At 43.1% G+C, this 115,343-nt stretch carries 110 protein-coding genes (1 of these 110 running past the window's edge); 47 read left to right on the top strand and 63 right to left on the bottom strand.

Annotation, left to right across the window (positions count from 1 at the left end):
* Positions 1–82 precede the first annotated feature (82 nt).
* The 7 genes from A587_RS0120370 to A587_RS0120400 form a co-directional block, all read right to left on the bottom strand.
* The gene (locus A587_RS0120370) at positions 83–775 is read right to left on the bottom strand and encodes a D-alanyl-D-alanine carboxypeptidase family protein (protein WP_017219082.1); all 693 of its coding nucleotides are present in this window, start codon (positions 773–775) and stop codon (positions 83–85) included.
* Complete coding sequence (dapE, locus tag A587_RS0120375) at positions 768–1,895, bottom strand: succinyl-diaminopimelate desuccinylase (protein WP_010373904.1); 1,128 nt, start codon at positions 1,893–1,895, stop codon at positions 768–770. Before dapE ends, A587_RS0120370 begins: the two co-directional genes overlap by 8 nt.
* Positions 1,895–2,242, bottom strand: a complete 348-nt coding sequence (locus tag A587_RS0120380) for an ArsC family reductase (protein WP_010373906.1) — start codon at positions 2,240–2,242, stop codon at positions 1,895–1,897. Before A587_RS0120380 ends, dapE begins: the two co-directional genes overlap by 1 nt.
* Positions 2,239–2,751, bottom strand: a complete 513-nt coding sequence (locus A587_RS0120385) for a PTS glucose transporter subunit IIA (protein ID WP_010373908.1) — start codon at positions 2,749–2,751, stop codon at positions 2,239–2,241. Before A587_RS0120385 ends, A587_RS0120380 begins: the two co-directional genes overlap by 4 nt.
* Positions 2,748–3,128: an ACT domain-containing protein gene (locus A587_RS0120390; RefSeq protein ID WP_010605048.1), complete on the bottom strand. Its 381-nt coding sequence runs from the start codon at positions 3,126–3,128 to the stop codon at positions 2,748–2,750. Before A587_RS0120390 ends, A587_RS0120385 begins: the two co-directional genes overlap by 4 nt.
* Positions 3,129–3,285: 157 nt before the next feature.
* Positions 3,286–5,433, bottom strand: coding sequence for a phosphate acetyltransferase (gene pta, locus A587_RS0120395; RefSeq protein ID WP_026001076.1), 2,148 nt, complete (start codon positions 5,431–5,433; stop codon positions 3,286–3,288).
* Positions 5,434–5,435: 2 nt separating this feature from the next.
* Positions 5,436–6,635: an acetate kinase gene (locus A587_RS0120400; RefSeq protein ID WP_017219084.1), complete on the bottom strand. Its 1,200-nt coding sequence runs from the start codon at positions 6,633–6,635 to the stop codon at positions 5,436–5,438.
* Positions 6,636–6,787: 152 nt separating this feature from the next.
* Here A587_RS0120400 and yfbV point away from each other — a divergent pair, with 152 nt between their 5' ends.
* Positions 6,788–7,234 carry a terminus macrodomain insulation protein YfbV gene (gene yfbV, locus A587_RS0120405; RefSeq protein WP_017219085.1) on the top strand — a complete coding sequence of 149 codons (447 nt, stop codon included), beginning with the start codon at positions 6,788–6,790 and terminating at the stop codon, positions 7,232–7,234.
* A gap of 67 nt (positions 7,235–7,301) precedes the next feature.
* Here the strand turns inward: yfbV and rlmA are convergent, their stop codons facing one another.
* The 3 genes from rlmA to xthA form a co-directional block, all read right to left on the bottom strand.
* Complete coding sequence (gene rlmA / locus A587_RS0120410; protein ID WP_017219086.1) at positions 7,302–8,102, bottom strand: 23S rRNA (guanine(745)-N(1))-methyltransferase; 801 nt, start codon at positions 8,100–8,102, stop codon at positions 7,302–7,304.
* Positions 8,099–8,722 carry an energy-coupling factor ABC transporter permease gene (locus A587_RS0120415; protein ID WP_017219087.1) on the bottom strand — a complete coding sequence of 208 codons (624 nt, stop codon included), beginning with the start codon at positions 8,720–8,722 and terminating at the stop codon, positions 8,099–8,101. The genes rlmA and A587_RS0120415 overlap by 4 nt, the downstream gene beginning before the upstream one ends.
* 81 nt (positions 8,723–8,803) lie before the next feature.
* A complete protein-coding gene (gene xthA / locus A587_RS0120420; protein ID WP_010373922.1) occupies positions 8,804–9,613 on the bottom strand; it encodes an exodeoxyribonuclease III in 810 nt (269 codons plus the stop codon).
* Between the two features lie 265 nt (positions 9,614–9,878).
* On the opposite strand from xthA, the gene A587_RS0120425 reads away from it, so the two are divergent.
* A complete protein-coding gene (locus tag A587_RS0120425; RefSeq protein ID WP_010373924.1) occupies positions 9,879–10,313 on the top strand; it encodes a hypothetical protein in 435 nt (144 codons plus the stop codon).
* 41 nt (positions 10,314–10,354) lie between these two features.
* On the opposite strand, the gene A587_RS0120430 is transcribed toward A587_RS0120425, so the two are convergent.
* Complete coding sequence (locus A587_RS0120430; RefSeq protein WP_017219088.1) at positions 10,355–10,639, bottom strand: hypothetical protein; 285 nt, start codon at positions 10,637–10,639, stop codon at positions 10,355–10,357.
* Between the two features lie 162 nt (positions 10,640–10,801).
* Here A587_RS0120430 and A587_RS0120435 point away from each other — a divergent pair, with 162 nt between their 5' ends.
* Positions 10,802–12,037 (top strand): DEAD/DEAH box helicase, encoded by a 1,236-nt coding sequence (locus A587_RS0120435; protein ID WP_017219089.1) that lies wholly within the window; start codon positions 10,802–10,804, stop codon positions 12,035–12,037.
* Positions 12,038–12,104: 67 nt separating this feature from the next.
* Here A587_RS0120435 and A587_RS0120440 read toward each other — a convergent pair whose 3' ends face one another.
* The 3 genes from A587_RS0120440 to A587_RS0120450 all read right to left on the bottom strand — a co-directional run bounded on the left by A587_RS0120440 (position 12,105) and on the right by A587_RS0120450 (position 16,095).
* Positions 12,105–12,485: a diacylglycerol kinase gene (locus A587_RS0120440; RefSeq protein ID WP_010605037.1), complete on the bottom strand. Its 381-nt coding sequence runs from the start codon at positions 12,483–12,485 to the stop codon at positions 12,105–12,107.
* Positions 12,475–14,118 carry a phosphoethanolamine transferase gene (locus A587_RS0120445; protein WP_017219090.1) on the bottom strand — a complete coding sequence of 548 codons (1,644 nt, stop codon included), beginning with the start codon at positions 14,116–14,118 and terminating at the stop codon, positions 12,475–12,477. Before A587_RS0120445 ends, A587_RS0120440 begins: the two co-directional genes overlap by 11 nt.
* Positions 14,119–14,193: 75 nt before the next feature.
* Positions 14,194–16,095: an LTA synthase family protein gene (locus A587_RS0120450; protein ID WP_017219091.1), complete on the bottom strand. Its 1,902-nt coding sequence runs from the start codon at positions 16,093–16,095 to the stop codon at positions 14,194–14,196.
* A 204-nt stretch (positions 16,096–16,299) separates the two neighbouring features.
* On the opposite strand from A587_RS0120450, the gene A587_RS0120455 reads away from it, so the two are divergent.
* Both A587_RS0120455 and A587_RS0120460 read left to right on the top strand, forming a co-directional pair.
* On the top strand, positions 16,300–16,977 hold the full coding sequence (locus A587_RS0120455; protein ID WP_017219092.1) for a response regulator transcription factor: 678 nt from the start codon (positions 16,300–16,302) through the stop codon (positions 16,975–16,977).
* A complete protein-coding gene (locus A587_RS0120460; protein WP_017219093.1) occupies positions 16,974–18,362 on the top strand; it encodes a histidine kinase dimerization/phospho-acceptor domain-containing protein in 1,389 nt (462 codons plus the stop codon). Before A587_RS0120455 ends, A587_RS0120460 begins: the two co-directional genes overlap by 4 nt.
* Before the next feature lie 8 nt (positions 18,363–18,370).
* Here the strand turns inward: A587_RS0120460 and A587_RS0120465 are convergent, their stop codons facing one another.
* Positions 18,371–20,029, bottom strand: coding sequence for a hypothetical protein (locus tag A587_RS0120465; RefSeq protein WP_017219094.1), 1,659 nt, complete (start codon positions 20,027–20,029; stop codon positions 18,371–18,373).
* Positions 20,030–20,172: 143 nt separating this feature from the next.
* A complete protein-coding gene (locus A587_RS0120470; RefSeq protein ID WP_017219095.1) occupies positions 20,173–21,468 on the bottom strand; it encodes an anti-phage deoxyguanosine triphosphatase in 1,296 nt (431 codons plus the stop codon).
* Positions 21,469–21,723: 255 nt separating this feature from the next.
* On the opposite strand from A587_RS0120470, the gene A587_RS0120475 reads away from it, so the two are divergent.
* The 3 genes from A587_RS0120475 to A587_RS0120485 all read left to right on the top strand — a co-directional run bounded on the left by A587_RS0120475 (position 21,724) and on the right by A587_RS0120485 (position 26,166).
* Positions 21,724–22,545 carry a glucosaminidase domain-containing protein gene (locus A587_RS0120475; protein WP_010373940.1) on the top strand — a complete coding sequence of 274 codons (822 nt, stop codon included), beginning with the start codon at positions 21,724–21,726 and terminating at the stop codon, positions 22,543–22,545.
* A 19-nt stretch (positions 22,546–22,564) separates the two neighbouring features.
* On the top strand, positions 22,565–23,185 hold the full coding sequence (locus tag A587_RS0120480; RefSeq protein ID WP_232288098.1) for a DUF2987 domain-containing protein: 621 nt from the start codon (positions 22,565–22,567) through the stop codon (positions 23,183–23,185).
* A gap of 314 nt (positions 23,186–23,499) precedes the next feature.
* Complete coding sequence (locus tag A587_RS0120485; protein WP_017219097.1) at positions 23,500–26,166, top strand: TonB-dependent receptor plug domain-containing protein; 2,667 nt, start codon at positions 23,500–23,502, stop codon at positions 26,164–26,166.
* Between the two features lie 308 nt (positions 26,167–26,474).
* Here the strand turns inward: A587_RS0120485 and A587_RS0120490 are convergent, their stop codons facing one another.
* Positions 26,475–27,809: a dicarboxylate/amino acid:cation symporter gene (locus A587_RS0120490; RefSeq protein ID WP_010605027.1), complete on the bottom strand. Its 1,335-nt coding sequence runs from the start codon at positions 27,807–27,809 to the stop codon at positions 26,475–26,477.
* 180 nt (positions 27,810–27,989) lie between these two features.
* Here A587_RS0120490 and A587_RS0120495 point away from each other — a divergent pair, with 180 nt between their 5' ends.
* Both A587_RS0120495 and topA read left to right on the top strand, forming a co-directional pair.
* On the top strand, positions 27,990–30,974 hold the full coding sequence (locus A587_RS0120495; RefSeq protein ID WP_017219098.1) for a hypothetical protein: 2,985 nt from the start codon (positions 27,990–27,992) through the stop codon (positions 30,972–30,974).
* Positions 30,975–31,225: 251 nt separating this feature from the next.
* Positions 31,226–33,871 (top strand): type I DNA topoisomerase, encoded by a 2,646-nt coding sequence (gene topA / locus A587_RS0120500; RefSeq protein WP_010373951.1) that lies wholly within the window; start codon positions 31,226–31,228, stop codon positions 33,869–33,871.
* A gap of 315 nt (positions 33,872–34,186) precedes the next feature.
* Here the strand turns inward: topA and A587_RS0120505 are convergent, their stop codons facing one another.
* Positions 34,187–34,429 carry a hypothetical protein gene (locus A587_RS0120505; RefSeq protein WP_010373953.1) on the bottom strand — a complete coding sequence of 81 codons (243 nt, stop codon included), beginning with the start codon at positions 34,427–34,429 and terminating at the stop codon, positions 34,187–34,189.
* A gap of 191 nt (positions 34,430–34,620) precedes the next feature.
* On the opposite strand from A587_RS0120505, the gene A587_RS0120510 reads away from it, so the two are divergent.
* Complete coding sequence (locus A587_RS0120510) at positions 34,621–35,163, top strand: TIGR00645 family protein (RefSeq protein ID WP_010373955.1); 543 nt, start codon at positions 34,621–34,623, stop codon at positions 35,161–35,163.
* Between the two features lie 119 nt (positions 35,164–35,282).
* Here the strand turns inward: A587_RS0120510 and A587_RS0120515 are convergent, their stop codons facing one another.
* The 3 genes from A587_RS0120515 to A587_RS0120525 are packed head-to-tail and all read right to left on the bottom strand — an operon-like array spanning position 35,283 to position 37,737.
* On the bottom strand, positions 35,283–36,536 hold the full coding sequence (locus tag A587_RS0120515) for a hypothetical protein (RefSeq protein ID WP_017219100.1): 1,254 nt from the start codon (positions 36,534–36,536) through the stop codon (positions 35,283–35,285).
* The gene (locus A587_RS0120520) at positions 36,533–37,366 is read right to left on the bottom strand and encodes an ABC transporter ATP-binding protein (RefSeq protein WP_017219101.1); all 834 of its coding nucleotides are present in this window, start codon (positions 37,364–37,366) and stop codon (positions 36,533–36,535) included. The genes A587_RS0120515 and A587_RS0120520 overlap by 4 nt, the downstream gene beginning before the upstream one ends.
* Entirely contained in the window at positions 37,366–37,737 is a 372-nt protein-coding gene (locus A587_RS0120525; RefSeq protein ID WP_010373963.1) for a GntR family transcriptional regulator, read from the bottom strand. Before A587_RS0120525 ends, A587_RS0120520 begins: the two co-directional genes overlap by 1 nt.
* An 89-nt stretch (positions 37,738–37,826) precedes the next feature.
* On the opposite strand from A587_RS0120525, the gene A587_RS0120530 reads away from it, so the two are divergent.
* From A587_RS0120530 to A587_RS0120555, 6 genes are all read left to right on the top strand, one after another.
* Positions 37,827–39,311 (top strand): alpha/beta hydrolase, encoded by a 1,485-nt coding sequence (locus A587_RS0120530; protein WP_017219102.1) that lies wholly within the window; start codon positions 37,827–37,829, stop codon positions 39,309–39,311.
* Between the two features lie 3 nt (positions 39,312–39,314).
* Positions 39,315–40,049, top strand: a complete 735-nt coding sequence (locus tag A587_RS0120535; RefSeq protein ID WP_010373966.1) for an ABC transporter ATP-binding protein — start codon at positions 39,315–39,317, stop codon at positions 40,047–40,049.
* Positions 40,046–41,182 (top strand): ABC transporter permease, encoded by a 1,137-nt coding sequence (locus tag A587_RS0120540; RefSeq protein WP_010373969.1) that lies wholly within the window; start codon positions 40,046–40,048, stop codon positions 41,180–41,182. The genes A587_RS0120535 and A587_RS0120540 overlap by 4 nt, the downstream gene beginning before the upstream one ends.
* A gap of 163 nt (positions 41,183–41,345) precedes the next feature.
* Positions 41,346–42,239 (top strand): tRNA 2-thiocytidine(32) synthetase TtcA, encoded by an 894-nt coding sequence (gene ttcA / locus A587_RS0120545; RefSeq protein WP_017219103.1) that lies wholly within the window; start codon positions 41,346–41,348, stop codon positions 42,237–42,239.
* A 297-nt stretch (positions 42,240–42,536) separates the two neighbouring features.
* A complete protein-coding gene (locus A587_RS0120550; protein WP_017219104.1) occupies positions 42,537–44,690 on the top strand; it encodes a TonB-dependent siderophore receptor in 2,154 nt (717 codons plus the stop codon).
* Positions 44,691–44,764: 74 nt separating this feature from the next.
* Positions 44,765–45,961 (top strand): PepSY-associated TM helix domain-containing protein, encoded by a 1,197-nt coding sequence (locus A587_RS0120555; protein WP_017219105.1) that lies wholly within the window; start codon positions 44,765–44,767, stop codon positions 45,959–45,961.
* A 53-nt stretch (positions 45,962–46,014) separates the two neighbouring features.
* Here the strand turns inward: A587_RS0120555 and uspE are convergent, their stop codons facing one another.
* The 10 genes from uspE to ccoN all read right to left on the bottom strand — a co-directional run bounded on the left by uspE (position 46,015) and on the right by ccoN (position 55,111).
* Complete coding sequence (gene uspE, locus A587_RS0120560; protein WP_017219106.1) at positions 46,015–46,938, bottom strand: universal stress protein UspE; 924 nt, start codon at positions 46,936–46,938, stop codon at positions 46,015–46,017.
* Positions 46,939–47,055: 117 nt separating this feature from the next.
* Complete coding sequence (locus A587_RS0120565; RefSeq protein WP_010373979.1) at positions 47,056–47,790, bottom strand: FNR family transcription factor; 735 nt, start codon at positions 47,788–47,790, stop codon at positions 47,056–47,058.
* A gap of 185 nt (positions 47,791–47,975) precedes the next feature.
* Positions 47,976–48,647 (bottom strand): sulfite exporter TauE/SafE family protein, encoded by a 672-nt coding sequence (locus A587_RS0120570; protein ID WP_017219107.1) that lies wholly within the window; start codon positions 48,645–48,647, stop codon positions 47,976–47,978.
* Between the two features lies 1 nt (position 48,648).
* Complete coding sequence (gene ccoS, locus A587_RS0120575) at positions 48,649–48,849, bottom strand: cbb3-type cytochrome oxidase assembly protein CcoS (RefSeq protein WP_010373983.1); 201 nt, start codon at positions 48,847–48,849, stop codon at positions 48,649–48,651.
* Positions 48,846–51,221 carry a heavy metal translocating P-type ATPase gene (locus A587_RS0120580; RefSeq protein ID WP_017219108.1) on the bottom strand — a complete coding sequence of 792 codons (2,376 nt, stop codon included), beginning with the start codon at positions 51,219–51,221 and terminating at the stop codon, positions 48,846–48,848. Before A587_RS0120580 ends, ccoS begins: the two co-directional genes overlap by 4 nt.
* Positions 51,222–51,227: 6 nt before the next feature.
* On the bottom strand, positions 51,228–51,719 hold the full coding sequence (locus tag A587_RS0120585) for a FixH family protein (protein ID WP_010605013.1): 492 nt from the start codon (positions 51,717–51,719) through the stop codon (positions 51,228–51,230).
* 118 nt (positions 51,720–51,837) lie between these two features.
* Positions 51,838–52,803, bottom strand: a complete 966-nt coding sequence (ccoP, locus tag A587_RS0120590; protein WP_017219109.1) for a cytochrome-c oxidase, cbb3-type subunit III — start codon at positions 52,801–52,803, stop codon at positions 51,838–51,840.
* Positions 52,800–52,985, bottom strand: a complete 186-nt coding sequence (locus tag A587_RS0120595) for a cbb3-type cytochrome oxidase subunit 3 (protein WP_010373992.1) — start codon at positions 52,983–52,985, stop codon at positions 52,800–52,802. The genes ccoP and A587_RS0120595 overlap by 4 nt, the downstream gene beginning before the upstream one ends.
* Before the next feature lie 5 nt (positions 52,986–52,990).
* Positions 52,991–53,665: a cytochrome-c oxidase, cbb3-type subunit II gene (ccoO, locus tag A587_RS0120600; protein WP_010373994.1), complete on the bottom strand. Its 675-nt coding sequence runs from the start codon at positions 53,663–53,665 to the stop codon at positions 52,991–52,993.
* Positions 53,666–53,677: 12 nt separating this feature from the next.
* The gene (ccoN, locus tag A587_RS0120605) at positions 53,678–55,111 is read right to left on the bottom strand and encodes a cytochrome-c oxidase, cbb3-type subunit I (RefSeq protein ID WP_010373997.1); all 1,434 of its coding nucleotides are present in this window, start codon (positions 55,109–55,111) and stop codon (positions 53,678–53,680) included.
* A gap of 306 nt (positions 55,112–55,417) precedes the next feature.
* On the opposite strand from ccoN, the gene A587_RS0120615 reads away from it, so the two are divergent.
* Both A587_RS0120615 and A587_RS0120620 read left to right on the top strand, forming a co-directional pair.
* A complete protein-coding gene (locus A587_RS0120615) occupies positions 55,418–55,852 on the top strand; it encodes a hypothetical protein (protein ID WP_017219111.1) in 435 nt (144 codons plus the stop codon).
* Positions 55,849–56,325 carry a hypothetical protein gene (locus tag A587_RS0120620; protein WP_017219112.1) on the top strand — a complete coding sequence of 159 codons (477 nt, stop codon included), beginning with the start codon at positions 55,849–55,851 and terminating at the stop codon, positions 56,323–56,325. The genes A587_RS0120615 and A587_RS0120620 overlap by 4 nt, the downstream gene beginning before the upstream one ends.
* A gap of 30 nt (positions 56,326–56,355) precedes the next feature.
* Here the strand turns inward: A587_RS0120620 and A587_RS0120625 are convergent, their stop codons facing one another.
* On the bottom strand, positions 56,356–57,348 hold the full coding sequence (locus tag A587_RS0120625; protein ID WP_017219113.1) for a GlxA family transcriptional regulator: 993 nt from the start codon (positions 57,346–57,348) through the stop codon (positions 56,356–56,358).
* Positions 57,349–57,465: 117 nt separating this feature from the next.
* On the opposite strand from A587_RS0120625, the gene A587_RS0120630 reads away from it, so the two are divergent.
* Positions 57,466–59,364, top strand: a complete 1,899-nt coding sequence (locus A587_RS0120630) for a beta-ketoacyl synthase (RefSeq protein WP_017219114.1) — start codon at positions 57,466–57,468, stop codon at positions 59,362–59,364.
* 99 nt (positions 59,365–59,463) lie between these two features.
* On the opposite strand, the gene fghA is transcribed toward A587_RS0120630, so the two are convergent.
* Complete coding sequence (fghA, locus tag A587_RS0120635) at positions 59,464–60,306, bottom strand: S-formylglutathione hydrolase (RefSeq protein ID WP_017219115.1); 843 nt, start codon at positions 60,304–60,306, stop codon at positions 59,464–59,466.
* Between the two features lie 56 nt (positions 60,307–60,362).
* Positions 60,363–61,484, bottom strand: a complete 1,122-nt coding sequence (locus A587_RS0120640; protein WP_017219116.1) for an S-(hydroxymethyl)glutathione dehydrogenase/class III alcohol dehydrogenase — start codon at positions 61,482–61,484, stop codon at positions 60,363–60,365.
* A gap of 95 nt (positions 61,485–61,579) precedes the next feature.
* Here A587_RS0120640 and A587_RS0120645 point away from each other — a divergent pair, with 95 nt between their 5' ends.
* Entirely contained in the window at positions 61,580–62,455 is an 876-nt protein-coding gene (locus A587_RS0120645; protein ID WP_017219117.1) for a LysR substrate-binding domain-containing protein, read from the top strand.
* Here A587_RS0120645 and A587_RS0120650 read toward each other — a convergent pair.
* The 3 genes from A587_RS0120650 to A587_RS25100 form a co-directional block, all read right to left on the bottom strand.
* Positions 62,442–64,100 (bottom strand): SulP family inorganic anion transporter, encoded by a 1,659-nt coding sequence (locus tag A587_RS0120650; RefSeq protein WP_017219118.1) that lies wholly within the window; start codon positions 64,098–64,100, stop codon positions 62,442–62,444. The two genes, A587_RS0120645 and A587_RS0120650, sit on opposite strands and share 14 nt — an antisense overlap.
* 148 nt (positions 64,101–64,248) lie before the next feature.
* Positions 64,249–67,656 carry a ribonuclease E gene (gene rne, locus A587_RS0120655; RefSeq protein ID WP_017219119.1) on the bottom strand — a complete coding sequence of 1,136 codons (3,408 nt, stop codon included), beginning with the start codon at positions 67,654–67,656 and terminating at the stop codon, positions 64,249–64,251.
* Positions 67,657–67,790: 134 nt separating this feature from the next.
* Positions 67,791–67,994, bottom strand: coding sequence for a hypothetical protein (locus A587_RS25100; protein ID WP_157234689.1), 204 nt, complete (start codon positions 67,992–67,994; stop codon positions 67,791–67,793).
* A gap of 272 nt (positions 67,995–68,266) precedes the next feature.
* Here A587_RS25100 and rluC point away from each other — a divergent pair, with 272 nt between their 5' ends.
* Positions 68,267–69,217, top strand: coding sequence for a 23S rRNA pseudouridine(955/2504/2580) synthase RluC (gene rluC / locus A587_RS0120665; RefSeq protein ID WP_017219121.1), 951 nt, complete (start codon positions 68,267–68,269; stop codon positions 69,215–69,217).
* Position 69,218: 1 nt separating this feature from the next.
* Positions 69,219–69,863, top strand: a complete 645-nt coding sequence (locus tag A587_RS0120670; RefSeq protein ID WP_017219122.1) for an HAD family hydrolase — start codon at positions 69,219–69,221, stop codon at positions 69,861–69,863.
* Here A587_RS0120670 and A587_RS0120675 read toward each other — a convergent pair.
* Positions 69,849–70,451, bottom strand: coding sequence for a Maf family protein (locus tag A587_RS0120675; protein ID WP_026001079.1), 603 nt, complete (start codon positions 70,449–70,451; stop codon positions 69,849–69,851). The genes A587_RS0120670 and A587_RS0120675 overlap by 15 nt on opposite strands.
* A gap of 119 nt (positions 70,452–70,570) precedes the next feature.
* On the opposite strand from A587_RS0120675, the gene yceD reads away from it, so the two are divergent.
* The 9 genes from yceD to mltG all read left to right on the top strand — a co-directional run bounded on the left by yceD (position 70,571) and on the right by mltG (position 77,702).
* Positions 70,571–71,095, top strand: coding sequence for a 23S rRNA accumulation protein YceD (yceD, locus tag A587_RS0120680; protein ID WP_010374009.1), 525 nt, complete (start codon positions 70,571–70,573; stop codon positions 71,093–71,095).
* Positions 71,096–71,105: 10 nt separating this feature from the next.
* The gene (gene rpmF, locus A587_RS0120685; RefSeq protein ID WP_010374010.1) at positions 71,106–71,276 is read left to right on the top strand and encodes a 50S ribosomal protein L32; all 171 of its coding nucleotides are present in this window, start codon (positions 71,106–71,108) and stop codon (positions 71,274–71,276) included.
* An 11-nt stretch (positions 71,277–71,287) separates the two neighbouring features.
* Entirely contained in the window at positions 71,288–72,334 is a 1,047-nt protein-coding gene (gene plsX / locus A587_RS0120690; protein ID WP_010374011.1) for a phosphate acyltransferase PlsX, read from the top strand.
* A 53-nt stretch (positions 72,335–72,387) separates the two neighbouring features.
* The gene (gene fabD, locus A587_RS0120695; protein WP_010374013.1) at positions 72,388–73,314 is read left to right on the top strand and encodes an ACP S-malonyltransferase; all 927 of its coding nucleotides are present in this window, start codon (positions 72,388–72,390) and stop codon (positions 73,312–73,314) included.
* Positions 73,315–73,327: 13 nt separating this feature from the next.
* A complete protein-coding gene (gene fabG, locus A587_RS0120700; RefSeq protein ID WP_017219124.1) occupies positions 73,328–74,074 on the top strand; it encodes a 3-oxoacyl-ACP reductase FabG in 747 nt (248 codons plus the stop codon).
* A gap of 216 nt (positions 74,075–74,290) precedes the next feature.
* Entirely contained in the window at positions 74,291–74,527 is a 237-nt protein-coding gene (gene acpP / locus A587_RS0120705) for an acyl carrier protein (protein ID WP_010374019.1), read from the top strand.
* 86 nt (positions 74,528–74,613) lie between these two features.
* Complete coding sequence (gene fabF, locus A587_RS0120710) at positions 74,614–75,852, top strand: beta-ketoacyl-ACP synthase II (protein WP_010374022.1); 1,239 nt, start codon at positions 74,614–74,616, stop codon at positions 75,850–75,852.
* 33 nt (positions 75,853–75,885) lie between these two features.
* On the top strand, positions 75,886–76,725 hold the full coding sequence (gene pabC, locus A587_RS0120715) for an aminodeoxychorismate lyase (protein ID WP_017219125.1): 840 nt from the start codon (positions 75,886–75,888) through the stop codon (positions 76,723–76,725).
* 5 nt (positions 76,726–76,730) lie between these two features.
* Positions 76,731–77,702, top strand: coding sequence for an endolytic transglycosylase MltG (gene mltG, locus A587_RS0120720; protein ID WP_017219126.1), 972 nt, complete (start codon positions 76,731–76,733; stop codon positions 77,700–77,702).
* Between the two features lie 37 nt (positions 77,703–77,739).
* Here mltG and A587_RS0120725 read toward each other — a convergent pair whose 3' ends face one another.
* The 7 genes from A587_RS0120725 to A587_RS0120755 form a co-directional block, all read right to left on the bottom strand.
* Positions 77,740–78,348, bottom strand: coding sequence for a MarC family protein (locus A587_RS0120725; protein ID WP_017219127.1), 609 nt, complete (start codon positions 78,346–78,348; stop codon positions 77,740–77,742).
* Between the two features lie 273 nt (positions 78,349–78,621).
* Positions 78,622–79,005, bottom strand: a complete 384-nt coding sequence (locus tag A587_RS0120730; RefSeq protein ID WP_017219128.1) for a hypothetical protein — start codon at positions 79,003–79,005, stop codon at positions 78,622–78,624.
* A gap of 99 nt (positions 79,006–79,104) precedes the next feature.
* Positions 79,105–80,043 carry a LysR family transcriptional regulator gene (locus A587_RS0120735; protein WP_010374031.1) on the bottom strand — a complete coding sequence of 313 codons (939 nt, stop codon included), beginning with the start codon at positions 80,041–80,043 and terminating at the stop codon, positions 79,105–79,107.
* Positions 80,044–80,059: 16 nt separating this feature from the next.
* Positions 80,060–81,784, bottom strand: a complete 1,725-nt coding sequence (aceK, locus tag A587_RS0120740; RefSeq protein WP_017219129.1) for a bifunctional isocitrate dehydrogenase kinase/phosphatase — start codon at positions 81,782–81,784, stop codon at positions 80,060–80,062.
* A gap of 164 nt (positions 81,785–81,948) precedes the next feature.
* Positions 81,949–82,425, bottom strand: a complete 477-nt coding sequence (locus A587_RS0120745) for a hypothetical protein (protein ID WP_010374033.1) — start codon at positions 82,423–82,425, stop codon at positions 81,949–81,951.
* 65 nt (positions 82,426–82,490) lie between these two features.
* A complete protein-coding gene (locus A587_RS0120750; protein ID WP_017219130.1) occupies positions 82,491–84,011 on the bottom strand; it encodes a DUF3413 domain-containing protein in 1,521 nt (506 codons plus the stop codon).
* 4 nt (positions 84,012–84,015) lie between these two features.
* Positions 84,016–84,228 carry a DUF1414 domain-containing protein gene (locus A587_RS0120755; RefSeq protein ID WP_010374035.1) on the bottom strand — a complete coding sequence of 71 codons (213 nt, stop codon included), beginning with the start codon at positions 84,226–84,228 and terminating at the stop codon, positions 84,016–84,018.
* A gap of 65 nt (positions 84,229–84,293) precedes the next feature.
* Between A587_RS0120755 and yejK the strand changes: the two genes are divergently transcribed.
* The 3 genes from yejK (at position 84,294) to A587_RS0120770 (ending at position 86,952) form a co-directional block, all read left to right on the top strand.
* Positions 84,294–85,307 (top strand): nucleoid-associated protein YejK, encoded by a 1,014-nt coding sequence (gene yejK, locus A587_RS0120760; RefSeq protein WP_017219131.1) that lies wholly within the window; start codon positions 84,294–84,296, stop codon positions 85,305–85,307.
* Between the two features lie 153 nt (positions 85,308–85,460).
* Entirely contained in the window at positions 85,461–86,537 is a 1,077-nt protein-coding gene (locus A587_RS0120765; protein WP_010374037.1) for a porin, read from the top strand.
* A 10-nt stretch (positions 86,538–86,547) separates the two neighbouring features.
* Positions 86,548–86,952 (top strand): phosphate ABC transporter substrate-binding protein, encoded by a 405-nt coding sequence (locus tag A587_RS0120770; RefSeq protein WP_010374038.1) that lies wholly within the window; start codon positions 86,548–86,550, stop codon positions 86,950–86,952.
* Between the two features lie 38 nt (positions 86,953–86,990).
* On the opposite strand, the gene A587_RS0120775 is transcribed toward A587_RS0120770, so the two are convergent.
* Genes A587_RS0120775 through A587_RS0120785 form a run of 3 tightly spaced genes read right to left on the bottom strand, consistent with a single transcriptional unit; the run spans position 86,991 to position 90,262 of the window.
* Positions 86,991–88,031 (bottom strand): hypothetical protein, encoded by a 1,041-nt coding sequence (locus A587_RS0120775; RefSeq protein WP_232288099.1) that lies wholly within the window; start codon positions 88,029–88,031, stop codon positions 86,991–86,993.
* Complete coding sequence (locus tag A587_RS0120780; protein ID WP_017219134.1) at positions 87,979–88,596, bottom strand: penicillin-binding protein activator LpoB; 618 nt, start codon at positions 88,594–88,596, stop codon at positions 87,979–87,981. The genes A587_RS0120775 and A587_RS0120780 overlap by 53 nt, the downstream gene beginning before the upstream one ends.
* A 4-nt stretch (positions 88,597–88,600) precedes the next feature.
* A complete protein-coding gene (locus tag A587_RS0120785) occupies positions 88,601–90,262 on the bottom strand; it encodes a hypothetical protein (RefSeq protein ID WP_017219135.1) in 1,662 nt (553 codons plus the stop codon).
* Positions 90,263–90,438: 176 nt separating this feature from the next.
* On the opposite strand from A587_RS0120785, the gene A587_RS0120790 reads away from it, so the two are divergent.
* Together A587_RS0120790 and A587_RS0120795 are read left to right on the top strand one after the other, a co-directional pair.
* A complete protein-coding gene (locus A587_RS0120790; protein WP_017219136.1) occupies positions 90,439–91,017 on the top strand; it encodes an LPP20 family lipoprotein in 579 nt (192 codons plus the stop codon).
* Between the two features lie 41 nt (positions 91,018–91,058).
* A complete protein-coding gene (locus A587_RS0120795; protein ID WP_017219137.1) occupies positions 91,059–92,405 on the top strand; it encodes a transglycosylase SLT domain-containing protein in 1,347 nt (448 codons plus the stop codon).
* Here the strand turns inward: A587_RS0120795 and A587_RS0120800 are convergent.
* Entirely contained in the window at positions 92,400–93,296 is an 897-nt protein-coding gene (locus A587_RS0120800) for a TIGR01777 family oxidoreductase (RefSeq protein WP_017219138.1), read from the bottom strand. The genes A587_RS0120795 and A587_RS0120800 overlap by 6 nt on opposite strands.
* A gap of 115 nt (positions 93,297–93,411) precedes the next feature.
* Between A587_RS0120800 and A587_RS0120805 the strand changes: the two genes are divergently transcribed.
* The gene (locus A587_RS0120805; RefSeq protein ID WP_017219139.1) at positions 93,412–94,449 is read left to right on the top strand and encodes an AI-2E family transporter; all 1,038 of its coding nucleotides are present in this window, start codon (positions 93,412–93,414) and stop codon (positions 94,447–94,449) included.
* Between the two features lie 91 nt (positions 94,450–94,540).
* Here the strand turns inward: A587_RS0120805 and A587_RS0120810 are convergent, their stop codons facing one another.
* The 5 genes from A587_RS0120810 to A587_RS0120830 all read right to left on the bottom strand — a co-directional run bounded on the left by A587_RS0120810 (position 94,541) and on the right by A587_RS0120830 (position 97,638).
* Entirely contained in the window at positions 94,541–94,975 is a 435-nt protein-coding gene (locus A587_RS0120810; protein WP_010374053.1) for a hypothetical protein, read from the bottom strand.
* Positions 94,959–96,302, bottom strand: a complete 1,344-nt coding sequence (locus A587_RS0120815) for an ATP-binding protein (protein ID WP_017219140.1) — start codon at positions 96,300–96,302, stop codon at positions 94,959–94,961. The genes A587_RS0120810 and A587_RS0120815 overlap by 17 nt, the downstream gene beginning before the upstream one ends.
* Positions 96,296–96,970 (bottom strand): response regulator transcription factor, encoded by a 675-nt coding sequence (locus A587_RS0120820; protein ID WP_010374057.1) that lies wholly within the window; start codon positions 96,968–96,970, stop codon positions 96,296–96,298. The genes A587_RS0120815 and A587_RS0120820 overlap by 7 nt, the downstream gene beginning before the upstream one ends.
* A 2-nt stretch (positions 96,971–96,972) precedes the next feature.
* On the bottom strand, positions 96,973–97,230 hold the full coding sequence (locus tag A587_RS0120825; RefSeq protein ID WP_017219141.1) for a PepSY domain-containing protein: 258 nt from the start codon (positions 97,228–97,230) through the stop codon (positions 96,973–96,975).
* A gap of 108 nt (positions 97,231–97,338) precedes the next feature.
* The gene (locus A587_RS0120830) at positions 97,339–97,638 is read right to left on the bottom strand and encodes a YciI family protein (protein WP_017219142.1); all 300 of its coding nucleotides are present in this window, start codon (positions 97,636–97,638) and stop codon (positions 97,339–97,341) included.
* 221 nt (positions 97,639–97,859) lie between these two features.
* Between A587_RS0120830 and A587_RS0120835 the strand changes: the two genes are divergently transcribed.
* Positions 97,860–99,284 carry a sodium-dependent transporter gene (locus tag A587_RS0120835; RefSeq protein WP_010604974.1) on the top strand — a complete coding sequence of 475 codons (1,425 nt, stop codon included), beginning with the start codon at positions 97,860–97,862 and terminating at the stop codon, positions 99,282–99,284.
* Positions 99,285–99,356: 72 nt separating this feature from the next.
* Here the strand turns inward: A587_RS0120835 and A587_RS0120840 are convergent, their stop codons facing one another.
* Positions 99,357–99,998 (bottom strand): CPBP family intramembrane glutamic endopeptidase, encoded by a 642-nt coding sequence (locus tag A587_RS0120840; protein WP_021032635.1) that lies wholly within the window; start codon positions 99,996–99,998, stop codon positions 99,357–99,359.
* 90 nt (positions 99,999–100,088) lie between these two features.
* Positions 100,089–100,658: an inner membrane-spanning protein YciB gene (locus tag A587_RS0120845; RefSeq protein ID WP_010374069.1), complete on the bottom strand. Its 570-nt coding sequence runs from the start codon at positions 100,656–100,658 to the stop codon at positions 100,089–100,091.
* Positions 100,659–100,780: 122 nt separating this feature from the next.
* On the opposite strand from A587_RS0120845, the gene A587_RS0120850 reads away from it, so the two are divergent.
* Positions 100,781–101,053 (top strand): HU family DNA-binding protein, encoded by a 273-nt coding sequence (locus A587_RS0120850; protein ID WP_010374071.1) that lies wholly within the window; start codon positions 100,781–100,783, stop codon positions 101,051–101,053.
* A 42-nt stretch (positions 101,054–101,095) separates the two neighbouring features.
* On the opposite strand, the gene trpA is transcribed toward A587_RS0120850, so the two are convergent.
* The 6 genes from trpA to A587_RS0120880 are packed head-to-tail and all read right to left on the bottom strand — an operon-like array spanning position 101,096 to position 107,613.
* Positions 101,096–101,902 (bottom strand): tryptophan synthase subunit alpha, encoded by an 807-nt coding sequence (gene trpA / locus A587_RS0120855; protein WP_017219144.1) that lies wholly within the window; start codon positions 101,900–101,902, stop codon positions 101,096–101,098.
* Positions 101,899–103,083 carry a tryptophan synthase subunit beta gene (gene trpB, locus A587_RS0120860; protein WP_017219145.1) on the bottom strand — a complete coding sequence of 395 codons (1,185 nt, stop codon included), beginning with the start codon at positions 103,081–103,083 and terminating at the stop codon, positions 101,899–101,901. Before trpB ends, trpA begins: the two co-directional genes overlap by 4 nt.
* A 7-nt stretch (positions 103,084–103,090) precedes the next feature.
* On the bottom strand, positions 103,091–104,455 hold the full coding sequence (gene trpCF, locus A587_RS0120865) for a bifunctional indole-3-glycerol-phosphate synthase TrpC/phosphoribosylanthranilate isomerase TrpF (protein ID WP_017219146.1): 1,365 nt from the start codon (positions 104,453–104,455) through the stop codon (positions 103,091–103,093).
* Entirely contained in the window at positions 104,448–105,452 is a 1,005-nt protein-coding gene (gene trpD / locus A587_RS0120870) for an anthranilate phosphoribosyltransferase (protein ID WP_017219147.1), read from the bottom strand. Before trpD ends, trpCF begins: the two co-directional genes overlap by 8 nt.
* 9 nt (positions 105,453–105,461) lie before the next feature.
* Positions 105,462–106,043: an aminodeoxychorismate/anthranilate synthase component II gene (locus A587_RS0120875; protein WP_010378569.1), complete on the bottom strand. Its 582-nt coding sequence runs from the start codon at positions 106,041–106,043 to the stop codon at positions 105,462–105,464.
* Positions 106,036–107,613 (bottom strand): anthranilate synthase component 1, encoded by a 1,578-nt coding sequence (locus tag A587_RS0120880; RefSeq protein ID WP_017219148.1) that lies wholly within the window; start codon positions 107,611–107,613, stop codon positions 106,036–106,038. Before A587_RS0120880 ends, A587_RS0120875 begins: the two co-directional genes overlap by 8 nt.
* Before the next feature lie 436 nt (positions 107,614–108,049).
* On the opposite strand from A587_RS0120880, the gene rnm reads away from it, so the two are divergent.
* From rnm to A587_RS0120910, 6 genes are all read left to right on the top strand, one after another.
* The gene (gene rnm / locus A587_RS0120885) at positions 108,050–108,895 is read left to right on the top strand and encodes an RNase RNM (protein ID WP_017219149.1); all 846 of its coding nucleotides are present in this window, start codon (positions 108,050–108,052) and stop codon (positions 108,893–108,895) included.
* A 4-nt stretch (positions 108,896–108,899) separates the two neighbouring features.
* Positions 108,900–109,520 carry an L-threonylcarbamoyladenylate synthase gene (locus tag A587_RS0120890; protein WP_010378577.1) on the top strand — a complete coding sequence of 207 codons (621 nt, stop codon included), beginning with the start codon at positions 108,900–108,902 and terminating at the stop codon, positions 109,518–109,520.
* Positions 109,521–109,531: 11 nt separating this feature from the next.
* Positions 109,532–110,326, top strand: a complete 795-nt coding sequence (locus A587_RS0120895) for a segregation and condensation protein A (protein ID WP_017219150.1) — start codon at positions 109,532–109,534, stop codon at positions 110,324–110,326.
* A 53-nt stretch (positions 110,327–110,379) separates the two neighbouring features.
* Positions 110,380–110,967 (top strand): SMC-Scp complex subunit ScpB, encoded by a 588-nt coding sequence (gene scpB / locus A587_RS0120900; protein ID WP_010378581.1) that lies wholly within the window; start codon positions 110,380–110,382, stop codon positions 110,965–110,967.
* Positions 110,964–111,824: a 23S rRNA pseudouridine(2605) synthase RluB gene (gene rluB / locus A587_RS0120905; RefSeq protein ID WP_017219151.1), complete on the top strand. Its 861-nt coding sequence runs from the start codon at positions 110,964–110,966 to the stop codon at positions 111,822–111,824. Before scpB ends, rluB begins: the two co-directional genes overlap by 4 nt.
* Positions 111,825–111,887: 63 nt before the next feature.
* Positions 111,888–112,292: a GFA family protein gene (locus tag A587_RS0120910; RefSeq protein WP_017219152.1), complete on the top strand. Its 405-nt coding sequence runs from the start codon at positions 111,888–111,890 to the stop codon at positions 112,290–112,292.
* 254 nt (positions 112,293–112,546) lie between these two features.
* On the opposite strand, the gene A587_RS0120915 is transcribed toward A587_RS0120910, so the two are convergent.
* Positions 112,547–113,290 carry a YciK family oxidoreductase gene (locus A587_RS0120915; protein WP_017219153.1) on the bottom strand — a complete coding sequence of 248 codons (744 nt, stop codon included), beginning with the start codon at positions 113,288–113,290 and terminating at the stop codon, positions 112,547–112,549.
* Between the two features lie 196 nt (positions 113,291–113,486).
* Here A587_RS0120915 and A587_RS0120920 point away from each other — a divergent pair, with 196 nt between their 5' ends.
* Positions 113,487–115,343, top strand: partial view of a VolA/Pla-1 family phospholipase gene (locus tag A587_RS0120920; RefSeq protein ID WP_017219154.1) — the 5' portion only. The gene runs 573 nt beyond the window's last position; the window shows 1,857 of its 2,430 coding nt (coding positions 1–1,857); the start codon lies at positions 113,487–113,489; the stop codon falls past the right edge of the window.

The raw sequence follows: 115,343 nt of genomic DNA on the forward strand, positions 1-115,343 counted from the left end.
TAAATACCAATCAAACTGCTGCAAAAACAAACTTGAAAGATCAACAGGCCCTAGTCTAAGTAACTTAAGCTCGGATCAGTCGTTATGGCTGCGCTACATTGGTAATAAATTGCTGATGTAGTGCGCTGAGATTCGCCAGTATTGCGTCTTTACCTTTGATATCGCTGCGTTTAAGCACGGCATCAATTGCGTCAACGGATTGCAGCGTGGCAAGCTTTGATGCCGTTAGCTGGTGGCTAATATGCCAAGGTTCCGCAGCAACTCCCCCTCGATAACGATCATAAGGCCGGTAGAAACCAAAAGTTGCTAAATGCGCGTCAAGCCACAGCGAAAATTCGTGCTGATGCCCATCTTGCTGGTATTCCCATGGTTCTAGTTGTAGTGATTGTCCTGTCGGTACGAGGTTTTTGGCGAACACATCTAAATCAGTGCCCAAATGGTGGCGACTTGCACCGGGTAGTGCGGAGAACAACATAATTGCTTTTACTTTGTCGATGTCTGAGAGGTTACTCAGCTCTATTTTTTGGTTAGTGATATCAAAAACAGGACGGCGCATCGCAAACTTGCTATTCCAAATCGCTTTTTGCCTTTCAAATCCTCGATATGCGGACGCCATGTAGAATTCAAAACCTGCCTTTTTTGCAGCTTGTGAGAGGGCGCTGAGATCGGAAACTATCGCGCTATGCACATGGCGACCATGGTAAAAAGCTAGATGTGATTCGTTGACGCCACAAGCGCTGCATTCAGCGCTGGTAAGCATATAGCGGCTAGGCAAGTAGCTTCTCCAAGATCTTTTCATAGACTAAGGCTAATTGATCTAGGTCTTTGCAACTCACACATTCATCGACTTGATGGATTGTAGCATTAATTGGGCCAAGCTCAATCACCTTACATCCCGTTTGGGCAATAAATCGGCCATCTGATGTGCCACCTGAAGTCTCCGGTGTGGTTTGCCTTCCCGTCACTTCTTTGATGGCTGCAATCGTCACATCGAGCAATGGACCTGGCTCTGTTAAAAACGGTAGGCCATTCAGTATCCAATTAAGTTCATAATCAAGTTGATGCTTGTCTAGAATAGTAATAACACGTTGTTTGAGCTCATCGGCTGTAACTTCGGTGCTAAAGCGAAAGTTAAACTGTACTTGCAAAGAGCCCGGTATCACATTGCCAGCCCCTGTTCCGCCATTGATATTGGAAACTTGAAAGCTTGTTGCGGGGAAAAATGCATTCCCTTGATCCCACTCGGTCTGACTGAGTTCAGCAATCGCCGCCGCAGACAAGTGAATGGGGTTTTTAGCGAGATGAGGGTAAGCTACGTGACCTTGTTTTCCAATCACTTTTAGGTGTCCGGTGAGTGAACCGCGACGACCATTTTTTACTACGTCGCCAAGCTCATGGCGTGATGAAGGTTCACCAACCAAGCACATATCAATTTTTTCGTTTCGGGCTTCTAATAAATCTACAACTCGAGTTGTGCCGTTCACGAAAGGGCCTTCCTCATCAGAGGTTATCAAAAAAGACAATGACCCTTTGTGATTGGGGTGTTTTTCGATAAATCTCTCCGTTGCCACGACCATAGCTGCAAGTGAGCCTTTCATGTCAGCAGCTCCGCGGCCATGTAACATGTCATTTTCAATCACAGCAGCAAATGGCGGGTGTTGCCATTGACTCTCGTCGCCAACCGGTACTACATCTGTGTGTCCAGCAAAGCAAAAATGTGGTCCACTGTCGCCTTTTCGTGCCCACGTATTGAGCGTATCAACAAAGAAGTGTTCTTCGATGGTAAAGCCAAGCTTTGCCAAACGTTCATTCATTAATTGTTGGCAGCCAGCATCATCAGGTGTAACAGAAGCCCTTTGGATCAGAGCTTGAGCGAGCTTAACTACTTCGCTCATTAGGCAAAAATCTCATCATACTGTGCAGCTTTAAAACCCAAGTGATATTGACCTTGGTACTGCAAAATAGGGCGTTTTATCATGGCTGGTGCTGCCAAAAGGTGTTGCTTCGCTGACTGCGCGTCGAGATTTTGTTTTTGTTCTTCGCTAAGGGCTCGATAAGTGGTTCCGCGTTTGTTTAACACGTTTTCCCAGCCAAGTTGGTCAATAAAAGCAGTGAGTAGAGCTTCGTCTAATCCATCTTTGCGATAGTCATGAAAAGTAAATTCGATATTGTTGTCTTGTAGATATTTTTTGGCTTTTTTAATGGTATCGCAGTTGCTGATCCCATACATGGTGGTTGTCATAAAGCACACGCCCTTGCAATTGTGATTATCGGCTCTTTGGCCGCAGATACTTGTTTTAAAGGATAATAACACGCACCAAGCTTTTGTGCATTGAGTAGCACAATGGCGGCCATGGTTTTTGCTTCACTGAGTGGAATATCAAAAAAGCATAGCGGCTCTCCAAGCTTTATCGTGGTTTTGCCAAAGCTGTTTGCTTTGAGATATTCGGGTTTGGCAAACTCATTGCCGACCTCTAAGCTCAGTAACATTTTTAAGCCGTTATTGGCGTGTAAAATGTATTCGCAGTTATTTTTTCTGATCTGGATTAGTTTTCCGTTACAAGGAGATAGCAACAAGGGCACACGCATTTGTACGCAAACGCCTATTCCTAACATACCAGACGCAATCGCCGCGTTTGGATGCGTACTTAGCGGTAAGACTTTGCCGGAAAAAGGACTTGGAATGTGCGCAATCGGGTTTGCGATTTGGGATATTGGCCGATATTGGATTGGTGGTGAGAGTTCAATCAAAGTAATAAATATCCATCTTTTTTAAGTGCTTGCATCGCTTGCTGGATTTGGCTCTCTTTTACCAGAATATAATCGGTATCGTATGTTGATAAGGTAAAAATAGAGACGTTGGACTTTGCTAGCACACCAGAAATATTAGCCATAATCCCCGTTAATGAAAACCCCAGCGGGCCAACGACTTCCAATGCTCTCCAATGACTTTCAGCCGCGAGGCTACTGACTGCGATATCTGACGCGCAAACGATAGAGAGTTCATCCTCTGTTTTGGCAATAAAAAAGATTTCACTGTTTAACACAGCTTGCGGGACAGCATCATCGCAATCCAAGCTATGTATCGTAAATTCTTGTTTGAGCAATTGCAGCGTTTGCTTTGACATTACCAACCCTTGTTTTTGGAAAAATACCAATTGGTATAATTCATAGTATAGCGAAGTCAATTTAAAGACCAGAGCGTTCGCCCGAATTCTAGGCAAAAGAAAGGATTAGTGAGATGAAAAAGAAAAGGGCTCATGCATTGAGCCCTTGGGATAAAGATTATTCTTCGATTTGTGTAGCCTGAATAGCAGTCAAGGCAATGGTGTACACGATGTCATCAACCAAAGCCCCGCGGCTTAGGTCGTTAACTGGCTTACGCATACCTTGTAACATAGGTCCGATGCTGACAAGTTCAGCACTTCGCTGCACCGCTTTGTATGTGGTGTTACCTGTATTTAAATCTGGGAAGACAAATACCGTTGCTTTACCAGCGACTTTGCTGTTTGGCGCTTTTTTACGTGCGACATTTTCCATAATGGCGGCATCGTATTGCAGCGGTCCGTCAATATCGAGATCAGGGCGTTTCTTTTGTGCGATCTCGGTAGCTTCACGCACTTTTTCTACATCTGCACCTTGTCCTGATGTTCCTGTGCTGTAACTGATCATAGCAACGCGAGGCTCAATGCCGAATGCTGCAGCGGAATCTGCAGATTGAATTGCAATATCTGCTAACTGCTCTGCCGTTGGATCTGGGTTAATTGCGCAGTCGCCGTATACTAACACTTGGTCCGGTAGCAACATAAAAAATACTGAGCTTACCAACGACGCGCCTGGTGCCGTTTTGATTAACTGCAGTGGTGGGCGAATGGTATTGGCGGTGGTATTTACCGCACCAGATACTAAGCCATCAACTTGGCCTTCGGCTAACATCATGGTGCCGAGCACGACGTTATCTTGCAGTTGCTCTGCCGCAACAACCTCGGTTAGGCCTTTGTTTTTACGTAGCTCAACCATAGGCGCAATGTACTTTTGCAGCTCTTCTTCAGGAGATAAGATAGTCACGTTTTCATTCAGCTCAACACCTTGTTGCTGGGCGATACGCTCAATTTCTTCTCTGTCTCCAAGCAGTACGGTTTTAGCGATATTTCGCGCACCACAGATAGCAGCCGCCTTAATCGTTCTAGGCTCATTACCTTCAGGCAGCACAATAGTTTTGCTTGCACGTCTAGCTAAATCAGTTAGTAGGTAACGAAACGCAGGAGGGGAGAGTTTGCGGGTTTTTGCGACCCCTTTGGCTAAACTTTCCAGCCATTCGCTATCGATGTGACGGGCGTTGTGCTGCTTTACGCGCTCGATGCGCTGCTCGTCATCGCTTGGCACTTCCATATTGAAATTGTGTAATAGCAAAGAAGTGCGCCAAGTATCAGCCTCAGTAGCAAGGATAGGCAGACCTGTATCCATCGCTTGCTCACATAAGGTCATGATCTTCTCTTCTGGTTTGAACCCACCAGTTAACAAGATAGCGCCAATCTTGGTGCCATTCATGGCCGACAAACACGCAGCGACTAAGATATCCGACCGATCGCCAGGAGTAACCAATAGTGCACCTGGCGTAAAGTGGTTAAGAATGTTCGATACCGTTCTTGCACAGAAAGTAACACGGCGCAGACGACGGTGCTCCATATCACCCGCATTGATGATTTCGGCTTTTAAATAATTGCTTAAGTCGATAACTCGCGGCGCAACTAAGTCAAAGTCCCATGGTATGGCACCTAAAAGTTGAAATGGGTGTTTTCTGAAAATAGGCAGCGATGCCAAACGATTCATTTCGTTTTCAAGCTCTTCTGGTTTGTATTGATCAACCAGATCGGCGCGCGCTCTGCCATCTTCATCCAGCGGTGCATTCACTTTATTGAAAATACAACCCAATACGCGAGGGTGGTTTACACCGCCATAATTGCCAGCAGCAATCTCTAAGCGGTCTTCAAGCTCGTCGATAGAGTCATTACCCGGCGTTAAGACAAACACGATATCTGCACCTAATGTTTGCGCAATTTCGCGGTTTACACGGCCAGCGTAAGGTTGACGACGGGTAGGAACCATTCCTTCAATGATGGCAACTTCATCATCTTGTACTGTGCCTTCAAAGCGCTCCACAATTTCTTCTAACAGGTCATCGCCTTTACCATCACCTATCATTTGCTCAGCGTAGCTCAGCTCAAACGGCGTGGGTGGGGCAATGGTAGAACCTTGCTGAACGATGAGTGTTGACTTCTCGGGGCCGACTTCATCTTTACGAGGTTGTGCGATTGGCTTAAAGAAGTTTACTTTTACTGCTTTTTGTTCCAGTGCTCGGACTATTCCTACAGACACCGACGTCAACCCAACGCCCGTCGAAATAGGAATAAGCATAATACGACGACCCATCATTACACTCCTTTAGCAAGCGTAGCTGCGTCGTTGGCAATCACCCATTCTTCGTTGGTTGGGATGACCATAGCGACAGGGGAGTGAGACTCATCAGTGATCACCCCTTGGTTACCGAAGCGTGCGTTGAGGTTACGCTCTTTATTGATGTGCATGCCAAGGAAGTTAAGTTGGTTCACTACTTTTTCACGGATAACGTCAGAGTTTTCGCCAATTCCGCCAGTGAATACAAGTGCATCTAAACCGTTTAGTGGTACCAAGAAGCTAGCAATTTGTTTGGTTAAACGATAACAGAAAATATCAAGCGCCAGTGTTGCTTGAGGGTGGTTTTCCTGCGCAGCTTCTTCGATAGTTCGGCAATCGTTAGAAAGCTCACTAATACCTAAAAGGCCACTTTGTTTATTCAACAAAGTGTCAATTTGCTGTGTTGAATAGTTCAGGTGATTAACTAAAAACGAGAACAAGCCCGGATCAATATCACCACTTCGGGTGCCCATCACTAGACCCTCTAATGGAGTTAAGCCCATGCTGGTGTCTACCGATTTACCGTCTTTAATCGCGGTAACGGAACAACCATTGCCTAAGTGTGCGGTAATAATACGAGATGGCTTATCTTTTAAGCCTAAAATCTCGATGGCTTGCGCCGATACATAAGCATGGCTGGTGCCGTGGAAACCGTAACGTCTAACACCATGTTCACGATATAGTGAATAAGGTAGGGCATAAAGGTAAGCTGTTTGATCCATACTTTGATGGAAAGCCGTATCAAAGACAGCAATTTGCGGTAGATGCGCGAATGCGGCTTGGGCTGCGCGGATCCCAAGTAGGTTAGCTGGATTATGTAAAGGCGCCAGACTAGCCGTTTCTTGGATAGCATTTATAACGGAGTCATCGATAATGACAGATTGTGTAAAGCGCTCACCGCCGTGTACCACGCGGTGGCCGACAGCAACAAGATTTGCGTCTAACGCGAGATCTTTGATAAGTTTTACAAGCGTTGTGATCGCAACTTGGTGCGCATCACCACTATTTAGGGGCACGATTTCCTTGTTGCCTTGGAACTTATATTTAATTTGTGGTGATTGTTCAGCTAGGCGTTCAGCCAGACCTGATAATATCTCCTCTCCCGTTGCGTTATCGATGATTGCAAACTTAAGACTGGAGCTTCCACAATTAAGAACCAAAACATGCTGAGATGACATAATGACTTTCCGTTTTGACAATAACAGTTATTGCGTATTAAGCTTAAAGCTATAGCGCATATAAGCTACGCATTTAGACTAAGGTATAGTTGACAGTAAAGACGTCGATTTTACCTCATTTTTTATATAAAAGTTAGCACCTAGGAGTTATGATGCAAAAAAGTCTTATTTCGCAAGTGCAACTTGGACGTCAATACTCGAAAGAGTGGCCTATGCGCAAGGAGCTAGCACCGTTGTTCCCTGAATTTAGGGTGATCAAGGCGACAGAACTTGCTTTAAATACAATGCCTATGCTGGCGGTGTTTACTCTGTTTTTGCAGACCAGCCAATTGGGTTTTCAATATTTGCCGCAAGCCATTGCGATTGCTTTATTCTTTTTATCGCTTCCTGTCCAAGGGTTATTATGGCTTGGTAAAAGAGCTGAAACGCCGTTAAATCCGGCTTTGTATTCTTGGTATACAGAACTGCATCAGAAGATGGTTGCTAATGGCTATGATTCTCCCATGTCTTCAAGAAAGCCTAGATACAGAGATTTAGCGCGGTTGCTAAAAGATATGTTCGATAAAATGGACAAAGCGTTTACGCAAGAAAATCTGTAATTCCTGTTTGCCTGCCTACCAAGCAAGTAGGCAGCGATTTGCTCATAATTGGTGATCTGATGTTGGGTTACTTGCGCTGATATTGGTTTATCAAAAACGAGAGCGTGATTTCGATATGGTCCATCTTTTGTAATCTATCCATGTGTTGTTGCTTAAATTTCCATGCAAATGGCGTCATCATGATTAAGTGTTCAACACACTCAAATTCCATTCTGTGTGTTTGTTGCAATTTAGTCCGTTCAACCAATTCAAACCCTTGTGGTGTTTCTGGTGCCTTGTGTAGTTTTACATTGTCATAAATCAGAGACTTGAGTTCGAATAGATGGTGTTCACCAGGTGAGACGACATACAAACTGCCTGATGGTTTGCACAGGCGAGCGAGTTCCTCGGCGAACACTGGCGCAAAAATACTCACAATCACATCTGCAAATTCATTTTCAAAAGGAGCCTCTTTGATGGAGGCTACGCTAAACTCTACTTGAGGATAGCGTTTAGCTGCATAGCGGACAGCAGGCTTTGCGATATCGACCCCGTAGACTTTGGCATTCTCGCATCGATTTGCGATTTCATGGGTGTAAAAGCCTTCACCACATCCTAAGTCCAGCAGGGTAGCCGGCACTTTTTCAGAGACGATTTGTGCAAGCCTATCACGTAGAAAGTGATAATGATCGGTTTCGAAGAATGCCCGACGCGCTGCGACCATTTCTTGGTTGTCGCCCGGCTGTTTTGATTTTTTATTTTGCACGGGTAGTAAGTTGACATAGCCTTCTTTGGCAATATCAAATTGATGATTATTATTGCAGCTGTAGCTTGCACCACCTTGATATAAAGGCAGTTTACACAGTGGACAGCGGTAGTGGGAGATCATTTGTCTAAGTATTCCCTATCAAAAAAAGTTTTTACCCAATGTGGGCGATATGTAATGAGTAAGGTGATGGCCATGCCATTTAACATGGCTTCAGGGAACCACATTATTACGGCAAAATGGAGATAATTGTCTGCCAACTGATACCAAGTATAGGCATCGATTGCATAATAATAGAATGCGCTTAGAAGTATCTTTAAACAGCCCACCGTACCTGCGAAAATAAATGCACAAACAAAAATATAAACGAAAAAGTGCCGCGGTAAATGATGATAGCAAAGGGCAAAGAGTCCATAGCTTAAGTAGACAGGGAACAGTGCAGTAAACAGCCAAAAATTACCAAACTCCACCAAGGTAAAAGCACTAAAGTAACTATGGACGAGGCATGCCAAAGTTGCACTCAACGCACCCAGTCGCCAACCTAAAATTAACGTTACTGCGGTTATTCCAAGAATATGAATGTTCAGTTCAGGTAAAATACCTGCCTTTATTTGCCACAGTAACGTGAGGACAACCGCACAACTTAATACGCCGGTTTGTCTGGCTGGTACTTGTAGTAATTGCTGGTATTCTTTGCGATGAAAACTGAGTAAAAATAACCCAAGGGCAGCGATAAACGTCACGTTTCTATCCAGTTTTTAAATTTGGTGATTTTGCTCTATGCCGAGCACTGTATTCACAGTCTCGGCGGAAAAAGCAGACGATTAAATGTCGAAAGTTGCCCAAATTGGTGCGTGATCTGAGGGCTTATCAATTCCTCTCAATTCGTAATCTATGTCACTTTCGATACATTTCGCAGTTAATGGCGCGGTTGCTAAAACCACATCTATGCGTAGACCACGGTTATCATCAAACCCTTTTGAGCGGTAGTCAAACCACGAATACTTTTCGGTTGCATCAGGTGTCAGCACTCTAAATGTATCTTTAAAGCCCCAATCTAGCAGTGTTTTTAACCACTCGCGCTCTTCTGGTTGGAACGAGCACTTACCCGTCTTTAACCAACGCTTTCGGTTTTGCTCACCAATACCAATATCCGCATCCAGTGGAGAAATATTAATATCGCCCATGACAACAAGGTTAGATTGAGGATCGGCAAAATCATTCAAGTGGGTCATGAGATCTGCATAAAATTGTCTTTTATACGGAAATTTAGTTTCATGGCTGATGTTATCACCTTGAGGGAAGTAACCATTCATAACGGTAACTTCGTTACCTGAATCACTTTCAAACGTACCGCTGATCATGCGACGTTGTGACTCTTCAGTATCCGTAGCGAAGCCTTTTTGGATAGCTTTTGCAGGTTTCTTGGAGAGTAGTGCCACACCGTAATGCGCCTTTTGACCATGGAAGTAAACATGGTAGCCAAGTGCTTCTACATCGTCGATAGGAAAAGCTTCGTCATGGACTTTAATTTCTTGCAGTCCAATGACATCAGGTTGGTGTTTTTCAATCAATGCCTGTAATTGATGCAGTCTAGCTCTGAGGCCGTTTATATTAAACGAAACAATTTTCATAGCGCGCTCTTTAGATTCTTGCTGTTATTTGGCAAAGTTTATCACTTAAAAACGAGAGGGTCAGCGCTTGGGTGAAATTACTTATTTAGTCAGCTGAGAAGCATGGTGGCAGTTGTTAAATTTTGCACAAGTTTAGCGAGATGATAACGAGGATTTTAGCTTAGTGTAAATAGATCATTAAATAACCAAAATTGCATGATTTAGCTGTTTACTTATTCATCGTTGTAATTATAATCCGCGCCGAATCGTTCAATTGGGGTATATTATGCTTAAATCTCTCTCTTTCTTTGGTCTTGTTTCTTTGGTTTCTACAACGGCTTTCGCTTCACAGGTTGAGTTCACTCAAGCTGACGCATCACCAGCGACGAAAGTATGTGCTGTTGCAGCAGAGCAAGGTTTCAGTGCAGCACGTAAAGAAGCTGCATCACTAGGCCTATTTATTTCTCGCTTCTCACCAAGCATCCACTGTAATGGTGAAGATATTCGTGAGTTTGCAAAAGCGGCAAAGCGCTCGCAAAAGCAAGAAAAGAAAGTTGAGCTAATCGCTGAAAAAACAGATACCGCAACTGAGCTATGTTTAGATGCAGTACGTCACGGCGTTAATCACTTACGTTTGAACAACCAACAGGTTCGCAACTTACGTTGTAATGATATGCCTGTTAAGCAATTTGTTAAAGAATTCAGAAACGCAGCAATTTAATCAAATTGATGTGAAGAGAAGAGGGGCATTTAGCCCCTTTTTTATTGGTTTTTATTTAGGTTTGCATTTCGGTATTTTGCGTAACAGACCAAAGCCGCCAAGCCTGCCACAGGGATAGAAATCATACTTACCCAACCACCTGTGTATAAAATGGCCAGTAGCATGCCAATATCGATACCGCCGATAACACAATCAGAATGACCACTTTCTGCAACCCGACAATCTAATACTGCAACACTAAGTTCAGCAATAAGTAAACCAAATAAAGGCGCAATGGCGAGAAATCCTAGGCTCACTACTAAAAGTTTCAATTGCTTTTGTGACATGTACATCTCCTTATTTATCACTTTTGAGCATTTTGCGTTAGCGTGATTAATCTTATCTGAGAAGTTGTTCTGGCTAAATAAAAATCAGTATTAGAACATTACAGTGCTTAGATAATTATTTGCTATAATCCGCACAATTTTGGTAATAGACACTGATCTCCAATGACATTTAGCGAGCTACAACTTCACCCCGAACTACTAAGCGCAATTACTGAGCTTGGGTTTGAGTCACCAACACCAATCCAAGAAAAGAGTATTCCACTTCTGCTCAGTGGTTTTGATTTAATTGCAAGTGCCCAAACTGGAACCGGTAAGACTGCTGCCTTCATGCTGCCGATTTTGCACTCCATGCTGATGGGCGGCGCGCAAGGTGAGAAATCGGTTAGGGCATTGATACTAACGCCGACTCGTGAGCTGGCACAACAGGTTGCAGAGCATACTGAAAAGTTAGTGGTGAACACCAGCTTAAATGTCGTGTGCTTATATGGCGGTGCAAATATTGGCCCGCAAGAAAAGTGCTTAAGAGCGGGTGTAGACGTAGTGGTGGCGACACCTGGGCGTTTACTTGATCACCTAATCAAAGGCACATTAACACTCAAAAATATTCAACACCTAGTCTTCGATGAAGCAGATCGCATGTTAGATATGGGGTTTATGGGGGAAATTAAGCGGATCATGCGTACTATGCCGCTTAAGCGTCAAACGTTGCTATTTTCAGCTACGGTTGACGATGCTGTGTTATCCCAAGTAAAGCCTTGGTTGAACGACCCTAAGCGAGTAGGTGTTGAATCCCAGAACAGCACCGCAAGTACAGTTACGCAAACTTTCTATTCGGTAGACGAAGATCGCAAACGTGAATTGATCTCCCACTTGATTGGCAAAAATAATTGGCATCAGGTACTGGTGTTTACTCGCACAAAGAATAGTGCTGATAGCTACGCAAAAGAATTGAATAAGGATGGCCTTAAAACTGCAGCGATCCACGGTGATAAGTCTCAAGGCGCGCGTGACAAAGCGCTATCTCAATTCAAATCAGGTGAAATTCGCGTCTTGGTCGCAACGGATGTAGCAGCTCGTGGCATTGACATTGACTCGCTAAACTATGTCTTCAATGCTGAGTTACCCTATGTTGCTGAAGACTATGTGCACCGTATCGGCCGTAGTGGTCGCGCTGGACAAAACGGCCAAGCCATTTCGCTTGTGAGTATTGATGAGCAGTGGCTACTAGAAGAAATAGAAATTTTTCTAGATGAGCGATTTGCACCGCAATGGCTACCAGGCTATGAACCTGATTTAACCAAAGAGCCTAAAGACACTCGCCGTAATTCTGGTAAGTCTAAGAAGCAAAGAGACAAAAAACGTATTTTAGGAACAAGAACCAAGCGTAAACGGAAGTAATAGGTTAGCGCTAAAGCTTATGTTTGGCTTCTCTCATCCAAACATAAGCTTGATTGGCCATTACTTGCTAGTAGAGGTTTTGATATAAACAGCTGCCCCAGATACAGATAAAAACGATAAGTGCGATCAACACGCCAGCCGAGCCCAAATCCTTGGCAAGCCCCGACAATGGATGGATCTCTAAACCGACTCTATCAATTGTTGCTTCAATAGCGGTATTCACTATCTCTGCAAACATCACAAACAGCGTTGCACAAAACAACATAACGCGCTCATAGAGTGAAAGTTCAAGTGTAAATAGCAAAATGATAGTAACCAGCAATAGAATAAGCTCTTGCCGAAAGGCGGATTCATTTTTTGTGAGCCAATTAAACGCTCTAAATGAGTGTCCAAGCGCCAGCAATAGTCGTTTTGCTCCAGTTGGCTTATTGGTGTTATCAAAATGCATTAGTTTCTCCATTAGTTGCGAGTAATTGAGTTCGACAGGTTGCGAATATGTCTTTTTTGGACTGATAGGTTTTCGACTTAACTTGAGTTAAGCCAAGTAACGTATCGTAGATATTGTCATGAGAAAGGGGTTGCTGTTTTACAGCGTCAATGCAACCACTATAGTTTTTATTTGTTAGCCGATTACTCCAGTAAATCATCGGGATTTGAGTTTGCTCTTTAGGTGCTAGACGATATGGAAAGCCATGTAAATATAATCCGGTTTCACCAAGTGATTCGCCATGATCGGAAACATAGAGCATGTTGACAGCTTCTGCGTCTAACGAAGACAGTTGTGTAATGATTTTGTGCAACACTAAATCTGTATAAACGATGGTATTGTCATAGGTGTTCACTAATTCTTGAGGCGTACAATTTTGGATATCGCTGCGTTGGCAATCTGGGAGGAATTTTTGCTGTGTTTTAGGGTAACGGCGATAATAAGTTGGGCCATGCGAGCCAATCATATGTAAGACAACAACAATATTGCTTGTTTGCGCGTTGTTTATGGTATTCATAAGTGATGGGATTAGTACCTCATCAAAGCAATACTTACCGTCGCACAGCGGGTTATCCTTGTTAGTATCAATTCGATAATTCTCAACCCGATTACATACACCTTTACAACTACTATTATTGTCTATCCAAAACACTTCGGCGCCAGCCCTGTGGATCACATCAAGCACGTTATCTTGGCTCTGAGCAAGACGGCTATTGTAACCTGCTCTATCTAGCCGTGAAAACATACAGGGTACTGAAATTGCTGTCGCTGTGCCACAAGATGACATGTTACTGAAATATTTGATGCCGTCCTGTTTAGTGTATTCGTTAGTATCTATTTTATAGCCTCCATATGAAAAGTTGCTTGCACGTGCAGTTTCACCAACAACAACAACGGTAATATTCGCACCTGACTTGGAAGCTAAAGCAGGTGTTTTATCTAGTAATCGAAATGGTAATGGAGGATAAAAATAGTTATCTCTCAGGTATTTATATCCTGCAATATAAAATGAAAATGGCGTGATATAGCTTGCGACTTCTTTGTTGTTTCTACCAACGGAGGCATAGTTTTGATAAAAGCTAAATGCTATCAAAGAGATGAAGGTAATTGAAACAAAGTTAATGAGAATAAAGGATTTTAGTCTTTGCTTGAGTGGCTGCCTTATTTTGTTTTTTGTCATTAAATAAGCAGGAATTAAACCCAAAGTTAGTACGAAAAGAACTAGGTTTATATTTAAATATGAAAATGCTTCCCCCGTGTCTGTTTCAATAACGTTTTGCATCATGCTTTTATCAAATATGACGCCGTAGTTTATTGATGCGTATAGCAAAATACTGGATAGCACAATGGTGATAAATAAAAAAGGCCGTACGAAGGTGATTAAAGAAAACCAACTAAATAGTAACAGTGTCAGGAAAAACAAAAGAATAGGGACAGACGCTAAAAATAGCCAATCGGACCAGTCCTGTATTGTGGAAATATTAAATACTTTGATAAAAAATAGGCTATTAAAAGCAAAGGTACAATAAAGTGTGGCGAGAACCATCAGGCTGGTATAGCCTGATGGAGAGATATGTTTTAAAAATTTAAACATATCCAACTCCTGACGAGAAAATAAAAACTAAGTTATCTTTATCTTCTATAGAAATACTTAAGACAACCTTATGCTTTACTCTTTTAATCGATAAATTTGCTCCTGATAGGCCAAATTACTAAATAATACATGAGATAGTGCTTTTTCTTCCAAATCAGCGGTGTGCGTTGTATTCACCAGTGGTTTTTGCATCTTAGTCGCCGTGTCATATTGCCAATAACTCACTCTGTTGCCTGGCATCAAAATGGCGGCTTTGTCATCTTCAATGTAGGCAAAATTATCGTAATATTGCATCATCGCTCTTTGCACTGGATATTGTTTGGTTAAGTCAAAGCCAAGCATAGGCGTTGGGCGTTCAACCCCTATTAAAGAAAGCAAAGTGACAGGTAAATCAATTTGACTGACCAACCTTTTATCTTGTTTCTGATTAAAGTCTGAATTCAAAATAACGGCTGGAATATGAAAAGACTTAATAGGGACGGGCTCGGATCCATATACCCTGACATCATGATCTGCAACAACTAAGAAGATAGTATCTTGCCAATAACGACTTCGCTTGGCCTTATCAATAAACTTTCCGAGGGCATAGTCGGCGTACTTGATAGCGAGATCTCGCGCAGGTTTATCACTTTTATGATTTGTTGGTAACAATACTTTTCCGTCAGGAATTTCAAACGGGTCGTGATTGCTAGATGTAAAGATCAAACTAAAAAATGGCTTTTCTTCTTCACTCAGCTGAGTTAGTTCTTTATCCGCTTGATTAAACAGATCTTCATCGCTGGCGCCCCAAGACGCAACAAATTCCGGGTTTTCTATATCATCAAAGTCAACGATACGTTGAAAGCCATTTCCTAAGAAGAAGCTTTTCATGTTATCGAAGTGGCTTTCGCCACCATAAATAAACTGTGTGGTATAGTTTTCTTGGGCTAAAATATCCGCCAACGTACAAAACTGTTGCTGAGACTTTGAAAGCTTAACGACGGAGCGTGATGGTGAGGGTATAAAGCCGGTGATCACGGCTTCAATTCCGCGAACTGATCGGGTGCCCGTTGCGTAGAGATTCTCCAGCCCCCAGCCTTCTTGATACAGTTTATCTAACTCTGGGGTTAGGTTTGCTCCCCCTAGCGAGCTTACAAAACGTGCGCCTAAGCTTTCCTCCAAGATAATTACCAAATTTTTCTTTTTGCCCTGATGATATGCCGGATTAGTGGCTAAGGTAGGAAGTGTATTTGAGATAAAACCTTGTTTGTAACTTGCTTTTCTTACTGTATCAAAAACCTTTTCTTTGGATAGCGAACCATAAAGCGCACTGGCACTTTTTTCGCTACCCATATTTTTTGCTGCGAACGCAACACTATAAGCCGAGTTGATGGTCAGCGAATTAACCAATGCATCTTGTGAGAAGTAGACGGTAGCAGGGTTAAGCGGTCTATGGCCCAGAGTACCTCTTGCGAACAGCGCTAAACAGATAAGACTACAAAAAGTAGAGATAGCTATATTCCGTTTTGATGGCACATCGTTGCCAATGCGAGGAAAATACCTCAAGGTGGTTATTAAAGCCAAAGTACATAAAAGTAGGGTGAATATCACTGTGGCCAAGTGACCACTCAACAACATTGAAATGACTTCTTTGGGGTAAATCAAATACTCAATAAATAAACGGTTTGGTCTGATGTCGTATTGCAAAATAAATGCCGGAGTTGCAGCTTCGAGTAGTAGGACAAATGCAATACCCAATGCAATATATCCCGTTATTAGCGCAGTAAGTAAAGGCTTCAATGGCTTGGGTATAAGATAGTGCGTGATCATTAATAATAAGAGCGGTATTGCGAGATAAGCGGTAGTACTCAAATCAACTCGCAGGCCTGATATCACAAAGGTCAAAGGATCAGAGCCTGCCATTCTCTCTAACATCCAAGCTGATAGTCCTAAACGGCTAAGCGTCAAAATCATCAACAAGGAAAGAAAAAACACCATGAAGGGTTTTGCATAAGGAGTTGAAAAGTGTACTTTGTTCATAGAGTGTTAAGAATAGCTGCATTTATCACAAGACTATCCGACGAAACTTAAGAAAAGCTTAGGAAATCCTTCGGAATTAATGAAAGTTGAAGTTCTCTTTAGCGAATCTTAAGTTTGAGCAACTAAGCTGTGTGATATTAAGCACTAGCCAAAGGTTTATTTATGAATGTGTTACTGATTGAAGATTCTGAGTCCTTGCGTCGCAGCTTAACCTTAGGACTCTCTAAACTGGGTTTTACGGTAGATGATACGGCGGATGGCTCTAGCGGTTTGAGTATGGCGCTGATGGATCACTATGATGTAATTATTTTAGATATCATGTTGCCCAGTTTGGATGGCATAAGTGTGCTTAAAGCACTAAGACAACAGAAGAACGACACTCGAGTGTTGGTGTTGTCAGCAAAGTCACAACCTGAAGACCGAGTGCTGGGTTTATTAAGTGGTGCAGATGACTATCTCGCCAAGCCCTTTTCGTTTGATGAGCTGCATGCACGGCTATTAACGCTAATGAGAAGAGGGGCATTTAAACAAGATGGTGATGAAATCGTGTATGGCTTCTTGACCATTGACTTGCAGCTAAAGTCGGCGTTAATTGCAGGGCAGCGGATAGACTTAACACCCAATGAGTATAAAATTTTGGAATGTTTGTTTACTAATCAAAATAAGATTATTACACCAGAAAAATTGAGCACTTATATTACCGGCAATTTCGATAGCGTGTCGAAAAATGCCATCGAAGCTCACCTTTCTTCGCTACGCAAAAAGGTCAAAGTGCTGGGTCAATGCTTGCCAGTTAAAACTAAACGTGGGTTCGGATATTATGTTGAGCAACTACCATGAAGTCGATCCGAGGGAACTTAGTTAGAACATTATCAATTACCATCACAGGTGTTGTAGTCGCCATTTTACTCGCCACAGATTTGGCTGTTGACTCTTGGATTGACTCACAATTCGACAAAGCGATGCATACAAAAGTTGGTATGCTGATGACGCTAGTCTCTGAAGATGAAGATCATCTAGAACTACACTTTTCCGGTGAGTTTTTACCAGAGTTTACAGGTAATATCGAGCCTGAATATTATCAAATCTGGTTGAACGATCGAGTGTTTGCACGCTCTGACAGCTTAGATCTTTTTTCGCAACACGAGTTACCCTATTTGTCGCTATCACTTGGTGAAAGTAAAGTGGTAAGTGAAACCCTGCCAGATGGTCGTGCGGGACGGATCATATATACCCGTTTTATTCCGCAGATCCATACCCTAAAAGGGGAAAAAAAATCTTTTGATGATGAGCTTGTTATTGCCTACGCGGCCTCGTCGGAGGGACTGGACTTTATTCTTTGGCTCATCGATATCGTTTTTATCGTGACTATCGTATGTGTTGTGGTGTTTATTCGTGTCTTTGTGCGTAAAACGGTCGATGTTGGTCTCGCGCCGTTGAATAGCATGAACGCTCAGATAGCCAAACTAAATTTCTCTAAAGATTCAGACACCATAATATTAGAAAAGCCAGTCTCTGAGCTGTTACCCGTTGAGCAAAGCTTAAACCGTTTTATTGTTGAAAACAGACAATTGTACTTGCGAGAAAAGCGCTTAACCTCAGATATTTCGCATGAATTAAAAACGCCCATTACGGAGCTTATTAATTTGGCGGAAGTTATTTCACGCTTCCCGGAAGACAATGAACTGGCGGATGACTTTGTGCCAGAAGTATTAAGAATAAGTCAGCGGATGAAAAACATCGTCACCAATGTGATGTTGCTACATAAATACGAGCAGATAAAGCTACCCAAAGACGATGTTGTTGATGTATTGCAAGTCGTCAACCGCTCGATAGGTGAGATAGCACTTGATAACGTTGAGATTCAGACAACTCGCTCAGAATGTCCAATTCAGACCAACTTAATGGCAGTCGAGAGTATCATTGGTAACTTACTAAAAAATGCCAAGCGTCACCGTGTACTGGGTTCAAAAGCACTTATTGTTGTTGAAAAAGGGGCGATGGATGGAATAAATGTTCGAGTGAGCAATAAGGTTTCCGGCGAGCTCGAAAGTGTGAATTTAGCACAATTATTTGAACCACTATGGCAAAGCGACCAATCGAGAAGCGCGAATGATTGCTTTGGCTTGGGGTTGCCTATTGCTAGGGCCTTTGCTGAAGCCATTGACGCGGAACTCACTGTTGCGTTGGAAGGGAGCACCATCACCTTTACATTGACCCTTTGAAGCGCTATTTAAAAGTGAGTTTCCACTGATAAACCAAGTTCCCAGCTGTCAACTTCAGGATAGTTACTTAATGGTTTAGTAAAGTCTATATGCACTACGTTTTCGTTACTTGAACGGGCGGAATATAAACGAACTCCGAGCCCTACACTGCCTAGCATTTTATTGCTTATATTAGGATGTTGTATATTCCCGGATGCTTTTCCCATATCAACAAAGCCAACGAACCCTAAATCAACAAGCTGATAAATATTAATGTTAGGGTACATGCGGAGTTCGAATGAAGATTTGACCGTTTGCGTACCTTGTTGATAGCTTTGTGGGAAGCCACGGATCCCTTCATCTCCACCGAGAGCAAGAGGACGCTCGGCAAACTCCTTGTTTTGCCACGCAGCAATGACATCAGCATAAAAAGCAAAACTATCGGTCCAGCGATAATTTACCTTTGCAGCGAGAGTAGACCATACTCTATCACCTTGCTGCGTGCCAATTTGGGCATTGGTTGATGCTTTAAATCGGTATAAGACATCCTCATTAAATAGCCATGCTTTGTTGGCTGAAAACTCCCAAATTGAGCCAACTCCGTCCGCTTCGGTATCAATACCTGCCTTGGCCGCAAGTGACCATCCGAGGTTGAAATCTTCACTGTGATTGATTAAGTCTACATCCTGCAGCACGATGTAATTATCTTCGATATATTGAAGGCTAATCCAAGGCGCTAACAGCTTGAAGTCATAAAGGTTATCTCTTGTGGCTAAGTTTTGCTCGTCGTAACTCACATCTTGGTAATCGACACCGGCTATCCACCTTAGTGTGGTGCTATTGGTTTGCTGCCATAAACGGCCATAAGCAAACTGCGCAGATGTACCATTATATCGAAACTGACTTTCTGTTTGACCGTTATGATAGATAGAAGTCGTTTGGTCTTGTGCATTAATATAAGTTCTATATAACAAAGAGCTGGAGCGCTGATAGAAAGGTTGATAAATGTCAGCCATAAATATTTGACCGTCATCATAATCATCTGCTTGCACCGTTATCATGGCATGTGGTTGCCATGGCGCAGGCATTTGCAATACGGTATGGTAACCGGAGCGTTCATGGTCAGATTTGTATTTTACGGATGCCCTAACGCCATACCCTAACAAGTTTTCCTCTTTAAACCCTAAACTTAACTTATTGTTTCCACTACTTCGGCCAAAGTTTACACTGGGCAGCAAACTCCAGGTGTCCCATGTTTGCACTGATATTTTCTGTGGCTCGGCACTGTTGCATGGCTTGGCGTAGTTGATTTTCGCCTCTCTGATGTATTTTTTAGCACGCAAGATCCGCTCAGCCTCTAAAATATCGGCCTCGCTGACTAGGTAACCAGCCTGAAAAGGGAGTTGAGAAGCGATAGTTGCATCTCGGGTTTCTATATGCAGCCAGTTTACGAAGTCATGGAAAGAGGTCGTTTCTGGGTCGTCTGGGTTAAAAATAGGGTTTGAGTTTACTTCGATAGACTCAATCTTGATGTTTTTCTCTTGACTTGCTTTATCAGTCTGTCGAGCCATTTTATTACTATGTTCAGCTTTATTATTGCAAAGGGAGTCGATGCTAAATGGGTCACCAGCAAACGCAGGAGTGATTGAAGTGACTAACACGAATACCGCAACGGTTTTGGCTGGCATATATGCTCCAACTGAAAAATATCAAGCTACGTTGAAAACATATATGCCGATACTTAAGAAAGGCTTAAGAAAAATTAAAGAATGAATTAATCGCCAATGTATGCGAATTTTTCATGATTGAGTTTTGCCTCTACGAACAGAGTTTACAGTTCCCCGGTAAATAAGCGTCGATGCGTTTTTCGTGCATACTCATCAGACATGCCACCAAGATAGTCCGCTAACACGCGCATTTGCTGCGTTTCATCGGTTGCTTGCTGGTACAATGTTTGGGTTGTATACGGCAACAATCGCATGGGGTCACTGGCAAAAACTTCAAATAAATCAATAAGCAGGTTTTGACCACTAAACTCAATTTGCTGCATTTTAGGTTCACGAATTAATCTTCGATATACGAACACTTTTAATACTTGCAGGATTTCCTGAAATTCGGGTGCCATCTCAACGGTAAAATGAAGTAGGGCGGAGTCAAAATCTGAGTCTTGAACGGTGAGTTTACAGTGCACAATAAACAGGTTGACGAGCTCACCTATGGTATCTTTACGATTAGATTCATCTTCTGAAAATAAACTCTCGCTTACGCGTTGTAAGTTGTGCTTTAACCAAGGAGAGTCTAACTTTTGTAATTCAGGCAGCGCGAAATCATGCCATGCTGCCTCGTTAAGGGTCTCGGTTGCAATCGCATCTTCTAAATCATGAACTGCATAGGCGATATCATCGGCATATTCCATAATGGCGCAATCTAACGATTTAAACTTAGTCTTACGACGGAAGGTGTCTTTTATCTCGGTTTCTTGCAGCTTTATTTGGTCGTTTTGAGAAAATGGCGAGAGGATCCAATCAAATACCGATTGGTCGCATTGATAAATGCCTTTAGCAGGCAGCCAATCACTAGATAATATGTATTTTCGAGTTTGTGTTTGCGTCGGTTGGTGATACCAAAGTGTGTCGATTAATGCAGGATATTTAATAAAACCTAATAAGGTGCGGCGCGTTAAGTTCATGCCATAACCTTTAGTGTATGGTTCCAACTTGGTGACGATACGCAAGGTTTGAGCGTTTCCTTCAAACCCTCCGTGATCACGCATAAGGTAATTAAGCGCTATTTCTCCACCATGGCCAAAAGGTGGATGGCCGATATCATGCGCTAGGCACAAAGTTTCAATAAGACTTGTCGAAGGAAAGTGTTCAAATTCAGGGTGTTGTTTTCTTAAATAGCGTAGTAGACCGCTGCCTATTTGCGATACTTCCAAAGAGTGTGTTAGGCGAGTCCGGTAAAAGTCGTTGACGCCGATTGCCATAATTTGGGTTTTGGCTTGCAAGCGCCTAAAAGCCGCGGCATGTATGATCCTAGAACGATCTATTTGCCATGCTGAACGATTGTCGTTAGGGCGGTTTTTTTGCTGCGATAGCAGACGCTGCTGCCAAGCGTTAGACGTCATACTTCTGTTCCTTTTTCTTTATATCTCAAACTCGTCTAAACTATGTACGATAACTGAACGAAAATTCGCGTTTAATTGCGGCTTTTGATATTATCAGCCGCTATTTTTGAATACTGTTATTTTGGCGCAATTTATCAACGCTCTATCAAACTATAGTAACAGAATAAAACTGTTATTGAGTGGGCTTGAGAAAAGTTCTTAGAGACTTAGGGAAAGAGACTCCGTTTCCAGAACAACGCCACTGCGAGGAGAAGTATGCAAGCTAAACTGATTAAACTCATTGTTGCCCTAGTGACCATTTGGGCGTTAATTTATCCTTTTATCCAAGATAAAGGTCCTCAAGATTCTACCTTAGATCAAGAGGATACCGGTGCAGAGGTTGTACCTAAGGTGCCGGAAAAGCCACTCCATAGTGTAAAGCTACCCAATTTTTCAGCCATTCGTGACATTAAGGAAAAGAAAACGGCGTTTTTCGACTTTATTAAACCGCACGTAGAAGCCGAAAATAAACAGATCTTAGAGCAGCGGGCAACGCTTGAAATCGCTCTGATGATGGTGCAATTTGATGAAACGCTAACACGCAAACAAATAGAAAAGATTGCGATGATTTTCACAAAGTATGATTTAAAAGGCGAAGCCATCAATGAATCTTCGCTCAAAAGAGCACTGCGCCGAGTGGATATTATTCCTAAAGAGCTGGCGCTGATGCAAGCTGCTAATGAATCTGCCTGGGGCACGTCACGGTTTGCACGGATTGGGTTAAACTTTTTTGGCCAATGGTGTTACACCAAAGGCTGCGGCATGGTGCCGAAGCGGCGAGAAGATGCGGCCGATCACGAAGTTAGAGCATTTCAGTCGGTAAGAGCCGCGGTCAAGTCATACTTTAGAAATATTAACACCAATGATGCATACAGGGAGTTGCGTTCGGTACGAGCAGAGCTGCGAGCTCAAAAAGCGCCGATTGACGCGACAGTATTAACAAGTGGTCTGTTGAGTTATTCAGAGCGTGGTGAAGACTACGTGAACGAACTTAACGATATGATAAGGCATAACCGAGCGTATTTTGATGAAGAGTAAGATTGTAGTTGTCCTGATAATGGCACTTTGGAGTGCGATAGCCTCTGCTAAAACGGTCACCTTTGCATACGACAGCTTTTACGACAGACTAAAAGTGGTAAGTAAAGGCGAGTTTGAGTTTGCACGTGTGGGTTTTTACCTTGTTGATACAATGAGTATGCAAGCCTGTAAAATCACGACGGGTAATATTGTGACCGAGGAAGCGAGCTTTCCATTGTCGTACACTGATGAAGCGCAGCTCTTGCTGCCATTTGACAAAGAATTGGACAAAGACAAAGCAAAAGTAGTGATTGAAACGAAGGGCGCAAACTCGGACTGCCAGCTAAAAATGCAGATTGAAGCTGAGTTATTTAACACAACATCTTTGAGCAAAGCTGACCTTTATAAAATGCAACAGGAATTTGAAGAGCTACTGGCTGATCTCTCAGGCTTTTTTATTAAACACTTACTGTCATTTTTGCTGCCTGAGCAACAGGGAGTTATTGTGACCTTTGGCAGAAGTCAAACCGTTACCGACGCTACAATGAAGTGTGAGTTGCAAGTCTGTCAAATCAGCGTCCCGAAGACGTGGTCAAACGACAATACACATTTTGCTGACTCTGCTAATGTGAAGTCAGTGCAACCTTGGCTGGCACTATAATTAGCCCATCATAATATAAAGTAACGTCTATAGACTTTAGTCGGAGCTATTCAGACTAACTAAATTCGTTGAACGTTACTTTACCCTTGCATTTCTTACAGATAAAACCCTCTCTTATCACCTTTAATCCTTCTTTTGACAATAATTCACACCGGCAAATAACGTTATCTATTCGTCGTGAATTTCTGCTATTAGACACCCAAATTGGAAACTTAATGTTAAATAAATGCATTGTTAAAGTTGCTTCGGTATGCTAATAATGGCTGGATTATTAAAAAAACTACAGTGTAATTATCAACTTAAGGGGAAACAGGATGACCTATAAATTACCACTCAGTGCGCTCTCTATTGCCGTTTTAATCGGCATGAATCAACAAGTTAAGGCTGAAGAAACGAAGCAAGTTGAACGTATTGAAGTGACCGGTTCTCACATTAAAAGAACAGATTTAGAAGGCCCGTCACCAATCCAAAGTTTATCAGCAGCTGATCTAGCTTCAACGGGATCAACGGACCTTATTGGCGCGTTGCAAAAGCTGCCGGTATCGGGTACTGGTACTTTTAGTACGCAAGGTAACTCAAGCGATGACACTGCAAATGGTGGATCTAGTGTTGCTCTAAGAGGGTTAGGGGCATCATCGACACTTGTATTAATCAATGGCCGCCGCGTTGCGGTTAGCCCATTTGCAAAAGATATCGAAACATCATTTGTGGACTTAAATACCATTCCGGTTTCATCGGTTAAACGTATCGATATTCTAAAAGATGGCGCTTCTGCGACTTATGGTTCGGATGCAGTAGCGGGTGTTATTAACATCATTCTTCGTGATGATATCGACGGTTTTGAAGTTGCAGGTAAAATCTCAGACACCGCAGATGGTGGTGCCGAAGAGCAAAACTTTACCCTTCTTTGGGGTTCGTCAACACAAAATGGCCACCATAATTTCTCACTCGATTATTTCAAACGTGGTCACTTAACGTATGCAGATCGTGACTATACGGCATCTGCTGATCAGCGTTTTCGTGGTGGTAATAACTCATTAAGTTCTGCTGGTGTTCCTGGTAGTGTTGAAGTGATGAGAAGCATGTTAACAGACGAGCAGTGGGCGAGATTACCTGTTGTTCGTGTTGAAGACGATGGCACTCAGGTAAGACAGACTATCTTTACGGACGTATGGGGTAATGATAAATGCGATCCTGCTTTAGATATTGGTGATATTTGTCGCTACGACTACGCGCCACACATGACCGCAATTCCTTCGACAGAGCGTGTTAGCTTTAACTATAACGGTGTACAAGAGATCACCGATGGTATTGAAGGCTTTGCTGAACTTTCGGCGCAGCACTCTACAACTTTCATTCAAGGTGCAGGTAGTCCAAGCTTTACAGAACTATTTATGGATGGTGATAACCCAAACCATCCACTATTTAACGACCCAGACCATTTCTTACATGGTGTAGATATTTCAATGCGTCGTCGTACAGTCGATATCGGTAACCGTAAAAAAGATGTTGATTCTGAATACTACCGCGCAGTCCTTGGTGCTCGTGGTGAGTGGAATGCGTGGTCTTGGGAAGTTGCATATTCTGCTATTCGTTCAAGTGCAGTTGAAAAGGGTTTTGATGGTTTCCCTAACAAGCTAAGAGCGCAGCAAGCGATTGATGAGGGTCTTTGGAACCCATTTGAACCAAGCACCAATACAGAAGCAGGTCTGGCGTTTTTTGAGACCACGACTACACGTTATGGTGCATCAACCATGCAATCATTAGACGGTACTATTTCAGGTGAACTGTTTGAATTGGGTGCAGGCTACGTTGCTGCAGCGTTTGGTTTCGAACATCGCTACGAGAAAATCGAAGATAACCCAGATAGCCAATACATCAGAGGTGAAATTTTTGGTACAGAAGCGACGCAAGCGAACGGTGATCGCGACAATACTGCGATATTCGCAGAATTTAGCGTACCAGTGCTAGATACGCTAGAGCTACAATTAGCATTGCGTTATGAAGACTATAGTGACTTTGGGACAACAACCGATCCAAAAGTAGCATTCCGTTGGTCACCACTTGATAGCCTTGTGGTTCGTGGTTCTTGGGGAACAGCATTTAGAGCACCTTCTCTTGTGCAGCTACATCTAGGTAGAACAGACGAATCTCCAAGCGTGATAGACCGCGAGCGTTGTCGCCAAACTGGCGCTGATGATGATTGTAGCCCGTATGAATACACTGCGATTGTGTCTGGTAACAAAAATCTACAACCAGAAGAGTCAGAAAACTACAACTTAGGTGTTGTGTGGCAAGCGACCGATGACTTTAGTATCGGTGTGGATTACTGGAACTATGATCAAGAAGATCTTATCAAGAAGATAGGTGCACAGAAGTTAGTTGATTGTTGTGGTACCGATCCTAATTTGGTGGTGCGTGCACCGAATCAGGGCAGCACACTTGGTCGTATTCTAACTATTAACGACACCTTTGTTAATATTGGTGGTCGTGAAACAGACGGTTTCGATGTTAACTTAGCCTACGCATTAACTACACGTGAAATGGGTGAGTTTAAGTTCAATTATAACTTAACTTACGCACTTAACTTTGAAGAGCAATCATTTGAAAGTGACGATCAAGGTAACACATTCAATGTTGCAGAAGATCTCAATGGAGAATACCAGCATCCACAGTTCCGTTGGACTGCAGGCATGGACTGGGCCAAGAATGATTGGCTTGCAAATATCAGCGTAAACTATGTCGATTCGTATAAAGACCTTGCCGATAGTGATGGCAATAAATATGAGATTGATTCATGGACTACCGTTGATACAAGCGTCAGTTATATTGGCGTAGAAAAGCTGACAGTAACGCTTGGTGCGTCTAACTTGTTTAATGAGGAAGCGCCGCTTGCTCCTTCCGAGTCTATGGGAATTGACAATAAAACGCACAGTATCCTTGGTCGTCAAGCATACGTGAAGTTTGCATACCAATTCTAATACATTAACGTTTATTAAGATGAAAGCCGCGCTTTATAGCGCGGTTTTTTCTTATACCAATTCGCTTAATTAAGTGGCCTAGCTTTGAAATGGAGAGACTTACCGGTAACTCCATGTCCAAATCCTGCAATAACTAAAGTACTCATATGCATAAGCACGGAGAATCTTCTGTTTAATTTTATTCTGTACCTAGGAAAAAAGTGGCAATGAAGAAAAGGGTATGGATTGCAGATATGTCGCTAGAGAGTATTGAGTTAGCTGATTGAGGAGAATAACGCAGCTATTATACCTAGCTGCGTTATTGATATTTACGCTTTTGCTTTTGAAGTGGTTTCTTCTAGTTCTTTTGCTGCATCAGGGTCGTTGAAAACATCAATATCAAATTCGTTTTCAGACTTAGCGACAGCACAAGTTACCATACAGTCACCAGTGACGTTAACGGCTGTTCTTGTCATATCTAGTAGTCTGTCTACACCAATGATAAGCGCGATACCTTCAACTGGCAATCCAACTTGGTTAAGCACCATTGCAAGCATGATCAAACCAACACCAGGCACACCTGCCGTACCAACAGAGGCAAGAGTAGCAGTCAAGATAACCATGAGATAGTCATTAATGGTGAGGTCTACACCAAATACCTGAGCAATGAAGACTGTTGCAACACCTTGCATAATAGCTGTGCCATCCATATTAATGGTTGCACCTAGAGGGATCGTGAAAGAAGCAACTGAGTTATGTGCACCTAGCTTCTTAGTCGCCGTCTCTAGTGTTACTGGCATAGTCGCACTTGAACTTGAGGTACTAAAGGCAAACATACACGCGTCTTTCATTTTCTTCAGGAAGATGATTGGGCTCAAACCTGTTAACAGCTTAAATAAGATTGAATAGTTAATGAATGCATGAATTAGCAGCGCTGCTAGTACTACCATGAAGTATTTGCCGAGCTCGGCGATTAAACCCATGTCGATGGTTGTAAACAACTTGGCCATCAAACAAAATACACCATATGGAGCGACATTCATTAATAAGGTCACTAGCTTAAGCACTACAGTATTTAGATCTTCAAATACAGATGCTAGGCGAGCACCTGCGTCTCCGCTTAGTGCCATAGCAATACCAAATAGCAGCGCAAAGACGATGATTTGAAGCATGTTACCATTGGCCATCGCGTCAATTGGGTTAGTCGGGAACATGTTGATTATAACTTGCACAAGTGTCGGCGCTTGCTTTGCGTCAAATGACGCGCTGCTTGGAATTTCAACGCCACCGCCCGGTGCAATGAGTAGTGCGAGCGTGATTGCAACTGTGATTGCGATTGCTGTTGTAATGAGATACAAACCAATGGATTTACCACCCAAGCGGCCTAATTTCTTTGGGTCACTGAGGCTACATGTGCCACATACAAGGGAAATAAACACTAAAGGAACAACAAGCATTTTTAAGCTTGCAATGAAGATTTGCCCACCTATGTGGAATAAACCGTCAACGAAAAAACCTTTAATGGGGAGGTCGAAAAGACCTAAAGGAATGAGTATTTCTTTATTCTTACCTAGGATGGCTTGAAGAGTGAGGCCTAATACAACACCCAACACCATGCCTATCATAATGCGCGCCGTTAGGCCCATTTTTTGATTTTCTGACATTGTCCTAACACTATGTATCTTAAAACTGCTAAAGCTTAACAGGCTTGGCGCAGATGAACAGCATTTCACGACAGAAAATCTATCTAATCTAATAAAAAATTGTGATTTTATCGCTAAAATTGGGTTACTATTGAGCAATAATAAAATTAACTTAGCTAGGGAGATAGGTGAATGCCCTTGATGCGCTATTTTAGCATACTGATGCTAGCATTCTTACTGACCGCGTGCGGTGGCGGCGGCAGTATCCAAAAAGATACAGATAATGGTAATGGTGATGATGGTAGCGATGGTACTTATGCCATTACGCTTTCGGGAGCGGATACTGGTGGTAATTTAACGAATACACTTTCATCTTCATCTCCTCTAGTAATCACTGCCACGTTAACAAAAGATGGTAGCCCGCTGGCAAATAGTCGAGTCGTTTTTGAGAGCGACGAATTTGCTACCATGGAACCCAGCTCAGGGTCTGTGCTTACAAATACTGAGGGCAAAGCGTCAATTACTTTAAAAGTGACGGCTACTGTAGGTGCTGGACGTATTACGGCGACTTACACTCAAGGTGATAATAGTGCAACGAGATCTTTTGATTTTACCTCTCAAGGTGGTGGTGATGACGGTAATGTAACCGCGTCAGCAAAACTTGAGGTTATGTTGTTAAGTAAATGCCCTGCAGGTTGGGATGATAGCCGAAATCAGGCAATGATAGATCCGATCGCTGCTGGGTGTACTCGTGTCAATCAAGTATCGTCAAACGAGACTGCTGATGTATTCATCAAAATGACATCTAGCCAAACAGGTGATGCTATTGCCAACGCGTTAATTAGCGCTGAGACTACTTTAGGGGCTATTTTACCATCGACAGGCACCGCGTTAACGGATTCTTTTGGTATTGCAATCCTAAAGTTTCAGCCTGGTAACCAAGGTGGCGCAGGTACTATTACGGTAAACTCTCCTGATTATGTTGATGTCACTCAGGCTATCAATTTTAATGTTGGTGTTGCTCAGTTGAATGTTACGATTGACAATGGTTTGGTTGATAGTAATGGCGTCCAACAAAAGCTTTCCGCAGGTGGAAGTACGGTTATTACCGTGACGTTAAAGGATCAGAATGGGGCATTAATCAACGGCGCTGTTGAAGTTGCATTTAGCTCAGCTTGTTCCGTAGCGACCCCTGCGCTTGCAGAATTAGATGAAACGGTAAATACCTCAAATGGTATCGCCCGTTCTACATACCGTGCTAAAGGTTGCCAAGGCGAAGATAGAATTTCTGTTACTATCCAAAACGGCAGCTCTCCAATAAATCAAGAAACGATTATTGAAGTGGATAGCGCGCTTGCACAAGCGGTACAGTTTTTACCTGAAGAAGATGGGTTTAATCAGTTTATTGCTTTACCCCCTGGTGAAGGCGGTTTACCAACCCAATCTGTTGTGAGCTTTAAACTGGTAGATGAAGATAACCTTGCAATTCCACGAGCGCGAGTCGACTTTAGATTGTCAGATGAGCAAGGCCTAGCCTCACTTACGCAAATTACCGGAAACACCAATGCAAATGGTATTGTAAGAACAACCGTTAAGTCTGGTATTGTGCCAGGACCGCTTGTTGTCAGTGCGTGTTATATCCCAGAAGAATCTTACGTGAATTTGCCTGAAGGTGATGCGATTACCTGTTGGACGGATATTGCTAACGCTTGTAATGATGCAGATGCATCAAACGACGATGCCCGCTGTCCTTCAGGCGTAATGCACACAATCCCATTAAGTGAGCAAATCTTTGGTGTATCGTCGGGATTAATTTTAAGCTCAGGTGTCACCGATCAGGATACGTTTGACGCTTCCCCCGTTACATTCAATACCAACTCGCTTAATTATAATGGAGTAACAACAAATATTACCTTGTTCTTTGGTGATCAATTCAATCAGTTTAATGCTGATGGCGTTGCTGCAACTGTGATTGCTGAAGCCGGTGCTATAGGTAGTACTGAGTCTGAGGACACTTACGATTGTAGAACGAATAATGCTGCTTGTACTGTGGTGTGGCGTAGCCAAGGAGATAGACCTTTCTATGAATATCGTTGGGGTAACCGCATTGGTGATATAGACGGTAATGCGAATACCTTTGAAGCGGTAGCACCTAGGCTAGCAGCTACATTATCAAATACTCAAAAGCAAAGTTCAGCTAATTGGAACTGTGACCCATATTTTGGTAATGCTGCACCATGTATTAATGGCATGCTAAGACAAAAAGACGCTTCATCAAGTGATAGTTTGGAGACAAAAAATAGACGAATTGTTATGGGTGGGCGTGTAAGTGTGTTGGCTTTTGTTAAAGGCCAAGAAAATTTCAGAGATGAGCAATCAAGCGGTGGAGTAGAGCGCCGTAATGGTCGATTTGATATTGGTGAATATCGCCAAGAGTTTGACCTTACAGAAGCATTCCTAGATACCAATGAGAATGGTCGCTTTGATAAAGAGAATTGTGATTCTGCCTCAAACACTGGACCTTGTTCTCCAACCGGAACTGTAAATGGCGGTCATGACGATTGGTGGATGGATAGCAATAACAATGGTCGCTTTGATTTTGATATCGATGGCAACAATATTTATGAAGGGGACGGCAAATATAATGGTTTGCTTTGTTCAGAAGCAGCTGAAGCTGCAGGAGAATGTACTAAAGAGCTAGTTAATGTTTACAGACAATTTGAATTGATAATGTCTGGTGATAATGCTTTTGTGCGATTTACAGTGCCGGCTGCGCTTGCAGGTTCGAATACGTGCCCAAGTGGGAATGGCTTAGTGCTTGAACCATCTGGAGTAGATGGTGTGTGCGACCTCGCCAGTGTAGATTTCACGGCGGCAGGCAGCCCATCAGCTGTTCCTATCACGATTTATTTCACTGATGAGTTTGGTAATCCGCTTCCAGCAGGTACAGAAGTCGAAATTTCAACAAATAACGGTGAGTTGACCAGTGGTAGTGTGTCTGGCACCTTAGGGAACTACACAAGTGATAAGCCAAACTTCTTCAACGTTACTTTGGCAAGAGAAGCTGAGCCAAACAACAAACTTTCTGGCGTATTAGGGATCAAATTTACTTTCCCAGCTTTGGGAGATGATGATGACGAACGAAAGACACAATCAATCGGAATAAGCGTTACAGACGCTGGATAATTCAACAAATGCCAACTTTCGGGTTGGCATTTTTGTTTCTATTCCTTTATATTCCCGTGCCTTAACCTTATATATATGAATGCGTCCCTAAATTGGCTGAATATTGTACATAAATTGGATAATAATTCGGTGATCAGGGAAAAGTTAGTATTTTTAGCTTGTAACAATAGGTGTTTGTAGATATACCTATAAGTAATTTAACGCCCAAGTAAGGGCAAACATCAGACAGAATCGGTCAAAAATAGGCAGCTATGGGCAAATCGCTAGTAATTGTAGAGTCTCCCGCGAAGGCAAAAACAATCAATAAATACCTCGGCAAGGATTACATTGTTAAATCCAGTGTAGGCCATGTTCGAGATCTTCCTACCTCAGGGGCAGGTAAAACGAAAGGCTTGGCAACTAAGTCGCCAGCTGAAGTACGTAAAATGTCACCTGAAGAAAAAGCGCAATATAAAAAGCAAAAAGATTATGCAAATTTAGTTGCGAGGATGGGGATTGATCCTGAGAAGGGTTGGGAACCGCATTACGAAATTTTGCCGGGTAAAGAAAAAGTAGTTCAAGAGCTACAGAAACTTGCTGAAGATGCTGACCATATCTATCTCGCAACCGATTTGGATAGAGAAGGGGAAGCCATTGCTTGGCACCTTGAACAGATTATCGGTGGCGATGAGAGCAAATATAAGCGTGTGGTCTTTAACGAGATCACCAAAAACGCGATAACCCAAGCGTTTGAAGCGCCTGGCGACCTTAACACCGACATGGTATATGCCCAGCAGGCAAGACGATTCCTTGACCGTGTTGTTGGCTTTATGGTCTCCCCGCTGCTTTGGCAAAAAGTAGCAAGAGGGTTGTCGGCAGGTCGCGTACAATCTGTTGCTGTGAGATTACTTGTTGAGCGAGAGCGTGAGATTAAAGCGTTTATTCCAGAAGAGTTTTGGGATATTCACGCCGATGTTAAAGCAACAAAAGATGATATTCGCCTAGCGGTTACTAAGTTTAAAGGTGAAGCATTTAAACCAGTAAATAAAGCACAGGCTGATACTGCTGTACAAGTGCTTGAAAACAGTGCTTACGAAGTAGTCAAGGTTGAAGAAAAGCCAAGTAAGAGTAAGCCAAGTGCGCCATTTATTACCTCGACAATGCAGCAAGCGGCAAGTACTCGTTTAGGCTATGGCGTAAAGAAAACCATGATGTTAGCGCAGCGTCTATATGAAGCGGGTTACATCACCTATATGCGTACGGACTCGACGAATTTATCAAACGACGCGTTAGAAATGTGTCGTGGCTATATCGATAGTGAATTCGGTAGTAAGTATCTTCCAGAAGCACCACTGCGTTATTCCGCAAAAGGCAACGCACAAGAAGCGCACGAGGCAATTCGTCCTTCTGATGTGACGATCTTATCAGGTCATTTAGACGGCGTAGAGGCAGATGCTAAGAAGCTCTATGAGCTTATTTGGCGTCAGTTTGTGGCGTGTCAAATGATGCCAGCAGAGTATGATCTAACAACGCTGACTGTCGCCGCGGAAGATTACACGTTAAAAGCGAAAGGTCGCGTGCTACGTTTTGATGGTTGGACACGTGTACAACCAGCCGTTCGTAAGAAGAATGAAGAAGAGCAGGCGCTTCCAAGTGTTTCAGTTGGCGACAAGCTTGATCTTATTGCGATTGATCCTAAGCAGCACTTTACTAAACCACCAGCACGTTTCAGCGAAGCAAGCTTAGTTAAGGAATTAGAAAAGCGTGGTATTGGTCGTCCATCTACCTATGCTGCTATCATTTCGACGATTCAGGACCGTGGTTATGTTCGAGTTGAAAACCGCCGTTTTTACGCTGAAAAAATGGGCGAGATCGTAACTGACAGACTCGTTGAGAATTTCAACGATTTAATGGACTTTGACTTTACCGCTAAAATGGAAGGTCGCCTGGATGATATCGCAGAGGGCGAACGTTTATGGACGCAGGTACTTGATAAGTTTTACGCCGACTTTTCTAACCAGCTAGAAATCGCAGCTGGCGATGAAAGTGAAGGCGGCATGCGACAAAATGTGATGGTTGAAACAGACATAGATTGTCCAACATGTTCACGCAAAATGGGTATTCGTACTGCTTCTACTGGAGTATTCCTTGGCTGTACAGGCTATAACTTGCCGCCAAAAGAGCGTTGTACCACCACAATTAATCTGGTGTCTGGTGATGAAGCGGTTGCCGCGGATGCGGATGAAGAGGCGGAAGCTGAATCGCTGCGTCATATGAAACGTTGTCCAATTTGCGAAACGGCAATGGACTCATACCTTATCGATGAAACGAAAAAGCTCCATGTATGTGGTAATAACCCGGCGTGTAAGGGCTATGTCATTGAGACCGGTGCATTTAAGATCAAAGGCTACGATGGACCACTGATTGAGTGTGACAAGTGTGGCTCGGATATGCAGCTTAAATCTGGCCGTTTTGGTAAGTATTTTGGTTGTACAAATGAAGACTGTAAAAACACACGTAAGCTATTGAAAAACGGTGAAGCTGCACCACCGAAAGAAGATCCAGTTCCGCTTCCGGAACTAGAATGCGAAAAGTCGGATGCGCATTTTGTGCTTCGAGATGGCGCTTCAGGTATTTTCTTAGCGGCGCACACATTCCCGAAATCACGTGAGACAAGAGCCCCGAAAGTATCAGAGCTAAAACGCTTCAGAGATAGAATTTCACCTAAATTCTATTATCTGGCTGATGCGCCTGAGCAAGACTCAGATGGTAATCCTGCGATTGTTCGCTACTCTAGAAAAACCAAGACACAATATGTGATGACAGAAGTGGATGGTAAAGCGACGGGTTGGAAAGCGACGTATAGCAATGGTAAATGGGTAGAAGAAGAGAAAACTACCAAGAAAAAGAAAGCTTAACAGCTAGCCAAACATCGATAATTGCTTTCAGGTGTTATTGAAAATAAAAGGCCGCTCAACACATTGAGCGGCCTTTTTCATCATGAATGCCATCACTTAAATAACCTGAGGTTTGGATAAGGAATGTTCCAACTCATTGTTGCTAAAGCACAACTTAGTTTTCTCCTTGTCTAGCCAGAGAGTTTTAGGGAAAACAAGGCGAATTTACGCACCAATAGCTGGCTATTGGAAGTGAATTCAACGCAGTTAGCGCTAAAACTGGCTGCTAGAAAGGCATTAATTATCCGCAGCTCAGGTTAAATAAGCGAACTGGTATTACTTAATGTTTACGTCTTTGACTTTTTGATAGCCAGTTGCTTCTAGCTCGTCGTTAACGCAATTCAAAACATATTTTTTCATCTCAGATGCTTGTACATCATCATCTTTTGCCCAATCAAGGCACATTTGAGTTAACTCTTGAACCAAATCTGCAGGCGCGACTGGTAACTCTTCATCGGCTTGTACTTGTACACAAGCAAAAAGAGATAGAGCGATTAATGATGAAACTAAGGTTTTCATTCGTGTTACCTGTTAGTTGAAAGAACAAGCATGTTTTAAAGCAAAATTTAAAATAAGGAAAACGAATTTATTTTCTCTTTAAGAGCAGAAAATTGATTCAAATTTACATCAATAAATGGTGAGAAATATAAGCGTTGGTGCTACATTTATAGGTTCAGTCAAACTTACTAAAGATGGTGAAAATCAAAAACATGGAGCAAGAAACCAAGTCCGAGAATGAGCAATTTAATCGTTATGAACATCTCTTAGAAAGAACCTTATTTAAAGGGCGATGGCTGTTAGCGCCGTTCTTTGTTGGCCTACTACTCGCGATTGTATTGCTGTTACTTAAGTTCTTTAAACAGCTTTATGTGATGACCATCAGTGCGCTTACCGCGACAAATCAAGAATTACTCATTGGTATCTTAACATTGGTTGATACGGCTTTACTGGCTGGGTTGTTGATCATTATTATTTTTAGTGGCTACGAGAATTTTGTTTCTAAGCTTAATGTCGAACCACAAGAAGACAAACCGACTTGGATGGGGAAAGTTGGCTTCTCAGGACTTAAAATCAAGCTGATCAGCGCCATCGTAGCGATATCTGCCGTAGAGTTGCTCAAGGTCTTTATTCATTCTCAAGATTTAACTAGTGAGCAGCTTGCTTGGAAAGTAGGCATACATATTACTTTCGTGATCTCTGGGGTGTTGTTTTCGGTTACCGATTTTATTAATAGTCGAACCCATTCCCATTAAATATTGCAGCTGTAAAGGAGTGATAATCGACTTATGCTCACTATCACTCCTCTATTCTAACCAGCACAGTCTCCGGTGGTTCAAGCGCTAGCGCCACGCCTCTACGAGCTACCCCTTTCTTAATCAAACTTCTTATTACTGTAAACAAGCAGTGAGGTGGCTATCACAACGTAACCTAATAAAAGATATACGGTGGTTGCTGATTGTTCGTGATTTAACAGGTAAGATTTAAATGCACTATGTAAAATGACGACGAACATGCAGGAAAGCGACAGCGTAAGGGCGCTTTTAATCATGCTTCCTAGCGCTACGCAAAGAACAAATCCCGCGATAGAGCCTGTAAATATCACTAAGTAGGAAGCCACAGTCTCGAATGTGGAAAAGAAGCTACAAGCTAGCAATATTAAAAGTTGAAACAAGGATAGGCAAAACCCAAGTTTAACCGCAGAGACGTGGTAAGCCTGCTTTATTGCTTTAAGGCTTGAATAGATAGGGAGTAGGTATAGTTGATCCCATGTCATTTTTGTTTGTAGTTTGGACCAACAGACAAAAATAGCGACCATCAGAACAAGCATATCGGTAAAGCCGATAACAAAATGGAGTGTGACACCAAAAAAGCCACTTGCCACAATCGCTAATAGCCCTGAGACAAGCAATATCTGACAGGTTTGTATCAACAGATTACCCGCAAAATAGCTCATTGGCATAAAAAATTGTCTAAACCCCTGAGTGAGGAAATCTGGTGCGAAGGTATTGCTCGGGAGCCACCCAGTTTGAATATTATTTATGTAGGTTTGATATGCCAAATGATGCCATTTGCAGTGATGAGCCCGCGTCACTAATAGGTATATTCCCATTAACATAAGGGGGATGGCAAGCAGTGCTAAAATTTGGGGGGTATCGCCAAAAAACATAGCGAGCACGAGTGCGAGCATAAAAACGTAACTATTATGTTTGAAATACACACTATTTCGAAGACATAGCAAAAAGAAGCTACCGCCAAAACTCGTTGCAAATAACATGGCGTAGGCAACTTCAGGTGCGGGGCGGTTGAGAAGAGCAAGAGCATTGAGTAGGTAGCCAATGACCAGAATTACCATACCTTGCAAGTATATGTGTTGTTTAATTGCAGGGAATAGTAAGGTGCTTTCCTGTGCTTGCAACTTCACTAACTGCCAACAAAAAGCCATCCATAAGGCGCTGATTGAAAAGACCAAACTAAATGTTTGTATATTTTGATCTTCTATTAAAGTTAACAAAGGTGAAGCGATAGACGCTAAGAACCCAGGAATGAAAAAATTTGCTGAGCCGCACTCTCGCAACCAAAACCCGGAAAACCCTGTCCACCAATTGCGCTGAGTTAATGTACTCATGCGTGTAGCTCCACAAAGAGCTGCTCAAGGTTGCTATGGCTTTGCTGTAGGTCTGCTGACCAGTTTGCACTGTCGTGAGCTTGATAAATGCTAAAACGTTCAGATTGATGAAGTACGTTTCCGGATGGCAGTTTGCTTGTAAGATGATGTGGTACAAGCCTAATTTGTTCCTTCAGTGTATCTAATTCGCCAGTAACCAAAACCTTACCATCTTTAATAATGGCAATATGACTCGCAACGCGCTCAACGTCAGATGTAATATGCGAGGAGAAAAGTACACCGGAGCCGGACTCAAGCGCTAACTCGAATAAGTCCGACATAAATTCTCGGCGTGCAATGGGGTCGAGACTTGACACTGGTTCGTCAAGGATCAGTAACTTAGGTCGGTACGACATCGCCATTATCAGCGCTAAGCTTTGTTGTTGGCCAACAGAAAGGTTACTTACTAGCTTGTTTTCGTCTAACTCGAAGCGAGAAAGCCATTCTTGCTCAAGTGTAATATCCCAATTTGGATAAAAGCTGCGGTGCAGTGCGAGAGCGTCTTTGACTTTAAAACCTTGATAGCCACAGGGCTGTTGTGGCACATAGCCAATTTGGCTTTTGCACGTAGGGCTCAGTTCTATGTTGCTGCTGTTGAGGCAGCTAACCTCACCACTATTTTGTTCGATTAACCCAAGTGCAATTCGCAGTAGTGTCGTTTTACCGGCCCCGTTTCGTCCTAGTAAACCCATAACCATGCCAGGTTCAATAATAAGATTTATGTCTTCAAGAACCGGCTTGTCGGCAAATTGTTTATGGATTTTAGTAAATTGTAGTAGTGGGCTTGTCATTATTCTTGTCCCCAATTTTTATCAATTAATGATATCAATTCAGTCTTACTGATCCCAAGCTGTTTCGCATCACTAATTAAAATATCTAGGTTTTTATGGAGTAGATTATCGGTCTGTTGTGTAGTTTGCTGCTGTGCAACGCGTGTCGGTTGGCCGCGTCTTCGTTCAAGCCAACCTTGATCGACAAGTTGCCCGATAGCCCGAGAGACGGTCATCGGATTTACCGAGAAGTGTTCAGCTAGCTTTCTTACAGAAGGTAGCTCTTCTCCGGCTTGTGCTTTACCCGACACAATTAAACGCACTATCTGATCAAATAGCTGCTTATAAATCGGCTCTGCGCTGTTGGGGTTGACATGAATAAGATCTAGCATTACTCTAATTCTACTGTATTAATACAATAATACACTGATACACTCACTTAAAGTTAGCATACTGACCGTGAGTCAACAAGGAAATAACTATGAAAAAGCCATTTAAGTTTAAGAAAAGCTTAGTAAAGCTAGCGCTACTTCCTCTCGTTTTAGGAACTGTGCTGCCATTACAAGCGGCAACATCAACATCAGAATTATCCGCTTGTTATGCAAAAGGCCTCAGTGACAGAGCGCAATGCGGAAAAATCTCGCAACCATTAAGTGAAACCAAAACAGAACAAAAAATTGATATTCATTTTATGGTTATTCCAGCAATAAAGCCGCTTTACCCACAAGAAGCAATTATTGCGTTTGCAGGCGGACCTGGACAATCGGCCACTGAAATTGCAGCGAACTTTGAAAGAATTCTTAAATACGCGAGAGAAAATAGAGACATTATACTTGTTGATCAACGGGGAACTGGAAAGTCCAATCTATTGCAATGTGATATGGATGATCTTGAGCAACAGTTTGCGCTAAATGATACCTTATTGGGTCTCGATTTTTACAAAGAAGATGCCCTTAAGTGTAAAGAAAAACTAGACACAGATCTTTCCGATTATACGACGGTTGCAGCTGCAAAAGATTTTGATGCGGTAAGAGTCGCGCTTGGTTATAGCAAATTTCACCTATATGGTGGCTCATATGGAACACGCATCGCACTTGAGTATATGAGACAGTTCCCTGATAGTGTTGCATCGGCCGTGTTAGATGGTCTTGCACCCAATAACCAAAGCTTAATGGCGATTGGTGGCGCGATAGAAGATTCATTGAATGCCCTTTTTGCACAATGTGAGTCCGATAAAAAATGTGCAAATAGTTATCCGAATCTAAAGCAGCAATGGCAAAGCTTGCTTAATCAAGTAGAGCAAACGCCGATAGAGGTGTCTGTACTTCACCCTAGAACCAGCAAACCGCTTGCGATGACGATGACCAAAATGAAGCTATTTAGCGCGATTAGGATGGCGCTTTACTCTCATTCTTTCCGCGCATTGGTGCCGCTTGCGATTAGTGAAGCGACTAAAGGTAACCTTGCTCCACTTGTTGGCATGATGGCACCAAGTGAAGACGGTCTGGGATTGGCCATGGGGATGCATCAGGCGATTGTATGTGGGGAAGATTGGCCACGATTAACGGCTGCGGACAAAGCCAAATATAGTGAAAACTATATGGGTAAGATGATGATCACAGGACTAGATGCGACATGTCCAATTTGGAATGTGAGTCCGGTGCCAAGTAGTTATTATGAACCCGTTGCGTCCGATATTCCAACCTTACTGCTTTCTGGCGGATTAGACCCAGCAACGCCTGCTAAGTGGGCAGACGTTGCGATGGAAAAACTAAGCAATGCTACGCACTTAGTTGCGCCAACGGCTACGCATATTGTCGCAGGGCAAAGCTGTGCTAATAAGCTTATTGCTAAGTTTTACGATGAAAAGACGGTGGGAGACTTTGATATTAGCTGTCTTGAAGAAGACACGCGCAAACAATTCTTTATGAACATCAATGGCCCAGCAACCGCTAATAAGGAGTAACTCATGATCCAAGTAGATAACTTATATAAAAAGATTGGTGAAGTGAACGCGCTAGACGGGCTGTCATTTACCGCTCGTGATGGTCAAATTACGGGACTATTGGGACCAAATGGGGCAGGTAAAACGACTTGTTTACGGACCGTATTTGGCCTGCTCCAAGCTGATCAAGGTATGGCGTCTATCGATAGTATTGATGTTGCCAAAGAACCGACCAGAGCAAAACAACAATTAGGGCTGTTCCCAGACCCGTGTGGACTCTACGAGCGAATGACACCGCGTGAATATACCCAATTTTACGCTGAACTAAGTGGCATGGACGCAAAATCGGCCGCTGCCGCGACGCAAGAAGTGTTAGAAAAGCTGCAAATGTTGGATATCGCGGATAGACGCTGTAAAGGCTTTTCACAAGGTCAAAGAATGAAAACAGCGTTGGCGCAGGCAATCGTGCATAAACCAACGAATATTGTACTTGATGAGCCAACGCGTGGTTTAGATGTAATGAGTACCAGAGTATTACGGGATTTGTTGTTGATGCTTAAGGCGCAAGGTCACTGTGTCTTGTTTTCTAGCCACGTGATGCAAGAAGTTGCAGCACTTTGCGATCATGTGGTGGTCATGGCGAAAGGCAAAGTGGTCGCGGAAGGTTCTCCACAAGCTCTATGTGAACAAACAGGTAAAGCATCGCTTGAGGAAGCTTTCATTACCCTAATCGGTACGGATGAAGGAATTGCAGCATGATGAAATTAATCTCAGTTTTATTTAAAAAAGAAGTGTTAGACGCAAGCCGCGACAAACGTTCAGTGATGGCTGGCCTTTACTATTGCATCGGTGCACCTATTCTAATGTGTGTATTATTTACCGTCATGTTTAAGCAAATGGCTTCGCCTGATGCACTCAAAATCACCATTAATAATGCGGAGAATGCGCCCAACTTAGTACAATTTTTAGCGAGTAAAGAAATTGAACATGGTGAAGGCGAAGAGGTTAAAGCCATTACCTTGGAGGTAAGCGAAGATTACCAAGAAAATATGATGCAAGGTAAGAGCGCGACGGTATTTATCATCGCTGATAAGTCGGAGCAAAAGCTACGCTCATCAATTAATCGACTCGAGCGTAACCTCATGTTATACAACAGCGAAGTTGCTTCATTGCGGTTAGTCGCGCGTGGTATCGATCCGACAATTGCACGTGCGATAGATGTTCAAACTCATGACCAAGCGACACCAACCTCTAAAGGGGGCTTCGTATTAGGTATTGCAACGTTATCTATTATTATTTCACTATTTTATGCGGCGATGGGTATGGCAATTGACAGTAGTGCAGGGGAGCGTGAACGCAACTCTTTACAGCTATTACTTAGCCACCCGATAAGTACTATGCATATTGTCTTAGCTAAAGTGGGGGCAATTGCAGGTTTCTCTATCATTGCTTTAGTGTTAACCACCATAGTATCAAAGTTTGCGTATAATATGGTGCCTTGGGAAATGATGGGCTTTACGGTGATTATTGGTCCTAAATTCATAATTTCGGCAATTATCATTGGCCTGCCTATTGCGCTAATGTCAGCCAGTTTATTGATATTTATCTCTTTCTTAGCTAAATCATTTAAAGAGGCGCAATCTTATGTAGCGATGGCGCTGTTCATTCCGGTAATGATGAGTATGGCAACGACCTATGATATTGCTACCGACATTATGCAGTGGATGCCGATCGCAGCGCAGCAAAACGCAATGATTGAAATCATTAAAGGCAATGCGATACCGGTACCACAACTATTGTTGTCGAGCGCGGTAACGCTGGGGTTGTTTGCTATTTTCACCTACCTAAGCAGTCGTATGCTAAAAAGTGAAAAGGTAGTGTTCGGCCTATAATTTATTAGTTCCCAACAATGGCGCCCAGAGCGGCGCCATTTTTGTATTTTACCTCATCTCAATTTCACGTATAATCGGCGCCCCATAATTGATGTAGTAATGTACTAGCGCGATAACGCCCACAGTACACAGTTGAGTAAGTATGAATACGGCACCTAACACCATGACAGAGCAAGATAATCGCAAAGAAGTTTTAGAGTTTAATAAGCTGCAAAAGCGTCTGCGCCGTAATGTCGGCAACGCCATCAAAGATTACAATATGATCGAAGAAGGCGATGTGGTGATGGCTTGTATCAGCGGTGGTAAGGATTCATTCGCCATGCTAGATATTTTACTTAGCCTAAAAAAAGCGGCACCAATTCACTTTGATGTGGTGGCGGTCAATCTGGATCAAAAGCAGCCTGGGTTCCCAGAGCATATCTTGCCTGAGTACTTCGAAACGTTAGACATTCCTTATTACATCATTGATAAAGATACTTACTCAGTCGTAAAAGAGAAAGTACCAGAGGGCAAAACGACTTGTGGTCTTTGTTCACGCTTGCGTCGTGGCACTTTGTACTCATTTGCGGAAAAGATTGGCGCAACTAAAATCGCACTGGGCCATCACCTAGATGATATCGTTGAAACGCTGTTTTTAAACATGTTCTACGGTGCAAGAATGAAAGCGATGCCGCCAAAGCTGCGCTCTGATGATGGTCGTAATGTGGTGATCCGCCCGCTCACTTATGCGCGTGAAAAAGATCTAATTCAATACGCTGAACATAAGGGTTTTCCTATTATTCCGTGCAACCTATGTGGCTCGCAAGAAAACCTGCAACGTCAAAATATTAAATCTATGTTGGTAGAGTGGGACAAGAAAACACCTGGTCGAGTAGAGAATATTTTCAAATCAATTCAGAATGTTAGTCCAAGCCAGCTGGCTGACACTGAACTCTTTGACTTCGAAAGTTTGCCTCTAGATAGAGACGGTGAGCGTGAAGCTTATGATTTTAATGAAGCTGTGGTTTCCTCGACAAACATTGATGAATCATTGTTTATTGATGTAACTAATATTTAATTCTCAACAATGATTTTTCCAGACTAGGTCTGATAGGCCTAGTCTCAAACTCAATAATTGCTACTCTATAACTTAGCTACTCTCGCTCACCAACAGACTAAAAATCTTTCACTTTAAATGACCTGTTAACTCTACGTACCTACTTTATGCATGCAGTGGGAAAGTGCTCTCTGCATGAGATATTTTTACTCTAGATTTTGCAAAAAATGCAATTAAATTCAGGTTTTTTATTTTAAATGCAATTAGTAATTGTTATCATTTGTTTGCGCTTTAATAATAACCAAGTTGTGGCTCTTAATGAAAACAGTATCAAAACTATCCCTTATCGCGTTAGCGATTATGTATCCCTCCTTGCACGCATCAGCTCAGCAGCAAGCGTCAGAAGATAAGCTTACAGACCAAGACATAGAAAAAATAACCGTCGTTAGCCGTACATTAAATTTATACCGCAATGGTGAGTCTTCAACGGGAAAGCTTGCGGTTGACCCACTTAACTCGACCCAGATGGTGACTTCTCTCAATGCAAATTTGATCCGTGATTTAGCAGCAAGAGATGCTAAAGATCTCTATCGTAATATCGCGGGAGTAAGCCAATTTAGCTACGCGGGGGTGACTGCACGTGGCTTTCGTCAAGAAGAAATCTATTTTGATGGTCTAAGAGGCGACCCATATGTTGGGTTTAATGTCCCACAGCTATTTAATGTCGAGCGTGTCGACTTTTTAAAAGGTCCCGCCGGTATGCTGTATGGCCCCGGTGCTCCTGGTGGATTATTCAACTATATAACTAAAAAGCCGCAATCTGAGTTTAGTGCCAACACTCGTATTATCGCGGGCACAGATAGCCGCTATGGTGCTTCTGGTGAGGTGACTGGTGAAGTTGCACAAGCACAAAGCATTCGCCTAGGGGCGTTTTACGAACAACAAGATACCTACCGCGATAATAGTGCCAGCGAAGTGGCAATTGTGGATGCAGGCTACGCTTATGATTTTGATGATGCTCGTTTGATTTTGCAATATACACACTACAAACAGGACTTGGACGCGAATCGCTTACGCGGTGTCCCTGCTGGTGATGACGGTGAGTTTTTAACCACACCATCGTGGAACCACAATGAGCCTACAGACTTTTTAAATCTAACCTCAGATGTATTGCAAGCGAGTGTCGTTGGGGACTTGAGTCCATCGCTAAGCTACAACGTTGCGCTTCGTTACATAGATAATGAACAAGAACAAAATTATCATGAACCAAGAGCACTCATCGACAGCAATAAAGATGGTCAAATCGATTTGGTCGCACGTGAGTTCCGAGATCAACTAAGAGCCCAATCTCAACTCTCTTTTGCGGCTAACTTTGTTTATGAAACACAAGTACTTGGCGCTGAGCAGCGTACCGCATTTGGACTAGATATATATTCTGGTGAAGAAGATGCATTATTAGGTCGAGCGTCAGCATCTAATGACTTTGTCACTCGTTATCTAAATGGTACGTCGTTAGACTCGGATATTTTGCCTTTGTCTCTCTACAATCCTAATTATGGCGAAACGCAGCCAAACCAATACAATGTGAAGTTTGCGCCAGAAAGTACAACGAAACAAAAGCGTAATGGCACCTATGTACTAAACGAACTCGCTTGGGAGAAAGTAACGCTTGTTGCAGGCATACGTTATGACCAGTTTGAAGACGATGCCAATGGCAGTAAGTTTGATGATACCAATGTTAGCTTCAGAATTGGTGGTATCTACAAGCTATCTGATGACATCTCATTGTATTCACAGTGGGCTGACTCTTACGAACCCCAAGGCGTATCCAGTCAGGACGAAAAAGCGGGTGGTCCATTTGAGCCAACGACGGGTGATATCATTGAAGTTGGGCTTAACGCAGAGTTATTTGACGGAAGTACATTGCTAAAAGTGGCTGGTTATCAGATAACAAGGCAAAACTTGCTACAAAATACAGGCGCAGATCCTGAGCAAGATGGTGTTGATAATTTAGCGTCAATCGGAGAAATCACGAGTAAAGGCCTAGAAATCGAATTGATCACCGATGTGACCCCTGACTGGGTAGTAAGTCTGGCCTATGCCTATAATGATGCGACTATCACCGCTGACAATGGCGCTGGAGGGATCCGCAATAGTGTTGGCGATAAATTTGCCAACGCCCCTGAAAATCAGTTTGGGGTGTGGACTCGATATCAGATCCCCGAGTGGAATTTGGCTTTCGCAGTTGGCGGAAACTATGTGGATGAGCAGCTTAGTTTATCTGGCCAAACACTAAATTCCTATTTCGTCGCTGACACCTCAATTATTTGGGAGTTAGATAACTACAGTGTGCTATTCAGAATTGAAAACGTATTCGACAAGGAATATGCAGAGTCGGGCTTCTTAGAGCGCACAGGACACTTTCCGGGCGATCCAAGAAATGCTTTCCTTGAGTTTACCTACAACTGGTAATACGTAAGTTAATCTGAGGCTCGGTGAGTTATCCGAGCTTGTGGAAATAAAAGTCTACCTTTATGAGGATCCAGATGGCTGACAAAGCTAGACAAAGAAAGCGGCTACGTAAGTTATATGATTTACATGCCTGGGTAGGCTTTCAATTAGCGGCCGTTATGTTTGTGATCCTCGCAACGGGCACAATCGCAACTGTTTCAAATGAATTGGATTGGCTGGTTTTTGACCAAATGCGTGCGAGCCAAAAGCCCAAAGAGGTAAAAGAGCAAACGGCTGTATCTTGGAGAAACATGTATGCGTCGATAGCTGAGCGCTATCCAGAAGGTCGTATTACTACGTTAGGTACAATGGGAAGCGACTACTTTACCTATCGAGCACGGGTGGCTTTCGAGGCTAAAAGTGACAGGTATGTGCACATCGATCAATGGACTTATGAAGTAACCGGCGACATCCCATTACTTACAATTCAACGATTTTTTAGAGATTTGCATCGCTACCTATTTATGCCGGCAATGCCCGGGCTGCCAATTGTCACTGCTTTTGCATTCATTTTACTGATCTCTGTCTATACCGGACTGAAAACCACACGAAATTGGAAAGTTGCGCTGTGGCGTTTGAGAGTGGCGCAAGGTACAAGAGTATTTTTGAGTGACTTGCATAAGGCCTTTGGCTTATGGGGACTATGGTTTACCACACTTATAATAATTACAGGTATTTGGTATCTATATGAGTTTTCTGCACGGGTAGCCGGTGTGAGTTTGGAGCCTCCAGCTCCAAAAGTTGAGCATGTTACAGCGGTAAAAGACGCCAACATGCTCTCCGCAGGGCGCTTTGAAAGCGCTTTTGAGAAGGCGCAGCTTGCCATTCCCAATTGGACGATAACAACCGTACAGCTGCCGAAAGCAGATAATGCGGTGCTGCGTTTCCAAGGAGTGGGTACAAACCCTGTACTTCGGGATAGAGCGCACAAGGTTTATATGGACCCAACAACGCTAGAGGTTTTAGCAATACAGCAACCTGAAAATATGGCGTGGGGCAATTATCTTAACGAATATGCAGATCCATTACACTTTGGTTATTTTGCTGGGATCACCTCTAAGCTTATATGGTTTGTGTTTGGTCTTGCGTTAACCGGACTGTCGTTTACCGGCGTGATGATGACATACAAGCGCACTAAGTCTAAAAGTATAACGGGCGCACAGTTGGCAACGTTGCCGATATTTTGTTTATCAGCATTTTACTTTTATTTCTGGCTTGTCAGATATACATAAAGGGGATGTGCGGCTGGTTATTTGCCGCACGTTAAATTAATTTGAGCACTGAGTTAGTCTTCTAATGGGGATTTATAGCCATCAGGCTTTAGTGCTAAGACATCACAGTCTAAGCTATCTATCACATGCTCAGCAGTATTGCCAACAAGCGCTGCACTCAGTCCAGTGCGACCGACAGTGCCAATGACCACTAACTCAGCATCTTTTTCTTTAGCAACATAGGGAATAACGTCCTCCGGTAGACCTTCTTTGATGATACAGTCGCTTCTATCTATTGAATAAGTTTCTGCGAGTGCAAACGTTTCGTCTTCATGGTGTTTTTTCACGGCTTCATTGTATTGCGATGGGTTAAATTCGGGAATTTCAATGGCAATATTAACAGGCGTTGCTGGATAGGTGTTTACCAGGCTCAATTTGGCATTGGCCAATTCACATAAAAACTGAGCATCTGTAATGATACGTTTATTGAGTTGTTGATGTTGTTCGTTATCGCTGACAGAGTTTACAGCTGCAATAATGTTGCCTTGGTCTGGCCAAGCGTGATCCTTAACCAGCAAAAGAGGCGCAGGGCATTTTCGAATTAAATGCCAGTCGGTGGGGGTGAAGATAACTGACTTTAGCGTATCGTGCTGATGGGTGGATTTAATGACCAAATCATAATCATGCGCGAGCACGGTTTTGATTATCGCTTCGTAGGGGCGATTGTGCCACAACACTTTAGTTTGGATATTCACATCAGAAAAGCCTTTAACCATATCGGCAAGCCATGCCTCTCTGTCTTTGATCACCGCTTCACGCATTGCTTCACGCTCGTCTTTAGACAACATCGTGGTCATTTCATAGGAGAAGTCATAAATAGACATAAATGCAGTGATGGCTGCACCGGTACGCTTGGCAAGATTGATAGAGCGTTCTAAGCTATTTTGGCGCTCTTTGGTTGGATCAATTACGGTGAGTATACTTTTGATTTTATCCACGACTATCTCCTTAAAACGGTATACAAATAAGGTCAGAAGCTTTTCACCTCTGACCTTATTGAGTGTAACCGATCCTATCTAAGGATAAAGTCTTAACGATAAATAGTTTGTTCTAAATCAAGATGCAATTGCGGCTGTTTCAGCTAAGGCTGCAGCATCAATAATAGTAATAAACTTGCCTTCGACCTTGATGGTTCCGGCTTTTTGGAAACGACTGAGTAAACGACTAATGGTTTCTACGGTAAGACCCAAGTAGTTACCAATTTCACCGCGCGTCATCGTAAAGCGAAATTCTTTACGAGAAAAGCCACGCTCGCCAAAGCGATTTGAAAGGTTATAGATAAAAGTTGCTAAGCGTTCTTCAGCAGTCTTTTTATTCAATAATAACAACATTTCTTGGTCGTAATTGATTTCACTGCTCATTAATCGCATGATCTGTTGGCGCAGTTTTGGCAGCTTACCAGCTAACTCATCAAGGGTGTCAAAAGGGATTTCGCATACCATAGAGGTTTCTAAAGCTTGTGCGAAGCTTTGGTGCTGCATTTTATTAATGGCATCAAAACCCACAAGATCGCCCGCAAGGTGAAATCCTGTGATCTGCTCGTCGCCTTGTTCAGACAGTGTGTAGCTTTTAAATGAGCCGGAACGAACGGCAAAGATAGCATTTAATGGCGCACCTGACTCGAAAAGAAAATCCCCTTTATGAAGCGGCTTTTTACGTTCAATGATCTCATCTAACTTATCCATTTCGCTGCCATTGAGCGAAAATGGGAGGCAAAGTTGACTGATACTGCAATTATTGCAGCTGATTGTGCATTGGCTCTTTGAGCGGTTTTGATTACTTAAGTCCATAAAATTTCCATAAGTCTATGACGCACGTGAAGGCAACCTAGTATCAAAGCATAACGGTTTTGGTACTACAGATCGCCACAAACTCATATGACACGCAAAAGAAAATTTGGTTATCAATTGGAGCTCCTAATCTCAAAGCGCTAACCAATAATCTTAAATGATGAGTTTGCTTAGATAAGGATAGGTTAATGTACTAACTTATCAGTTGCAATAATAATTAAATAAACACCATACCAAATCAATAAATTACCCATAATAATACGTGTAACTAAATGATTTATAAACTTTTGTAGCAGCTGAGCCGATTGTCCTATTACAATCAGCGCAGGCATTGTGCCGACACCAAAGGCGAGCATAATGAGTGCGCCTTCAGTTGCTGATTTCGCTTGTAATGTCCATGTTAAAGCCGAATAAACTAGGCCACAGGGTAGCCATCCCCATAAGGCCCCGTAGCAAAACGCTTTGGTTTTTGTATTGACCGGGACTAAGTAGCGATTGAGCTTAACAATATGTTGCCAAATTAAGCTTTTAGCAAACGACTCTAGCCATTTTAAGGTGCTGGCTAAGCGCATTACGTAGATAGCGACAAGCACCATAAAAATACCACTCATCAATTGTAATATAATGGCGAGTGATGTGTTTTGTTTGGCGAGACTTGCCCCGAGTAGGGCAACAAGGCTGCCAGCAAGCGCATAGCTGGAGATACGTCCGATATTATACAACAAGGTAACAACCACTGCAGAAAGCTGCTTGCTCGCCAGTTGTAGCGAGCTGGCAATACCGCCACACATCACCAAGCAGTGACCACTTCCCGCAAGCCCCATCACAAATGCACTTAGCAAGCTTATCTCATTCATGCTAGTTGTCGTTATTACTCTTATTATTTGATGGTTTTACGGACTTATCACCCGTTTGCGCTTTATCATCATCGAATAAGATGCTGTGGCCCTGTTTATTCAAATCTGAAAATTGTTCGCTTTTTACTGCCCAAAAGAAAATACCAATAGCAATAATGACGAATAAAATGGCGATAGGTATTAATACGTAGATGATACTCATAGCTTTAATAACCTTAATGAATTACCGATCACGATGATCGAGCTGGCTGACATGCCAATAACTGCTATCCAAGGTGGAATGAGGCCAAGCGCAGCGAGTGGCAAAATGGAGCCGTTATACAAAAGTGATATGGTTAAGTTTTGCTTTACTATTCTGCGCGTTTGTTTCGCTACTTGCTGAAGGGCTAGAATGGCATTCAAATCACTATTTAACAACACCACATCAGCGGTATTCTTTGAGATATCAGCGCCGGTATCCATCGCAACTGACAAGTGAGCGCTATTGAATACCGGGCTATCGTTGATGCCATCACCAACCATAGCGACAATCTCGCCTTGTTTGGACCAAGCTTCAACGGCTTGTTGCTTAATCTCTGGTGTGCAAGCGCTTTGGTAGCTATCTAATGCTAACTGCTGCGATAACTCTTTGCCTGCATAGGAGCTATCCCCAGTTAGCATGTGGCACGTAAGGCCAGCTTGTTGTAGCTGTTCAACAACTGTTTCTGCATTGCTTTTTACTTTGTCATTGAAGTAAAAGTCAGCGACTGCGTTGTTATCAATAAACAAGGTTGCTTGAGCAAATGACGCGTGATTATCAAACCAATGGCTTTTCCCAAGGGCAATAGTGACTCCTTGCCAGTGACCACGGATACCAGAACCAGCCACAACTTCAACATCTTGGACTAGGTTTTCGGTTGGGGTGATATGTGCAAATGCGCGAGCGATAGGGTGCTCAGAAAATCGTTCTAACGCTGCGGCAAAATCCAAGACTTGTTGCTCGTTATAGTTAGTTTGCAGCAATTCGATATGTTTGATTGAGAAACGGCCTTCGGTCAGTGTGCCTGTTTTGTCAAAGGCAACACGCGTTAATTTGGTTGCCGTTTCTAATACATGGGCTTCTTTAATCAAGATCCCTTTCTTTGTAAGTGACGCCACAGCGCAGGTAAGCGCGGTTGGTATCGCAAGGCTTAACGCACAAGGGCAGGTTGCTACTAGCACCGAAATCGTGACCCAAAAAGCCTTATCTGGTGAAATCGGGTACCAGCCAATGGCGGTAATTGAGGCAAAAACTAATAGACAGGCAACAAACCACTGCGCGACTTTATCGGTGATTTCCACCAACTTAGGGCGTTTGGTAAGTGCGTTATGTTGCAGTCGAATAATCTGGTTGAGCAGGGTATTTTGCCCAATTTTATTGATCTCTAACGTAATTACACCATCGTGATTCACGGTTCCCGCATACACTTGATGGCCTTGATATTTCTTAACTGGCAAATGTTCGCCCGTCATCATCGACTCATCAACGGTGGTATGTCCTTTGATCACTAAGCCATCCGCAGGGATAGTTTCTCCAGCCTTAACTAATATCAGATCGTTCAGCTTTAGCTTTTTGGCGGCAATATGTTGTTCATTGTTATTCTCATCAACCTTTCTGGCGGTCAATGGCAGCAGCTTTTGCAGGTTTGCAGTGAACTCACTGGCTTTGAGTCTGGCCCTGAACTCAAGGTATTTACCTAACAACAGCAAGAAGGTAAACATACAGATGGATTCAAAATAGACTTCGCCGACTTCCATAAAAGTCGCGTAAGTACTGGCGCCGTAAGCTCCGAATATAGCAAGTGAAACAGGGAGATCCATATTCAGTTGTTTAGCTTTCAGCCCTTTAACCGCATTCGTTAAAAATGGCATCGCTGAATACAGAATAACAGGAGAGGCAAGCACGAGACTTATCCAACGAAAGTACTGTTCAAAGTCCTCTTCCATGCCTGAAAACATGCCAAAGTACATGGCAAATGCAAACATCATCACTTGCATAGTCATTAGGCCAGCAACGCCTAAACGACGGATATATGCTTTCGCTACGGCTTGTTTCTGTGCAGCTTCTTCATCGGCTTGAAATGGGTAGGCCTTATAGCCGATTTCCATCAAGGATTTGATTATATCGCTTAGCTTAACGTGTTTATCTTGCCATACAATCATGGCGCGATGGGTGGAGGTGTTAACATCAACACGAACGATACCGCCGAGCGCCAGCAGTTGTTTTTCGATAAGCCAAGCACAAGCGGCGCAGCTTATTCCTTCAACACTGAGCAGTACCTCTTTGTGCTCACCGCTAATTTCGACGAAGTCCTCTTGGATCTCGTCGTTATCATAGCTGAGTAGCATTTTGAGTTGTTCAGGTACAAGCTCTTCAACTTTACCTGCACTTTCTGTGCGGTAAGTATAGTAGTCACTCATACCTTGAGAAATAATGGTTTCGGCAACGGCCTGGCAGCCAATACAGCAAACCGGTTGTGCGCTACCCTCAAAGGTAACCGAGCCTACAAACCCCTTAGGAATAGGCTCCAAACAATGAAAACACGAATTTGCCATGGCAGCTTACTTATACTGTGGAGTGACCGCGATAATACCATCATGTGGCAGTTGGATTTTTTCTTTCATTTTCCAACTGTTGTCCATAGGCTCTATAAATACCGTGAACACACCGCTATGTGGTTCATCAAATAAACCAGTAAACTCGCCGCTGGCGTTTTTAGTCAGTGTGACTGCAAAATCGTATTTCTCAATAGTGCGGTGGTAAAACGAGAGTTTTAATGCATGAACTTTAGAAGCGTCGCCCTTGGTAAATTTAAAGGTAACTTTTTGCTCTGCTACTTGCAGATCACCATGTAAATAGAGCGCTTTTGCTTTATCAAACTTACTCAGCTCTAGATTGATTGCTTTACCTTTTTTGTAGTAGTCATCAACGACCATATCAGGACCATTACCGACTGCAAATGTGATGAGAAAAACACAGGCAACGACAGTAACAAGTGGGAAAAAAATTAAAAACCAAGGCCAAAAATTCTTATACCAAGGGGTAGGGTTCATAGTTGCTCACATGGCTATAAAACTTGCCCGTATTCTACCGTAAGTTGCGGTAAATACCTAAAAAAAAGCCTCCAAATGGAGGCTTTTTTGATCTCAAATAATGTTCTAAGAGCTAAGCTTATTGGTCTTGTGACAAGCTATAAACATACGCTGTTAGAAGGTGTACTTTATCTTCACCTAAGATATCTTTCCATGCTGGCATTACACCCGCACGACCGTGGCGAAGTGTGTCTTCAACTGCGCGTTGAGAACCACCGTATAGCCAGATATTATCGGTTAAGTTTGGTGCACCGAACGGAAGGTTATGTGCAACAGAACCTTTACCATCCATACCATGGCAAGCCGCACACATTGCAAACTTAGCTTTACCTGCATCAGCATCTTTTTGGTTAACGGTACGTCCAGAAAGGCTTAGTACATAAGCAGTCATTTCTTTTACGCCTTGATCACCAAGTGCATCTTGCCAAGCTGGCATCGCTGCAACACGACCGTTAAGCAGTGTTTCTTTGATCTTGTCAGGCGTGCCACCATATAACCAATCTTTATCAGTTAGGTTAGGGAAGCCTGCGCCACCACGAGCATCAGAGCCATGGCACTGAGCACAGTTTTGCGAGAATAAACGTTGACCGATTTCTAGGGCTTCTTCATTCTTTGCAAGCGCAAGTACGTCTTGCTTTGCAAATTCTTGGAAGATAGGACCAAAACGATCTTGTGCTGCTTCAACTTCTTTATCAAGTTGTACCCACTGGCCATTTTCATGTGCTTTAGCGACTGCTTCCTTAGACTCTGCCAAGGTAGTAATACCTTGGTTAGAGCTCGTCCAGTTTAAGAAACCTTTAAAGTTACCAAGACCTGGGTAAGCAGCAAGATAATATACTGACCAAACAAAAGTCGCGAAGAACATGTAAGTCCACCACTTTGGTAGTGGATTATTTAATTCCTCAATTCCGTCGAACTCGTGACCACAGCTTTCGCCTTCTTTGACACCTGTGTAGTTTTTCAGGTTCCAAATTAGCAGGCCGAAAATCAGAGCTAGACACGCTAGGGTTAGTACGATAACCCAAATACTCCAAAAGCTAGTCATTTTTCAGACTCCTTTTCCTCGTTAGAGATAGTGTTGTTATGTTTTTTCTCATCTTCAAAAATGGCATTAGCAGCGTCGTCGAAACGGCGCTTAGACCGCTTGCTATATGCCCACACAACAATCACTATAAACAGTACCAAAATTACCAGAGTCAAAATGCCTCTGTATGTGCCGTAATCCATAACAATTACTTCAAATGTGTGCCAAGTTGTTGTAAGTAAGCGATAAGTGCTTGCATTTCTGTTGCACCTTCGCCACCGTTCATCGCGTGGATTTCATCCACTTGCGCTTGTAGTTCAGCATCATCACCGTAGCCTTTGCCATTGTAGCGGTCTGACGACTTATCAATACCAAATGCATCACGGAACACTTGTAATTTTTTCAGAGTATAAGTGGTATCTACTTTAGTGCTATCAAGCCAAGGGTAGCCTGGCATGTTTGACTCAGGTACCACCGAGCGAGGATCCATTAAGTGCGCATAGTGCCAGTCGTCAGAATAACGCTGACCAACACGAGCCAAATCTGGACCTGTACGCTTAGAACCCCACTGGAATGGGTGATCCCATACCGACTCACCGGCTACAGAGTAGTGACCGTAGCGCTCAACTTCATCACGGAATGGACGAACCATCTGTGAGTGACAGTTGTAACAACCTTCGCGTACGAAGATATCACGACCTTCCATTTCAAGCGCGGTCAGCGGGCGTAAGCCTTCTACTGGCTGAGTGGTATCTTTTTGGAACATTAGTGGAGTAATTTCGACTAGTGCACCGAAGCTAATTGCGAATACCGTTAAGATAGCCATCAGGCCAACGTTCTTTTCAACGATTTCGTGTTTGTTTGTTGAGTTATTGTTGCTCATACTCAATACCCCTTAAGCCACTTGCGGGTTTGCATCAGTGGCAAGTTGACCACTTTTTGCAGTAACCGTACGGAATACGTTGTAAGCCATTACCAGCATACCAACTACGATGAATACACCGCCTAGGAATCGCATGATATAGAAAGGCTTAGAAGCTTCTAGTGACTGAACAAAGCTATACATTAATGTACCGTCAGCATTTACTGCGCGCCACATTAGGCCTTGCATAACACCAGAGATCCACATTGCAACGATATAAAGCACAACACCTACTGTGTGTAGCCAGAAATGCGTGTTAACTAGCTTTATGCTGTACATGTTACCGTGACCAAATAGAGCTGGGATTAGGTGGTAAATTGCACCGATAGAAATCATCGCAACCCAACCTAGAGCACCAGAGTGTACGTGACCTACTGTCCAGTCTGTGTAGTGTGAAAGCGCATTTACAGACTTAATAGCCATCATTGGACCTTCGAACGTAGACATACCGTAGAACGATAGAGATACAACTAAGAAACGCAGTACAGGGTCAGTACGTAGTTTGTGCCAAGCGCCAGACAGCGTCATGATACCGTTGATCATACCGCCCCAAGAAGGAACGAATAGGATAACTGACATCACCATACCTAGAGACTGTGTCCAGTCAGGTAGTGCTGTGTAGTGAAGGTGGTGAGGACCTGCCCAAATATATAGAGAAACAAGTGCCCAGAAGTGAACAACCGATAGACGGTAAGAGTAAACTGGACGACCTGCTTGTTTTGGTACGAAGTAGTACATCATACCTAAGAAACCAGCGGTAAGTAGGAAACCTACTGCGTTGTGACCATACCACCACTGAACCATCGCATCTACTGCACCTGCGTAGATTGAATAAGATTTAGTAAGTGATACAGGAATAGCCATACTGTTTACAATGTGAAGCACTGCAACAGTGATAATGAAACCAGCGTAGAACCAGTTTGCTACATAGATGTGTGACACTTTACGCTTGATAAGAGTACCAAAGAATACTACAGCATAAGTAACCCATACTACCGCGATTGCGATATCAATAGGCCACTCTAGTTCAGCGTATTCTTTTGAAGAAGTAATACCTAGAGGAAGCGTGATAGCCGCAGATACGATGATGGCTTGCCAACCCCAGAAGGTAAATGCGGCAAGTTTGTCAGAGAACAGGCGCGTTTGACACGTGCGCTGAACAACATAGTAAGAGGTTGCAAATAGTGCACTTGTACCAAATGCAAAGATTACTGCGTTCGTGTGTAACGGACGAAGTCTAGAGTAAGTTAACCATGGAATGTCGAAGTTTAACGCAGGCCACGCAAGTTGCGCTGCGATAAATACACCTACACCCATGCCAACAATGCCCCAAATCACTGTCATGATAGCGAATTGGCGTACAACTTTATAATTGTACTCAGTTTGTGATGCTACTGTTTGGCTCATTTTCTGGATTCCGCTGCAATTTATTGCGATTAGAAATGAATTACCTGAATTACAGGCCCTAGTTATATTTCTTCAAGCCCGTCATGTTTTAACTCAAAAGATGAGTGAAAACCTAACCAGCCCGAGAAACCTTTATTTTTGCGAGGAAATGATAATTTTTTTGCTTATGAAAAGATACCTAAAACGCCTAAAATTATGACATCAATCAAGTTTTCACGCGCTTTTTGTTCGCTTCTTAAGCAACCTAGCATTTGCCCTGAAACTTGCGTACACTGCGCAGGATTCAGAAGTGACGGTAAATCCCTCATGATTGCAAAGCAATTAACAATCGGGTTGCTAGGTGTTTTCCTCGTGGCCTGTTCAGACCCGACTATTATTATACATGAAAGTTCAGAAAAAAGTGAAAGTTCAGTAACAAGAAATGTCTGTAATTTTTCAACGCCCTGTGAGTTAACTCCACAAGTGCAGATTTATCTGGGCTCAGAGCAGGTTCAACCTGAAACAGAATTTACCATTGGGCTAAAAAGTGCGACTAAAGTAGAGGTCGTTTCGGCATGGCTTGAGGGAGAAAATATGAACATGGGGAGAATTCCCGTGTTCTTTGACAAAAACACACTGATAGCAAAAACCATGGTCGGTGTATGCACGGATAAATCGATGCGTTGGATTTTACGTTTAGCGCTAACCGTTAACGGCCAGTCTGTTACTACCAGTCATCCAATAGCTGTAAACTACCAATGAATAAAGCTGTTTTTATCGAATATCTCAAGTTTGCACTTGAACAAAAGCTGATTGAAGCCACTGAAGCGGCAAACAGTGCTCGTGCTGACGCTACCCATGAACAAAGTGCTGCTGAAACACAATATGACTCGTTGAGTATCGAGTATGGCTACCTAGCAGAAGGGCAAAGTGAGCGCGTTGATGCCATGCATTTGGCGAAACAAACAATATTGAATCAGTTGGCGCTAGCTGTGAGCAATACAATTACACATAACGCACTAGTTGAAATTGAAGATGAGCAGGGCAACTGTCATTGGTTTTATTTTGCGCCTTGCGAAGGCGGACTAAAAATCCAATATAAAGAAACACCAGTGTTGGTGTTAACGTTTAATGCGCCTCTTGGCAAGCGCCTAAAAGGGTTAACGGTAGACGAAGATATTTCATTTTTCTTCAACGGCCAACAGCAAACGTTAACCGTGATGCAAATACTGTAGAGTGGTTTACTCTCGTTTTGCTACGAGTTGCTACGAGAACAATTTCTTTCTTACTATTGCCCGATATGTACTTGGTGATTTTCCCATTAATTGCCTAAATACTCTGCTTAATTGCCCTTGTGAATTAAATCCAGAAGCGAGGGCAATATCTTGAATGGAGAGATTACTGCTTGCGAGCAGCTCTTTACACATTTCAATACGCACCTGTTGTAAGTAGGCAACGGCAGTTTGTCCAGTTGCTTGTTTAAAGCGGCGGTTAAAGGTGCGATAACTTAAATCAAATTGCGCCGCAACAGCGGGTAAAGAGATTTCCGATGCGGCGTTATTTTTCAGCCAAAATTGAATTGCAGCAATTTGCTCGTCAGCATGACGGTCAACAGCACCCTCTAAATAGCGCTGCTCTTCGTACGGTTTACGAATTTCATGAGAAAAGTTTTGCTGAACATGGTGTGCGGCATCTATCCCGTACAGTAATTCAATAATATGAACAATTACATCGGCCAGCGCATTTAAGCTGGCTACAGTGTAGATCCGCTCTGATTGAGTGATAAAGTAATCCGGTTTTAATTCAACATTAGGGTATAGCTGAGAAAATTGTTTGGCAAAATGCCAGTGGGTCGTTGCTGAATGCCCGTTAAGCAGGCCAGAACTTGCTAAAAAGCAAACACCCGTACCAACACCTATCAGTGTGCTTCCTGCTCCCCATGCATCCGCAAGTGACTCACTCAGCGCTTGGTTTTGTCTTACAATTGGTCGTGGATTTCGCCATATGCTTGGCACAATAATGTAGTCATATAAAGGCAATGAGCTAAAGTCACTTTGTGCCTCAAGTGTCAGGTAATTATCGGCGTTGACTGCCTCGCCATGGCTGCTGCAAAGGAGAACTTCTAAAGGAACATAAGCCTCTTTTAAATGTACTTTAGCAAAGGCTTGTCCGGCTTTGAGCATTTCCAGCGGTAAGGTGACACTGGTAACGAGCATATGCTTATAAAGCACAATGGCGACCTTTGTACAGGATTTCATCTGCTCCGACCTCTTTAGTTTGGCGAAAAATGATTTATGTGTGGCGTATTTTGTGAAAACTTAAATTCGAATGCAATTAAAATCAAGTCATTATCTTAGTTCAGAAGTAGGAACGACATGACAGCATTGCCAATTATTGTAGGAATGGGGGGTATTAACGCCGCGGGGCGCACCTCTTTCCATCAAGGCTACAAACGTATTGTACTTGATAAGCTAAATGCTAAAGACCGAGAAGAGACCTATTTGGGCCTTGCGAGTTTAATGAACTTAGTGCGTTATGAAGATGGTCAGCTGATTGACCAAAACGACCAAGTCGTTCAAGAGGGGGAGATTGAGTCGCGTTTTGGTGAGCAAATCTTAGCGGGAACGTTGATCCGTAAAATCGAAAAGAACCATTTTGATGTAGATGCGACTCCTTGGCAGCAAAAGCTCATAATGAAAGCAAATGATGACAGCAAGATAGTATTCAGTTGTCGTAAGCGTGACTTACCAGAGCCAGTCCCTGCAGCTTGGCAAGTGATTGAGCTTGATCCAAAAACGGTTGAAGTAACCATTGCGGAGCAGATTGAAGTTAAGCACGATAGCTATAGAGACAATCCAATTAAAGCCGCAGGCCAATTACCAACAGGCTTTGAGCCGTCACTTATGTATAACAGCCGTTACCAACCACGCGGCCTTCAGGCGACGATTTTTGCTGCAACCGATGCTATCCGCTCAACGGGTCTTGAGTGGGACAAGGTAATGAACAGTGTACGACCTGACCAAATCGGCACTTACTCCGCCTCTGTGGCTGGGCAAATGAATGATGAGGGCTTAGGTGGATTAGTACGCAGTCGTTTACGTGGCGACCGAGTAAGCACTAAGCAGTTGGCGCTAGGACTCAATACCATGTCCACTGACTTTATCAATGCTTATGTTACGGGCAGCGTTGGCACAACGTTTACGACATCAGGTGCCTGTGCGACGTTTCTATATAACCTTCGCGCTGCAGTGAATGATATTCAGGCTGGCCGTACTCGAGTGGCGATTGTAGCCAGTGTCGAGTGTGCTATTACACCAGAGATCATCGAAGGCTTCGGTAATATGGGCGCACTCGCAAATGAAGAAGGTTTGCGTAAACTTGATGGTACTGAAGATGTAGATTATCGCAAAACAAGTCGTCCTTTTGGTGAAAACTGTGGCTTTACAATTGGTGAAGGGGCACAAGTGGCGATTTTGATGGATGACGCCTTAACACTTGAGCTTGGCGCGCAGATCATGGGCTCTGTGGCCGATGTATATGTCAACGCAGACGGCGTGAAAAAGTCGATTACGGCACCTGGACCTGGTAACTACATCACCATGGCAAAATCGGTTGCGCTGGCTCAGCAAATCGCAGGCACAGAGGCGTTAGTTAAACGCAGCTTTATTTTGGCACATGGCTCAAGCACACCACAAAACCGGGTTACTGAGTCGCTTATCTACCACAAAATCGCAGAAACTTTTGCGATTAATGGCTGGAAAGTGGCGGCGCCAAAAGCCTATGTTGGTCACACCATCGCGCCGGCGTCTGGCGATCAGCTTGCGATGGCGCTTGGGGTGTTCGAATACAATATTATGCCAGGGATCACCACAATCAATGCAGTAGCAGAGGATGTTCACGCCGAGCATTTAGATATTCGTACCGAGCACTATGAGTGCGAACCAATGGATATCGCCTTTATAAATTCAAAGGGCTTTGGTGGTAACAATGCAACGGCAACTGTACTTTCTCCAAAGCTCACGAAGCAGCTACTAAGCAAGCGTTATAGCCAAGCTGAGTTTGCAAATTATGAGCAACAACTTGCCACTACAACACAAAGGCAAATTGCATATCAGCAAGCGGCCGATTATGGCCAATACGAGCTCATTTATCGTTTTGGCAATGGCATGATTGATGAGTCTGAATTGAATTTAAGTCAGCAAGAGTTAGCCATTCCTGGGTTCGAGCAAAGTATACAGCTTTGTCCAACGAATCCATACGGCGATTTAATCTGATGATTTGATACAAAGAATAATGTTAAGCAAGCAAGGCGTACAGGGAGTACGCCTTTTTTATTTTTAGCTTAGTGCTCAAAGCGCAAGCGGCAGTCAGGCTCATCTCATATAGTTAGCATGAAACTCAAGATGATTTTCAATAAAGCTCGAGATAAAGAAATAGCTATGATCGTAACCTTCATGCATGTTTAGCGTGATAGGGTAGCCTGCTTTTTCTGCAGCTTGTTCGAATAACCAAGGCTTTAACTGCTCGTCTAAAAACTGGTCACTTGAACCTTGCTCAATGAGTATCGGACGTTTCGTTGGACTAACATAGTGCGACAATAATTCGGTCGCGTCATATTGTTGCCAGCGCTGTTTGTCGTCCCCTAAATATCCTGTTAGCGCTTTTTGACCCCAGGGACAGTTACTTGGGTTAACAATTGGGCTAAACGCAGAGATACTCGTATAGGCATCAGGGTTTCTAAGCCCAATAATTAACGCACCATGCCCCCCCATGGAGTGACCACTAATGGCTTTTTGCGGGTTAACCGGGAAGTGCGCTTCGATTAACTGAGGCAGCTCTTCGGTCACGTAGTCATACATTTGATAATGTTGACTATACGGTGCCTGTGTCGCATTGACGTAAAACCCCGCACCTAGACCAAAGTCATAAGCGCCATCTTCATCATCTGCAACGCCTTCTCCACGCGGGCTTGTATCTGGCGCGACAATAGCGATACCAAGCTCGTTGGCTTTTTTAAACGCGCCTGCTTTTTGCATGAAGTTTTCATCGCTGCAGGTTAACCCTGAGAGCCAATATAAAACCGGGACTTGTTGTCCCTCGTTGACAATTTCAGGTAAAAAAATGGCGAAGGTCATTTCACACTGCGTCGACTGGCTGGTATGTGTGTAGCGCTTATGCCAACCGCCGGATACTTTGTTGCTGGAAATCAGTTCCATCAAGTGCTCCTTAATTAAGTGAAATAGGACGCAGCCTGTGCGTCCTTGAGCGGGTACTAGTAATGGATCACCGAGCGGATACTCTTGCCTTCATGCATTAAATCAAAGGCTTCATTAATATCTTCGAGCTTCATGGTATGAGTAATAAAGTCATTGAGCTTGAATTCCCCAGCCATATAGCGTTCAACAATCTCAGGAAGCTCTGAGCGACCTTTTACGCCACCAAAAGCACTGCCGCGCCATACGCGACCGGTAACCAATTGGAATGGGCGTGTTGAAATCTCTTGTCCAGCGCCTGCAACACCGATGATGACAGACTCACCCCAACCTTTGTGACAGCACTCAAGGGCACTTCTCATAACATCTACGTTACCGATACATTCGAACGAGAAATCCACGCCGCCATCGGTCATTTCAACGATCACTTCTTGGATAGGTTTATCGAAGTTTTTCGGGTTGATAAGATCGGTTGCGCCAAGCTTTGTCGCCAGCTCAAACTTATCTTCATTGATGTCGATACCGATGATCCGACTCGCGCCAGCCATTGCCGCGCCAATGATAGCGGACAAGCCGATACCACCTAGGCCGAAAATGGCGACGGTATCGCCTTTTTGCACTTTAGCGGTATTCATTACTGCGCCCATTCCCGTGGTGACACCACAGCCAAGCAAACAGATCTCCTCAAGAGGCGCTTCTTTGTTTACTTTAGCCAAAGAGATTTCTGGCAGTACAGTGTACTCAGAGAACGTTGACGTGCCCATGTAGTGATAAATTGGTTGGCCGTCTTTATAAAAGCGGGTTGTGCCATCAGGCATCAAGCCTTTACCTTGGGTTTCACGGATCTGCTGACAAAGGTTCGTTTTACCAGACTTACAGAACTTACATTCGCCACACTCCGGTGTGTACAATGGGATCACGTGGTCGCCAACGGCAACGCTAGTAACGCCTTCACCAACTGCTTCAACAATACCTGCGCCTTCATGACCTAAAATGGCTGGGAATACGCCCTCAGGATCGTCGCCAGACAAAGTGAAAGCGTCGGTATGGCATACGCCTGTTGCGGTGATTTTAACTAAGACTTCGCCTTTTTTCGGTGGCATAACATCAACTTCTTCAATACTAAGCGGTTGACCTGGGCCCCAAGCGATTGCTGCTTTAGATTTAATAAATTCAGACATGGTTTGTTCCTTTCTTAAAAGTTGGTAGCAGTATAACTACATTATGATTTTTGATAATCTATAAAAATCATAAAGAATTTTACGTATATGTAATAATGGATAGATGGATTGGCATTGATGAGTTTGTTGCGGTCGCAAGTAATGGCTCATTTAGTGGGGCTGCAACTCAGTTAAATACTTCGGTTGCGCAAATTAGTCGCCGAGTGAAAATATTAGAGGAGCGGCTCAACATACAACTTTTGACGCGCACCACCCGAAAATTAGCGCTGACTCAGGAAGGTGAAGTGTTTTTATCTCACGCAAAGCATTTACAGCATGGATTAGATGACGCCACTGCTGCAATCCGTCAACGTGATAGACAGCCAACAGGCAAACTTAAGCTTACCGCACCAGTAATGTACGGCGAATCTTATGTCATGCCTGCCGTAATTGACTTTATGCGTTTGTATCCCAAAGTTGAGGTTGAAATGCATTTGACGAACAACCAAGTCGACTTACTCGATAAAGGCTTTGACTTGGCAATTCGACTCGGTAAGTTACAGGATTCATCACTGCGCGCTAAACGGCTAACCACACGCAAAACCATGGTGTGTGGTGCAAATATCTATTTAAATCAATTTGGCCAACCGCATACGCTCGCTGAGCTTAGCAATCATAAATGTTTGATTGGCAATAGTAGCGAATGGCGCTTTGTTGAGCACGGTAAAGCGCGACAAATTAAAGTGGCGGGACCACTTCGTTGTAACAGTGGTTGGGGGCTCTTGGAAGCAGCAAAACAAGGCTTAGGTTTGGTACAGTTACCACATTATTACGTGCAAGAGGCGCTAGAGAGTGGTGAGCTAACAGAGGTACTCACCAATTTTAGACCTGAAGAGGAGGGCGTCTGGGCGCTGTATCCACCCAGACAATTTGTCGCGACCAGTTTACGATTGTTACTAGATCACTTAAGTGCGCACTTTAATAAGTTTTAGCCATAGTATCAATGGCTTGGCTGAGCGCTATCTCGCGACTATCACAAAACGCACGGTCGCCTAGACGGTCATGAATGTTTAAGCGCTTGAGTTTATCGGTGGTCTCCAGATTCGGTGAATAGATAAACACGCTACAGTTCGCATCAAGCGCATCTGTAATCGCATTTTCAATGGCTAAGCCCACGGTGACGTCAATCATAGCTACGTCGCTTAAGTCTAATACCATGGCTTTGTATTCACTAATCTTGCGGTGTTGTCTTGCGATTGCTTTTGAGACGCTAAAAATCATTGGCCCGGAAAGATAAAAGAATAATAGTTTACCGTTGGCTTTATCTAACAGCTCGCTTTCTTTTTTCGTCAGTGGTACATCTTCATCGCTATCACTGTCGCTAATTGCTTTAACGTGATTAGCTTGCACTCGGCTTAATCTCTCTATGATCATCACATTAGAGATAAATACGCCAAGGCCCACGGCAACAATCAGGTCAACAAAAACGGTAAGTAGCATTACGCCATACATAATCGCCATTTGACTGACACTAAGCTTATGAGCACGCTGGATAAAACTCCAATCCAGAATATTAAAACCAACATACACTGCAATACCAGCAAGCACCGCCATTGGGATTGGCTCGGTCAAACTTCCCGCGATAAAGACTACGGCCATTAAAATGAGTGCCCTGAATATCCCAGCAATTGGCGAGCGAGCACCCACTTGGATATTGACCACTGTTCCCATCGTTGCGCCAGCACCTGGCAATGCACCAAAAAGGCCAGCTATCATATTGGCAATACCTTGGCCTCTGAGCTCTTTATCAGAATCATGCTCGGTTCGCGTTAAACTGTCGGCTATTACTGCTGTTAGCAACGTATCTATACAGCCCAAAGTGCCCAATACCAGTGCATCGATAAGCATTTCAACTAACAGCTCTGGTGATAATACTGGAAACACAATAGTTGGCAGGCCACTTGGAATTTCACCGATGCGGCGAATACTATCTGTATCAAAAATAATGATTGAAAGCAGTGTAACGGTGACGAGTGCGACCAGCTGAGCGGGGACGTATTGACGCCACTTACTTGGCATTTTGAATAAGATTGCAAGTGTGATCACCCCGAGGAACAACTCAGAAAAGTGTAAGTCCATCAGCAGGCTGGGCAAGTTAGACAAAGTGCCAATAACACCACCTGCAGGCGCTTGGTGTCCAAGTAAAGGAGCAAGCTGCAAAATAATGAGGATAACACCAATACCAGACATAAATCCGGAGATGACGCTGTAAGGCATCAAGGTAACGTATTTACCTAACTTGAGCGTACCGAGTAAAATCTGAAAAGCACCTGCCATCATGACAACAGTAAAGCCCATCGCAAGACCATTTTCGGGGTACTTGCTCATCATGGCGGTGAGTACTGCTGTCATGATAACAGTCATTGGGCCGGTTGGTTCAGAAATGAGGGAGGTTGAACCACCGAACAGCGCGGCAAATAAGCCAACTAAAATTGCGCCCCACATCCCAGCTTCTGCGCCAGCACCAGAGGCAACACCAAAAGCGAGTGCGAGTGGTAAAGAAATAATTGCAGTGGTTACACCACCGAATAGGTCACCTTTTAAAGAGGCGTTTTTAAATCTCTTAAGTGTGATCATACTTTTGACTTTAACGATCAAAGAATTGACGGCATTCTACTGATAAATAGCACGGAGTGCTACGAAGGACTGGTATTACCATTTGTCTGCTCAGTAAAATTCGGACACAAAAAAGCCAGTCTAAAAAGACTGGCTTTTCAATTACTGCTTAGTCAACCTGAGCAGGAGAGGCCATGTCGGCGCTTGCTCTGCCTGTTGGTGACTTAGAGCCAACACCCAAGCCGCTATTCGCCACAGCCTGACGTAGTTCATGTGGCATCGCAGATGGTGTTTCTACCACGACATCCTCAATCACGCTTTGTGCTTTTGTCATTGGCGCGGCAGCCGTTTGGTTGAAGCGTACACGGCTTTGTACTGAATTGCCGTTCACTACTTGTTGAGTAGGAGCTTCAGTAGTGTTAGCGGCTGGAGTCTCTTCAGTTGAAGATTCAGTAACTGCTTCAGCTGCTGTTGTTTCCACAACCGCTTCTGTTGCCGGTGCCTCGACTGCTGGCTCCTGAACTTCAGGTGTTGCCTCAGTGTCAGAAGCCTGAGTTTCTTCTACAACTGCAGTTTCAGTCTCAGCTTCATCTTCAGCCTTTGCCGTTTCAACTTGTTCAGTCTCTACTGTGTCAGCGATTGGCTCAGCTTTAACTACTTTTGCCTCTTCTGGCTGCATAGCTTCAAGCTCTTCTGCGACTACTTCGTCAGCGCTTACAGACGTTTCGGGCTGTGCAGCTTGTTGCATTGGTGCTTCAGCAGTGGCTGCTTCAACTTCGTTTTCAGGCTCCACTTCTTGCGCTGCATTTTCGTCAACCGGTGCTTCGGCTGGTTTAGCTTCGACATCTTGCTCTGCATCAGTGTGCGTCTCAGAAACAGTCGCTTCTGCCGCTGGTGCATTGTCTTCAGTTACCGTTTCAGGTGACGACTGAGTCTCAACTGTACTTGCTTCTTGCTGTACACCCTCTTGAACGTCAGTGTCAAAAGAAGATTTCGCTTTTAGCTCAGCTTCGTATTCTGCAGCGGCTTGATCTGCTACGGGTACAAATGCAGCAGCTTGACCTTTTTCAGGCGTATCCTGACGACGGCGACGTTGACCTGCCGCTCTCAGATGACGCGGAGAGCGTCTAGAGCGAGTGCGGCCTTCTTTATTTTCGTCATCAATTTGCGATTCTGAAAGTTCAGTAGATACCACCTCGGTAACATCGTTTTGTTCGTGGCGCTCAGTGTTAGCAGTTTCTTGCTGCTTTGCTTGAGTGTGTACGTCAGCTTGTTCAGAAGGTGCTGCTACTTGTTCGTTCGTTGCAGACTCTTGCTCTGACTTATCCGCGACAGGTTTCGCTTTTCTTTGCCTTGGCTTTTGTTCAGCTTTAGGCTCAGCTGCCGTTTTCGCTGGTTGTTCAAGCGGCTTTGCTTCTACTTTCACTTCTTCAGTGCTAGCTTGCTCTGATGTGTTAGTATCCTGTGCGTTGGTTTCTTCCACACGTACCTTCTTGCGAAGATTACGTCTTTGTCTGCGTGGTTTTACTGTCGCTTCTTTAACTGGCGCGTCGTTAGCCTCGACCGCTTCAACCCTATCGTTTACAGATTCCTTAGCAGGACGGTTTGCTTTGTCCTGATCTTGGCGTTTTCTGTTATTTGGACGACGGCGTTTGCGGTTATCACCACGTTGCTCGTTACCGTTGTTTTCGTCTTTCGATTCAACCGTTGTTTCTTTTTGTTGATCGTTACGACGGCGGTTATTGTTACGACGACGATTGTTATTATTGCGACGGCGATTATCACGGTTGTTATCGCGCGATGATTTTTCTTCAGAAGATTTGTTTTCTTCTTTGTTATCGCTGTCACTAGCAAATAGGCTCTTGAACCATTGACCAATCTTTGCAAACAGGCTGGTGCCGTTTTGAGCTGGTTGTGCTTGTGGCTTACGTGCTTGTGGTTTTGCAGCTTGAGTTGGAGTAGGGGCTGGCGCAGGCGCTGGTACATCAGGCATAACGACACCTTTTAACACAGGCTCCTCTTTCACAATCGCTTGAGCTCGAGCAATTTCAACGACTTCAGGCTCTGGCGCAGTGATCTGCTCATAGCTTGCTGCTTCTGTTGTTTCATCTTTACGCAATCTAACCACTTCATAGTGAGGTGTTTCTAGATGTTGGTTAGGAATGATAACAACGTGGCACTCATGGCGCTTTTCGATGCGTTGCACAGAACGACGCTTTTCATTTAATAGATAAGCACCAACAGCAACAGGCACTTGGGCGTTGACCTGAGCGGTATTATCTTTGATAGCTTCTTCTTCGATTAGACGCAAGATAGACAAAGCAATGGATTCGTTTGAGCGAATGGTGCCTTGGCCGTCACAGCGTGGGCACGTATGCTGGCTCGCTTCACCTAACGACGGACGCAAACGTTGACGCGACATTTCTAATAGCCCGAAACGAGAAATCTTACCGATTTGCACGCGAGCACGGTCAGTACGAACGGCTTCTTTCAAGCGGTTCTCTACTTCACGCTGATGGCGAGGCGGAGTCATATCGATAAAGTCGATAACGATTAGTCCACCTAAGTCACGTAAACGTAACTGGCGTGCAATCTCGTCAGCGGCTTCTAGGTTAGTGTTCAGCGCCGTCTCTTCGATATCGCCACCTTTCGTCGCTTTTGACGAGTTGATATCGATAGAAGTGAGAGCTTCTGTTGGATCAATAACGATGGAACCACCTGAAGGCAAACGCACTTCACGCTGGAAAGCTGACTCAATCTGACTCTCAATTTGATAATGCGTAAATAATGGCACATCGTTTTGATAAAGCTTCACACGGTTGATGAAATCTGGGCGGAAACGCTCGATATGCGCCTTCGCTTCTTCAAATACACGCGGTTTATCAATTAGGATCTCACCGATATCGCGACGTAAATAATCGCGAATTGCACGGAAGATAACGTTACTTTCTTGGTGAATTAAGAAAGGTGCTTTACCGCTATTTGCCGCATTTTGGATTGCGTCCCAATGAACGAGTAGCGCCTTAAGGTCGTACTCTAGTTCTTCGAAAGATTTACCTACGCCCGCGGTGCGAACGATAAGACCCATACCTTTAGGTACGTTTAAGCGACTCAATGCTTCTTTTAGCTCAATGCGCTCGTCACCTTCGATACGACGTGAAATACCGCCAGCTCTTGGGTTATTAGGCATTAATACCAAGTAACTACCTGCGACGCTGATAAACGTTGTGAGTGCCGCGCCTTTTTGACCACGTTCTTCTTTATCAACCTGAACGATGACTTCTTGACCTTCTTTGATCACGTCTTTGATGTTTGGGCGACCATTGAATGTATAACCATCAGGGAAATACGTTTTAGCGATTTCTTTTAAAGGAAGGAATCCGTGACGCTCGGCGCCATAATCAACAAATGCGGCTTCTAGGGATGGTTCGATACGGGTAATTTTACCCTTATAGATATTGGCTTTTTTCTGTTCGTGACCAGGGCTTTCTATATCTAGATCGTATAGACGCTGGCCGTCAACCAGTGCCACGCGCATTTCTTCTTGCTGCGTTGCATTGATCAGCATACGTTTCATATTGTAATTCTCTACTTAATTATTTACAGCGCCTGATACGTCTTGCCAGCGACAGCGTGCTACGCCTTGGATGTTCCTATTAAATGATGCAGTCTCACGACTGGGGGAAAGGGAACATATTCACAGTTTCCGCTTTAAATCAGGGTAAAATCACTGATCCATCGTTCGCTTTTTGCACGTTTATTCGTTTCACAAAGTAGCCATGCACGGGGTAAGTTGAGCTTGGTTTGCCAAGCTTGGCTATCACCATCTTTTGACTTTATTGCTTTGTGGTTATTCACGAGTTGCGGCCTGCTATGCACGGGTATTACTGCAACTGTGGTAAACGTATCAGACAAATTTTAATTTCTTGCTTTTTGGTTTGTTCATCGTGTCCAGTCATTAAACGAAATATTACGCGCTTCGCACTGACTGTTCGCACGTGTTTATCTTAGATGCATGATAAAAGCTTTGGAAATATTAGCTCTAATCTGTATGATCTGCCATCCAAGATGTGCATCACGACATTGTTTTTGCGATAAAAAGCACCTCGCAAAAATTTGCGGCCTGATTATCCCACTAATAATGTCGAGATAGCAACTAAATTATTACTCAAATCAGTGATTAGGCAATGTCAGAGAAACCCGCATTACAAGTTAGCTTCGTTACCGTGACTGAAGACCAAGAAGGTCAAAGGATCGATAACTTTTTAGTTACGCATTTGAAAGGGGTGCCAAAAAGCGCCGTATATAAAATTCTTCGTAAAGGGGAAGTGCGCGTAAACAAAAAGCGGGTGAAGCCTGTATATAAACTACAAATCAATGATGAAATCCGTATTCCACCTGTGCGTGTTGCGGAGAAAACAGAGTTTGTGCCTAAAAATCTAGATAAAGTTGCAAACCTAGAAGATGCCATTCTTTATGAAGATAAGTATCTGATAGTTATAAATAAGCCAGCCGGTATGGCGGTGCATGGTGGCAGCGGCTTAAGCTATGGCTTAATTGAAGCATTAAGAGCATTACGCCCACAAGAGCAAAGCTTGGAGTTGGTTCACCGTTTGGACCGCGATACATCGGGTTGTTTGTTGATTTCAAAGCGCCGCGCTGTGCTTAAAGGACTTCATGAGCAGCTAAGAGAAAAGACCATGGAGAAAAATTATCTTGCGCTGGTTTCAGGGCAATGGGATGTCAAACATAAAAATGTCACCGAACCGCTACGTAAAAATACCTTAAAGTCAGGTGAGCGAGTGGTGCGAGTGGATCATGAGCAAGGCAAGCCTTCTCATACTCGTTTTAGAGTCGTCGAGCGTTTTGAGTCCGCAACTTTAGTGCAGGCGTCACCAGTAACAGGTAGAACGCACCAGATCCGAGTGCATACTCAATGTAAAGGACATCCGATTGCGTGTGATGATAAGTATGGCGATCAGGTGTTTGATGCCAAAATGCGTGAAGTGGGATTAAATAGGCTGTTTTTGCATGCTAAAGAACTCAGATTTATGCACCCGAAAACAGAAACGACACACCATGTAGAGGCACCATTGGATGGGGCTTTGGAAGCATGCTTAGTTAAATTAAGGAAGTAACATGCGTTATAAGTGTGTAATTTTCGACTGGGATGGCACCGTCATGGACTCTGTGCCAAAAATCGTAAATACCATTCATCAAGCTGCTGAATCTTGTGGAATTGCACCCGTCAGTAACGAAGCGGCGAAAAGTATTATCGGCCTGTCTCTCGATAAAGCGATACTGACACTTTTTCCAAATCATGAAGACAAATTAGCGTCTTTAATTGCGGCTTATAAATATATCTATAAGCATCAAGACAAAACCCCAGCGCCTCTATTTGAAGGTGCTGAAACGCTTTTAAAGCAATTACATGGCAGTGGTATCAAAGTTGCGGTTGCAACAGGAAAAAGCCGAATAGGGCTTGACCGCCTGATGGCAGAAAGCGGGTTGAGTGATATTTTCGTTACGACACGGACAGCATGTGAGGCGGAGTCTAAACCGCATCCCGATATGTTGCTTCAGATTTTGGCTGAACTAAATGTGGAAGCTACAGAGGCTGTCATGATAGGCGATACGATTATTGATATGAATTTAGCGAAAAATGCAGGCATTGACGCGATCGGCGTCACTATGGGTGTTGCAACAAGAGAGCAGTTATCGCAAACGTCGGCTGCTCATATTTGCGATAACTATCATGACTTGTCTAACCTATTGTTGGCCTGATTGCTCGGCGAGCACATCAATACCAAACGTGAGCAGTGCTTTAGTGAGTTGAATAAGGGGAAGGCCAATCAGGGTATTGGGGTCTTCTCCTTCAAGCTTATCAAACAGACAGATCCCTAATCCTTCGCTTTTAAAGCTTCCAGCACAGTCGTAAGGTGTTTCCGCATCACAATAGTTACTGATCTGTGTTTGGGTAAGTTGGCGAAAGTAAACATGAAACGGTACCACTTCAGTGACCGTTTTGCCGCTTCCTATTTCGAAAACGGTTAAACCAGTCAAAAAAGTCACGCGATTATTGCTAAATAGGCTTAGTTGCTTAATCGCGTTTTCTTTATTATGTGGCTTTCCTAGGATCTCACCGTTGAATAGCGCAACTTGGTCTGAACCAATCACCACACCTTGTTGATATTTTGCTATTGCTGCTTTGGCTTTTGATTCGCTCAATCGTGCAACAAGTTGCTGTGCTGATTCACCTTCGAGTGCTTGCTCGTCTACATCCGGTGAAAAAGATGCAAAAGGAAGCATTAATTTTTTCAAAATTGACTGCCTAAATGGCGAACTTGAGGCTAGAATAAGTGGCGTTTTCATGAGATTTTTATATTTGTGACAACATTGCCAACAGGATAATGCGCAATAACGCGAAAAACAAAGGGAAAGTGTATTTTTACTTTGACTAACACAGTAACTATCTATATGATGCAGCCCCTATGCAAAAGGTGAAAATTCCCATCACTATTGATCCATGCAGAGCAGCGCAACGTCGAGCATCTTATGACGGTGTTGTAATGCTTGAAGAACTTTCTCGATTGCAGCAAGTTGTGCGTGATCAAAATAGTGAAATAGCGGTAGACATTCATTTCAACATCGACGAACAAGGTTTGGTTGTTGTGCAAGGCAAAGTCCGAGCCCATCTAACTGTTGTATGTCAGCGTTGTAATGATGAATTAGGGTTGGATTTGGAACAAGACTTTGCGTATTCGCCAGTCGGATTAGGTGCAGAGTCGGATGATCTTCCCGAGCGTTATGATGTGTTGGAACTGGATGAAGAGGGTGAGGTTAATCTAAGACAGATCGTCGAAGATGAGCTATTACTCGCAATTCCGATAGTCCCGACGCATGATGAAGCACTATGCTCTTATTCTGATAAGCCAAAGAGCTTTGGTGAAATTGAAGCAGAAGATAGCAAACCAAATCCATTTGAAATTTTGAAACAACTTAAGAAAGATTCTTAGGAGAAGGCTAATGGCGGTACAAAAAAGCAAGAAGTCACGCGCACGTCGTGGTATGCGTCGTTCACACGATGCGATCAGTGGACCAGCTCTAACTGTAGATCAGGTTTCTGGCGAGACTCATCGTCGTCACCACGTGACTGCTGACGGTTACTACAAAGGCGTTAAAGTAATTTCTAAGTAAGAGATTACTTTATGCTGACCGATCTAACCATTGCGTTAGATATGATGGGGGGCGATTACGGCCCCCGTTCATCTATCCCCGCAGCTATCGCTGCTGTGCTTAAGCACCCAAATCTAAATTTAATCCTCTGTGGTAATCAGCAAGTTATTGAAAGTGCTTTGACTAAAGCTAATATGCTGGATCATCCAAGACTCAAAATTAAACACTGTAAAGAAGTCGTCACTAACGGTTGTGAACCTGCCTCTGCACTTAGAAATAAAAAGCAGTCTTCAATGCGTATTGCGCTTGATTTGGTGAAATCTGGCGAAGCGCAGGCTTGTGTTAGTTCAGGAAATACAGGTGCGCTCTTTTTTATGGCCCACTATGTGTTAAAAATGTTGCCTGGCATCAAGCGTCCCGCATTAATTTCAGCCGTTCCAACAGAGAAAAAACAGCCCGTTTATTTGCTTGATCTTGGTGCGAATGTACATTGCGACCCTGAAACCCTCTATCAGTTTGGTATTATGGGCTCAATCGTGGCTGGAGAGGCATTAAATATTCCTTCACCTAAAGTGTGTTTGCTAAACATTGGCTCTGAAGAAATCAAAGGCCATGATGGTATCAAGCAAGCTGCAAAATTAATGAAATCCTCATCTGTTATTAATTATCAAGGCTATTGTGAGGGGAGCGATATGTTCTCTGGCAAAGCTGATGTAATTGTGTGTGAGGGATTTGTCGGTAACGTCGCCTTGAAAACCTGTGAAGGGATTGCCAAACTCATCATGCATAAGTTTAGCAAAGCGTTAAAAAAGCACTTTTTTTATAAAGCGTTGGCCTTTTTACTTCGACCCGTTATAAAAAAATTGTATAGAAGGGTGAACCCCGACCAGTATAACGGCGCAAGTCTGGTAGGATTGCGCGGTATTGTTGTGAAAAGTCACGGAAATGCCACAACGAAGGCATTTTTAGCCGCGATTGAAGAAGCTGCGCAAGAAGTACAACGCAAGATCCCTGAAAAGATCCAAGCGGTGTTTGCTCAGGTCGACACAGAAAAACAACCGTCAGGTCCGCATCCCTAACACTGCTAAGTGACATGAGGACGTGGCGACAACAGAGAAAATAAGAGCACAATATGTCACAAAAAATCGCATTATTTTTCCCAGGACAGGGCTCACAAAGCGTGGGCATGTTATCTGAATTATTAGCATCTTCTGATATCGTTAAAGCGACTTTCGCTGAAGCGTCAGAAGCACTAGGCTACGATTTAGCCGAACTTGTGCTAAACGGTCCTGAAGAAGAATTAAACCAAACGCACCGTACTCAACCGGCATTATTAACCGCAAGTGTTGCTATCTTTAGAGCGTGGCAAGATAAAGGTGTTGAAGCTGAACTGACACTAGCTGGCCATAGTCTAGGTGAGTACTCTGCATTGGTATGTGCAGAAGTATTAACACTTGCAGATGCCGTTAAATTAGTGGAAAAACGTGGTTTATACATGCAAGAAGCGGTTCCCGCTGGTACGGGTTCAATGGCGGCAATTATTGGTTTAGATGATGACGTGATTGCTAAAGTTTGTGCCGAATCTGCACAGGGCGACGTTGTTTCGCCGGTAAACTACAACTCACCAGGTCAAGTGGTGATTGCGGGTCACGTTGAAGCAGTAAATCGAGCCTCTGAAGCGTGTAAAGAAGCAGGAGCTAAGCGCGCATTACCGCTTGCAGTCAGCGTTCCATCTCATTGTGCATTAATGAAACCTGCGGCTGATAAATTAGCCAAAGATCTTGAAGCACTTGCATTTTCAGAGCCAAAGTTTGATGTGATTAACAATGTTGACGTTGCTGTTGCAAAAGATGCTGCAGCAATAAAAGATGCGCTTATTCGTCAGCTTTATAGTCCAGTAAGATGGACTGAAACTGTACAAGCGGTTGCGAAAGAAGGTGTTACAACAACTTTTGAGTTCGGCCCTGGTAAAGTGATTTCGGGTCTTGTGAAACGCATCGACCGCTCAGTGTCGTGTGTGTCGGTAAATGATTTAGCTGCCATTGCTGCAGCAGAATAATAACGAGAGCATTATGAGTAATTTATTTTCTTTAGAAGGAAAAGTTGTACTAGTAACGGGTGCTAGCCGCGGTATTGGTAAAGCAATCGCTAACGCCTTAGTGGCGCAAGGTGCAAAAGTTGCGGGTACTGCAACGAGTGAGTCTGGTGCAGAGCGTATCTCAGAGTATCTAGGCGAAAATGGTAAAGGTTATGCGCTAAACGTGACAGATGCCGACTCAATCACAGCAACTTTGGATGCAATCAAAGCAGATTTAGGTGATATTGATGTGTTGGTAAACAATGCTGGTATCACACGCGATAACTTGCTGATGCGCATGAAAGATCAAGAGTGGGATGACATCATCGATACTAACTTGTCATCCATTTTCCGCTTATCAAAAGCGGTACTTCGTCCAATGATGAAGAAGAAAAATGGCCGTATCATTAACATTGGCTCAGTAGTGGGCACTATGGGTAATGCGGGTCAAGCTAACTATGCTGCTGCAAAAGCGGGTGTAATTGGTTTTACAAAATCATTGGCGCGTGAGGTTGCATCTCGTGGTATTACGGTAAATACTGTAGCACCTGGCTTCATTCAGACAGACATGACGGATGAGCTAACTGATGAGCAAAAAGCAGCGACTTTGGCAAATGTACCAGCAGGTCGTTTAGGTCAGCCTGAAGAAATCGCAGCGGCTGTGGTTTATTTAGCATCAGATGCGGCAGCTTATGTTTCTGGTGAAACTTTGCACGTAAATGGTGCGATGTACATGGTTTAACCCGCTAAGATCACAAATCAATTGAAATTTTTGTGATCTTGTCGACAACGTACTTGAAATCGTCGCGAAAATAGGCGATAAAAAGATCCAAAGCTTTGTAACAGGTTTGACCAGAAAAAAAAGTACGGGTCAATCCTTGAATCCCAGAATGATGCGTCGTAAACTGCGCCGCAATCTGAAAATTAACGCAGTAGCGTTTAAATAAAGGAAAGAAGAATGAGCGACATCCAAGAACGCGTAAAGAAAATTATTGTTGAACAACTAGGTGTTAAAGAAGAAGAAGTTAAATCAGAAGCGTCTTTCGTTGATGATTTAGGTGCTGACTCTCTAGACACTGTTGAGCTTGTAATGGCGCTAGAAGAAGAGTTCGATACAGAGATCCCTGATGAAGAAGCTGAGAAAATCACTACTGTTCAGGCAGCTATCGACTACGTTACTGCTCACGCTGAGTAACTAGCTTTTCTATTAGGGCAGCACTCGCTGCCCTAACTCTTTCTAGACCCCCCAATTATTATAATAATCCCTTTTTGGAGGACACCGTGGCTAAACGTCGAGTCGTAGTAACTGGCTTAGGTATGTTGACGCCGCTGGGTAATGATGTTGCATCTACCTGGCAGGGCTTATTAGAAGGCCGTAGTGGCATTCGCAATATCACGCATTTTGACACAGAAGGTTTCGGAACTAAGTTTGCTGGTTTAGTTAACGACTTTGATGTCACTGAGTACATTTCCCCTAAAGATGCTAAAAAAATGGATGTCTTCATCCAGTATGGTATCGCTGCAGGTGTACAGGCTTTAAAAGACTCAGGTCTTGAAGTTAACGAAGAGAATGCCGCTAGAGTTGGTGTAGCCATCGGCTCTGGTATCGGTGGCTTGACGCTAATTGAAGAAAACCACGTCAAGCTATTAAATAGCGGTCCACGCAAGCTTTCTCCGTTTTACGTTCCTTCTACCATTATCAATATGATCTCTGGTCACTTGTCCATCATGCATGGCTTGAGAGGTCCAAATATTTCGATTGTGACTGCATGTACAACTGGCCTTCATAATATTGGTCATGCGGCCCGTATGATTGCATACGGCGATGCAGATGCGATGGTAGCCGGTGGTGCTGAAAAAGCGTCAACCCCAATTGGTATGGGCGGTTTTAGCGCGGCTCGTGCGCTTTCTACGCGTAACGATGATCCGCAAGCGGCTTCTCGCCCTTGGGATAAAGACCGTGACGGTTTTGTGCTAGCTGATGGAGCCGGTGTGATCGTACTAGAAGAGTATGAACATGCGAAAGCACGCGGTGCGAAGATCTACGCTGAACTAGTTGGCTTTGGTATGAGTGGTGATGCATACCACATGACATCACCACCAGAAAATGGTGCTGGCGCTGCACAGGCCATGGTTAATGCATTGAACGACGCAGGGATCAATGCAGAGCAGGTTGGCTATATCAACGCACACGGCACTTCTACTCCAGCGGGTGACGTTGCAGAGACGCATGCTGTTAAGTCGGTGTTTGGTTCTGCGGCAAAAGATGTGATGGTGAGCTCGTCTAAATCAATGATGGGTCACTTACTTGGTGCCGCGGGTTCAGTTGAATCTATTATTTCAATTCTTGCGCTGCAAGACCAAAAAGTAACGCCGACCATTAACTTGGATAACCCAGATGAAGGCTGTGATTTAGATTATGTGCCTCATACTGCCCGTGATGCGAAACTAGAATACACTTTGTGTAACTCGTTTGGTTTCGGTGGAACAAACGGTTCATTGCTATTTAAAAAGGTGTAGATCAGCCTTAGTAAATTGATAGCAAAGTAGGTTATGATAAAAAAGCTCGGCATTGCCGAGTTTTTTTATGTTTTGGAAACCCTTAAAAAGGAAAGTGATGTGGATAATCAACAGCTTTTTTCTAACACTGACAGAGGATTGGCCTATGGTGATGGCTTTTTTACCACCGCGTTAGTCCGTGATGGAAATGTTGATTTGTGGCCACTTCATAGGAAGCGACTGGTGGAATGTCAGCAGCGCTTGGGCTTTCCTGTGTTACGACTAGTCGAAATCGAGTCTTTGGTTCAAGAGCAAGTTAAAGATAAAATCGAAGCGGTGCTGAAGATCCTTATCACTCGAGGGGAAGGGGGTCGCGGTTATCAAGCTCCTGAGACGCCTCAGCCGAGTGTGAGTATTCAGGTGTTACCTTTTCCTTCACACTATACAACTTGGCAGCAGAATGGGATTGAGGTCGCATTAAGCCGAGTTAAATTGGGTATTCAGCCGTTATTAGCCGGATTAAAGACACTGAATCGGTTAGAACAAGTACTTATTAAACAAGATGCACAGACATTGGTTTGCGACGATGTCATTGTGACGGATATCAATGATAGGGTGATTGAAGCGTCAGCGGCAAATATCATCATGATTAAAGAAAACAATCTATATACACCAGATCTTAGTGGCTCAGGCATTAAAGGTGTGTTTTTAACCGCACTTGAAAGTAAGCACGATATTAGGGTCAAAAATATTGCTTTTGACGAGTTAAAAGCAGCTGATGGTGTCTTTATTTGTAATAGTTTAATGCAGTTGGTACCCGTAGTAAGAATTGAGAATAAACATTTCGATATCGTCGACTTACATGAATTGAAAAGGCGATTTTTAGGGAAGTAATATAAATGAAAAAACTGTTTATCATAGTCGCATTTTTGATAGCAGCAGCGTCATGGTGGTTATCTCAACAAATAAATAAGGTTAAATTTGAACCACTTAATATCTCTGAGGCATTAGTTGAGATAAAGGCTGGGCAAACATTTAATCAGCTATGTCATCTATGGCAGCGTAGCGGGGCATTATCTAGCTGCTTTCCTTACCAACTTTATAGTAAGGTAGAGCCTAAATTATTCGCGTTACAAGCGGGCTTTTACGATCTTAAAGGGTTAACTGTGCTTGATGCCATCAGCAAGATTAGTCGCGGGGATCAACACAACTTTAGCTTTACAATCATTGAAGGGATGCCCATTTGGGAAGTCAAAAACAAGCTCCTCAGTGCCCCCTACTTAAAGCAAGACATTGATAAGCTGACAGCACAACTGAATATATCGCAAAGTTCAGCTGAAGGGTGGTTGTACCCTGATACCTACCACTATCATGGAAATGACTCAGCGCTTCGCTTACTTAAACGTGCTTATACCAAAATGCAGAGTGTGCTTGAAAAGGAATGGCAAAATAGAATGCCTGATCTTCCTTTAAACACGCCTTATGAAGCCTTGATCTTGGCTTCGATTATTGAGAAAGAAACGGGCGTAGTTGCAGAAAGAGATAAAGTAGCCTCCGTTTTTATCAATCGCTTACGTAAGGGCATGCGTTTACAGACAGATCCAACCATTATTTATGGTATTGGTGAGCACTTTGATGGTGATATTAAACGTGAAGATATCCGTGAAAAGACGCCATATAACACTTATCGAATTGATGGCTTGCCACCGACACCCATTGCAATGCCGTCTCGTGCTGCTATCCATGCGGCACTTAATCCAGCAACAACCGAATACTTTTACTTTGTTGCATCAGGAGATGGTGGACATCACTTTTCGAAAACACTGACTGAACATAATAAAGCGGTGAAGAAATTTATTTTGAAACAATGACATCGAAAGAGAGGGCTAACCCTCTCGTTACTCTCTATCACAACATAAAATACTCTTTAATACCTGCCAATACACTAGATACTGCAACGGAAGCTAAGATAAGTCCCATTACTCGGCTGACGATACTTGCGCCACTATCACCAATCCATTGGTGAATTTTTGTCGCAACCAGTAAAAATATCAACACGATAGCCAATACGCTGAGCATAATAATCGAGGTTTGGAGTTGTTCAAATACATTGTTTTCGCTGTTTTTGGTAAGCAAAACGGCTGCCAACATAGCCCCAGGACTTGCGATAGAAGGCATTGCTAAAGGGAAAATAGCGGTGTCGGATGCTTTACTGTCTAACTTAATTTCTTCACTTGGCTTACCCTCGCCAAAAATCATTGTCATGGCAAAGATGAACAGTACGATGCCTCCGGCAATCGCGAATGCAGGTAGGGGAATACCAATTGCGTTTAAAATGATTTCACCTGCAATAATAAAAAACAGCAATACAATAGCTGCAACCAGTGTGGCTTTAACCGCTATTTTTCGTTTTGTCGCAATATCAAAGCCTGTGGTAGTTGCGATAAATACCGGTATGGTGCCAATGGGGTCGATGACCGCAAAGAAAAAAATGAACGTTGAGATATAGTGTTCCATAGTTCCCTATTATGAAATAAAGGTTGTTCACAAATTATACCAGTTGTATTAAGTAAATGATCTATCTTGAAGCGGGGAAATAGCTTTAGTAGCAAGGCAAAAATTTTGCTATTTAGTTGTTCTAAATGAGAAATTTTTAACGAAGCTAATATGCTATTTCACCCTTCAAATTGATTAGAGAATTAATTCAATTGGTATTACTTATGGTTGGCCATTTGTTATTGACCAACGGCAAATAATATCACTGATATCATGACTTTATTCTGAATATTCTTAATTATTTTTTGGATTCACAGTATGTACCCAAGCCACTGCGTCGTTGTAGTTCTCGAAGTTCTTAATCGTTAAACCGTGCTTGTCAGCAAATGCTTCAATTAATCCACTTTTGGTGTCTGAGGGGGAGATAACTCGAGCAAGAGTGATCCCATCGACAAATTGATTGAGTTTTTGTAAAACGGTTAGGACGCTTGGGTAATCGTAGGTGATATGTAATTGAGATACGTCGATAACTAAACTCTTTAGCTGATTCGATTTAAGTGCAAGCCCTAAATTTTTGTACATCTCGATAATATTGGCTTCCACGCATTCCCCGTATGCGGCTGCGTGGATAAGTTTCTCTTTACTATCAACCGTTGCTCTATAAGAGAATTTCGCCATGCTATCTTGCACCTTTTATGCATATAGATAAAAGGATAGTTCAATTAGCTGGCGATACCAATTTCAAAAAGCGCACCTAAGCAAAGCTTAGGTATATCGCTATGCTAGCTCTTCAGCTACCTCGGCAATTTTTTGTCTTAACCAAATATGGCTCGCATCGCGATGTAATAGCGGGCTCCAAATCATATCTAACTCAAACGGCGGAATAGGGAATGGCGGCTCCAGAACTGCTAAGGTCGGATCATCACGATAGATATTCGCGGCTTTTGACGGCAATGTTGCGATTAAGTTCTGCTCTTTTGCTAAATGAATTGCAACATGATAATTACGTGTAAATGTCGCGATGTTTCTGTGTTTTCCAAAGTGTGCAAGCGCTTCGTCAACCCAGCCAAGCTTCTGTACATCTGCAGGATCCATTCCGACCCCAACACCAAATCCAGTTTTACTGACCCAAATATGGCGAGATTTTAAATAGGCATCAAGCGTAAAGTTGGTAATAACGGGGTTATCGGATTTCACCAGACAGCAAAAACTATCCTTCCAAATTCGTTTGTGGTGAAACGATTGCGGTAGATTTTCGAAGCGGTTAATTGCCATGTCTACCTTGCCATTTTCTACATCATGAAAAGTAACATCACTCGGCGTGAGAATATCAAGGGTTGTATCTGGGGCTTCTTCATGAAGTTTAGTTAGAAGTTTTGGCGCAAGCGTACTTGCAGCATAGTCGCTGGCCATAATCCTAAATACTCGATTACTACTCGCTGCCTCAAACTCCCTGTTAGGGGCTAAGGTTTCTTCCAGAGTCATGAGTATGCCACGGATCACAGGTTGCAGCTCAAGCGCGCGCTCTGTTGGCACCATGCCTTCACTGGTGCGTACTAAAATAGGGTCATTAAAGAGGTTTCTGAGACGCTTAAGACCATTACTCATTGCTGGTTGGGTAATACTTAATTGATTTGCGGCGCGTGTTACATTGCATTCTCGAAGTAAGGTATCGAGGTAAACCAGCAGGTTAAGGTCAATTTTACTAATGTTCACTCAGTTTTCCTTTGTATTATTCTTCTTTTTTGGCATCTTGGAGAAAGCGATTATCATGTGGATAAGGGTAAATATGTCTTACGACTTTCTCACGAATATCTCGTTGTGCTTGCTGCCAAAACAACACCTCAGCCAAATCAGCATGATGGCGCAGAAACATTTCCTTTAGTGTAGGATTTGTCAGAACAAATGTACACAACTGTTCAGGAAAGACGTCTTGCGGTGCACTGGAAATATCGCCAGAGTCGTACATATTATCAAGTCCTTGTTTTGGCAGCGCTCTAAAGTTCATTTCCGTGAGATATTGCACCTCATCATAGTCATAGAAGATAACTCGATGGTGTTTACTCACGCCAAAGTTTTTTAACAGCATGTCTCCTGGAAAAATGTTTACAGCGAGCATCTCTTTGAGCGCATAGCCATAATCTCTAATGACTTGCTCGCACGTTTCTTCATCGGCTTGCTGTACAAAGAGGTTGAGCGGTGTCATGCGGCGCTCAATATACAAGTGCTTTATCACCATATTGTCTCCCTCAATACGTATACTTTGAGAGATAGAATCCAGCAACAGCTGATAAAGGGCAGGTGAAATACGTGCAAGTGGGATCACTACATCGGAATATTCAATCGTATCTGCCATTCTACCTACGCGATCGTGGCGTTTTACCAGTTGATAGCGCTCTAAAACGGTTGTCTTTGTAAATGGCTTACTTTCTGGAAATTGGTCACGGATCACTTTAAAAACATAGGGAAAGCTTGGCAGAGTGAATACCATCATCACCATACCGGGTGTACCTGGGGCGACTTCAAATTGTTCTTCGGAATTAGCTAAGTGGTGTAAAAACTCACGATAAAATTCGGTTTTCCCCTGCTTATGAAAGCCGATGGCGTTATAAAGTTCAGCTTTTGTTTTATTTGGCATAAGTTGATTTAAAAACTTAACTAGCGCAGATGGGGCATGGGTCTCTACTAAAAAGTAAGCACGCGCAAAACCAAAAATCACCCGCATTTGTGAGCTATTGGTAAGCAGCGCATCGATCAGTAAGCCTCCAGTTTGTGCATGTAATACCGAAATGATAAACGGCTGTACACCAGATTTAGATACCACTCGGCCGACAATATAGGCACCTTTATTACGATAGAAAGGTGCGCTGAGGATATCGAAGCGCATTAAATGCGCTTGATGATGCGTGTTAGGTGCTTGTTTAAGAAACGCCTTAACGAGTAGTCGAATATCTCTATCTAAATCTTCAAATTCACAATGAAAGTCAATATGTTCAATAATTCTTTTTATGGTGGGCTTGAGGCCATTGACGACTGGGAAATAACTTCGATACTCAGCTTCTACAGGGAGTGACGTGGCGTTAGCTAGCTGGGTTTCAACAAAAATGAAATCGCTATTGTAATATCGGCGGTGAAAGAGGCGACAAAAAACTGAATTATAGAAAGTTTCAGCAAGCTCTGGTTGAGGGTGAAAGGTAAGACGCTCAAGGTAAGCCTGTTTTACTTGATACCATAGCGATTCATCCAGTTGCGTCGAGCCATAGAGTTGTATTAACTTTTGTGCGGTTTCATCAACTTTGCTATCGTATTGGCTGATCCTCGCTTTACTTATTCGTTCTATCTCTCCCCAATTTTGAGCAGCAAAAGCGATGGGTGCCAGTTTGGTAATTTTTACAAATGCGTGATAGTGGTTTTGGAAACCTGATAAAATTCGCTCTGCTAACTGCTGTGCTTGCATCTACATCCCTCATAAATTATCCACGCGGAGTGGTTTCACTTTACAAGGTAATGTGCGAAAAGTCATCTGGTAATACCAGTCAAGGCATTTGCATAATTATAGCGAATGCTCATTGGCTAAAGTGCGATTCTCAAAAAGGCAATCCATGCAATTGAGCGGCTATATCACTCATATTCTTTGAGTTGCTTTTCTAATTTTGAAATCTCTTTCTCTAGGCTTTTAATCGCTTTAGCATGTGCCTTATTAATGGCCTTTATTTCCTTTTTAACTTGTCTGACGACCTTTTTACGCCTGTCTTCATTCATCAGTTTAGTTAACTTATCTTGTTGCTCTCTAACCGCGGTATCTCTTTTGCGATTGAGCACGGCTTTTTCATGGTGTTTGGCTCTGAGCGCACGCTTTGTCCTTTTCGCAATTTGGTTACGTTCCAAATTATTTAGCGTTTTATAGTGCTGTTCTGAGGGAGCTGAGGCTTTAGGATCGGATGTAGTTATCGTATGCTGGGTCGCATTGGCCGAGCAGGGAAATTGGCTAAAAACGATGCCTCTGTCGGTCGTGCATTTGAAGTATTTTACCGTTGTTGTGGCGAAACAATGAGTAGAGACAAAAATAAGTACAAGTAGTTTTAGATACAATTGCATATGGCATCCTTGCTGTAACAGTTAATATCTACTTAACCATAGATGACATCCCACTTTGTTCAAGGTTATTGTGCTTCAGGGGCTGTGAATTTTTTTAATGTCTTAATACTTTGTATTAAAAATGGAATATCTAGACTACCGTTTAACACAAAGCCTTCCTTTGCTGACATCTGCTTGAAGCTGCCATCTTGATTGACTAAGGTGATTTTGTCTTTTTTGAAGGCAACTAAGACACCTTGGGTAAAGTTAACGCCTTCTGCATGAGAGCGAGTTTTTATGTTCGATGCCAGCATACTTTGTTGAGCAAGGGGGTCGCAGCCAAGATAAGAGCTTAACAGGGTGTAGGTGATGTCATTGGGCTGTACAAGACCAGAAGCCTGAGCAAACAGCTCAATGTTCGTTACCGCAGAACTGGTTAATACCGTCGCTTGCTGTGCACTAATATCAATTGCCACGAACGGCTTTGAGCTATCAATGTCAATTTCGTCACTTACTTCAATGATTGTTAATTTACTTGCTTGATGAGAAGGCACAAAAGAGAACTCGCCGTTAGTATTAACACTCATTAAGTCATTATTAATTGACCATACCGGAACTTGCTGCTGCAGCAGGACAGACTCTTTATAATAACTCGGTAGACCGTAAATCAGGCTGAATAGCGCATCGCTGCTTTTTCCTGCGCGTAAAACAGAATCTATTCGGAACACGTTATTTTTAACGTTGCTCTGAAGGGCTGTTGCTGTTTTTTGGAACAGCGCCTCATCTGTGTAAGCATAAACGTTGATAGGTTGCTCTGTGGTATCTTTCTTTTCTTTGCATACCGCCGAAATTACAGGGGCTTTGTATTTTGAATGCGTATCACCAATGCTTAGTGAGTGCGCTTCTTCATACTGCTCGATATCAAGTAAATCGTGCCTGGCGAGTAAGCTCTTTGCGGTTGTAGGATAAGAGAGGGGTAATACATTATCTTGCTTAGTGATATCGAAAAAGGCATTCGCATCAGCCCAAATATGCAGGCTGTGACTGAGCGCAAAGCAGGTCACAATGGTGCCAGTCGCATAGCGAGGGAATTTATAGGATTTAAGCTCGGCTAAATGACGCCAAGCATAATTGCCCGCGAGTAGTTCAAAAGTGAGCACCAGTCCAAGCATTGCAATGGTAATGATGAGATTAACTAGGGATGATCCGACTAAGGTTTCCCACAATAAAACAAAAATATCGGAAAGCGAAGCTGGGTTGATATGGTAGCCAAGTTGTAGGTAAACAAAGGCATCCACTGTTAGTACAACAATACCAACCGAGGCAATAATCGCAGCCATGCCGCGAATATGTCGCGGGTAAGGGAATATTAAACTAAGCGGAAAGATAGTTAATACAAACGCACAAAAAGTGATAAAGCTGGTATGGCTTATCCACGTGATCAGCATATAAAACCAACCGACAAAGGTACTTGGCGCTTTGTCGGCGAACAAATAAACTGAGCTAATCAATAAAACCAAGCCAATGTTAGCAAAGGTAAACCAGTGTCCCCAGCTGAGTAATTGACTTGCTTTTGATGAAAAAGGGCTGTGCGGTGTAAGATTCATTCCGTTACTTTACTGATTGTGTAAGTGCTTTGGCAAAATTTTCGGCAACAGATTGTCTCTTACTCTCTGGAACATGTTCTTTTAGAATGTGCGTGATAGAATTACCCAAACACATTAAGCTGAGATCAACTGGTGCGTTTTGCGAGCTTAATACATTAACTAATTGGTCAACAATTTCTTCTACTTGTTTATTGGAATACTTTGATTGGATAGGCATCAGTTGGTTCAATTTATAAAAGCAATAATTTTTACATTTTAACATTAGAGGCGTGAAAAACAAAGATGAGCGTTGAGGTAAAAAAACTAGTTGTTCACTATGTAGACAAACAAGACGAAGATACCGAAATACATCTACGTGACGATGAAATGCAAATCAATGACAAAGTTAATGTTTTCATTGAACAATTGCATCATGCCTACAATGGCAAACCGGGTAAAGGGTTCTGTGCTTTTAGCGGCGAAAAAAGCAGTGTGGTCGCGTCTGCGATGCAGAGTTATCGAAATAATGAGCTTAACTTTTGGAATTTAACCCAAGAAGCAACCAATGTGCTTAAAGAAGAGCTTAATAAATATGCATTTCATGAAACTGGGTATTTAGTGTTTTGTCATTATCAGTATGTTGCCAGCAATTTTATTATGATTGCACTGATTAATATTAAAGAACATTACACAATTACCTCAGACTTAGACTTATCCGCAGCAAAACACTTAGATATTTCACGTATGCAATTGGCTGCGAGAATCGATTTAGATGCTTGGGATACGGCCGCAGAAGAAAACCGTTATATTTCCTTCATTAAGGGGCGTGCTGGTCGAAAAGTTGCTGATTTCTTTTTAGATTTTCTTGGTTGTGAAGAGGGGATCGATCCAAAGCAGCAATCGCAAACTATGTTACACGCGGTTGAGGATTATTTGTCTACACAGCAATTTGAAAAGTCTGAAAAAGACGACATCCGCAAGGAAATTTTTGATTACTGTAACGACTGTGTTTCAAGCGGCGAGGACGCAGATGTTAATACACTGTCCGAGACGCTTTCGAAGTCTGCAGACGTGAAGTTTGAAGACTTTTATAAAGAGCAGGGCTATGAGCTGGAAGAAAGCTTTCCTGTCGATAAAAAGACAGTAACGAGTATGGTGAAATTTTCTGGGCTTGGCGGTGGAGTAAGCGTTGGCTTTGAACGTAAGCATTTGGGTGAGCGGGTTATTTATGATGCTGCGACTGATACGCTTACGATTAAAGGTGTACCGCCTAACTTGAAGGACCAAATCGAACGTTATTATAACGATGAATCTTAGTTGTTAAAAAGCAGCGTAAGCTGCTTTTTGTTCCTATTTCATCCCTTTTTCTGCAAAAGTTTTTATCAATTTGCTGCTTTTGCTAGCATTTTTTTAAATTTAACTATACTTGCAATGTAGTACTTGTAGAACAAGCAATTGGGATGAATCACAATGAAGATGAAACTAGCTTTAGGTTGTACCCTTTGCCTTGCCTGTTTTTCAGGGCATGCAGAGGTTAACTTTTCCGGATTCGCAAGTATCAATGCTGGTAAGGTGTTGAGCGGAAGTGGTGTTCCACAATTCGGAATAAACGATCCAATATTTCTCGCCGATTATCCTATCGTCAGTGTTTACGACGAGGATATCTCATTTGAACCTGAAACATTGATGGGCCTTCAATTTAGTGCTGATCTAACCGAAGGTTTAAGCGTTACTGGTCAGATTGTTGCGCGCGGCGCAGATGATTTTGATGCAAAGTTTGAGTGGGCTTATTTGTCCTATGAGATTAATGAGAATTGGACTTTCCAAGCAGGTAAAAAACGCTTACCACTATTTTATTATTCCGACTTTTATGATGTGGGTTACGCCTATATTTGGATGCGTGCACCCGCGGACAACTACACCTGGCAAATTTTTAATTATAATGGCGTCAATATGCTCTACAGCGGCAGTATAGGCGATTGGTCATTAAGCGGGAATATTTACGCGGGTAAAGAAGACGATGATGACAATAAGCTGTTGAGCGAGTTTTTCTTTCAAGAACCAACTAGAGAAATCTGGAAAGACATACTAGGCGGCGTAATTCAAACCAGTAATGACTGGCTTGAAGTGCGTTTAACCCATATGCGCTACACCAACCAGCGATATCGTTCTGGAGAGCCTGTCTTATGGGAGGGAAGTGATGAGCGAGATGGTAAGTTTTATGGTTTAGCAGTAAATGCAGACTGGGGAAATTTCTTTATTTTATCTGAGCTAAATCGGTTGGACTTGGACGGTAATCTAGATACCAAGATGCTGACATTGGGCTATCGTTTTGACAATATCACGCCATTTGTATCTTACGCAGATTTTGAAGGCGAGGGCGAGGATGCCGAAAGCCATGAAACGACTTCGTTTGGAGTACGTTGGGATTTTCATTCCTCCGCTGCTTTCAAGATTCAGTATGATGAGGTGGAGGATAACTCCGTTGGTTTAGCGGTCGCGGGTGATAGTAAAGCCATTACAATTGGCATCGACATGGTATTTTAAGGAGAGAAGCATGAAAAAATTATTTTTACTTACTCTACTTTGCAGCGCTTTTAGTTGCCTAGCCGTGGATGTCATTGTCAACCCTGCCAATACTTCTACACTTGATGAGAATGAAATTAAGCAAATTTTTATCGGTAAATCAAAATCATTCTCCGATGGCTCTAAAGCACTTCCGATAACTCAGGCTGATGGCTCAACGGTAACCGATGAGTTTAATGAAAAGGTACTTAATAAGTCATCAAGTCAACTTAAAGCTTATTGGTCAAAATTAGTATTTACTGGAAAAGGGACACCGCCAAAAGAAGCCGCCGATGATGCTGAGGTACTTAAACTCGTTGCGAGTAACCCTAACCTAATTGGGTTTGTGTCTTCGGGAGCCGCAGATAGCAGCGTTAAAGTGGTGAAGTCATTTTAGGAAGAGATAAGTAAGGCCCTATAAAAAAGGGCCTTACTTTAGATTTTGCTATCAATGATTAACATCGTCAGCTTTTTGCTTAGCATCTTTGCTGACTTTTCTTCAGCATTAGACTTAGCCATGTTTTCAAAACTAGACGCTGCTTTTATTTGTGCAGAAACATGCGCCTTTTCTTTATCGTTTTCCATGAGTGTTAAACTCGAGTTGGCAAAAACATAATAAGTGCTGTTTTTCTTTACGTCTTCGAAATCTACGCGAAAGTCAATTTGAAAGTCTGCACTTTGTTTTTCACCCACAACAGTAAGACCTTGCTTAGTCAAGCTTTCGGCTAACTGGTTGCGGATAGACTCCTGTCCCCAAAACTTTGATGAAATACTAAAAGTTAATGACTGAATAAAATCATTCAGCATTTTGTTTTTGTTGCTCACTGAGGTTGGTATGGCAATGCTGCCGCCACCTAATTGCCTGTGATATTCGTTTGCTTTGCGTCTTTTGGCGATTAGTCGCTTAATTGCCATCGCTTCTTTTAGTTTTTCTGAATTGGTTAGTGCCGAAATAGTCGCGTTACTGATCTCTTCGTCAAGTTGCCTAATATCAAGCTCAGCGTGCATCCTCGACTCAACCTTGTTAAATGAGGCAAGGGCATAGGCCGCTTTTTGCTCTGAGGAGTAAAACTCCTGCTCAATATTGATCCCCTGTAATTGTATGCTTGGGACTCGAGAATATAAAATCTCATCCACTCGATACGAAAAATCGCCATTAGCCTGACTTTGAGCAACTTGTGTCGTTCCTTCAATTTCCACATTTAATTGTTTGGCAATCGCCAATCTAGCTGCTTCTTGGGCAGCAAGTTTGGCTTCCGTCCTATCTACAATATGACTCGCTGAACCAACGCCATACACTAGATAATCGGAACTCGGTTGCTGCGTAGCCCAAGTGGGTAAGCTTTCTTCCTTTGCAACCGCCTGCTTGGTAGATTGACAGGCAGATAAACTAAGTAGAATACACAGAGGTAACGCTAGACGTTTAGAAACCATACCCGCTGCGCTCTTGAAGTTTTTGAATTTTCTTCTGTCCATTCCACACCTCTCGGTTAGTCGTCATGTCTATTAATCGAAGATCTACTTGGTAGAAAGTGACCCGACTTCCACCTTGTTCATCAACAAATGAGTTAATCGTGCCGGATAGTGCATAATCAGCACCTTGCTCTTGACCGATCTCATTACGAGTTTCGAGGCTTGAATTAAGCTCTTGGTCTCGTCTTTCCTCACGAATTTCATCGCGTACATAGCGGTTTGCGACGAAGTCAGCTTGCCCGCTTCGCAATATGGCGCGCTTGAGGTCATTCAAAAAAGTGTCAACTGCAATATGCTGATGCGACTTGTTACGAACAGATTGAATAATGATAGCGGGTCGAGTGCCTTCTTTGGCACGGTGTTCACGTACCCAAGGGAAGCCGAGCATATCGCTTATCATTGCTTCAGCAACTAACTGAGAGTCTTTGGCATTCCATTTATCTGAAAGCGCTATTTCTTCATTGGTGTCCACGCGACTCACTTTGGTTGTTGAAGAACAACCCGTCATCGCTGCGCTAGACGCGATGAGCATTGGGACAACTAATTTAACTGCAAATTTAGGCTTCATGTATTCAGTCCATGTTAGTTATAGATGATAAATAATTTTGTTTTTCTGGTTCAGCTACACCGATGAAGGTGCGAATGTGGCTAAGCAACGGTGCTGTTTGATTCAGCGGTATATCCTGTTTAATCACTCTGCCAGTCCTTAATTGGGTTTGCAATTGCAGGTGAGTGGTATTTTCGGGTAATTTCACTCGAGCCACTCTAATTTCACCTGGTAAAGATTGCCATTGTCTAGTATCTGCCGCTGCTGTAATGGCGTTGGTGACAGATGATGTTAGCTGAGCAAGCCCTGCCAACAGCGAGTTCTGCTGGATGCCAACTTGCTTTATCGCTTTACTTGCTGTGACTGCTTTTAACACTTCTCGAGAAATAGCGGTGTAAATTTCCATATTGGCATTACCTAGCGCGTCATACAATGTGAGTAAGTTTACCGAATAAAAGGGGTGTAATTCTGTAAGTTTTTGTCCGTTAGCGAAAAGCGCAACATGTTGGATATCGTTTTTATGAGGTTGTAAGTAAGTAACCGAGATTCTACTGCCATACTTGAGTGCATCAATCACCCCTTCGTCTACGGCTTTTTGCCATAACTTATCACCGAGAGGTAAGCGTTTTGTGACAGTGCCTAATACAACATCACTAAAGTCGCCTGTTGCATAGTTTTGAATGAGATCAAACAAACTGGTATCAGCAAACATTAAATTAAACCATGCGAACTGGGCTTGGCGTTCTTCTTTTGTCCCCCAATAAATCGGCGTAATCACTATCGCTTGTGCCTCTTCATCAGGTCTAAGATAAAGGTTAAACTCTTTGCGCTGCGGTGATACACCTAAGCTTTGAACTAATGTGAAGTAGTTTTCTTCCTTGTCTGCAACCATTCTGTTGAGATCTTGCTGTGCTTGTTGGCCTGCATATTGACCTAGTTTGTATTGTTTACTAAAGCCATTTTTGTATGCACTCACCGCTCGCTCATATTGGATCCGAGCACTATCTAGCTCGCCTTGTTGCTCATATAAAACGCCACTTAAATACTGTGCAAATGCATCGTCTTTATACTCAAGTTCACCACTGATAAATGGTTGATTAAAAACAGCTTTAAAAATTTGCTCAATATCACTTCTAGCTTTTTGTTGACTTACATAGCCTCCGGTTTGTTGCTGTAATTGAGAGAGATATAAGTCCAGTTGGCGCATTTCTGTCAGTGCAGAGTCATACAAAGCAACACGGTTTACCTTCGAGGCGTTTGCCAACGACACATAATTAAGCGCCATTAAAGTATGGATCATGGGTTTATGAAAAGTGCGACCAGTATATTTTTTGTAACTTGCGCCAGTAAAAGTAGAAAAAAGCTGGTCGCTGATACTGACAGTGTAGGCGGCTTCAATGATTTCCTTTGCGTGAGAAAGGTGTTGATTACTTAATTCATAATGGTGTTGTAAATGAGCTAACATACCGGATTCAAGATAATATAATAGCTCGTCACGAGATGAGTTTTTATAGGCATAGTCAATACGCTGTTGGGCTGAGATAAAATCTCCTTGCTCCGCGTATTCTATGGCCTGCTTGTTGGCTTTAGGGGTCAAGTTACAGCCGCTCAGCATCAAGCAACCTGTAAAGATCAAGAGTTTTATCATGAAGTTATATAAATCAATTTGGAATCGCATTCCTTGCATACTTGTTCTTATAATGGCAGTGTTGTTGTGTTCAATCATATAACAATAAATTAAATAGTAAAAAATTGAATTGAAAGTGCTAAATTGTTAAAAATCGTTTTTACAATTTATTACTGTTAATCAATGATTTTTTTGATAAATTTTATTCCGTAATCAGGGCAATTAAGGAACCCAACATGAAAGCAAAACAACTACTTATATCAGTGGCCGTTATAGGGATACTATCGGCTTGTAGTTCAAGTAAAGACGATGCGGCTTCAAGTCCAAGAGTTAATATTCCAGAATGGGTTCTCAATCCAACAATCGAAGATGGTATAGCGGCAGCAGATTGTGTGAAATACTCGGGCAATATTTCAATCGATCAAAAAATGGCAGTTGCAAATGCACGTCTTGCTCTTGCTCAACAGATAGAAACACGCATCGAAGGCCTTGATAAGACATTTGCGAACCGTACAGATGCAAACGATGACACAACGGTAGGCGCAACCTTTAGCTCTGTATCCAAACAACTTACTAAACAAACATTAAATGGCTCCCGTATCGTTAAGGCCGATGTTATCGATATTTCTGGTAAAGACTATTTCTGTGCATTGACGACGTTATCACCTGATCAGACTAAAGAACTTTTCAAAGATTTGATCAAAGAAAGTAAGCGCAGTGTAAACCCTCAGGATGAAAAGTTTTTATATCAAGAATTTAAAGCTTACAAAGCGGAAAAAGATCTTGAGAAGGAAATTGCAAGGCTAACTAATTAAAGCGTGAGTTTCACGCTTTAATTTTTTGAAAGGAACGCTCTATGCGCAAATCGGTATACTCATTTTTAGTCATGGCGTTAAGTGCCATTCCAAGTGCGGTGGCGAGTCAAGCCCAGCTTTTTGAAGAACTGTCAGAGAAAATGTCACGTTGGCAAACCTCCGAGCCTAGTGATGAAGAGCTGAGCGAGTTTGAGCAATATAAACGCCAACAATTAAGTGAGTTTGCTGATTATGTCGAAGAGCATTTTGAAGAGTACGATGCCTTTCGTGATAACGTGATCCAACAGTGGGGAGATATAACTGTTTCTGATCAAGCCGCATTTGTCACCTACAGTGATGATTTATCATCCAGAATGGTTGTCGACTTTGAAGCCAATGAGCTGGTCGTAAGCATTAGGCATGCGGCAGATGAAAAGGTATCGCAGGCTCAACTTCAAGCCCTATATAAAGAATTTATCGCGAAAGACCGTGCAGTAATTGATGTATTTAATGCTGATACGCTCGCGGTAAACCAAAGTGAAACAACAAAACGTGAAGTGGATAACGCTGCTCGTGCAAAAGCGTTGATCGCAGCGAAAAAGCAAATAGACAGCCAATTCGAACAACAGCAACGTTATATAGAACGCCAGACGGATGAGGCCATCATTGACGGCGAAGATACAAAATTAGCAGAGGCTCAACAACAAGCGCAACAGAAAAAGCTTGAACTGTTAAAGCAAAAACGTCTTAAAAAGCTATTAGAAACTGCAAGTAATACCGATAAAAGTGAAGCAACAGTCGTATCTGAAATCGTGCTTAAGCTACCCAAACAGACTGAACTTTCCAAGCATCGAGCAGAACGTTATGTTAGCCAAGTGAATGCACAAGCGAAGCGCTTTGACATTGAGCCAAGTTTAATTTTTGCAGTTATGCATACTGAAAGCCACTTTAACCCAATGGCAAAGTCACATATTCCTGCGTTTGGTTTGATGCAGATAGTACCGACGAGTGCGGGTGTTGATGTTAATCGTATGTTGTACAATCGCGATGAACCGATGTCGGCGCCTTATTTATATGTGACGGACAATAATATTGAAGCGGGGACCGCTTACCTGAATATTCTCGATAAACGCTACCTGAGTAAAATACAGAATCCAATCAGTCGTAAGTATTGCATCATTGCGGCTTACAATACGGGAGCTGGCAATGTTGCTCGTGTGTTTAATGCTGATGACTCGAGATCCATCACAAAAGCAGCAAAGATCATTAATTCACTCTCGCCAGAAAACGTACTAGCGGCGCTAGACAAAAGTTTACCTTATGATGAAACCAAACATTATCTGGATAAAGTCTTAACGCGAGAAAAGCTCTATATAGCGCCAGAAGAAGGTATTGCACAAAAGTTATAAGTTAAGTGTGTTTAAGGCATCTTCAATATTATCGTGGCGGAATCGATAACCTGCATCGAGAAGTTTTTTTGGTACGACGCATTGGCCGTACAATAGCAATTCTGACATTTCACCATACGCCAATTTGAGGACAAACGGTGGTACGGTAAATAGGCAAGGGCGTGAGATAGCGCCTGCTAAGGCTTGAGAAAGTTGCTTATTAGATACTGGATTAGGGGCTGTTGCATTAACAACACCGCAGATCTCGTCATGTTTAAGGATATACAGTATCGCCTGAATCATATCGTCGATATGGATCCAAGACATCATTTGTCTTCCTGAACCAATCGGACCGCCAACACCTAATCGAAAAGGCGGTAACATTTTAGCTAGAGCTCCTCCCGATTTTGAAAGCACAATGCCTGTTCTTAGTATACACACTCGAGTTTTGCTGGACTCGGCTCTAAACGCGGTATCTTCCCAATCTCGGCACAGCCTATGGGAGAATTCGTCATGGTAATCCTTGAAATCTTCAGTGATGATCAAGTTGTCCGGTTGGCGTCCATAAAAACCTATAGCACTACCTGAAACAAACACATTGGGCGGTGACGTCGCAGTGTTTATCGCTGCAACGATTTGCTCAGTGATTTTTATCCGGCTATTGTAGATCTCTTGTTTTTTCTCTTTGCTCCACCGGCCACTGGCGATTGGTTCACCCGCAAGATTAATGACCGCATCAAGCTCATTAAAGTCGACATCATCGGTATCGGTGACGCAGCTAACCCCACTTGGTAATAGGTTTGCAGCTTTTGAAGGCGAACGGGTCAGTACAATCAGATTATGTCTGTGTACTAAAAATTGGCATAGCTTTTTACCAATTAATCCTGTTGCGCCTGTTATAAATATATTCATTCTCAATACTCTTTATTGTAATCAAATAAACCTACGTTTTAGCAAGGAGTTAGATCACTCATTTTCATTATAGGTGGTTTGTTTTAGAATGGTAAAAAAGCAAAAGGAGTGAACTGTGTCTTCACTGACTGGAATTAACAAAACGCTGGTGGTTTTGGCCTCGCTATTTTTAGTGTTAGGTGGTATCAAGCTCGCGTCTGAGATTGTCGTGCCGTTTATATTAGCTGCATTTATTGCGATTATCTGTAATCCCATGCTCAAATTTTTAGCCCGTTTTAAAATACCAAAAGGGCTGGCCATTCTGGTGATTATTGCACTAGTGATTTTAATTGGTGCAAGTATTGGTGGGCTTGTTGGGCAATCAGTCAATGATTTCTCCAAGCAGCTGCCAACTTATAAAGAAGATTTACAAGAAAAGTTCGTTTGGTTGGTCAGTACTGCCGCGAACTACAATATCTTATTGGATAAACAGCAACTTATTAGCATGCTAGACCCAAATAAGCTAATCGATGTGGCCACCAATATGTTAACTGGCTTTGGTGGTGTGATGGCAAATAGCTTTTTAATTCTGCTTATCGTCGTTTTCATGCTTTTTGAGGCACCTTCTTTGGGCCACAAAGTGCATCTTGCCTTAGACGATCCAGAGATGAAAATGCAGCAAATTGATAGATTTTTAGATTCTATCAATAGCTATTTGGCGATTAAAACGCTTGTGTCATTGGCGACAGGTGTCGTAGCGGCTGTTTTTTTATGGGCGTTAGGTGTTGATTACTTCGTGCTTTGGGGCGTAGTTGCATTTTTGCTTAACTATATTCCAAACATAGGTTCAATCATTGCGGCTGTGCCGCCTGTTTTATTGGCCTTAGTGACACAAGGACCATTGGTGAGTGGTATTGTCGCGGTGGGTTACATTTGTATTAATACCTTAATGGGCAATATTATCGAGCCGAGGTTTATGGGTCGAGGGTTAGGTTTATCGACTTTAGTCGTGTTTCTCTCGTTAATCTTTTGGGGCTGGTTACTAGGAACTGTGGGAATGCTGCTTTCCGTGCCGCTTACCATGGTTGTGAAAATTGCCCTTGAAACCAGTGAAGAAGGTAAATGGCTTGCAATCCTTCTCGGTTCAGAACAACCCGATAATAAAACATCTTAACAACGCTGAGACTCGCAAGTAAAAAGGAGCTACAAACAGCTCCTTTTCTAAGCATTTTACTCGTCACCTAATAATCTAATCAAAAGTGCCGCTAGAGATTCAAATCTTCTTTCAATACTTTACTGCTTTTCAGCTCAATGATGTGGGCTTTTAAAAATGCAATTTTGCAATTTTTATAAGCCGTCGCTGAGCGCGTCGCGTTTGGCATATCTAGTAAGTATCGCCACCGGCAGCTATCTTCCATATATTCTTCCTGATTGCGAAGGGCACGTTCCATAATTGGCAAGATCTGAGTATTACCCGTGTCCGCTTGATACTTTTTAGTATCAAGCAATAACTTAGTGATCCAGGTTTGACGATGACGTTCAAGTAAGTTGATATTGCCATCTAGGCACATGAGGAATTTTTTTGCTTTTTCCGGATGCGTTGACTCATACTTCGTACAGTCTTGTAGTGTGACATCGTCATCTGCAATTACAAAAAAGGTTAATCCCGATACCAATAGACTGCTAATTATTCTTTTCATGGTTAAACTCTATCGTAAATTTCGCGCCACCATGTTGGGAAGTACCGATTTGCATCAAGCCATGATACGACTTAACTAAATCAGATACGATAGCCATTCCTACGCCGTGGCCAGCTTCATAGGTGTCTAGTCTTGCACCTCTGGTCAGCAGCTCTGAGCGGCGATGCTCTGGAATGCCAGGGCCATCATCTTCTACTTCTATGATTAGTAGGCGCTTTTTAGGTGCACTTACTTTTATATCGACCAAGGAACCACATGCTTTACAGGCGTTATCTATAATATTACCAAGAATTTCCATTAAGTCCGTTTTATCGCCAAGAAATGCAACCTCCTCACTACATTCGGAGGAAAATTGAATGTGCTTGTCGTGATACACTTTAGTCATGGCGTTGAGTATTGAGTCTAGTACGGGTTTTACTGATGTTTGTTTCTTCCATGTATCGGATGCACCCGTTGCAGCACGTTTCAATTGATGTTCGATCATCGCATTGATTCTGTCTAGTTGCTCCTGAGCGTCTGCATCTTTTGCCAGTGGACTGGATTTAATCACCGCAAGGGGCGTTTTTAACGCGTGCGCAAGGTCGCTAAGTGACGCTCTATATCTCTCTTTTTGACGTTTTTGAGATTCCAATAGTAGGTTTAAGTCGGATTTGATTGTTAGAAGCTCGACGGGGTAAAGACCCGTGCTCTTATCGCGCTCGCCAGCCTCAATCTCTTTGATTTCTTTATCCAATCGCTGTAACGGCCTTGCGTTCCATACAAACCCAAATGCCATCAATCCAGCTATCACCACACCCATAACCAGCATCCAGTTGACCAAGGTGTTTCTAAACCCTGACATTAACTCCATCAGCGCGTCATTTTTCTTTAAAAGCACAAAGCGGGCTTGCTGCGATTGCTCTGCATTTCCGAGAATAACGGTCAGGCTAAGTTGCCAAAAAAGTACACCATTATATTCAACTCGCTTAAACTCAGATGCTCCAGCCTGGTTTTCTGAAAAGTCAGGTGAAATTGAAAGATTTACAGCCGACTCGGAATACCAAACGAGGGAATTATCTTGATAGACCAGTGCATAAGTATCGGAATTCAGTCTGTTTAGCTCAGGCGCAAGAATACTGCGAGGCATTTCGAGTCCGTTAGAGACAAATTCGACTTCAGAGATAAGTGAGTAGAGGTGGGCTTCCAATGTTTTTTCAGTCGCATCGACTAAAGAAGAGTAATAAGCCCTGCCCACGGAGAAAAACAGCGCGGGAAGGGCAATAATAAGCACAAAGACAAGGATAAATCCTTGTCTTATTTTAAGCGAAATTTGAGAGCTGTTTACCACTGATTTTTGAACCTATATCCACGTCCTCTAAGGGTTTCAACAGGGTTCAGAGTGCCATCAGGGTCTAGCTTTTTACGCAGTCTTAAGACAAACACTTCAATAACGTTAGAGTCTAAGTCAAAGTCCTGATCGTATATGTGCTCTGTGAGTTCAGATTTAGAAATAACTTTTTGTGGGTTAACCATTAAGTATTCTAAAACTTTATATTCATAGGCCGTTAGTGATAGCTCGTTATCGTTAACCCAGACTTGCTGTGAGCGAGTATGGATTTTGATTGGACCAATACAAATCTCTGGATTTGCTTGTCCAGCGCTACGTCTAATCAGTGCATTACAGCGCGCAATCAGTTCTTCAACATGAAACGGTTTAGTGAGGTAGTCATCAGCTCCAGCATCAAGGCCTTCTACCTTGTCTTGCCAGCGATCACGTGCCGTTAAGATTAAAATAGGGATCTTAACGCCGTTAGCACGTGCTCTACGGATAATTTCAATACCGTCAAGTTTTGGCAAACCGAGATCGATCACTGCCATATCTAACGGATATTCTTCAAGGTGAAATAGTCCAGACTCACCATCATGACACAAGTCAACGCTATATTTTTCTTTCTCTAATGCATTTCGCAGGTTTTCTGCTAGTTGAATATCGTCTTCGATAACTAAAATACGCATCCTTAGTCCTTATTTACTTCACCTGTCTTCTTGTTTACTTTTAAGTCAACAATTCGACCGTCTGGTTGGAGAATTCTTACCACAAAAAACTGATTTTCTTCAGAAATCTTAAGCGTCCTCCCAGCGTACTTATCAAGCGCCAGAGACACAGCTTCTTTTTTTGTAATTGTCTTTACATTCTTATCATTGCGGCTATTGGCGTCTGCTACACTCGAAGCGAACGCCAAGATCAACGCTAAGAGAGTGAGTTGCAATCGCATTTTAAGCTCCACAGTTTCATAGATACTAAGTGTCTAAACTTCATAAATCTCAAACAAATTTAGTGCTTTTGTAATTAACCTTTGCTGAACTTAACGTTCAGTAAACTTTTATGGCAGAACTCGCTTGTACGGTTTTACAATACTAGCAGTATAGACACCAGCATCAATATAGGGATCGACGCTCGCCCATTGCTGCGCACTTTCTAAGTTTTCAAACTCAGCAATAACCAAAGAACCCGTAAAACCCGCTTCACCGGGATCTTCCGAGTCAATAGCTGGTAACGGGCCTGCTGCAAACAATCGACCTTGTTGTTTTAATTCTTCTAAACGCGCTAAGTGAGCAGGGCGCGTAGCAAGACGTTTTGCTAATGAATTTTCAGCGTCGGTTGAATAGATCATGTAAAGCATAAGTATTAGTTCCAGATTGGTTTCTAGGTTATTATTGTTATTTTTATGTATTTTGTCGGCTTTTCAGGGCCGTTTATCAATACTATGATAAAACGCCCTCAGTGCAAAAGTAAATGTACACAGAGTTTTTCAGTGATTAGACATTTAAACTTGAAAAACACTCAGCTTGACTGGTAGAGTCCTTCGGATATTTGTAGAAAATAATAATAAGGTTGATTGCAATGAGTGCAAACCGTGAGCATTTTAGCTCTCGATTAGGGTTTATCCTTGCCGCTGCGGGTTCTGCTGTTGGTATTGGTAACTTGGTCGGCTTTCCTGTTTCCGCCGCAAAAAATGGTGGTGGGGCATTTTTACTAATCTATGCACTATTTGTAGTGTTTATCTGTTTACCTGTCATGATGGCCGAAATGGCAATGGGTAGGAAAGCCCAAAAAGACCCGTTTGGCGCATATAAGCTACTATCTAATCATGATAAAAAGTGGTCAATAGCTGGATTCTTGGCTGTACTCACGCCGTTTATGATTGCCGTCTTCTATATGGTTATTACCGTTTGGATTTTTGGCTTTTTAGCGCAAACAGCTTTAGGTAACTTAGATGTACTCGCCTCTCCGAAGTACTTTGGTACTTTTATCAACGATACCAATGTTTTCATCTACATGTTGATTGTGGGCGTTATTGTTAACCTTATTTTGGTTGGCGGTGTAAAAGAAGGGATTGAAAAAGCGGCTAAGTTACTCATGCCAGCGTTATTTGTCATGTTGATTGGCCTTGTCGCATACGTGCTAACCCTTGATAACGCGATGGCAGGTGTACGCTATTACATAGTTCCTGACTTCGAAAAGATGAATGCAAGTGTGCTAAATGGTGCGTTATCACAGGCGTTCTTTTCACTGTCTTTAGGTATGGGTATATTGATCACCTATGCTTCCTATATTTCTAAGAAAGACGACATTGTCGGTAGCTCTAAAATGGTCGCTATTACAGATTCATTAGTGGCATTCATTGCAGGTTTGATGGTACTTCCGGCTATCTTTAGTTTTAATCCGAATACAGATCCAAGTAAGTTATCGGACTCTTCGGTATCTATGATTTTCGATTACTTACCTAAATTGTTATTGGCTTTACAAGATGACATTGGTTACGTCGGTGCTTCAATTGTTGCAGGTACTTTCTTTTTGCTGGTTTTCTTTGCCGCGATAACGTCGCTTGTGTCAATTGTCGAGGTGCCTACCGCGACGTTGATGGAAGAAAAATGTATTTCACGTAAAAAGGCACTGATTATCTTAGCGTTGACCACAGGTATTTTGACTGTGTTATCTACTATGTCTTTTGGAATGGTGGACTGGCTTACAAGTTTTGTAAGTTATGGCGATGCTCAGAAGAGCTTCTTTGACCTAATTTACGACGTGTTTTACGATACTATTTTACCGTTGAATGGTTTGCTGTTGTGTCTATTCGTTACTTATCGCTGGAAAAAATCTGGTTTGAACGAGGAACTTGCGCAAGGCGCAGAAGGGTACGTAGGTAGCTTTACTGAGAAATATATTAACTTCTCTCTATCTACGTTCATCCCAGTGATCTTGTTGGCTATTTTCATTAATACCGTTGCAACTAAATATTTTGCATTCAGTATCTTTGGCTTCTAGCAGCAGGACATCCGTTTTGGACATAATGACATCGGCGTATTAATGCGCCGATGTTTATTCTCCACTAAGCCACTAAAATTTCACGCCCGAATCTAAGTACTGCCCAATTCCTATTGTAAACATCCACAGCCCCCACAGGCTATGCTCTAACACACACACCGCAAGCGAGCGACTATGTGCGTAGGTATAAGAAAATAGTAGCCCTCCAACAAAAGATAACGCCACGGCTATCCAGTTGTCGTAGACGCAGTGCGCAAGCGCAAACACTAATGCACTTAGCAAAACTCGATTGTTCTTATTCGGTAAAATCCTTTTATAGCGATGAAAGAAGTAGCTCCTAAAAATTAATTCTTGTGGTAAGACGGAAAGAATAGGGTAGGCAATTAATAATAATAACCAATCGCTGGGTGAATTGAGCGGCAGGGAAAACCAATTTCCTTGACTAACTAAACCATAGAGCATGGCTGAAAACATCGCACCTGCGAAAAACGTGGTAAATAATCGTTTTTTGACGGACGAAAATTCTCCCAAACTGGTTAATCTAAAGCGTTTGAAATGGGGATCGGTTAGTAGTAAATGGGTGCAGACTGCCATTAAAATGATCAGTGCTGGAAAAAGCCAATTGTTGAGGTGATCACGGAATTGATAAGCGACAATGGGCAGGACAAAGAATACAAATACGAGTTCACACCACCGGTATTGGCTTGCGTTCAAGGTTGGTTCCCCAAGATATTTGGCGGCTACAAGCCGCTATAGTTAGCTCTCACTCGTTAACTATAGCAGCTGCAGATGAACCTTGAATGGTTACTCTTCAGGTAAATATTTTTGAATTTTAAACATGGTAAAGAGGAGTGCAACGAAGGTGATCCCAATTAAACCAAAGACTTTAAAGTTCACCCAAAAATCAAGAGAGAAGTGGTACGCAACGTAAAGGTTTAGGCCTGCGATGAAGAAAAGTAATACTGCCCAAAATAGATTTAATTGGTCGCAGTCTTTGGCTGGTAAATCAATATCAATCTCGCTTTTTTCCTTCTCAGCTACTGACTTTAAAACGCCTTCGAGTGCGCCTTTTACCAAGTTCTTATTAAACAGGTACCTGGATATGAGTAGTGCCGCACCTAAAATGGCATAAATAATCGTGGCTTTCCATTTTATAAATTGCTCATCATGGAAGAAAATCGTCATCCCACCAAGGATCAATGCAATCGCTAGGAATACCCAATGACGCTTTGCGACTTCGCGCTTAGTGATGTATTGGTGTGCGACCTGTATAAGAGAGGCGATGATTAGCACTCCCGTTGCCCAAAAAATATCGACAAACTTATAAACCGCAAAAAATAAGATGAGCGGTAAGTACTCAATTAAAAATGACATTTTTTATCCTAACAAAGTTGGTTGTAAGGGTTTTACCAAGATACGGCGAGAACATCAACATTGACTTTCTTTGATGAAACCCATAGCCTGCTGCGCTCATTCAATGGTTCAGAGGTATTTGCATGAATAAGAGCGATTTAGTTACAAAAATGGCGGAAATTAGTGGATTAACAAAGAAAGATTCACAGGCGGTGTTAAATGTCATTTTACAGGCCACTAAAAAGCGCTTGTCAGAAGGTGATCAGATGCAAATCAATGGACTTGGCACATTCGCGTTAAGTTATCATCCCCCAAAGCAAGGACGTAATCCTCAAACAGGTGAGACCATCACCATTGAGGGACAAAACAAGGTATTGTTTAAGCCAGCTAAAGCCTTAAAAGATAACTTGCGTTAATGCTAAGAAAAGCCAGTGTCTAACACTGGCTTGAAAGTAATATTACTTCTGCGTTGTAGCTTTCATTCGCTCAACAAAGGTTTTTAACTCAAAGCACATGGTGTTAGGATCATCCAAATGTTTTTCGATGATTTTCACCACCGCCGAGCCACTAATTGCACCTGCCGCACCTGAGCTAATCGCATGCTTTACATGCTCCGGTTCAGAAATACCAAACCCTAGCAGTGGCGGCGCAGCATGATACTCGATAAGTTTGGTGATCATCTCTGTTGCCGGCATTTGTGCCGTCGTTTCTGTGCCAGTCACGCCTGCGCGCGAAAGTAAATAAGTATAGCCACGACCTCGGGTGGCGCATTCTCGTAACGTATCATCGCAGGCATTCGGTGTGGCAATGAAAATTGGCGCGATGTCATTTGCCATTGCAGTGAGCCTAAACGGTTTGGCTTCGTGCAGTGGCACATCAGCAACTAAGATAGAATCCACACCCGCAGTTTTGGCGTCTTGATAAAACTGCTCAATACCCCGAGCAAAAATCAAGTTTGAGTAAAGCAACAAGCCAATTGGAATATCGCTATTGTAACGACGAATTTCAGCGATGATCTCAAGACAGTCTTGCGTATTAACATCTTGCTCTAATGCACGGATGTTAGCCGCTTGGATAACCGGACCATCGGCGATGGGATCGGAAAATGGAATACCGAGCTCCAATGCATCAGCGCCACCGTCAATCAGGCTTTTGATGATCTCAATACTGAGTGCCTTATCGGGATCGCCAATCGTTACGAAAGGAACGAATGCACCTTGGCTTTTTTCATTTAAGTGCGCGAACATCGCGTCATAACGTCTCATAGTTCACCTCGCTCAGATAGTACCTGGTGGACGTGAGCTAAGTCTTTGTCTCCGCGACCACTTAAGTTAACAACAATCACCGTTTCTTCAGTTTGCGCTTCTGCATATTTTAATGCGTATGCCAGAGCATGGCTCGACTCTAAGGCTGGAATAATACCTTCGTGTTTGGCAAGCGCTTGAAAGGCATTTAATGCTTCAGTGTCAGTAATGCCAACATACTGCGCGCGGCCTGTTTCATGAAGGTAGGCGTGTTGTGGACCAACAGCTGGGTAGTCAAGACCTGCTGACACAGAATAAGATTCTTCAATTTGGCCATCTTTGTTCTGCATGATATAGGTATAGGCGCCGTGCAAGATGCCTTTACTTCCTTTACATAGTGCCGCGCCGTGCTCATCGGTATCTAGGCCTTTACCAGCCGGTTCCACCCCGATTAACTTAACGTCTTTTTCGTCAATAAAGTCTGCGAACATACCAATAGCATTTGAGCCGCCGCCCACACAAGCGATAACCGCATCAGGCAAACGACCTTCCGCTTTTAGTACTTGTTGTTTTGCCTCTTCACCAATCATTTTTTGGAACTCACGGACAATCGTCGGGAACGGGTGAGGACCTGCAGCCGTGCCGAGTAAATAATGTGCCGTTTTGTAGTTTGCAGACCAGTCACGTAATGCTTCATTTACCGCGTCTTTCAATGTGCCTGAGCCAGCGGTAACTGGGATAACTTCCGCACCCATCAAACGCATTCTAAATACGTTTGGTTGCTGACGCTCAACATCTTTAGCCCCCATGTATACTCGGCACTTTAAGCCGAGTAAGGAGCAGGCTAGGGCGGTTGCAACACCATGTTGTCCAGCGCCGGTTTCAGCAATGACTTCTTTTTTACCCATACGTTTGGTTAAGAGCGCTTGACCTAACACTTGGTTGGTCTTGTGTGCACCACCGTGAAGTAAATCTTCACGCTTTAAGTACAGTTTGACCTTAGGGTTTTTAACTAAGTTGCGTGTCTTGGTCAGCGGAGTCGGGCGACCCGCAAATTCATTCAAAAGTTGATAAAACTCCTGCTGAAATTCTGGGTCTTTTTGTGATTTATAAAATTCCTGTTCTAACTGCTTTAACGCAGGTACGAGTAACTCGGGCACAAACATGCCTCCGAAGTCACCAAAATAAGCTGAATTACTCATGTCCACCTCAATATTTTCGAATTTGTGTAAACGCGTTAGCGATTTTTTGAGCGCATTTTTTACCTGGCGATTGCTCAACGCCAGAATTTAGGTCGAGCCCATCAGCACCAATATTCACGGCACCGTGAATGTTGTCGGGGTTTAGGCCGCCAGCCAACATATAATTGCTCGAATTACGATTTAATAGCTGCCAATCAAACACTTGTCCCGTGCCACCAAATGCGGTGTCGGTTTTGGTATCGTATAATTGCTTGTCTACGCCAGCGAAGGGGCTTGGCAGTGCTGTGTCCACACCTTGTGCTTTCCAAATTTGACAGGTAACTGGAAGTTGTTTTCGCAGGGTATCGATGTACAGCTCATCTTCATTGCCATGTAATTGCACTGCGCTCAGTTTTAATATTTGCGCATACTCTGCAACTTGTTCAAGCGGTGCGTTAACGAACACACCAACGTACTTGAGTGGTGCGCTATCGGCGACAGCCTTCGCACAATCAATGTCGACATAACGAGGCGATTTTGGATAAAAGATAAGACCGCCGTATACCGCGCCAGCTTCATAAGCTGCTTGCGCATCTTGGCTTCGTGTAAGACCACACACTTTGTTTTCGCCCAAAATCAAGCGTCTACAAGCAAGTTCTAAGTCTTGCTCAGCCATTAGTGAACTACCGACCAAAAAGCCGTCACAAATCGGTGATAAGCGTTTCACATCGCGGTGTGTGTATATACCAGACTCTGAAATCACGACTTTGTCTTCAGGGATTAACTTTCTTAGTTTCTCTGTTGTTGCTAAATCCGTTGATAAATCTCTGAGATCACGATTGTTAATACCGATAAGTTCAGCATCTAACGCAAGCGCTCTTGTCACTTCTTCTTCGTTGCTTACTTCCGTTAAAATCGACATATTAAGTGATTTGGCCACGCTCGCTAGTGCCAAATATTCTTCGTCATTTAATACAGACAACATCAAAAGAATGGCATCGCCACCGTGTAGGCGGGCGAGATAAACTTGATATTCATCAATAAAGAAGTCTTTACAGATCAGAGGCTGATCAACCAGCTTTCTCACCGTGGCAAGGTATTCATAACTGCCTTGAAAGTATTTTTCGTCGGTTAGTACACTAATACATGTCGCGTACTTACGATAAACACTGGTAATTTCAGTCAAATCAAAATGTGAGCGAATAAGGCCTTTTGAAGGCGACGCCTTTTTGCACTCTAAAATAAATTGTGTTCCAGCTTGCGCCAACGCAGCGGTGAAGTTAAGCGTGGTGGGGGTTACTTCGTCGATAAAGTCACTTAGCGGACGCTGTGCCTTACGCGCTTTTAATTCTTCGACTTTATCGGCAACAATTTTTTCTAATACGTTAGCCATTACTTACCTCTACAATGTTAGCCAAGGTTGTCATGGCTTTCTTGCTCGCAAGCACTTCGCGTACTTGTTGGCTTGCAGTTTTAAAATCTGTGGCCTTATCGGTTAACACCAACAAGGCTGCAACGTTCGCAATGATCGCTGCATTGTGTGCAGCTTCGCCTTCACCATTTAAAATCGCAAGGCTCGCTTTCGCGTTATATTCTGGCGTATCACCAGCAATAGATTCAAGTGAATAGTTTTCTAGTCCAAAATCGCTTGGGGTAACAGTGTATTGCGTCACTTCACCATGCTTTACTTCTGCGACTAGCGTTTCGCCGTGTAGGGCAATTTCATCTGTGCCACTACCGTGAACTACCATCGCTCGTTTAGTACCTAAGCGGTTTAACGTTTCGGCCATGGGTAAAACAAGGGCAGGGTCGTAAACGCCGAGTAATTGCACTTCAGGCTTGGCTGGGTTTGCCAATGGCCCGAGAATATTAAATATCGTACGTGTTTTTAGTTGCGTGCGAACCGGCATAGCATGTTTTACACCTGCGTGGTAATGCGGTGCAAACAAAAAGGTAAAGCCGGTCTCTGCTAAGCACTTTTCTGCAAGTGCGGGAGTCATATCAATGTTGATCCCAAGCGCTTTTAGTAAATCCGCAGAACCTGATTTACTGCTCACGCTGCGATTACCGTGTTTGACCATATTAATACCACACGCTGCGGCGACAATGGCGGCGGTGGTACTCACGTTGATGGTATTTGTGCCATCGCCACCCGTACCACAGCTGTCTGCTGCGAGTAGGTCTTGCTTGTCAAATGCGGTGGCATGATCACGCATAGCCTGAGCTGCTCCGGCTATTTCCGCTGCTGTTTCACCTTTAAACTTTAGCGCAAGCAGCGCTGCGGTAAGTTCGATGTCGCTCAGTTGTCCAGCCATAATATCGCTAAACAAGGATTTGGCGGCGTCGAACGATAAATCTTGTTGCTGTAATAGAGGTTGTAACTTTTCCATCGTGCTCTCCTAAGCGCTAAGGTATGCGATACTTTGTTGTAATAGCTGAGCGCCATTGGGGGTCAATATTGACTCTGGGTGAAATTGATAGCCAATCACTTTGTGCTCACTGTGATAGATAGCCATCGGAATGGCCTGATATCTCGCGATCACTTGTAGTGCTGGTGGAACGCTTGTTGCCATCAGAGAATGATAACGCGCCACGGGGAATTGCGTCCCAAGTCCGGCAAATACCGGATGCTCATCCGCTTCAATAATAGAAGATTTGCCATGTACCGTCTCACCCGCTTTGCCAACTTCACCACCATAACTTTGGGTTAGGGCTTGTTGACCGAGGCAAATCCCAAGCATGGGGAATTTACCTTTACATAGCTCAATTAACGCGAGCAAACAACCTGCTTCCGATGGCGCGCCAGGCCCTGGTGATAAAACTAAGATCACAGGATCAACCTCTGCACACATTTTATTGAAAATGGTTTCGGCAGAGATATTGTTACGATAAACGACCAAGTCGAGTCCTAGCAAACTAAGCTCATCCACAAGGTTATAACTGAAAGAATCAAAATTATCTAAAAAGTATACCTTAGTCATGGTTTACTCCTTCATACGTGGACTGTACTGCTTTAATCACTGCCATGGCTTTAGCTTTGGTTTCATTTGCTTCGCTTTGTGGATTTGAATCAAACACAACACCCGCACCCGCTTGCACGTAAGCAACGTTATCTTTTACAAACGCGGAGCGAATTACGATACAGCTGTCCATCGCGCCATTGCCCATCAAATAACCTACCGCTCCGCCATAGCTACCACGACGCTGCATTTCTGTATGGCGAACAAGTTCTGCGGCTTTAACTTTTGGCGCGCCGACGAGAGTGCCCATATTCATACAAGCCTGATAGGCGTGAAGGGCATCTAAATCCGGCTTTAATTGGCCAACGACGCGTGATACTAAATGCATGACTTGTGAGTAGCGGTCCACTTTCAATAATTCTTTTGCGTGTCGAGTACCTGCAATACTGATCCGCGCGACATCGTTACGGGCAAGATCAACCAGCATAAGGTGCTCTGCACGCTCTTTTTGATCGTTGCGCAGCTCAAGTTCAATGCGGCTATCTAAATCTGGGTTGATACTACCATCAGCAAACTTACCTCGTGGTCTCGTTCCTGCAATGGGATAGACTTCAACCTGGTTACTCTGCTCACAATATTTGAGAGCCGACTCTGGAGATGCGCCAAATAGCACAAAGCGTTCATCCTTCATATAAAACATGTAAGGACTAGGGTTTTGTAGTTTGAGCTGTTTATAGGCGGCAAGTGAGTTATGGCAAGGAAGTGAAAAAGTGCGAGAGGGAACGACTTGAAAGATGTCACCGTTGATAATGTTGGTTTTCAACTTTTCAACGTGTTGACAATATTCGTCGTCACTCACATTGACTTTGACATCTGCGCCGCCACTTTGTGGCTCAAACTGAAATTCGGTGATTTGGTCACACTGACTGTTTAGCTCTTCTAGCTGTTTGCCTACTTCAAAACAATTGGCGTGAACCTCAGGGCCATTGAAAACATTACCAATGAGCTCAGTGGTTTGTGCTTGATGATCGATCACAACTAGGGTTTCAGCGAGATAGAAAACATAGTCGGGACAGTCGTTGTCCCCATCTGGTACTTCAGGAAGTTGCTCAAAGTTTGCCACCATATCATAGGCGAATACTCCACCTAAAAAGACGGAAAACGGCGTGTCTGAGTTACGTTTAATTTCATTGATACAGGTTCTGAGCGCACTAAAGGCGTTATCCGCTTTTAGTTTTGTATGCTCATCAATGTTACTTTCCAATGCGTTGTACGTGAGCGTCAAGGTATTATCATTGAGGATCACGTCACAATTAGTGACCTTTTGCGCAAGGTACGGTAGCAACTGAGCACCATTGTTAGACAAGGCTTTGGCAATGACTTGGGCGCCATTGCATTCGAATCGAATCGCACTATCCACAAGCACGATGCTTTTCACATTGTCTTTAGACTCTATTTCTGCTGATTCGAGCAGTAACGAGTTTGTTTTGTTTAAACCTGCGTATAAAGACAGTGGGCTGGCAATATAATCGCGCCTTTGTCTTATGCTGGTGACCTCACCTGGTGTGGTCGTTATGTGACTAAAAATCAAACCTCATTCCTCTTAATTTCTAGATATTCTGTTTAGAAAATAAAAAACCCCCGAAAGCTGAGCTCTGCGGGGGTTATTGTTCAGACACAACAATACCGTCCCGCTAGGGCATCCACCACCACCAAATTGTGTTTACTGTGATATTGTTGTTCATATAAGCCTCTAAAAAGTATAAAAAAACCCGCGACATTGCGCGGGTTGATAAATCGTAGATATAACGAAACACACCCGCTTAGTTCGAGTGCCACCACCAAATGTTTTTTTGAATTTGTTTGTTCATTTGTGAATATTTCGTTGTTTAATCTAAATTAGCTACAGTAAACCCTATTCTTGCTACAAGTGTCAAGGGCAAATATCAGAAAATAACCTAAGGTCGTATCAGTTAACTTGTGATATAATCAAAACGTTGATAATTCATAGAGATAGTTAATACATTTTGATTAAATATGACCTCCACAGCCATACTACTTTTTCCGATGGCCGCTTAGCTGTTGATGAATTGCTTGAGCGAGCAACGGAAAAAGGCGTTGATATTCTTGCAATTACCGATCATGACACGATAGATGCGATCCAGCCTGCCCGTGACTACATTAACCAAAATAATCTGACTTTAGAACTTATTAATGGCGTTGAAATTTCCACAAAATGGGAAAGCTTTGAGATCCATATCGTTGGATTAAATTTTGACCCTGAGCATGAAGCATTAACAAGGCTGCTGCACGAACAGCAGCAAAAGCGAGAAGCCAGAGCGAAAGAAATCGGCGATCGCTTAGCCAAAAAGGGCTATGAGCATGTCTACGAAGATGCCCTTGCACTTGCCCAAACTGCGCAGATCACCAGAGCGCATTTTGCTCAAGTGCTGGTTGAGCGGGGCGTGGCCAAAAACGTGCAAAGCGTTTTCAATAAATTTTTAGCACGTGGCAAGACTGGGTATGTGCCAAGTCAGTGGTGCGATATACAAACGGCCGTTGCTGCTATTCATGCAGCGGGTGGAGTAAGTGTGTTGGCGCATCCTGCCAGATATAAGATGTCGAATAAGTGGTTGAGAAAGTTAATTGCTGAATTTAAAGCGGTTGGGGGAGCTGCAATGGAAGTTGCACAGCCGCAGCAAGCGCCTACTGAGCGCCAATTTTTGGGGCGACTAAGTCAAGAGTTTGAATTGTTAGCAAGCCAAGGGTCAGATTTCCACTTCCCAATGCCTTGGGTCGACCTTGGTCGTAACTTGTATTTACCTAAAGATTGTCAAGGAGTTTGGCGTCATTGGGGAGGCAAAGAGGAATAAGCTTATGAGTCAATTTTTTCATATTCACCCAGATAACCCGCAAACGCGTTTAATTCGCCAAGCGGCTGATATTATTGAGCAAGGTGGCGTGGTGGTGTTTCCAACCGACTCCGGCTATGCCATTGGTTGCAACCTCGGTAATAAGCAAGCTAAGGAGCGGATAGAGCGGATCCGCGGCATTGAAAAACACCATAACTTCACTCTTTTATGCCGCGATCTGTCGGAGCTTTCGACCTATGCCCGTGTCGATAATCAAATGTTTAGGATGATTAAGAATAATACGCCCGGTCCGTACACGTTTATTTTTAAAGGGACGAAAGAAGTTCCTCGTCGTTTGCTCAATGAGAAGAAAAAAACCATCGGGATCCGTGTTACTGATAACCCAATTACCTGCGCGTTGTTGGAAGCGCTGGGTGAACCTTTGATGTCATGCTCTTTGATTTTGCCAGGAGAGCAGTTTACTGAGTCTGACCCCGATGATATCCGCATGCGTCTTGAGAAGCACGTAGACTTGATCATCCATGGTGGCTATTTAATTGAACAAGCAACCACTGTTATTGATATGTCTGAAGACACCATTGAAATTTTGCGTCGTGGCTGTGGTGATACGTCGCCTTTTGAATAACGCATGTTGAGATGACAGAAGCACTCCAACAGAAATTACCGCTAGCTTTTTTACACGGTGAAGCGGTAATTGAAAAGCCGGAAGATCTTTATATTCCTCCCGAAGCCCTAGAAGTTATCTTAGAGACCTTTGAAGGTCCGTTGGACTTACTGCTTTATCTTATAAAAAGACATAAATTAGATATTCTAGAATTACCGATTTTTAGTATTACTCAGCAGTATGTTCAGTATGTTGAAATGATGAAGGACATGCAGCTTGAACTTGCGGGTGAATACTTAGTGATGGCAGCCTTGCTGGCACAAATAAAATCAAGAATGCTACTACCAAAACACGAAGAGTTAGAGGAAGAGGAAGATCCCAGAGCTGAGCTGGTGAGACGCTTGCAGGAATACGAGCAATTTAAGCAAGCCGCTGAGAACTTAGATGAAATTCCCCGTGTTGAGCGTGATATCTTTGTCGCTCATGCGTTGGTAGACAGTAGTACCGACACTGAGCCAGAATTCCCAGACATTGAACTGAGGGAATTACTTTTGGCGCTGTCGGAAGTGATGGCCCGAGCCAAGACCTTTGAGCACCATCATATATCCGCAGAAGCACTTTCAACCCGAGAGCGTATGAGCTTTATATTACAATTGCTACGAGAACAGAATAAGCCGATAGAGTTTGCGCGATTCTTTACCTTGGACGAAGGGCGCAGTGGTGTGGTGGTTACTTTTATTGCCATGCTCGAACTCATTAAGGAGCAATTGGTTGACTATATTCAGTCAGCAACAGCAGCGTCGATTTACCTGCATTTAAAAGGCTAGGGGATGGCTGCAGCCTCTGCTATACTCCGCATTTTTATCTTCAAGCATAAAATATGAAAAGACGCGTTAGCGATGAACAACTGGTTGAATTGGTTGAAGCAGCGATTTTCGTTTCAGATAAGCCGTTATCTAAAAAGCGCTTAAAAGAAACTGTGCTGGAGGATATCAGCGTGTCATCACCGCGTATTGATCAGGCACTGGAAACACTGGTAAATCATTATCAAACTCGCGGTGTAAGGCTGGTTGAGGTTGGTACCGGATACCGTTTTCAAGCTTGCCCGAGCTTGAGCCCTTGGCTAAGCAAACTGTGGCAGGAAAAAGCACCCAAATACTCACGTGCTACACTTGAGACTTTGGCATTGATTGCTTACCGACAACCAATCACTCGAGGCGAAATAGAGCAAGTGCGCGGTGTTACCGTGAGTTCTAATATTATCAAAAGCTTGATAGATCGCGAGTGGATAAAAGTGGTGGGTTACAAAGAAGTACCGGGTAAGCCTGCATTGTATGCAACGACAAAACAATTTTTAGATTACTTCTCATTATCTGGTCTTGGGGAATTACCTCGATTACCTGAACAACATAATGAGAAAATAGAACAGTTATTAAACGATCCTTCTGTGAGAGAACCATCTGAATGAGTGAAAAACTACAAAAAGTATTGGCAAGAGCTGGCGTTGGCTCAAGACGCGAAATGGAAAAGTATATTGAGTCTAACCGCGTAAGTGTAGATGGAAAAGTTGCCAAGCTAGGAGACCGAGTAGAAGAGACTTCGGTGATCCGTGTAGATGGACATATTGTTAAAATAGAGCAGCAAGAAGAGCGCATCTGTCGCGTACTTATGTATCATAAGCCTGAAGGGGAGCTGTGTACTCGTCGCGACCCTCAAGGTCGTCGTACTGTATTCGATAGGCTACCAAAGTTAGATGGTGACCGTTGGATAGCAATTGGGCGATTAGATATCAATACATCAGGCCTGTTGCTCTTTACCAATGATGGTGAGCTAGCTAATCGCTTGATGCATCCAAAATACGAAGTCGAACGTGAATATTCTGCCCGCGTATTTGGTGAAGTAACAAACCAAACGTTGCGTACATTAACCAAAGGTGTTGAGCTAGAAGACGGTCCTGCAAAATTTATTAAGATTAAACCACTTGGTGGTGAAGGTCTGAATAAGTGGTTCAATGTAACACTGACCGAAGGGCGTAATCGTGAAGTTAGGCGTCTTTGGCAGTCGCAAGAGGTTGAAGTGTCGCGTTTGATCCGTATCCGTTATGGTAAACTGGAGCTTAACAAGCGCTTGCCACAAGGTGGATGGGAAGAATTAAAATTAGAAGATGTTAACTACTTACGTAAATCGGTAAGCATGAGGGCCGAGCAGCAAACTAAGTTGTCGGTCATGCCAGAAAAGCGTAAAGACAAGCGCGCGAAAATTAATAAGATCCGCAAAGCAGTGAAAAAGCATAATCAAAGGGTCAAAACCCCAAGAAGAAAGTAATTTAAGCTTTTTAAAACACCAGCCTAGTGAGCTGGTGTTTTTGTATTTGATAAGGAGATGCAAATGAAAGAGATGTTTTCTGGTAGTTGTCTGTGTGGTCAGGTTAAATATCTTGTAGAGGGCAACGCGCAGGGCTTTTATTTATGTCATTGTGAATATTGTCAAAAAGACACAGGCTCCGCACATGCTGCGAATTTATTTTTTCAAAATGCAGTGCTAACTTGGCTTGCAGGCGAAAAGTTAATAACCCGCTTTACTTTACCGAATACTAAGCACGTTAAAGCCTTTTGCGCTTGTTGTGGCTCTGCATTACCAAACCAGCAGCCTGTTGGTTTAGTGGTACCTGCCGGTAGTTTAGATGATGCGCCGAATCTTACGCCAACTGCACACCTATTTATCGCGAGCAAAGCGAAGTGGGATGAAAAATTAGAGCAAGTGCTGGCGTTTGAAACCTTGCCGAGAAATTAACTTAAGTAATATAACCTGAGCTGCGGATAATTAATGCCTTTCTAGCAGCCAGTTTTAGCGCTAACTGCGTTGAATTCACTTCCAATAGCCAGCTATTGGTGCATAAATTCGCCTTGTTTTCCCTAAAACTCGCTGGCTAGACAAGGAAAAAACTAAGTTGTGATTTAGCGACAATGAGTTGGAACATTCCTTATCCAAACCTCAGGTTAATATAGAAGGCTGCAATTGTGGATCTGCAGCCTTTAAAGTACTAGTTAGTAGGTTTGGGCATCTAAAGATTGGCCATTAACTCCGATTGAGTCATCAGACATCAAGTACAGGTATGTTGGCATTAATTCTTCAGGCGTTTTTAGTTTATCTTTATCTTCACCTGGGAATGCTGATGCACGCATACTTGTTCTTGTCGCACCAGGATTAATGCAGTTGATGCGAATATTGGTTTTACCCACTTCTTCGGCCCAAGTTTGCATCATACCTTCGGTTGCGAATTTAGAAATTGCATATGCTCCCCAAAACTCACGACCTTTACGTCCTACACCCGATGAAGTAAAGACGATAGAAGCGTGAGGTGCTTTTCTCATTACTGGGAATAGTGATTTAGTGATCACCGCTTGGGCTGTTACGTTTACCTTCATTATATTTTCAAAGGTTGAAACGCAAAAGTGCTCCATTGGACCTAAAGAGCCTAAAATAGACGCATTATTTAGCAAGCCATCAAGCTTACCAAATTGCTGCTCGATAGTGGCAGCCAAGTCTCGGAAGTGTTGTTTGGTTGCACCACGTAAATCTAAAGGTACAATTGCAGGCTGTGGGTAACCGGCGTTAACAATTTCATCATAAACGGCTTCTAGTTTACTGGTGGTTTTGCCCAATAAAATAACCGTTGCACCATATTTGGCGTAATTAATTGCCGCAACACGGCCGATGCCGTCGCCTGCACCTGTTACTAGTATCGTTTTATTTGCAAGTGCGTTTTCAGGAGCTTGATAAGTCTGCATTCTGGACTCCAATTAAGATGTTTGGGCTATTTTATCACAATGCAGTAGCAAGTTAGCGAATTTATTGTAAATATGGCTGGCGAAATAACAAAGTTTGAGTTAAGTTTAACTGGTCTAATGTCTTATTAAAAATGCTATTACATAGATTTAACGAGAATTATCACAATAATAATAAGATTATGTCGGAGCCTATAAAATGAAAAAAATGCTACTCTCACTCGCAGTATCAGCAGCACTCGCTGGCTGTGGAGGCGGTGAAACGTTAGAAGATGTAAAAAATGATACTACACCCGTTTCTCCAACGATTTCTGTTAAATTTGATCCATCCGGTGGTGTGATCTCAGTTCCAAACGATATCCTTTTATCCGGCACTCAAGACGGTACCTTAAATCTACCTGACGAAATGTTAGGAGTGAAAGATGGTGAAGGTAACCCTCTGGTAACGCGTGCAAGCTACGCAAACCCAAGTATTGTGATTGGCGCCTTAGATGGTTGGTCAACACAAATGCCTTACGTTATCGACATGACGACACCGAATGGTTTGACGCTTGATGCGCAAAGCGTTATGACTCCGGGCTCTGTACGAATTTTTGAAGTTGCAATGGGTGGGCCATTACAAACCGACGAAGACTGTGCTCAGGTGCCTTCAGGTATCGCTTGTAAGCCAATTGCTGAATTACAATTTGGCCCTGATGGCGATTTCGTTACCATGGCTAATAGCACAGGTAACGGTTTAGTTATTATCCCAGTTAAACCATTCAAACCTGAAACTACGTATATTACTGTTTTGACCAAAGGTCTTAAAGACTCAAAAGGTCAAAGTGTAGATGCTTCTTCTACTTATACGTTGTTGCGCCAAGACGCGCCATTGGTAACTGATGCTCAGAAGTCTCTACAGGCTGTGATTCGTAGCTATGAAGGGGCGGTAAGTGCAGCGGGGTCGGTGAGTAAAGAAGAGATTATATATACTGCTGCAATGACGACACAGTCGACAGGTCATGCATTGGCGGCGACTAAGCAATTGTTAGCCGCTAAATTACAAGGTGGTGCTAACCCTGTTGTCGCTGTACCTGCACAACCGGTGATCACCGTTGCAGATGCCCTTGTAGGAAAAGTGCCTGATGCTATTTTACCAGCTTTTAGAAGCGTGCGTTTATTGCAAGGTCAAATACAACTACCTCAATACTTATCACAACCAAAAAATAAAGATATCTCTGCGCTAGCTGATACCTATTGGCAAGCACGTTGCGACAGCGCGGTGGCTGTCGCTGGATATGCAGCGCAAGCTGGTGGTTTACCAGAGCCTACAGAACCAAATGATATCGCTTGTAATACACTTTCGGGTGGAAAGTTGAGAGATTTAGGCTTAGACGGTACTAAGTTCTTAACTAAGTACAATCCAATCCCTAAAGAGCAGTGGCTTGCTAATGTTCCTGTGCAAATCACAATGCCTGCGGATGAGTCTCAGCGCCCAGAGGGCGGCTGGCCTGTTGTTATCTTGCAACATGGTATCACGAGTAAAAAAGAAGACATGCTTGGCTTGACGTTGTCATTAACACAAGCTGGATTTGCCACAGTTGCGATTGATCACCCAATGCACGGTGCTCGCGGTTTAGATATCGATGGTGACGGCACAGATGATTTCAATGCCTCGACAGGCAGCGTGTTGTCCTACATGAACCTAACATCGTTGTTGGTTGCGCGTGATAACTTAAAGCAATCAGCAGCAGATTTAATGGGTTTACGTTTAGGCTTAAACTTCATCAATCTAGCATCTGGCGGTCAAGTTAACTTTAATACCCAGCGAGTTAGTTACTTAGGTCACTCACTGGGTTCGGTTGTAGGCCCAAGCTTCCTTGCTCAAACCAATGCGCCATTAAATCCAGCAATTGATGGTTTCTTTAAAGTTGAGTCAGCAGCACTTGCAAGTGGTGGCTCGGGCATTGCTAATTTCTTGATTGAGTCAAAATCATTTGGCCCGTTTGTTCAAGGCTCCGTGTTAAGCTCTGCAGGTAACCTAGCATCGCAAGCGTTTAATGCCTATCTGCAAGAA

Origin of the sequence: Pseudoalteromonas sp. NJ631, from assembly GCF_000276645.1 — a bacterium.
GTDB classification, from domain to species: domain Bacteria; phylum Pseudomonadota; class Gammaproteobacteria; order Enterobacterales; family Alteromonadaceae; genus Pseudoalteromonas; species Pseudoalteromonas piscicida.

What these genes read in the sequence shown, in the direction of transcription:
- pta (WP_026001076.1), bottom strand. Translation starts at nt 5,433, where the DNA reads ATGGGTCGTCGTATTATGCTTATTCCTATTTCGACGGGCGTTGGGTTG.
- yfbV (WP_017219085.1), top strand. Translation starts at nt 6,788, where the DNA reads ATGCAAAAAAGTCTTATTTCGCAAGTGCAACTTGGACGTCAATACTCG.
- dapE (WP_010373904.1), bottom strand. Translation starts at nt 1,895, where the DNA reads ATGAGCGAAGTAGTTAAGCTCGCTCAAGCTCTGATCCAAAGGGCTTCT.
- A587_RS0120445 (WP_017219090.1), bottom strand. Translation starts at nt 14,118, where the DNA reads ATGTTTAAATTTTTAAAACATATCTCTCCATCAGGCTATACCAGCCTG.
- A587_RS0120625 (WP_017219113.1), bottom strand. Translation starts at nt 57,348, where the DNA reads ATGAAATCCTGTACAAAGGTCGCCATTGTGCTTTATAAGCATATGCTC.
- A587_RS0120785 (WP_017219135.1), bottom strand. Translation starts at nt 90,262, where the DNA reads ATGCAAGGAATGCGATTCCAAATTGATTTATATAACTTCATGATAAAA.
- A587_RS0120790 (WP_017219136.1), top strand. Translation starts at nt 90,439, where the DNA reads ATGAAAGCAAAACAACTACTTATATCAGTGGCCGTTATAGGGATACTA.
- acpP (WP_010374019.1), top strand. Translation starts at nt 74,291, where the DNA reads ATGAGCGACATCCAAGAACGCGTAAAGAAAATTATTGTTGAACAACTA.
- A587_RS0120750 (WP_017219130.1), bottom strand. Translation starts at nt 84,011, where the DNA reads ATGAATCTTACACCGCACAGCCCTTTTTCATCAAAAGCAAGTCAATTA.
- A587_RS0120830 (WP_017219142.1), bottom strand. Translation starts at nt 97,638, where the DNA reads ATGCTTTACATGATCTATTCAACCGACGCTGAAAATTCATTAGCAAAA.
- A587_RS0120505 (WP_010373953.1), bottom strand. Translation starts at nt 34,429, where the DNA reads ATGAAAACCTTAGTTTCATCATTAATCGCTCTATCTCTTTTTGCTTGT.
- A587_RS0120580 (WP_017219108.1), bottom strand. Translation starts at nt 51,221, where the DNA reads ATGGCAAATTCGTGTTTTCATTGTTTGGAGCCTATTCCTAAGGGGTTT.
- rlmA (WP_017219086.1), bottom strand. Translation starts at nt 8,102, where the DNA reads ATGATCTCCCACTACCGCTGTCCACTGTGTAAACTGCCTTTATATCAA.
- A587_RS0120640 (WP_017219116.1), bottom strand. Translation starts at nt 61,484, where the DNA reads ATGTCTGAATTTATTAAATCTAAAGCAGCAATCGCTTGGGGCCCAGGT.
- A587_RS0120380 (WP_010373906.1), bottom strand. Translation starts at nt 2,242, where the DNA reads ATGACAACCACCATGTATGGGATCAGCAACTGCGATACCATTAAAAAA.
- A587_RS0120535 (WP_010373966.1), top strand. Translation starts at nt 39,315, where the DNA reads ATGATCCAAGTAGATAACTTATATAAAAAGATTGGTGAAGTGAACGCG.
- A587_RS0120725 (WP_017219127.1), bottom strand. Translation starts at nt 78,348, where the DNA reads ATGGAACACTATATCTCAACGTTCATTTTTTTCTTTGCGGTCATCGAC.
- yejK (WP_017219131.1), top strand. Translation starts at nt 84,294, where the DNA reads ATGAGCGTTGAGGTAAAAAAACTAGTTGTTCACTATGTAGACAAACAA.
- A587_RS0120430 (WP_017219088.1), bottom strand. Translation starts at nt 10,639, where the DNA reads ATGTCACAAAAGCAATTGAAACTTTTAGTAGTGAGCCTAGGATTTCTC.
- pabC (WP_017219125.1), top strand. Translation starts at nt 75,886, where the DNA reads ATGATAAAAAAGCTCGGCATTGCCGAGTTTTTTTATGTTTTGGAAACC.
- mltG (WP_017219126.1), top strand. Translation starts at nt 76,731, where the DNA reads ATGAAAAAACTGTTTATCATAGTCGCATTTTTGATAGCAGCAGCGTCA.
- ccoS (WP_010373983.1), bottom strand. Translation starts at nt 48,849, where the DNA reads ATGAGTATCATCTACGTATTAATACCTATCGCCATTTTATTCGTCATT.
- A587_RS0120835 (WP_010604974.1), top strand. Translation starts at nt 97,860, where the DNA reads ATGAGTGCAAACCGTGAGCATTTTAGCTCTCGATTAGGGTTTATCCTT.
- A587_RS0120845 (WP_010374069.1), bottom strand. Translation starts at nt 100,658, where the DNA reads ATGTCATTTTTAATTGAGTACTTACCGCTCATCTTATTTTTTGCGGTT.
- A587_RS0120745 (WP_010374033.1), bottom strand. Translation starts at nt 82,425, where the DNA reads ATGCAATTGTATCTAAAACTACTTGTACTTATTTTTGTCTCTACTCAT.
- A587_RS0120675 (WP_026001079.1), bottom strand. Translation starts at nt 70,451, where the DNA reads ATGAAAACGCCACTTATTCTAGCCTCAAGTTCGCCATTTAGGCAGTCA.
- A587_RS0120460 (WP_017219093.1), top strand. Translation starts at nt 16,974, where the DNA reads ATGAAGTCGATCCGAGGGAACTTAGTTAGAACATTATCAATTACCATC.
- A587_RS0120800 (WP_017219138.1), bottom strand. Translation starts at nt 93,296, where the DNA reads ATGAATATATTTATAACAGGCGCAACAGGATTAATTGGTAAAAAGCTA.
- A587_RS0120730 (WP_017219128.1), bottom strand. Translation starts at nt 79,005, where the DNA reads ATGGCGAAATTCTCTTATAGAGCAACGGTTGATAGTAAAGAGAAACTT.
- A587_RS0120810 (WP_010374053.1), bottom strand. Translation starts at nt 94,975, where the DNA reads ATGAAAAGAATAATTAGCAGTCTATTGGTATCGGGATTAACCTTTTTT.
- xthA (WP_010373922.1), bottom strand. Translation starts at nt 9,613, where the DNA reads ATGAAAATTGTTTCGTTTAATATAAACGGCCTCAGAGCTAGACTGCAT.
- ccoN (WP_010373997.1), bottom strand. Translation starts at nt 55,111, where the DNA reads ATGAGCCAAACAGTAGCATCACAAACTGAGTACAATTATAAAGTTGTA.
- A587_RS0120895 (WP_017219150.1), top strand. Translation starts at nt 109,532, where the DNA reads ATGACAGAAGCACTCCAACAGAAATTACCGCTAGCTTTTTTACACGGT.
- A587_RS0120820 (WP_010374057.1), bottom strand. Translation starts at nt 96,970, where the DNA reads ATGCGTATTTTAGTTATCGAAGACGATATTCAACTAGCAGAAAACCTG.
- rluB (WP_017219151.1), top strand. Translation starts at nt 110,964, where the DNA reads ATGAGTGAAAAACTACAAAAAGTATTGGCAAGAGCTGGCGTTGGCTCA.
- A587_RS0120595 (WP_010373992.1), bottom strand. Translation starts at nt 52,985, where the DNA reads ATGGATTACGGCACATACAGAGGCATTTTGACTCTGGTAATTTTGGTA.
- fghA (WP_017219115.1), bottom strand. Translation starts at nt 60,306, where the DNA reads ATGGAACTGATTTCCAGCAACAAAGTATCCGGCGGTTGGCATAAGCGC.
- A587_RS0120515 (WP_017219100.1), bottom strand. Translation starts at nt 36,536, where the DNA reads ATGAGTACATTAACTCAGCGCAATTGGTGGACAGGGTTTTCCGGGTTT.
- A587_RS0120770 (WP_010374038.1), top strand. Translation starts at nt 86,548, where the DNA reads ATGAAAAAATTATTTTTACTTACTCTACTTTGCAGCGCTTTTAGTTGC.
- A587_RS0120555 (WP_017219105.1), top strand. Translation starts at nt 44,765, where the DNA reads ATGGCTGACAAAGCTAGACAAAGAAAGCGGCTACGTAAGTTATATGAT.
- A587_RS0120570 (WP_017219107.1), bottom strand. Translation starts at nt 48,647, where the DNA reads ATGAATGAGATAAGCTTGCTAAGTGCATTTGTGATGGGGCTTGCGGGA.
- rpmF (WP_010374010.1), top strand. Translation starts at nt 71,106, where the DNA reads ATGGCGGTACAAAAAAGCAAGAAGTCACGCGCACGTCGTGGTATGCGT.
- aceK (WP_017219129.1), bottom strand. Translation starts at nt 81,784, where the DNA reads ATGCAAGCACAGCAGTTAGCAGAGCGAATTTTATCAGGTTTCCAAAAC.
- A587_RS0120525 (WP_010373963.1), bottom strand. Translation starts at nt 37,737, where the DNA reads ATGCTAGATCTTATTCATGTCAACCCCAACAGCGCAGAGCCGATTTAT.
- scpB (WP_010378581.1), top strand. Translation starts at nt 110,380, where the DNA reads ATGAAAAGACGCGTTAGCGATGAACAACTGGTTGAATTGGTTGAAGCA.
- A587_RS0120425 (WP_010373924.1), top strand. Translation starts at nt 9,879, where the DNA reads ATGCTTAAATCTCTCTCTTTCTTTGGTCTTGTTTCTTTGGTTTCTACA.
- A587_RS0120620 (WP_017219112.1), top strand. Translation starts at nt 55,849, where the DNA reads ATGAATAAAGCTGTTTTTATCGAATATCTCAAGTTTGCACTTGAACAA.
- ttcA (WP_017219103.1), top strand. Translation starts at nt 41,346, where the DNA reads ATGACAGAGCAAGATAATCGCAAAGAAGTTTTAGAGTTTAATAAGCTG.
- A587_RS0120615 (WP_017219111.1), top strand. Translation starts at nt 55,418, where the DNA reads ATGATTGCAAAGCAATTAACAATCGGGTTGCTAGGTGTTTTCCTCGTG.
- fabD (WP_010374013.1), top strand. Translation starts at nt 72,388, where the DNA reads ATGTCACAAAAAATCGCATTATTTTTCCCAGGACAGGGCTCACAAAGC.
- rluC (WP_017219121.1), top strand. Translation starts at nt 68,267, where the DNA reads ATGTCAGAGAAACCCGCATTACAAGTTAGCTTCGTTACCGTGACTGAA.
- A587_RS0120520 (WP_017219101.1), bottom strand. Translation starts at nt 37,366, where the DNA reads ATGACAAGCCCACTACTACAATTTACTAAAATCCATAAACAATTTGCC.
- plsX (WP_010374011.1), top strand. Translation starts at nt 71,288, where the DNA reads ATGCTGACCGATCTAACCATTGCGTTAGATATGATGGGGGGCGATTAC.
- trpB (WP_017219145.1), bottom strand. Translation starts at nt 103,083, where the DNA reads ATGAGTAATTCAGCTTATTTTGGTGACTTCGGAGGCATGTTTGTGCCC.
- A587_RS0120550 (WP_017219104.1), top strand. Translation starts at nt 42,537, where the DNA reads ATGAAAACAGTATCAAAACTATCCCTTATCGCGTTAGCGATTATGTAT.
- A587_RS0120390 (WP_010605048.1), bottom strand. Translation starts at nt 3,128, where the DNA reads ATGTCAAAGCAAACGCTGCAATTGCTCAAACAAGAATTTACGATACAT.
- topA (WP_010373951.1), top strand. Translation starts at nt 31,226, where the DNA reads ATGGGCAAATCGCTAGTAATTGTAGAGTCTCCCGCGAAGGCAAAAACA.
- ccoO (WP_010373994.1), bottom strand. Translation starts at nt 53,665, where the DNA reads ATGAGCAACAATAACTCAACAAACAAACACGAAATCGTTGAAAAGAAC.
- A587_RS0120825 (WP_017219141.1), bottom strand. Translation starts at nt 97,230, where the DNA reads ATGCGATTGCAACTCACTCTCTTAGCGTTGATCTTGGCGTTCGCTTCG.
- trpD (WP_017219147.1), bottom strand. Translation starts at nt 105,452, where the DNA reads ATGGAAAAGTTACAACCTCTATTACAGCAACAAGATTTATCGTTCGAC.
- A587_RS0120435 (WP_017219089.1), top strand. Translation starts at nt 10,802, where the DNA reads ATGACATTTAGCGAGCTACAACTTCACCCCGAACTACTAAGCGCAATT.
- A587_RS0120890 (WP_010378577.1), top strand. Translation starts at nt 108,900, where the DNA reads ATGAGTCAATTTTTTCATATTCACCCAGATAACCCGCAAACGCGTTTA.
- A587_RS0120530 (WP_017219102.1), top strand. Translation starts at nt 37,827, where the DNA reads ATGAAAAAGCCATTTAAGTTTAAGAAAAGCTTAGTAAAGCTAGCGCTA.
- A587_RS0120795 (WP_017219137.1), top strand. Translation starts at nt 91,059, where the DNA reads ATGCGCAAATCGGTATACTCATTTTTAGTCATGGCGTTAAGTGCCATT.
- A587_RS0120765 (WP_010374037.1), top strand. Translation starts at nt 85,461, where the DNA reads ATGAAGATGAAACTAGCTTTAGGTTGTACCCTTTGCCTTGCCTGTTTT.
- A587_RS0120510 (WP_010373955.1), top strand. Translation starts at nt 34,621, where the DNA reads ATGGAGCAAGAAACCAAGTCCGAGAATGAGCAATTTAATCGTTATGAA.
- A587_RS0120915 (WP_017219153.1), bottom strand. Translation starts at nt 113,290, where the DNA reads ATGCAGACTTATCAAGCTCCTGAAAACGCACTTGCAAATAAAACGATA.
- A587_RS0120650 (WP_017219118.1), bottom strand. Translation starts at nt 64,100, where the DNA reads ATGATCACACTTAAGAGATTTAAAAACGCCTCTTTAAAAGGTGACCTA.
- A587_RS0120480 (WP_232288098.1), top strand. Translation starts at nt 22,565, where the DNA reads ATGGCACTTTGGAGTGCGATAGCCTCTGCTAAAACGGTCACCTTTGCA.
- A587_RS0120780 (WP_017219134.1), bottom strand. Translation starts at nt 88,596, where the DNA reads ATGAAGCCTAAATTTGCAGTTAAATTAGTTGTCCCAATGCTCATCGCG.
- A587_RS0120470 (WP_017219095.1), bottom strand. Translation starts at nt 21,468, where the DNA reads ATGACGTCTAACGCTTGGCAGCAGCGTCTGCTATCGCAGCAAAAAAAC.
- trpA (WP_017219144.1), bottom strand. Translation starts at nt 101,902, where the DNA reads ATGAGACGTTATGACGCGATGTTCGCGCACTTAAATGAAAAAAGCCAA.
- A587_RS0120565 (WP_010373979.1), bottom strand. Translation starts at nt 47,790, where the DNA reads ATGGACTTAAGTAATCAAAACCGCTCAAAGAGCCAATGCACAATCAGC.
- ccoP (WP_017219109.1), bottom strand. Translation starts at nt 52,803, where the DNA reads ATGACTAGCTTTTGGAGTATTTGGGTTATCGTACTAACCCTAGCGTGT.
- A587_RS0120400 (WP_017219084.1), bottom strand. Translation starts at nt 6,635, where the DNA reads ATGTCATCTCAGCATGTTTTGGTTCTTAATTGTGGAAGCTCCAGTCTT.
- A587_RS0120670 (WP_017219122.1), top strand. Translation starts at nt 69,219, where the DNA reads ATGCGTTATAAGTGTGTAATTTTCGACTGGGATGGCACCGTCATGGAC.
- A587_RS0120910 (WP_017219152.1), top strand. Translation starts at nt 111,888, where the DNA reads ATGAAAGAGATGTTTTCTGGTAGTTGTCTGTGTGGTCAGGTTAAATAT.
- A587_RS0120440 (WP_010605037.1), bottom strand. Translation starts at nt 12,485, where the DNA reads ATGCATTTTGATAACACCAATAAGCCAACTGGAGCAAAACGACTATTG.
- A587_RS0120775 (WP_232288099.1), bottom strand. Translation starts at nt 88,031, where the DNA reads ATGGACAGAAGAAAATTCAAAAACTTCAAGAGCGCAGCGGGTATGGTT.
- A587_RS0120475 (WP_010373940.1), top strand. Translation starts at nt 21,724, where the DNA reads ATGCAAGCTAAACTGATTAAACTCATTGTTGCCCTAGTGACCATTTGG.
- A587_RS0120645 (WP_017219117.1), top strand. Translation starts at nt 61,580, where the DNA reads ATGGATAGATGGATTGGCATTGATGAGTTTGTTGCGGTCGCAAGTAAT.
- A587_RS0120755 (WP_010374035.1), bottom strand. Translation starts at nt 84,228, where the DNA reads ATGCCTATCCAATCAAAGTATTCCAATAAACAAGTAGAAGAAATTGTT.
- fabG (WP_017219124.1), top strand. Translation starts at nt 73,328, where the DNA reads ATGAGTAATTTATTTTCTTTAGAAGGAAAAGTTGTACTAGTAACGGGT.
- A587_RS0120455 (WP_017219092.1), top strand. Translation starts at nt 16,300, where the DNA reads ATGAATGTGTTACTGATTGAAGATTCTGAGTCCTTGCGTCGCAGCTTA.
- rne (WP_017219119.1), bottom strand. Translation starts at nt 67,656, where the DNA reads ATGAAACGTATGCTGATCAATGCAACGCAGCAAGAAGAAATGCGCGTG.
- A587_RS0120585 (WP_010605013.1), bottom strand. Translation starts at nt 51,719, where the DNA reads ATGAACCCTACCCCTTGGTATAAGAATTTTTGGCCTTGGTTTTTAATT.
- A587_RS0120485 (WP_017219097.1), top strand. Translation starts at nt 23,500, where the DNA reads ATGACCTATAAATTACCACTCAGTGCGCTCTCTATTGCCGTTTTAATC.
- A587_RS0120875 (WP_010378569.1), bottom strand. Translation starts at nt 106,043, where the DNA reads ATGACTAAGGTATACTTTTTAGATAATTTTGATTCTTTCAGTTATAAC.
- trpCF (WP_017219146.1), bottom strand. Translation starts at nt 104,455, where the DNA reads ATGGCTAACGTATTAGAAAAAATTGTTGCCGATAAAGTCGAAGAATTA.
- A587_RS0120465 (WP_017219094.1), bottom strand. Translation starts at nt 20,029, where the DNA reads ATGCCAGCCAAAACCGTTGCGGTATTCGTGTTAGTCACTTCAATCACT.
- A587_RS0120495 (WP_017219098.1), top strand. Translation starts at nt 27,990, where the DNA reads ATGCGCTATTTTAGCATACTGATGCTAGCATTCTTACTGACCGCGTGC.
- A587_RS0120850 (WP_010374071.1), top strand. Translation starts at nt 100,781, where the DNA reads ATGAATAAGAGCGATTTAGTTACAAAAATGGCGGAAATTAGTGGATTA.
- yceD (WP_010374009.1), top strand. Translation starts at nt 70,571, where the DNA reads ATGCAAAAGGTGAAAATTCCCATCACTATTGATCCATGCAGAGCAGCG.
- A587_RS0120540 (WP_010373969.1), top strand. Translation starts at nt 40,046, where the DNA reads ATGATGAAATTAATCTCAGTTTTATTTAAAAAAGAAGTGTTAGACGCA.
- A587_RS0120490 (WP_010605027.1), bottom strand. Translation starts at nt 27,809, where the DNA reads ATGTCAGAAAATCAAAAAATGGGCCTAACGGCGCGCATTATGATAGGC.
- A587_RS0120450 (WP_017219091.1), bottom strand. Translation starts at nt 16,095, where the DNA reads ATGGTGTTTTTTCTTTCCTTGTTGATGATTTTGACGCTTAGCCGTTTA.
- A587_RS0120630 (WP_017219114.1), top strand. Translation starts at nt 57,466, where the DNA reads ATGACAGCATTGCCAATTATTGTAGGAATGGGGGGTATTAACGCCGCG.